The organism is Burkholderia sp. 4NA327C6, assembly GCF_005502655.1.
Lineage (GTDB): Bacteria > Pseudomonadota > Gammaproteobacteria > Burkholderiales > Burkholderiaceae > Burkholderia > Burkholderia contaminans.
The window spans coordinates 1-112483 of the sequence record NZ_SCNZ01000027.1 but is presented as its reverse complement, the minus strand read 5'-3'; the positions used below and the strand labels follow the sequence as shown (position 1 = coordinate 112483).

The 112483-nt window shown below is 67.6% G+C and carries 106 protein-coding genes, 1 pseudogene and 1 riboswitch (1 of these 108 cut by a window edge); of the genes and pseudogenes, 45 read left to right on the top strand and 62 right to left on the bottom strand.

The window, feature by feature from the left end; translation table 11 throughout:
- Positions 1-95, top strand: partial view of an ATP-binding cassette domain-containing protein gene (locus FFS49_RS25345; protein ID WP_105818915.1) — the final stretch only. It extends 607 nt beyond the left edge of the window; only the last 95 of its 702 coding nucleotides appear in the window; the start codon falls outside the window, past its left edge; it ends in the stop codon at positions 93-95.
- Positions 96-262: 167 nt separating this feature from the next.
- Here the strand turns inward: FFS49_RS25345 and FFS49_RS25340 are convergent, their stop codons facing one another.
- The 3 genes from FFS49_RS25340 to FFS49_RS25330 all read right to left on the bottom strand — a co-directional run bounded on the left by FFS49_RS25340 (position 263) and on the right by FFS49_RS25330 (position 3292).
- Positions 263-1099: a TOBE domain-containing protein gene (locus FFS49_RS25340; RefSeq protein ID WP_071332938.1), complete on the bottom strand. Its 837-nt coding sequence runs from the start codon at positions 1097-1099 to the stop codon at positions 263-265.
- A gap of 48 nt (positions 1100-1147) precedes the next feature.
- Positions 1148-2782, bottom strand: coding sequence for a CHAD domain-containing protein (locus FFS49_RS25335; protein WP_105818916.1), 1635 nt, complete (start codon positions 2780-2782; stop codon positions 1148-1150).
- A gap of 126 nt (positions 2783-2908) precedes the next feature.
- On the bottom strand, positions 2909-3292 hold the full coding sequence (locus FFS49_RS25330) for a tautomerase family protein (protein ID WP_011355834.1): 384 nt from the start codon (positions 3290-3292) through the stop codon (positions 2909-2911).
- Between the two features lie 115 nt (positions 3293-3407).
- Between FFS49_RS25330 and FFS49_RS25325 the strand changes: the two genes are divergently transcribed.
- The 5 genes from FFS49_RS25325 to FFS49_RS25305 all read left to right on the top strand — a co-directional run bounded on the left by FFS49_RS25325 (position 3408) and on the right by FFS49_RS25305 (position 8104).
- Positions 3408-4265, top strand: coding sequence for a LysR substrate-binding domain-containing protein (locus FFS49_RS25325; protein ID WP_105818917.1), 858 nt, complete (start codon positions 3408-3410; stop codon positions 4263-4265).
- Between the two features lie 41 nt (positions 4266-4306).
- Positions 4307-5230 (top strand): DMT family transporter, encoded by a 924-nt coding sequence (locus FFS49_RS25320; RefSeq protein WP_039358050.1) that lies wholly within the window; start codon positions 4307-4309, stop codon positions 5228-5230.
- A 67-nt stretch (positions 5231-5297) separates the two neighbouring features.
- Positions 5298-6077, top strand: coding sequence for a HAMP domain-containing sensor histidine kinase (locus FFS49_RS25315; protein ID WP_105818918.1), 780 nt, complete (start codon positions 5298-5300; stop codon positions 6075-6077).
- A gap of 76 nt (positions 6078-6153) precedes the next feature.
- Entirely contained in the window at positions 6154-7497 is a 1344-nt protein-coding gene (locus FFS49_RS25310; RefSeq protein WP_039358046.1) for a hemolysin family protein, read from the top strand.
- A 22-nt stretch (positions 7498-7519) separates the two neighbouring features.
- Positions 7520-8104: a thiamine phosphate synthase gene (locus tag FFS49_RS25305; protein ID WP_105818919.1), complete on the top strand. Its 585-nt coding sequence runs from the start codon at positions 7520-7522 to the stop codon at positions 8102-8104.
- A gap of 70 nt (positions 8105-8174) precedes the next feature.
- Here FFS49_RS25305 and FFS49_RS25300 read toward each other — a convergent pair whose 3' ends face one another.
- The gene (locus FFS49_RS25300; protein WP_071333660.1) at positions 8175-9827 is read right to left on the bottom strand and encodes a DUF3459 domain-containing protein; all 1653 of its coding nucleotides are present in this window, start codon (positions 9825-9827) and stop codon (positions 8175-8177) included.
- A 307-nt stretch (positions 9828-10134) separates the two neighbouring features.
- Here FFS49_RS25300 and FFS49_RS25295 point away from each other — a divergent pair, with 307 nt between their 5' ends.
- Positions 10135-10842 carry a class I SAM-dependent methyltransferase gene (locus tag FFS49_RS25295; protein ID WP_105818920.1) on the top strand — a complete coding sequence of 236 codons (708 nt, stop codon included), beginning with the start codon at positions 10135-10137 and terminating at the stop codon, positions 10840-10842.
- Positions 10843-10968: 126 nt separating this feature from the next.
- Positions 10969-11637, top strand: a complete 669-nt coding sequence (locus tag FFS49_RS25290; protein ID WP_105818921.1) for a glutathione S-transferase — start codon at positions 10969-10971, stop codon at positions 11635-11637.
- 24 nt (positions 11638-11661) lie between these two features.
- Here the strand turns inward: FFS49_RS25290 and FFS49_RS25285 are convergent, their stop codons facing one another.
- The gene (locus FFS49_RS25285) at positions 11662-12315 is read right to left on the bottom strand and encodes a DUF1345 domain-containing protein (protein WP_039360521.1); all 654 of its coding nucleotides are present in this window, start codon (positions 12313-12315) and stop codon (positions 11662-11664) included.
- A 124-nt stretch (positions 12316-12439) separates the two neighbouring features.
- Between FFS49_RS25285 and FFS49_RS25280 the strand changes: the two genes are divergently transcribed.
- Complete coding sequence (locus tag FFS49_RS25280) at positions 12440-13171, top strand: metallophosphoesterase (protein ID WP_039360518.1); 732 nt, start codon at positions 12440-12442, stop codon at positions 13169-13171.
- Between the two features lie 43 nt (positions 13172-13214).
- On the opposite strand, the gene FFS49_RS25275 is transcribed toward FFS49_RS25280, so the two are convergent.
- Together FFS49_RS25275 and FFS49_RS25270 are read right to left on the bottom strand one after the other, a co-directional pair.
- Positions 13215-13910, bottom strand: a complete 696-nt coding sequence (locus FFS49_RS25275) for an RES family NAD+ phosphorylase (protein WP_039360515.1) — start codon at positions 13908-13910, stop codon at positions 13215-13217.
- Positions 13911-13912: 2 nt separating this feature from the next.
- Positions 13913-14332 carry an MbcA/ParS/Xre antitoxin family protein gene (locus tag FFS49_RS25270; RefSeq protein WP_011355846.1) on the bottom strand — a complete coding sequence of 140 codons (420 nt, stop codon included), beginning with the start codon at positions 14330-14332 and terminating at the stop codon, positions 13913-13915.
- 234 nt (positions 14333-14566) lie between these two features.
- Here FFS49_RS25270 and FFS49_RS25260 point away from each other — a divergent pair, with 234 nt between their 5' ends.
- Together FFS49_RS25260 and FFS49_RS25245 are read left to right on the top strand one after the other, a co-directional pair.
- Positions 14567-15349 carry an ABC transporter substrate-binding protein gene (locus tag FFS49_RS25260; RefSeq protein WP_039360511.1) on the top strand — a complete coding sequence of 261 codons (783 nt, stop codon included), beginning with the start codon at positions 14567-14569 and terminating at the stop codon, positions 15347-15349.
- Between the two features lie 1114 nt (positions 15350-16463).
- Entirely contained in the window at positions 16464-16850 is a 387-nt protein-coding gene (locus tag FFS49_RS25245; protein ID WP_069251058.1) for a GtrA family protein, read from the top strand.
- 28 nt (positions 16851-16878) lie between these two features.
- Here FFS49_RS25245 and FFS49_RS25240 read toward each other — a convergent pair whose 3' ends face one another.
- Together FFS49_RS25240 and FFS49_RS25235 are read right to left on the bottom strand one after the other, a co-directional pair.
- Entirely contained in the window at positions 16879-18360 is a 1482-nt protein-coding gene (locus FFS49_RS25240; protein ID WP_046196675.1) for a sigma-54 dependent transcriptional regulator, read from the bottom strand.
- A gap of 474 nt (positions 18361-18834) precedes the next feature.
- Positions 18835-19752 carry a metal-dependent hydrolase gene (locus FFS49_RS25235; RefSeq protein ID WP_046550020.1) on the bottom strand — a complete coding sequence of 306 codons (918 nt, stop codon included), beginning with the start codon at positions 19750-19752 and terminating at the stop codon, positions 18835-18837.
- A 581-nt stretch (positions 19753-20333) separates the two neighbouring features.
- Between FFS49_RS25235 and FFS49_RS25230 the strand changes: the two genes are divergently transcribed.
- The 3 genes from FFS49_RS25230 to FFS49_RS25220 all read left to right on the top strand — a co-directional run bounded on the left by FFS49_RS25230 (position 20334) and on the right by FFS49_RS25220 (position 23121).
- Positions 20334-20675 (top strand): FKBP-type peptidyl-prolyl cis-trans isomerase, encoded by a 342-nt coding sequence (locus tag FFS49_RS25230; RefSeq protein ID WP_011355854.1) that lies wholly within the window; start codon positions 20334-20336, stop codon positions 20673-20675.
- Between the two features lie 35 nt (positions 20676-20710).
- Positions 20711-21484, top strand: a complete 774-nt coding sequence (locus FFS49_RS25225) for an AraC family transcriptional regulator (protein WP_105818924.1) — start codon at positions 20711-20713, stop codon at positions 21482-21484.
- A gap of 191 nt (positions 21485-21675) precedes the next feature.
- Complete coding sequence (locus FFS49_RS25220; protein ID WP_105818925.1) at positions 21676-23121, top strand: MFS transporter; 1446 nt, start codon at positions 21676-21678, stop codon at positions 23119-23121.
- Positions 23122-23134: 13 nt separating this feature from the next.
- Here the strand turns inward: FFS49_RS25220 and FFS49_RS25215 are convergent, their stop codons facing one another.
- A complete protein-coding gene (locus FFS49_RS25215) occupies positions 23135-23587 on the bottom strand; it encodes a helix-turn-helix domain-containing protein (RefSeq protein WP_171026832.1) in 453 nt (150 codons plus the stop codon).
- A gap of 154 nt (positions 23588-23741) precedes the next feature.
- On the opposite strand from FFS49_RS25215, the gene FFS49_RS25210 reads away from it, so the two are divergent.
- On the top strand, positions 23742-24977 hold the full coding sequence (locus FFS49_RS25210; RefSeq protein ID WP_105818927.1) for an MFS transporter: 1236 nt from the start codon (positions 23742-23744) through the stop codon (positions 24975-24977).
- Positions 24978-25116: 139 nt separating this feature from the next.
- On the opposite strand, the gene FFS49_RS25205 is transcribed toward FFS49_RS25210, so the two are convergent.
- From FFS49_RS25205 to FFS49_RS25160, 10 genes are all read right to left on the bottom strand, one after another.
- Positions 25117-26283, bottom strand: a complete 1167-nt coding sequence (locus FFS49_RS25205) for a glycosyltransferase family 4 protein (RefSeq protein ID WP_039345266.1) — start codon at positions 26281-26283, stop codon at positions 25117-25119.
- The gene (locus FFS49_RS25200; protein ID WP_105818928.1) at positions 26283-27467 is read right to left on the bottom strand and encodes a glycosyltransferase family 4 protein; all 1185 of its coding nucleotides are present in this window, start codon (positions 27465-27467) and stop codon (positions 26283-26285) included. Before FFS49_RS25200 ends, FFS49_RS25205 begins: the two co-directional genes overlap by 1 nt.
- On the bottom strand, positions 27464-28930 hold the full coding sequence (locus FFS49_RS25195) for a glucose-6-phosphate isomerase (protein ID WP_039345272.1): 1467 nt from the start codon (positions 28928-28930) through the stop codon (positions 27464-27466). Before FFS49_RS25195 ends, FFS49_RS25200 begins: the two co-directional genes overlap by 4 nt.
- Before the next feature lie 10 nt (positions 28931-28940).
- Positions 28941-30089 (bottom strand): glycosyltransferase family 4 protein, encoded by a 1149-nt coding sequence (locus FFS49_RS25190; RefSeq protein ID WP_105818929.1) that lies wholly within the window; start codon positions 30087-30089, stop codon positions 28941-28943.
- Between the two features lie 43 nt (positions 30090-30132).
- A complete protein-coding gene (locus tag FFS49_RS25185) occupies positions 30133-31092 on the bottom strand; it encodes a glycosyltransferase family 2 protein (protein ID WP_039345279.1) in 960 nt (319 codons plus the stop codon).
- Positions 31093-31156: 64 nt separating this feature from the next.
- Positions 31157-33382, bottom strand: a complete 2226-nt coding sequence (locus FFS49_RS25180) for a polysaccharide biosynthesis tyrosine autokinase (protein ID WP_105818930.1) — start codon at positions 33380-33382, stop codon at positions 31157-31159.
- A gap of 50 nt (positions 33383-33432) precedes the next feature.
- Positions 33433-34611 (bottom strand): polysaccharide biosynthesis/export family protein, encoded by a 1179-nt coding sequence (locus FFS49_RS25175; protein WP_039345284.1) that lies wholly within the window; start codon positions 34609-34611, stop codon positions 33433-33435.
- The gene (locus tag FFS49_RS25170) at positions 34605-35048 is read right to left on the bottom strand and encodes a low molecular weight protein-tyrosine-phosphatase (RefSeq protein WP_105818931.1); all 444 of its coding nucleotides are present in this window, start codon (positions 35046-35048) and stop codon (positions 34605-34607) included. The genes FFS49_RS25175 and FFS49_RS25170 overlap by 7 nt, the downstream gene beginning before the upstream one ends.
- Before the next feature lie 30 nt (positions 35049-35078).
- Positions 35079-36491: a UDP-glucose/GDP-mannose dehydrogenase family protein gene (locus tag FFS49_RS25165; RefSeq protein WP_105818932.1), complete on the bottom strand. Its 1413-nt coding sequence runs from the start codon at positions 36489-36491 to the stop codon at positions 35079-35081.
- 73 nt (positions 36492-36564) lie between these two features.
- Positions 36565-37938 carry an undecaprenyl-phosphate glucose phosphotransferase gene (locus FFS49_RS25160; protein ID WP_039345293.1) on the bottom strand — a complete coding sequence of 458 codons (1374 nt, stop codon included), beginning with the start codon at positions 37936-37938 and terminating at the stop codon, positions 36565-36567.
- A 428-nt stretch (positions 37939-38366) separates the two neighbouring features.
- On the opposite strand from FFS49_RS25160, the gene FFS49_RS25155 reads away from it, so the two are divergent.
- Positions 38367-39893: a mannose-1-phosphate guanylyltransferase/mannose-6-phosphate isomerase gene (locus tag FFS49_RS25155; RefSeq protein ID WP_105818933.1), complete on the top strand. Its 1527-nt coding sequence runs from the start codon at positions 38367-38369 to the stop codon at positions 39891-39893.
- Between the two features lie 121 nt (positions 39894-40014).
- Here the strand turns inward: FFS49_RS25155 and FFS49_RS25150 are convergent, their stop codons facing one another.
- The 8 genes from FFS49_RS25150 to FFS49_RS25115 form a co-directional block, all read right to left on the bottom strand.
- Positions 40015-40956 (bottom strand): transposase, encoded by a 942-nt coding sequence (locus FFS49_RS25150; protein ID WP_105818934.1) that lies wholly within the window; start codon positions 40954-40956, stop codon positions 40015-40017.
- Positions 40957-41692: 736 nt separating this feature from the next.
- Entirely contained in the window at positions 41693-42274 is a 582-nt protein-coding gene (locus FFS49_RS25145; RefSeq protein ID WP_105818935.1) for a DUF3501 family protein, read from the bottom strand.
- Positions 42275-42304: 30 nt separating this feature from the next.
- Positions 42305-43642, bottom strand: a complete 1338-nt coding sequence (locus FFS49_RS25140; protein ID WP_105818936.1) for a heterodisulfide reductase-related iron-sulfur binding cluster — start codon at positions 43640-43642, stop codon at positions 42305-42307.
- 123 nt (positions 43643-43765) lie between these two features.
- On the bottom strand, positions 43766-44188 hold the full coding sequence (locus FFS49_RS25135) for a rubrerythrin family protein (RefSeq protein WP_027791020.1): 423 nt from the start codon (positions 44186-44188) through the stop codon (positions 43766-43768).
- 297 nt (positions 44189-44485) lie between these two features.
- Positions 44486-45754, bottom strand: a complete 1269-nt coding sequence (locus tag FFS49_RS25130) for an RNA polymerase sigma factor (protein WP_105818937.1) — start codon at positions 45752-45754, stop codon at positions 44486-44488.
- The gene (locus FFS49_RS25125; protein WP_071332961.1) at positions 45751-46167 is read right to left on the bottom strand and encodes an extradiol dioxygenase; all 417 of its coding nucleotides are present in this window, start codon (positions 46165-46167) and stop codon (positions 45751-45753) included. The genes FFS49_RS25130 and FFS49_RS25125 overlap by 4 nt, the downstream gene beginning before the upstream one ends.
- Before the next feature lie 42 nt (positions 46168-46209).
- Entirely contained in the window at positions 46210-46629 is a 420-nt protein-coding gene (locus tag FFS49_RS25120; protein WP_047850329.1) for a YciI family protein, read from the bottom strand.
- Positions 46630-46754: 125 nt separating this feature from the next.
- Positions 46755-47108 carry a YciI family protein gene (locus FFS49_RS25115; protein WP_039345316.1) on the bottom strand — a complete coding sequence of 118 codons (354 nt, stop codon included), beginning with the start codon at positions 47106-47108 and terminating at the stop codon, positions 46755-46757.
- 203 nt (positions 47109-47311) lie between these two features.
- On the opposite strand from FFS49_RS25115, the gene FFS49_RS25110 reads away from it, so the two are divergent.
- Complete coding sequence (locus tag FFS49_RS25110) at positions 47312-49177, top strand: ExeM/NucH family extracellular endonuclease (protein WP_105818938.1); 1866 nt, start codon at positions 47312-47314, stop codon at positions 49175-49177.
- Between the two features lie 33 nt (positions 49178-49210).
- On the opposite strand, the gene FFS49_RS25105 is transcribed toward FFS49_RS25110, so the two are convergent.
- Positions 49211-49465, bottom strand: a complete 255-nt coding sequence (locus FFS49_RS25105; protein ID WP_137909918.1) for a hypothetical protein — start codon at positions 49463-49465, stop codon at positions 49211-49213.
- Between FFS49_RS25105 and FFS49_RS25100 the strand changes: the two genes are divergently transcribed.
- The 3 genes from FFS49_RS25100 to FFS49_RS25090 all read left to right on the top strand — a co-directional run bounded on the left by FFS49_RS25100 (position 49464) and on the right by FFS49_RS25090 (position 51788).
- A complete protein-coding gene (locus FFS49_RS25100) occupies positions 49464-49850 on the top strand; it encodes a DUF883 family protein (protein WP_021157600.1) in 387 nt (128 codons plus the stop codon). The two genes, FFS49_RS25105 and FFS49_RS25100, sit on opposite strands and share 2 nt — an antisense overlap.
- Positions 49851-49914: 64 nt before the next feature.
- A complete protein-coding gene (locus tag FFS49_RS25095; protein WP_105818939.1) occupies positions 49915-50499 on the top strand; it encodes a YSC84-related protein in 585 nt (194 codons plus the stop codon).
- A gap of 236 nt (positions 50500-50735) precedes the next feature.
- Complete coding sequence (locus FFS49_RS25090; protein WP_039345329.1) at positions 50736-51788, top strand: AI-2E family transporter; 1053 nt, start codon at positions 50736-50738, stop codon at positions 51786-51788.
- 43 nt (positions 51789-51831) lie between these two features.
- On the opposite strand, the gene FFS49_RS25085 is transcribed toward FFS49_RS25090, so the two are convergent.
- The 6 genes and pseudogenes from FFS49_RS25085 to FFS49_RS25060 all read right to left on the bottom strand — a co-directional run.
- Entirely contained in the window at positions 51832-52347 is a 516-nt protein-coding gene (locus tag FFS49_RS25085) for a thioesterase (RefSeq protein ID WP_105818940.1), read from the bottom strand.
- Between the two features lie 206 nt (positions 52348-52553).
- Entirely contained in the window at positions 52554-53561 is a 1008-nt protein-coding gene (locus FFS49_RS25080) for an NADP-dependent oxidoreductase (protein ID WP_105818941.1), read from the bottom strand.
- A gap of 37 nt (positions 53562-53598) precedes the next feature.
- Positions 53599-54387 (bottom strand): SDR family oxidoreductase, encoded by a 789-nt coding sequence (locus FFS49_RS25075; protein ID WP_105818942.1) that lies wholly within the window; start codon positions 54385-54387, stop codon positions 53599-53601.
- A 457-nt stretch (positions 54388-54844) separates the two neighbouring features.
- The gene (locus FFS49_RS25070) at positions 54845-55435 is read right to left on the bottom strand and encodes a phosphatase PAP2 family protein (protein WP_105818943.1); all 591 of its coding nucleotides are present in this window, start codon (positions 55433-55435) and stop codon (positions 54845-54847) included.
- 81 nt (positions 55436-55516) lie between these two features.
- Positions 55517-56833, bottom strand: coding sequence for an Nramp family divalent metal transporter (locus FFS49_RS25065; protein ID WP_105818944.1), 1317 nt, complete (start codon positions 56831-56833; stop codon positions 55517-55519).
- Positions 56785-57834 (bottom strand): annotated as a pseudogene (locus FFS49_RS25060) (helix-turn-helix domain-containing protein); the annotation flags it as partial. The gene FFS49_RS25065 and the pseudogene FFS49_RS25060, both read right to left, overlap by 49 nt.
- Before the next feature lie 496 nt (positions 57835-58330).
- Between FFS49_RS25060 and FFS49_RS25055 the strand changes: the two are divergent.
- Together FFS49_RS25055 and FFS49_RS25050 are read left to right on the top strand one after the other, a co-directional pair.
- The gene (locus FFS49_RS25055; protein WP_105818946.1) at positions 58331-59254 is read left to right on the top strand and encodes a LysR family transcriptional regulator; all 924 of its coding nucleotides are present in this window, start codon (positions 58331-58333) and stop codon (positions 59252-59254) included.
- Between the two features lie 104 nt (positions 59255-59358).
- The gene (locus FFS49_RS25050) at positions 59359-59760 is read left to right on the top strand and encodes an OsmC family protein (RefSeq protein WP_011355890.1); all 402 of its coding nucleotides are present in this window, start codon (positions 59359-59361) and stop codon (positions 59758-59760) included.
- Between the two features lie 102 nt (positions 59761-59862).
- Here the strand turns inward: FFS49_RS25050 and FFS49_RS25045 are convergent, their stop codons facing one another.
- Positions 59863-60744, bottom strand: a complete 882-nt coding sequence (locus FFS49_RS25045) for a Dyp-type peroxidase (RefSeq protein WP_039345353.1) — start codon at positions 60742-60744, stop codon at positions 59863-59865.
- A gap of 489 nt (positions 60745-61233) precedes the next feature.
- Between FFS49_RS25045 and FFS49_RS25035 the strand changes: the two genes are divergently transcribed.
- Positions 61234-63096: an ABC transporter ATP-binding protein gene (locus FFS49_RS25035; RefSeq protein WP_105818947.1), complete on the top strand. Its 1863-nt coding sequence runs from the start codon at positions 61234-61236 to the stop codon at positions 63094-63096.
- 207 nt (positions 63097-63303) lie between these two features.
- Positions 63304-64017: a riboflavin synthase gene (locus FFS49_RS25030; RefSeq protein WP_071332972.1), complete on the top strand. Its 714-nt coding sequence runs from the start codon at positions 63304-63306 to the stop codon at positions 64015-64017.
- Between the two features lie 94 nt (positions 64018-64111).
- Here the strand turns inward: FFS49_RS25030 and FFS49_RS25025 are convergent, their stop codons facing one another.
- The 11 genes from FFS49_RS25025 to FFS49_RS24970 form a co-directional block, all read right to left on the bottom strand.
- Complete coding sequence (locus tag FFS49_RS25025; RefSeq protein WP_105818948.1) at positions 64112-65353, bottom strand: voltage-gated chloride channel family protein; 1242 nt, start codon at positions 65351-65353, stop codon at positions 64112-64114.
- 79 nt (positions 65354-65432) lie between these two features.
- Positions 65433-65536: riboswitch (Fluoride riboswitch) on the bottom strand.
- Positions 65537-65605: 69 nt separating this feature from the next.
- On the bottom strand, positions 65606-66625 hold the full coding sequence (locus tag FFS49_RS25020; protein WP_039345366.1) for a chemotaxis response regulator protein-glutamate methylesterase: 1020 nt from the start codon (positions 66623-66625) through the stop codon (positions 65606-65608).
- Complete coding sequence (locus FFS49_RS25015) at positions 66622-68931, bottom strand: hybrid sensor histidine kinase/response regulator (protein WP_046196676.1); 2310 nt, start codon at positions 68929-68931, stop codon at positions 66622-66624. Before FFS49_RS25015 ends, FFS49_RS25020 begins: the two co-directional genes overlap by 4 nt.
- Complete coding sequence (locus tag FFS49_RS25010) at positions 68928-69644, bottom strand: chemotaxis protein CheW (RefSeq protein WP_071332975.1); 717 nt, start codon at positions 69642-69644, stop codon at positions 68928-68930. The genes FFS49_RS25015 and FFS49_RS25010 overlap by 4 nt, the downstream gene beginning before the upstream one ends.
- 46 nt (positions 69645-69690) lie before the next feature.
- Entirely contained in the window at positions 69691-71109 is a 1419-nt protein-coding gene (locus FFS49_RS25005; RefSeq protein WP_105818949.1) for a CheR family methyltransferase, read from the bottom strand.
- A complete protein-coding gene (locus FFS49_RS25000) occupies positions 71106-71618 on the bottom strand; it encodes a chemotaxis protein CheW (protein ID WP_046549451.1) in 513 nt (170 codons plus the stop codon). Before FFS49_RS25000 ends, FFS49_RS25005 begins: the two co-directional genes overlap by 4 nt.
- Positions 71615-73291, bottom strand: a complete 1677-nt coding sequence (locus FFS49_RS24995) for a methyl-accepting chemotaxis protein (protein ID WP_039344740.1) — start codon at positions 73289-73291, stop codon at positions 71615-71617. Before FFS49_RS24995 ends, FFS49_RS25000 begins: the two co-directional genes overlap by 4 nt.
- Before the next feature lie 123 nt (positions 73292-73414).
- Positions 73415-74548 carry a hybrid sensor histidine kinase/response regulator gene (locus FFS49_RS24985; RefSeq protein WP_039344741.1) on the bottom strand — a complete coding sequence of 378 codons (1134 nt, stop codon included), beginning with the start codon at positions 74546-74548 and terminating at the stop codon, positions 73415-73417.
- 481 nt (positions 74549-75029) lie between these two features.
- Complete coding sequence (locus FFS49_RS24980; RefSeq protein ID WP_039344744.1) at positions 75030-76613, bottom strand: Na+/H+ antiporter; 1584 nt, start codon at positions 76611-76613, stop codon at positions 75030-75032.
- Positions 76614-76855: 242 nt separating this feature from the next.
- Positions 76856-78289, bottom strand: coding sequence for an aldehyde dehydrogenase family protein (locus tag FFS49_RS24975; protein ID WP_105818950.1), 1434 nt, complete (start codon positions 78287-78289; stop codon positions 76856-76858).
- Positions 78290-78318: 29 nt separating this feature from the next.
- Complete coding sequence (locus FFS49_RS24970; protein ID WP_105818951.1) at positions 78319-79959, bottom strand: acetolactate synthase large subunit; 1641 nt, start codon at positions 79957-79959, stop codon at positions 78319-78321.
- A 352-nt stretch (positions 79960-80311) separates the two neighbouring features.
- On the opposite strand from FFS49_RS24970, the gene FFS49_RS24960 reads away from it, so the two are divergent.
- The gene (locus FFS49_RS24960; protein WP_249362359.1) at positions 80312-80629 is read left to right on the top strand and encodes a type II toxin-antitoxin system RelE/ParE family toxin; all 318 of its coding nucleotides are present in this window, start codon (positions 80312-80314) and stop codon (positions 80627-80629) included.
- 3 nt (positions 80630-80632) lie between these two features.
- Positions 80633-80932 (top strand): addiction module antidote protein, encoded by a 300-nt coding sequence (locus FFS49_RS24955; RefSeq protein WP_039344756.1) that lies wholly within the window; start codon positions 80633-80635, stop codon positions 80930-80932.
- Between the two features lie 48 nt (positions 80933-80980).
- Here the strand turns inward: FFS49_RS24955 and FFS49_RS24950 are convergent, their stop codons facing one another.
- The 5 genes from FFS49_RS24950 to andAc all read right to left on the bottom strand — a co-directional run bounded on the left by FFS49_RS24950 (position 80981) and on the right by andAc (position 85769).
- Positions 80981-82267, bottom strand: a complete 1287-nt coding sequence (locus FFS49_RS24950; protein ID WP_105818953.1) for a DUF445 domain-containing protein — start codon at positions 82265-82267, stop codon at positions 80981-80983.
- A gap of 170 nt (positions 82268-82437) precedes the next feature.
- Positions 82438-83658, bottom strand: coding sequence for an anthranilate 1,2-dioxygenase system ferredoxin--NAD(+) reductase (gene andAa / locus FFS49_RS24945; RefSeq protein WP_105818954.1), 1221 nt, complete (start codon positions 83656-83658; stop codon positions 82438-82440).
- A complete protein-coding gene (gene andAb, locus FFS49_RS24940) occupies positions 83648-83974 on the bottom strand; it encodes an anthranilate 1,2-dioxygenase ferredoxin subunit AndAb (RefSeq protein ID WP_039344765.1) in 327 nt (108 codons plus the stop codon). The genes andAa and andAb overlap by 11 nt, the downstream gene beginning before the upstream one ends.
- A 20-nt stretch (positions 83975-83994) precedes the next feature.
- Positions 83995-84483 carry an anthranilate 1,2-dioxygenase small subunit AndAd gene (andAd, locus tag FFS49_RS24935; RefSeq protein WP_011355917.1) on the bottom strand — a complete coding sequence of 163 codons (489 nt, stop codon included), beginning with the start codon at positions 84481-84483 and terminating at the stop codon, positions 83995-83997.
- A 14-nt stretch (positions 84484-84497) separates the two neighbouring features.
- A complete protein-coding gene (andAc, locus tag FFS49_RS24930) occupies positions 84498-85769 on the bottom strand; it encodes an anthranilate 1,2-dioxygenase large subunit AndAc (protein ID WP_105818955.1) in 1272 nt (423 codons plus the stop codon).
- A gap of 213 nt (positions 85770-85982) precedes the next feature.
- Between andAc and andR the strand changes: the two genes are divergently transcribed.
- Positions 85983-86942, top strand: coding sequence for an anthranilate 1,2-dioxygenase regulatory protein AndR (gene andR / locus FFS49_RS24925; protein WP_105818956.1), 960 nt, complete (start codon positions 85983-85985; stop codon positions 86940-86942).
- Between the two features lie 150 nt (positions 86943-87092).
- Here andR and FFS49_RS24920 read toward each other — a convergent pair whose 3' ends face one another.
- The gene (locus tag FFS49_RS24920; protein WP_039344778.1) at positions 87093-87983 is read right to left on the bottom strand and encodes a LysR family transcriptional regulator; all 891 of its coding nucleotides are present in this window, start codon (positions 87981-87983) and stop codon (positions 87093-87095) included.
- A 91-nt stretch (positions 87984-88074) separates the two neighbouring features.
- On the opposite strand from FFS49_RS24920, the gene FFS49_RS24915 reads away from it, so the two are divergent.
- Genes FFS49_RS24915 through catC form a run of 3 tightly spaced genes read left to right on the top strand, consistent with a single transcriptional unit; the run spans position 88075 to position 90476 of the window.
- Positions 88075-89208 carry a muconate/chloromuconate family cycloisomerase gene (locus FFS49_RS24915; RefSeq protein WP_105818957.1) on the top strand — a complete coding sequence of 378 codons (1134 nt, stop codon included), beginning with the start codon at positions 88075-88077 and terminating at the stop codon, positions 89206-89208.
- A 31-nt stretch (positions 89209-89239) separates the two neighbouring features.
- Entirely contained in the window at positions 89240-90142 is a 903-nt protein-coding gene (catA, locus tag FFS49_RS24910) for a catechol 1,2-dioxygenase (protein ID WP_039344784.1), read from the top strand.
- A gap of 43 nt (positions 90143-90185) precedes the next feature.
- A complete protein-coding gene (gene catC, locus FFS49_RS24905) occupies positions 90186-90476 on the top strand; it encodes a muconolactone Delta-isomerase (RefSeq protein ID WP_011355923.1) in 291 nt (96 codons plus the stop codon).
- Between the two features lie 116 nt (positions 90477-90592).
- Here catC and FFS49_RS24900 read toward each other — a convergent pair whose 3' ends face one another.
- Entirely contained in the window at positions 90593-91372 is a 780-nt protein-coding gene (locus FFS49_RS24900; protein WP_105818958.1) for an NAD(P)H-dependent oxidoreductase, read from the bottom strand.
- A gap of 86 nt (positions 91373-91458) precedes the next feature.
- On the opposite strand from FFS49_RS24900, the gene FFS49_RS24895 reads away from it, so the two are divergent.
- Together FFS49_RS24895 and FFS49_RS24890 are read left to right on the top strand one after the other, a co-directional pair.
- Complete coding sequence (locus tag FFS49_RS24895; RefSeq protein ID WP_105818959.1) at positions 91459-92352, top strand: LysR family transcriptional regulator; 894 nt, start codon at positions 91459-91461, stop codon at positions 92350-92352.
- A gap of 164 nt (positions 92353-92516) precedes the next feature.
- Positions 92517-92921, top strand: coding sequence for a DUF2471 family protein (locus FFS49_RS24890; protein WP_039344831.1), 405 nt, complete (start codon positions 92517-92519; stop codon positions 92919-92921).
- A gap of 194 nt (positions 92922-93115) precedes the next feature.
- Here FFS49_RS24890 and FFS49_RS24885 read toward each other — a convergent pair whose 3' ends face one another.
- Positions 93116-95149, bottom strand: coding sequence for an NADPH-dependent 2,4-dienoyl-CoA reductase (locus FFS49_RS24885; RefSeq protein WP_105818960.1), 2034 nt, complete (start codon positions 95147-95149; stop codon positions 93116-93118).
- Between the two features lie 85 nt (positions 95150-95234).
- On the opposite strand from FFS49_RS24885, the gene FFS49_RS24880 reads away from it, so the two are divergent.
- The 3 genes from FFS49_RS24880 to FFS49_RS24870 are packed head-to-tail and all read left to right on the top strand — an operon-like array spanning position 95235 to position 97569.
- Complete coding sequence (locus FFS49_RS24880; protein WP_105818961.1) at positions 95235-96317, top strand: AraC family transcriptional regulator; 1083 nt, start codon at positions 95235-95237, stop codon at positions 96315-96317.
- A gap of 47 nt (positions 96318-96364) precedes the next feature.
- Entirely contained in the window at positions 96365-96970 is a 606-nt protein-coding gene (locus FFS49_RS24875) for a hypothetical protein (RefSeq protein ID WP_105818979.1), read from the top strand.
- Entirely contained in the window at positions 96967-97569 is a 603-nt protein-coding gene (locus FFS49_RS24870) for a hypothetical protein (RefSeq protein WP_105818962.1), read from the top strand. The genes FFS49_RS24875 and FFS49_RS24870 overlap by 4 nt, the downstream gene beginning before the upstream one ends.
- 21 nt (positions 97570-97590) lie before the next feature.
- On the opposite strand, the gene FFS49_RS24865 is transcribed toward FFS49_RS24870, so the two are convergent.
- From FFS49_RS24865 to FFS49_RS24855, 3 genes are all read right to left on the bottom strand, one after another.
- Entirely contained in the window at positions 97591-98040 is a 450-nt protein-coding gene (locus tag FFS49_RS24865) for a DUF126 domain-containing protein (protein WP_105818963.1), read from the bottom strand.
- Positions 98033-99280 carry an aconitase X gene (locus FFS49_RS24860; RefSeq protein ID WP_105818964.1) on the bottom strand — a complete coding sequence of 416 codons (1248 nt, stop codon included), beginning with the start codon at positions 99278-99280 and terminating at the stop codon, positions 98033-98035. Before FFS49_RS24860 ends, FFS49_RS24865 begins: the two co-directional genes overlap by 8 nt.
- A gap of 188 nt (positions 99281-99468) precedes the next feature.
- Positions 99469-99897 carry a MarR family winged helix-turn-helix transcriptional regulator gene (locus FFS49_RS24855; RefSeq protein WP_039344846.1) on the bottom strand — a complete coding sequence of 143 codons (429 nt, stop codon included), beginning with the start codon at positions 99895-99897 and terminating at the stop codon, positions 99469-99471.
- Positions 99898-99988: 91 nt separating this feature from the next.
- Here FFS49_RS24855 and FFS49_RS24850 point away from each other — a divergent pair, with 91 nt between their 5' ends.
- From FFS49_RS24850 to FFS49_RS24830, 5 genes are all read left to right on the top strand, one after another.
- Positions 99989-100909, top strand: a complete 921-nt coding sequence (locus FFS49_RS24850; RefSeq protein ID WP_039344849.1) for a LysR family transcriptional regulator — start codon at positions 99989-99991, stop codon at positions 100907-100909.
- Between the two features lie 81 nt (positions 100910-100990).
- Entirely contained in the window at positions 100991-101422 is a 432-nt protein-coding gene (locus FFS49_RS24845) for a MarR family winged helix-turn-helix transcriptional regulator (RefSeq protein ID WP_039344962.1), read from the top strand.
- A 64-nt stretch (positions 101423-101486) separates the two neighbouring features.
- Positions 101487-102581 (top strand): HlyD family secretion protein, encoded by a 1095-nt coding sequence (locus FFS49_RS24840; RefSeq protein ID WP_105818965.1) that lies wholly within the window; start codon positions 101487-101489, stop codon positions 102579-102581.
- Positions 102582-102594: 13 nt separating this feature from the next.
- Complete coding sequence (locus FFS49_RS24835) at positions 102595-104169, top strand: DHA2 family efflux MFS transporter permease subunit (RefSeq protein ID WP_105818966.1); 1575 nt, start codon at positions 102595-102597, stop codon at positions 104167-104169.
- Between the two features lie 19 nt (positions 104170-104188).
- Entirely contained in the window at positions 104189-105625 is a 1437-nt protein-coding gene (locus tag FFS49_RS24830; protein ID WP_105818967.1) for an efflux transporter outer membrane subunit, read from the top strand.
- A 50-nt stretch (positions 105626-105675) separates the two neighbouring features.
- Here the strand turns inward: FFS49_RS24830 and FFS49_RS24825 are convergent, their stop codons facing one another.
- From FFS49_RS24825 to FFS49_RS24810, 4 genes are all read right to left on the bottom strand, one after another.
- Complete coding sequence (locus FFS49_RS24825; protein ID WP_105818968.1) at positions 105676-105858, bottom strand: hypothetical protein; 183 nt, start codon at positions 105856-105858, stop codon at positions 105676-105678.
- 6 nt (positions 105859-105864) lie between these two features.
- Positions 105865-106497, bottom strand: coding sequence for a glutathione transferase (gene yfcF, locus FFS49_RS24820; protein WP_105818969.1), 633 nt, complete (start codon positions 106495-106497; stop codon positions 105865-105867).
- A gap of 143 nt (positions 106498-106640) precedes the next feature.
- On the bottom strand, positions 106641-107051 hold the full coding sequence (locus FFS49_RS24815) for a TIGR02594 family protein (RefSeq protein WP_105818970.1): 411 nt from the start codon (positions 107049-107051) through the stop codon (positions 106641-106643).
- A gap of 217 nt (positions 107052-107268) precedes the next feature.
- A complete protein-coding gene (locus FFS49_RS24810) occupies positions 107269-108012 on the bottom strand; it encodes a helix-turn-helix transcriptional regulator (RefSeq protein WP_171026831.1) in 744 nt (247 codons plus the stop codon).
- 152 nt (positions 108013-108164) lie between these two features.
- On the opposite strand from FFS49_RS24810, the gene FFS49_RS42105 reads away from it, so the two are divergent.
- From FFS49_RS42105 to FFS49_RS24790, 5 genes are all read left to right on the top strand, one after another.
- Positions 108165-108341 (top strand): hypothetical protein, encoded by a 177-nt coding sequence (locus FFS49_RS42105; RefSeq protein ID WP_171026830.1) that lies wholly within the window; start codon positions 108165-108167, stop codon positions 108339-108341.
- The gene (locus tag FFS49_RS24805; RefSeq protein WP_171026829.1) at positions 108328-108639 is read left to right on the top strand and encodes a cupin domain-containing protein; all 312 of its coding nucleotides are present in this window, start codon (positions 108328-108330) and stop codon (positions 108637-108639) included. Before FFS49_RS42105 ends, FFS49_RS24805 begins: the two co-directional genes overlap by 14 nt.
- 105 nt (positions 108640-108744) lie before the next feature.
- Positions 108745-109656: a LysR substrate-binding domain-containing protein gene (locus FFS49_RS24800; RefSeq protein WP_105818973.1), complete on the top strand. Its 912-nt coding sequence runs from the start codon at positions 108745-108747 to the stop codon at positions 109654-109656.
- A 139-nt stretch (positions 109657-109795) separates the two neighbouring features.
- Positions 109796-111112, top strand: coding sequence for an MFS transporter (locus FFS49_RS24795; protein ID WP_105818974.1), 1317 nt, complete (start codon positions 109796-109798; stop codon positions 111110-111112).
- Positions 111113-111124: 12 nt separating this feature from the next.
- Complete coding sequence (locus tag FFS49_RS24790; protein WP_105818975.1) at positions 111125-112366, top strand: amidohydrolase family protein; 1242 nt, start codon at positions 111125-111127, stop codon at positions 112364-112366.
- The last annotated feature ends 117 nt before the right edge of the window (positions 112367-112483 follow it).

Sequence of the window (112483 nt, the reverse complement as noted above, 5' to 3'; positions counted from 1 at the left end):
ATGTCGCCGCGTTCGGCGACCAGGTCGTGCAGTTGAGCGAAGGACGCGTGCAGGCGACTCCGCCGCACGCCGAGTGGCCGACGCGCGTCATGTGAGCGCGCGAGGCCGTGGTCGTGGCAGGCAGGTTGGATCCTGAGAGAAGCCGCGTGTAGCGGCATAGGCTGAAAGCGGAAACGAAGCCGGAGCCGTGCAGGCGCTGTGCGATGCCGGCTTCGCCCCGCCCGTTACATGATCGTCGACGCGCGCCGCCCGGCCTGCTTCGTCAGCCCGTCACCGCAAGAATCACGCTCGACGCCTTGAACAGCGCGATCGCCGGCCTGCCGGCGTCGAGCTGCAGTGCAGCGACGCTCTCGTTGGTCACGACGGCCGTCAGCGTCCCGCCGCCGTCGAGCGCCAGCGTCACCTCGCTGTTCACCGCGCCCGCCGCGACGGTCTCCACACTGCCGCGCAACTGGTTCCGTGCGGACACCTTCAACTCGTGCTCGCCATCGTCGACCGCGAGCACGACCCACGACGCCTTCACCAGCGCGCAGGCGTCCGCGCCGACCTGCAGGCCGAGCGCATCGGCGCTTTCGTGCGTCAGCACGGCAACGATCGGCTGTCCGCCCGGCAACGCGAGCGTGACCTCGTCGTTGACGGTGCCGCGCACGATCGATGCGACCTTGCCGAACAACTGGTTGCGCGCGCTGGTCTTCATCCCGATCCGGCCGATCAGCGCCCAGTCGACGTCGAACCCGGCCACGGCCGCGCTCGCGGCCTCGATGAACCGGCGATGCTCGCGCTCGATCGTACGGAACGCGGCGATCAGCGACGTGGCGCGCGGCGTCAGCGTCGTGCCGCCACCGCCCTTGCCGCCCGTCGAACGCGCGACGAGCGGTTCGCCGGCAAGATTGTTCATCGTGTCGACCGCATCCCACGCAGCCTTGTAGCTGAGGCCGACGGCCTTCGCCGCGCGCGTGATCGAGCCGGTGTCGCCGATCGCCGCGAGCAACGCGATGCGCGTGGCGCCGCCGAGCGTCTGCTCGCCGGCGCGCAGCCACAGCTCACCGCCCAGTTCGAGCGGTTCGGCGGACGGGGAAGAATGCGGTGCGTCGGTCATCGGGATGCGTGCGGGAATCGGGCGGCCATTATAGTCAGCGCGGGCCGGTCAACCGGGCTTGCCGTCGAGCTTCGGCGGCCGCAGGCTGGCCAGCAGCGTTTCGGCGTCGCGCGCCGCGCGCTGTTCGAGCGCCGCGCCGTAGCCACGCACGAAACCGAGCTGGTACGGCGGCGCAACCAATTTTTCGAGGTGCTGCAGCGCGACCATCGTGTCGTTCGCTTCGCCGAGCACGCTCTGCACGCGCGTGAGCGTCTTGACCGTCTCGGTGCGCGTGCGGCGCGACGCCAGCGACGCGAAGAATTCGAGCGCATAGCGCAGCCGCTTTGCATCGATCCGCACCTGATGGCGCGCAGCCGTATCGAGCGACGTCAGCGACGGCGACGCGTACAGATGACCGAACAGCCGCCGCACGCGCTTCGTCGCGTGGCGCCGCAGCGAGGGCGCGTCGCCGTCTTCGGCGGCCGGCAGCGCAAGCGAGCTCAGCCACTCGAGCCAGCCGAGCGTCAGCCGCGCATAGCGAGCCGAATGCAGCGCCTGCCGCAACTCGACCCGCGCGGCCGCGCACTGCGCGCGCGCGGCGTCGAGCGTACCGTTCCACTCGCCGTCGCCGCCGTCGGCCGCGATCAGTGCGGGCAGGCTTTCGGTCGCGAACACGTCCCAGTCACGCACCGTGCCGAGCAGCGACGCAAGCCAGCGCAGGTCGACACCGAGCGTGTCGCGCCACTGGCGATCGGCAAAGCGCGGGAAGAAGCGCATCAGCGTGCGCAGGCGGCGCAGCGCGACACGCATCTGGTGCACGAATTCGGGATCGTCGTGCTCGAGCACCCCGCCCTCGTTGCCGAGCCATTGCGCGGTGATGTCGCCGGACAGCGCGAACAGCGCGGCGCGCTGCGTGCGCACGCCGGTCAGGTCGACGAGCCTGGCCTTGACGGCCCCGTCGGCGGCCGGCTCGGCCGCGCATGCGCGATCGATCACGCTCGTGAGCTGCACGAATGCGGGCCACGCGCCGCTCAATTCGCGCGCCGCGGCAAACAGCGCATGCAGCGCGGCGGTACGCGCGGGCAAGGTTTCCCAGTCGGGCGCGGCAAGGCGTAGCTCGACGTAGCGGCGCGGCGGCTCGCTGCCGCGATGCAGCGTGACGTCGTCAAGCGTCATCTCGACCACGACGCCGCTGTCGTCGGCCCAGCGCCCGCGCCGCCGTTCGCTGACGAGGCGCAGCGCCGACGATTCCGGCTGCACGCCTGAGGCCGGGGGCACTGCGGCGTCGGGCGCGACGCCATCCGCTTCGTCGGCAGGTGCATCGGCCTCGGCCGCGGCAGCCGCCTCGGGCACGGGCAGCGGCATCGCGACGGCGATGCCCTCATGCTCCGCGTCGAACAGCTCGCGCGCAGTCACGCCTGGCGCAAACGCCTTCGTGCGCGACGCGACCACACGCCTTCCATGTGCGTTCGACTCGACCCACGTCCACCAGCTCGCGCCTGGGCTCGACTCGGCCTCCTCGATCTGGCACGGCTCGATCGTCACGCGCTCGTGGCCGCGGCGCATCCGGACCTGCGGGCAGATCCGCCACGCGCGCACGAGTTCAGCGCCGAAATCACGCTGCGCCCCGCGGGCGCGACTCGCGGCCTTGACCGGCCACCCTTCCAGCGACAGCGACAACACGATTTCCAGCACACGCGACATGGAGGCTCCTGCACATGAAGAACTGCCGGCGCATCGATCGCGCCGGCGTCACCCGTGAAGCTGCTTCCATAGTACACGTCGCGAAAACTCGCAGGCGACGATCTGGCCCTGTCGCGCTGTCGCAGGTCAAACAGCGTATTGCGCGAGGCCGTTGCCGAACGACCAGTCCTCCTTCAGCACCTCGACAAGACTGATGAATACGTCCTGCTGCCGCACGCCCGGCTGCTGCGCGAGGTTGTCCGCGATCGCCCGGTACAGCGCCCGCTTCTGCTCGAGCGTGCGCGTGTTGTTCGCGGTGATCTGGATCATCACGAGATCGTCGCTGCGTTCGATATCGAGATAGTGACGACCGAACACGAAATTCTCGGCCGCGTGCTCCGTGACGACCATGAAGATGTCGTCCTCGGGCACGTTGAACGTGTGCATCAGCGCGCGATGCACGCCATCGACGAGCGCCGCGCGGTAGGCGGCCGGCTTGCCTTCGCGAACTGCGATACGGGTGAATGGCATGGTCCTGCTCCTGTCGGTGAAGGTGACGTTGAAGAACGGAAACACAGCGTCAGGTTAGGCGCGCCGAACTATAATGAACAGTCATCGATGAATATTTCATCCATTTACATCGAAAATGAAAGTCCTTGATCTCGATGCTGTCCGTGCGTTCGTGCTGGTCGCCGATCTCGCCAGCTTCACGCGCGCCGCCGATGCGCTCGGCACCACGCAATCGGCCGTCAGCCTGAAGCTGAAGCGGCTGGAGGCCCACCTCGGCAAGCCGCTGCTCGCGCGTACGCCACGCATCGTCAAGCTGGCCGCCGACGGCGAGAATTTCCTGCCTGCCGCCCGCGCCCTGCTCGATGCGCACGATCATGCGCTGGGTGCGATCTCGGCCGGCACGCATCGGCTGTCGCTCGGCGTCAGCGAGCACGTCGCCGTGCCCGACCTGCCGGCCGTGCTCACGAGCCTGCATCGGCAGGATCCGGGGTTGTCGCTCGAAATGCATCTCGGCACGTCGACGAACCTGCTCGCGCAATACGACGAACGCCGGTTCGATGCGGTGATCGTGCGGCACGAGCCAGGCGAAGACCCGCCGCGCGAGGACGGCACGCTGCTGTTTTCCGAACCGCTGGCCTGGCTCGCCGCGCCGGACTGGGTACCGCGCGCGGGCGAACCGCTGCCGCTCGCGGTGCTGGCCGGCCCGTGCGGCGTGCGGGCCGCCGCGCTGCGCGCGCTCGACCATGCGGGACGGCCGTGGCGCGAGCGCTTCACGGGCGGCGGCGTGGCGGCGGTCACGGCCGCCGCCGCCGCGGGGCTCGCGGTCTGCCCGCTGGCGCGGCGGGTTGCGCCGCGCACGCTGGTCGACGCCGGCGCGAAATTCGGGCTGCCGCCGCTGCCGCTGTCGCAGGTCGTGCTGTATTCGCGCGTGCGCGATGCACGTGCCGGCGCCGCGTTGCGCAGGTTTGCCGACAGCCTTGCAATCTCGGCGTAAACTGACGGGTTCCGCCGCCCGCAATCTCCAGAAGAATTCCAATGAAGCCCGAAGCCCGCAAGCACCTCCGAGCCAACCTGCTGATGCTCGCCGCCGCCGCGATCTGGGGTTCCGCGTTCGTCGCCCAGCGCCTGAGCCTCGACGTGATCGGGCCGTTCCTGTTCACGGGGCTCCGTTTCCTGCTCGGCGCGCTGGTGCTGGTGCCGCTGCTGATGCTGAACACGGCGTCGCGCACGCAGCTCGCGGCGATCCGCCGTGAGCCGACGCTGCTGCTGCCGGGCCTCGCACTCGGCGGGTTGCTGGCGGTATCGATTTCGCTGCAGCAGATCGGCCTGCAGTACACGCGCATCGCCAACGCGGGCTTCATCAGCTCGCTGTACGTCGTGATCGTGCCGCTGATGGGTGTGTTCGCCCGTCACCGGATCGGCCCGGGCACGTGGTTCGGCGCGCTGCTCGCGGCGATCGGCCTGTATTTCCTCAGCATCAACGAGCAATTCTCGGTGCTGTACGGCGACTGGTTCCAGCTCGCCGGCGCCGTGATCATCGCCGCGCACGTGATGGCCGTCGGCCATTTCGCGAAGCGCCACAATCCGCTCGTGCTCGCGTTCATGCAATTCGTCGTGTGCGGCGCGGCGTGCCTCGCGGTCGGCCTCGTCATCGAGCCGGTCAGCGGCACGATGCTGCGCAACGCGCTGCCGACGCTGCTGTACGGCGGCCTGCTGTCGGTCGGGGTCGGCTATACGATGCAGGTCGTCGCGCAACGCGACGCGGCGCCCGCGCACGCAGCCGTGATCTTCAGCATGGAAGGCGTATTCGCGGCAGTCGCCGGCTGGGCCGCGCTCGGCGAAACGCTGACGCTGCGCGCGCTCGTCGGCTGCGCGCTGATGCTGGCCGGCCTGCTCGCGTGCCAGTTGCTGCCGAACGGCGACGCCCGGAAAAAGGACGAAGACGCACTGCCGGCGTGACACGCACCGTCCCTATAATGACGGATCGCGTGACTTCCACGCCAACCGCTTCCGACAGGCCAGCTCCGTGACGTCCACTACAGTCGATCCCGCCGGCGACCTGCTGCGCGAACGCGCAGCGCATTACGCCACCCAGGCGGCGCTGTTCCTGCGCGACCAGGCGCTCTCCACCGCGTCGCACGACCTGCGCAGCCCGCTGAACGCCATGCACAGCTGGGCGTACGTGCTCGAGCGCCAGCTCGCCAACGCCGATCCGAACCTGCAGCGTGCGCTCGCGGGCATCCGCACGGGCATCGACCAGCAGGTCGGGCTGATCGACGACGTGCTCGACGCGCCGCGCGCGGAAACGCGCACGCTCGCTGTCAAGCCGCAGCCGTTCGCGCTGCGCGCGCTGCTCGACGACACGATCGCGCTTGCCCGTTTCTCGCTCGCCGACGCACGACAGGTCGCCCTCGACGCGACGCTGCCTGACGGCGAACCGTCGCTGACCGCCGACCGCGAACGCATCGCGCAGGCGCTATGGACGATGCTGACGACCGCGGTCGAAGCGAGCGCCGCCGGCAGCCGCGTGACGTTTGCGTGCGCTCGCGACGGCATGCAGTTCACCGCGCGCGCCACGTGTACCGTCAACGCGGACGCGCTCGTCGATCCCACGCAACCACACGCGTTCGAATCGTTCGCACGACGCGAGATGCTGCGCGAGCGCGACGCCAAGCGGATCGCCTGGACGCTCGCGCTTTGCCAGCGCGTCGCACTCGCACACGGCGGCACGTTCGCGCACGACGCGTTCGCCGATGGCGCCCCGGCCACCATCACGTTCTCCGTGCCCGGTGAGGCGCCGGTGTAATCAATCGGCTGCCCGTCACATTACAAATTCCTTTCTGGCTCTATACTAATGGGCCTGTCATAACCGGAGTGTTTCTTTGTTACAGATCTTCGCGCTCATCGGCGCGTTGTTCCTGGTGGCCCTGAACGGGTTCTTCGTTGCGGCCGAATTCGGCCTCGTCAAACTGCGCGCCACGCGCGTCAAGACACTGGCCCGCAAGCACGGCCTGCGCGGTCGCATCCTCGGCATCGTGCACGGCCGTCTCGACGCGTATCTTTCCGCGTGCCAGCTCGGCATCACGCTTGCGTCGCTCGGCCTCGGCTGGGTCGGCGAACCGGCCTTCGCGCAACTGCTCGGCCCGCTGCTCGACCTGATCGGCGTGGAATCCGAACGCGTCGTGCACCTGATCTCGCTGGTGTTCGCGTTCTCGCTGATCTCGTTCCTGCACATCGTCGTCGGTGAGCTCGCACCGAAATCGATGGCGATCCGCCAGTCTGAGAAGGTCGGCCTGTGGGTCGCATTGCCGCTCTATGCGTTCTACTGGGCGATGTATCCGGCGATCTGGGTGCTCAACAACAGCGCCAACGCGGTACTGCGGCTCGCGGGGCTCTCCGCCGACCACGGCAGCGACGCCCACTACTCGACCGACGAGCTGAAGCTGATCCTGCGCAGCCGCCGCAGCACGGCCGGCAACCCGGCCCAGCCGGCGCGCGGCACGTACAGCAACGACGAGTGGAACACGCTCGCGCATTCGCTCGATTTTTCGTCGATGACGGTGTCGGACCTGATGCGGCCGGCCCATGAAATGATCGGCCTGCGCCGCGATCTCCCGCTGCCCGACAACATGGAGATCGTCGCGCGGCACCGCTTCAGCCGCTATCCGCTGTTCGAGGATGCGTCGCGCGAACAGGTGAGCGGGCTGATCCACCTGAAGGACCTGCTGCTCGCGCGTCACGCGGGCGCGGCGCTGGAAGACCTGTCGGACTATGTCCGCCCCGTGCAGTACGTGAGGCCCGACACGCCGGCGCTCGACCTGTTCCGCCGCTTCCGCAAGGGCGCACCGCACTTCGCGCTGGTCGGCAACAAGGGCGAGAAGCCGATCGGCTTCCTGACGCTCGACAACCTGCTCGGCGCGCTGGTCGGCCAGATCCACGACGAGTTCCGCCAGGGCGACGCCGACTGGAGCCGCCTCGACGACGGCACGCTGATGGGCAAGGGCAGCCTGCCCGTCGTGTCGCTCGAACAGGCGCTCGGCATCGACATCGACGAAGGCCGCGCGGAATCGGTCGGCGGCCTCGTGATCCAGGCGCTCAGCGATCTGCCGACCGAAGGGCAGCGCGTGTCGTTCGACCGCTTCGACGTCGTCGTGAAGAAGATGAACGGGCCGCGCATCGTGCTCGTGCGCGTCTACCCGAAGATCTCGAAAGAGGCCGACGAATGACGGCCGCGCTTCGCCGCACGCGATGAACGCCACGCTGCCGCGCTGCTGCGTGATCACGCCGGAGCCGGCATCCGCGTCGGCGGCCGATCGCGCGGCGTTCCTCGACCGGCTGTCGGCCGTGCTCGCACGCGGCGAGACCCTCGTGCAACTGCGCGTGAAATCGCTCGATGCAGCCGCGTTCGTGCAACTCGCCGCCGACGCGCTCGCGCGCTGCGACGCGGCCGGCGCGCACCTGATGCTGAACGGACCGATCGATGCAGCAGGCGTGATGCGGCTGGACGGCGCCGGCTGGCATCTCGACGGCACCGCGTTGCGCGCCGCTGCGCAACGACCGTTGCCTGCCGGACGCCGGGTGTCTGCCGCCTGCCACACGCGTGACGACCTGCTGCTGGCCGCGCGCGCCGGCGCGGATTTCGTCACGCTGTCGCCCGTGTTGCCGACACTCAGCCACCCCGGTGCGCCGACGCTCGGCTGGACGCAGTTCAACGCGCTGGCCGCGGAGGCCGCGATGCCCGTCTTCGCGCTCGGCGGCATGACGCGCGCGCACCTCGACGAGGCGCGCCGCCACGGCGCCTACGGCATCGCGGGCATTCGCGGGTTCTGGTAGTTCGGGGATTCCTGCGGTACGGCCAGGCGCAGATGCGCCCGGCCTCTCAAACGCTTACCCGCTCACATCATCATGCGTTCAGGTTCGGACGCCATCCGCGCCACGCACCATCGTCGATGCGACGTGCATCGTGCGTGAGCGCATACCGGTTGACGTCACCCGTCAGCCACGCGACGAGCGCATACGGCGGCAACACCCCTTCATCGACCCGGTCGCGCGCACGCGCCGGCGTCTCGAACACGACCCGCCCTCTCGGTGCATCGAACGGCACCGCGTCGGGCGACAGGTTCAACGCGATCGTCAGCGTCTCGTCGTCGGCGAGCTTCCATGATGCAAGCAGCGCGTCGGCATCGCCGTCGCCGTCCGACTTCAGCGCACGCGCTTCCTGCGGCCGGCAATCGGACAATCGCGGTGCGATCAGCTTCGCGCGCACCGCGAGCGCCGACTGCACGAAATGCGCTCGATCGGCGTCGCGCGCGGTTTCGTCGAAGATCAACGGAATCTGCGGTGTGAGCAGCGACAGCGCAAGGGCAGCCAGACCGGCCTCCTGCCCGTGGTCGCCTTGTCCGCTGTCGCGCCACGCGCCATCGGACAGCACCAGCGACGTCAACGACAGCCCGCTGTCGGCAGCCATGCCTTCGCCCACCCCGGCCGGCTGGAATGCGGCCCCGGCCGCGGTCAGTGCGCGGGCGAGCGTGTGGATCGACTGGTGCGTGGAAATGCCTTCGTGGGCCGACGTATCGCGCCCCGTCAGCCGGTGCAGCGCGCGTTCGCCGCATCCGTTCCACTGCGCATCGAAATGCGTATCGGCAAGATGCGCCGGATGCCGCTCGCTGCCGAGTACGAGATGGATCAGCCGGTCGGCCGGCACGGCCGCGCGCACGCGGTCGGCGATCTCGCGCAGCCACGACACGCCGATCCGGTCGGCTTCGCGCAGGCGCAGCCCGTCGCAACGGTACTCGTCGATCCAGTACAGCGCGTTGTCGCAGAAGAAATCGCAGACTTCCGGATGATCGAGCGCGAGCGGCGGCGCCTGGAGCGGATCGTCGCGCGTATGGAAGAACGGCGCCGCGTAGTGGCGCAGCGCGTCGGTGCCGCTGCCGAAGCGCGCGTAATCGAGTTCCAGCAGCACCGCGAGGCCGTAGCCGTGCGCGTCGTCGATCAGTGCCTTCAGCGCGTCGGGACCGCCTTCGGCGGCGAGCGGCGCGAACGGCAGGCTGTCGTGCGGCGACGCGAGCAGTTCCAGCGCGGTCACGCCGAGGCGCGCGAGTTGCGGCAGGCGTCGGCGCACGCCGTCGAAGCCGCCCACCGCGTGTGGACGAATCGCATAGAGCGCGATGTCTTCCCATGCGCGCCCGTGCCAGAACGTGTTGCGCCACGTGAATGCGCGCGGATCGATGACCTCGCTCGGACCGTTGAGCCCTTCGGGTTGCGAACGCGACGCGGGATCGGGAATCGACACCGCATCGTCGAGGCGATAGCGGTAAAGCGCACCCGCGCCGCAATCGGCAAAGACCTCGAACCAGTTCGTGCCGGCGGCAGCCATCGGGACGAGCAACGGGCCGAAGCCGGTATCGAGTTCGAGCTGGACCTGCGTGCTGCCCGGCGCCCACACGCGAAAATGCGTGCGCGGCGTCGCACAGAGCGCGCCACAGGGCTGGGCGCCGAACGGCAAGCAGTGAATGTGGTGCTGCGCATACGGATCGTGCGGACAATCGGACATCATGCGCTCCTCGTGCGTACCGAGCGGCATGGCCGCGCCCGCGGGGCGCGGCGCATCGGGGCCCGGCATGCGACGGCCAGGCGGGGGGAGAGGAACGAGTATGCGCCGGATTCGCTACCGCGATGCATCGTGCCCGGACATTTTTAAATACGAATCGACCCCGGAAAAACCGCAATCCGACACGCCCCGACGAGTCGGGTAGCCCGCATACCGGGATGACCACTCGCCTTGTTGCACCGGCCGCGCACGCTTACGCTCTGCGCCAGGCTCGCGGACACGTCGTCCGCCCCCAACCGAGGAACCCGCCATGTCGCTTCCCGCCAGCGCCGCCAAATTCGATCCGGCACGCGCGCACGAATACGCCGAGCAATCCCGCATCGCGCTCGCCGGCTACGATGCCTGCCACGAACTCACCGCGTGCATGCTCGCGTCGGCCATCGACACGCCCGAGGCGCGGATCCTCGTCGCGGGTGCGGGCGGCACGGGGCAGGAGATCTGCGTGGCGGCCGCGCTCGAGCCGGGCTGGCAATTCACGGCCATCGACCCGTCCGCGCCGATGCTCGCGCTTGCGCGCTCGAACGTCGAGGCCGCGGGCTTCGGCACGCGCACGGCGTTCGTCGAGGACGGTGTCGATGCGTTGCCCGATGCATCCGCGTTCGACGGCGCGACACTGATCGGCGTGCTGCATCACGTGCCCGGCGACGAAGCGAAGGCCGCGCTGCTGCGTGCGATCGCGCGGCGCCTGAAGCCCGGCGCACCGCTCTTGCTCGCCGGCAACCACCGCCGCTACGCGGACCACCCTCGCCTGCTCGACGCATGGCAGCAGCGCTGGCGCATGAAAGGCGCGACGCCCGACGCGGTGCGCGCGCAACTCGCGAAGATCCTGCAGGGCGCCGATCCGCCCGCGTCCGAGGAAGCCGTGTTCGGCCTGCTGCGCGATGCGGGCTTCGATGCGCCGCTGCGCTTTTTCTCGAGCCTGTTCTGGGGCGCGTGGATCGCGGTGCGGCGCGCGTGATGGAGAAGACGCGGCCGGCCAGACGCGGACGGCCAGGCACGGCTCGTCACGAAGCGCGATGCGTTTCGCGTACACGCGCCATGCGCTGGGTATGATGTCGTTCCCGTCCCCACCTCCGGCGTCGACATGCTCACCGTCCATCACCTGAACAACTCGCGCTCGCAGCGCGTGCTCTGGCTGCTCGAAGAACTGGATGTGCCGTACGAGATCGTGCGCTACGCGCGCGATCCGAAGACGATGCTCGCGCCGCCCGAGTTGCGCGCGATCCATCCGCTCGGCAAGTCGCCCGTCGTTACCGACGAAGGCCGCACGTACGCCGAATCGGGCGCGATCATCGAATACCTGGTCGAACGCTACGGCAATGGACGCCTGGCGCCGCCGCCCGGCGCGCCCGAGCGGCACGACTACACGTACTGGCTGCACTACGCGGAAGGGTCGGCGATGCCGCCGCTGCTGCTCAAGCTCGTCGCGCTGCGGATCGCCCATGCGCCGATGCCGTTCTTCGCACGGCCGATCGCGCGCAAGATCGCCGACACGCTGCAATCGAGCTTCGTCGATCCGCAGATCGCGCTGCATCTCGGCTATGTCAACGACACGTTGAGCCGCACCGGCTGGCTCGTCGGCGACGGTTTCAGCGCCGCCGACATCCAGATGAGCTTTCCGCTCGAAGCGGCGACCGCGCGCGGGGGCGGCAGCCGGTATCCCGCGATCGCGCGCTTTCTCGATGCGATCCATGCGCGGCCCGCGTACCAGCGGGCGCTGGAGCGCGGCGGCCCGTACGACCTGCTCAAGTAACGCTGCGGATGACCCGGGCCTGCGTCAGCTCAGCAGGCCCGCCGCGACGTTGATCGACAGCCCGAGCACGGCCATGTTGAAGTAGAACGACAGGATCGACTGCGCGAGTACCGAGCGCCGCGCGGAGCGGTTCGTCATCGACACGTCGGCCGTCTGCGACGCGACCGCGATCGTGAACGCGAAATACAGGAAATCCCAGTAATCGGGCTCCGGGCTCCGGTCCGGGAAACGAAGCGCGCGGTCGTTGCCGGGCGAGCCGTAATAGAGGCGCGCATAGTGCAGCGTGAAGATCGTCGGAATCATGAACCACGCGCCGAACAGCGTCGCGCCGGTGATCGCGTAGTGGCTGAGCCCCGCGCGAAAGCCGACACTTTTGACGGTCGCGAGCTCGATCGCGATCGCGGCCACGCTCGCGACGGTCGCAAGGGACACGATGGTCAGCACGGTCGTCGCGTTTTCGTCCTCGCGAATCGCGATGTCGCGCACCTGGTCATGATGCGCGGTTACCATGCGCACCCACATCAGCGCGAGATACAGCCAGACCGCGCAATCCCAGCCGATCAGCGCCCGTACGGTCGGACGCAGCGGAAACGGCAGCAGTACCGCGCACAGCAAGCCGGCGACGAACGCCGCGACCATGCGCGGCCGGTTGCGTAATACCTGCGGATAAATCGTCATCGTGTGGTTCCGAAAGCGGATGGAAAGGGTTCGACCGGTGCGCCGCGTCGGCGCGTACCGTGCCCCGATTATCGCCATTCCATCGTGACGTGGCGATGGGGGCGCGAGCGCCTAAGATATTGGGATGACTGCCACCGCCCCCCTCTGCCGCCATCCGGCGAACACGGCCGGCCGCGACTTCGTCGTCGGCGACCTGCACGGCTGCGTGGATGTGCTGCGCGCGCTGCTGCACGACATCCGCTTCGACCCGGCCCGCGACCGCCTGTTCTCGGTCGGCGACCTCGTCGACCGCGGCCCGGCCTCCGAAACCACGCTCGACCTGCTCGACCGCCCGTGGTGCCACGTCGTGCGCGGCAATCACGAGGAAGTGCTGAGCCTCGTGGCGCGCGGCAAGCTGTCGCCCGACGCGTGGCGCGGGATCGGCGGCGACTGGGGGGCCGACCTGCCGCCGGAACGGTTGCACGCGCATGCGGCACGCGTCGACGCGCTGCCGCTGGTGCGCGTGATCGGCGACGGCCCCGGGCGCTTCAACGTGCTGCATGCGGAATTCTTCGGCTCGGACGCCGATCTCGACACGGGCAGCTATGCGCACGACGTGCGCGAGCGGCTGATCTGGGGCCGCGATCTCGTCCAGGGGCTCGCCGATCCGGCACGGCAGGCCGGGCTGTCGCTGACCTGCACCGGACACACGCCGGTGCGCGCGCCGCAGCGGATCGGCGCGCAGTGGTTCATCGACACGGGCGCGTTCGCACCGGCCGGGCGGCTCACGCTCGCCGAGCCGCGCACCGGGCGCACCTGGTCGATGACGCAGGCCGAAGCGCGCGAACGCCGCGCGGGCGACTGGCCGCTGCCCTGAGGCGGCTGATAGGGCCGATATGCGCTGACGCCGCGAGCGAGCCCTAGCCGACCTGGTTCAGTTCGAACACCGCATCGACGGCCGAGCCGTTCCAGTTGTATTCGAGGTAGGCCGCGTGATGGCAGTCGCGCAGCAGCGCGGTGCGGAACGCCGCCAGGCACTCGCCGCGCGGGTCGCGCACCGACGGATAGACGATCCCCGCGCCGCCCGCATTGCGCACCGCGCGCCCGAGCGCCTGCCCGGCGCTGTAATCGAGCGGGTGCAGCCACGCCGGATCGCGTTTCGGCCACGTGCGGATGTCGGCCACTTCGCCTTGCGCGATCACCGTATAGAGCCGCATCTGCTGGCGCATCGGCGGCTCCTTCGTCGCCTCCAGGAACAGCGCGCTGTGGTAACGCGTTTCGGCGATCGCCGTATCGCGCGAACGCGCGCAGTAGAACACGCCGTAGCTGCCGTCGGAAAAGCGGCTGCCCTGCGGATTCAGGTGCGTGAACGCGGCCATGATCGGCCCCCAGCCCTGCCCGTAGCGGCGCTCGGCGGGCGGCACGAGGTCGAGTGTGCCGACTTCGTTGCGGATCCGGTCGTTGGTCAGCGATTCGAGTGCGTAAAGCGCGTCGAAATCGTCCGCCGAGGCCACGCGGTCGAACAGGTTGATTGCCGGGAAGCGGGTGGGAATCACGCGATAGGCTGGCGCCCAGTCGACCGCGGTCGTGGGCCATTGTTGTGCTTGGATCGGCATCGTCACGCCCAGCCACCTCGCATCGCGTCGAGATATTGCCTGACCGCGACCAGATCGCCGACGTTGCCGGCGAGCATCCGGTCGAGTGCGCGCTTGCCGCCGAACGGCGCCGCGTCGTTGGGCCGCTTGACCCACGCATCGGCCGCGGCCGGCTGCGGCAGCAGGATCTGCAGCGCCTTGTAGATGCCGAGCAACAGCGAGAGCCGTTCGAGCGTATCGCGCGGCAGCCGCGCCGATTCCGGCGTGGCCTTCCACTTGAAGAACGTCGACCGGCCCGGCGACCCGAGCAGCACGATCTGCTCGTCGATCGTCAGTTCCCAGTCGCGTGCGATGTTGAAAAACGCGCGCAGGCCGGCCGCCGACATCTGCGCGACCGAGGCCTGCGGCGGGGCGGAGTGCGATTCATAGGCGGGCTGTGACATGACCGTTAGTCTCGAAACGAATTTACTAACAAGATTAGTCCATTTCCGTATTTTTGCAAGGGTCGAGACCCGCCGGCCGATTCGCTCATCCGACAAACGATATTTTTTGTCCATTCTGGACTCTGATTTTATTTTCTGCGTTAATGGCCGTGCGGACACTGCGCGCAGACGCGGTTCGTGTCCGTGAAAACCGTGTCGCACAGAACCCGGAAGCACCCCGCCAAGGAACGCACCATGAAGAGACTGATTGCCGCTGTTTCGATCGCCCTGCTCGCGGTATCCGCAGGCCCCGCCGCCGCGAAGGACTGGACCACGATCCGCTTCGGCACCGATGCCAGCTACGCGCCGTTCGAGTCGAAGGCGCCCGACGGCAAGCTCGTCGGCTTCGACATCGACCTCGGCAACGAGATCTGCGCGCGCCTGAAGGCGAAGTGCGTGTGGCTCGAGAACGATTTCGACGGGATGATTCCGGCGCTGAAGGCGAAGAAGTTCGACGCGGTGCTGTCGTCGATGTCGATCACGCCGCAACGCGCGCAGCAGATCGGCTTCACGACGAAGATCTACAACCAGCCGACGCGGCTCGTCGTGAAGAAGGGCTCGCCGCTGCTGCCGACGGCCGAATCGCTGAAGGGCAAATCGATCGGCGTCGAACAGGGCACGACGCAGGAAACGTATGCAAAGGCGTACTGGGGCAAGCAAGGCGCGAACGTCGTGTCGTATCAGAACCAGGACGGCGTGTACGCGGACCTGACCTCGGGCCGCCTCGACGCGGCGCTGCAGGATGAAGTGCAGGCGGCCATCGGGTTCCTGAAATCGCCGCGCGGCGCGAACTACACGTTCGTCGGCCCCGAGCTCGTCGACGAGAAGGTGCTCGGCATCGGCGCCGGCATCGGGCTGCGCAAGGAGGACACCGACCTGAAGGCGAAGATCGACAGCGCCATCCTCGATATGGTCAAGGACGGCACCTACAAGCGGCTCGCGTCGAAGTACTTCGACTTCGACATCTACGGCGGCTGAAACGGCGTCGCGCGCGTACGGGCGCCACTCCCGTCGCGCGCGTCCGACCGCCCTCCCCTCACCACCGGACGGCACCGGCGTCACGCCGTTTGCCGTCGCATCGTATGCTTCATCCGTCGCACACGTGGCACGACGCTTCGCACTTCATTCGGATTGCAGATTGATCGTTCACGGGGACGATGCGTCGCGTGAACGGATATCGTGCGGCTTCGGTCAGTACGCGAAGACCGGGCGTCGAGGTACCGGCGCCCGTGTGCACATGCCCTTGCGAATCGGGTTCGCGTGCAGGAAAGTGCCGACCCGGCGTGGATGACCGGCAATCAGCCGGATCCGCCTCGCACCGGGCGCGGAAAGATGGCCTGTCGATGCATGCCGGCCGGCTGCAAGAACGACGTTCGACCGGCGATGCTCCGAATCACTGCGATCGCGGCCTGCCGGCCGCGGCGTGTGGCGATCGATCATTTTTCTTCCCCGTTTCAATCTGATGGTTGTTCCGGCAACCGGACGAGACCGGCGCCCCGACGATCAGGCGACGACACTCCGTGCTCGCCGGAACGCAGCTGTCGTGCCGCGCTCCGCCGCCGCATCCCCGCGGACCGTGTCCTGGCCGGTACTGACAGGGTTCGCTGCCGAACCGGACGGACCGTGCATCGTCGACTTTCGCAAGCCCACTGTCGCAAGGAGCGGGCCAGCGTCGCGCGAGCCCGTCCGGACAAGGGGTTGACCGGGCAGCGTGGTGGCCGGAACGGGTGCCGATGGCGGGAAGTTACGAAACTGAAACACGCGGCGCGCGGCATGCGCTGGCCGCGTCGCGGCCCTGCCTTGCCGAATAAGGCTGAACAATGCAGCGCGACATTCTTACCGACGGGGAACCGGCCGTTCCCGTCGATTTGCCGCGCAAATTTGCGGGGCGGCCGAAGCGAAATGTTTCATGCGCGTTACATGGCGCAGGCGGCACGGGAGCCGCAGGTTGTCCGCGCCTCCATCGGCCGGCGGCATCGCTATACTGCGAAACCGGTGCGCGTCATGTCTGCGTCGGCGCCCTTCGCCGGCACATGACGCACCCCACGACACCGCTCCACGCGCCGCCCCATCAGCCGAACGACCGCACCCGATGATCCGCACCCTCTATACCGCCGAACGCGCCAGGCTGATTCGCTTCGGGGTGTCGGGCGTCGGTTCGACCGCGCTGCATGCGCTGATCGCGGCCGCGATGTTCGCGCTGTTCGACGCGACGCCGGTGAGCGCGAACGCGGTCGCGTTCGCGTGCTCGACCGCGTTCTCGTATCTCGCCAACACGCTGTGGAGTTTTTCGTCGCCGGTGACGTGGGGCAACTTCGTGCGCTTTCTCGCCGTCGCGATGGCCGGCCTCGGCATGACGATGCTGCTGGCGCACGGCACCGAGACGCTCGGCCTCGCCCGCGCGTGGAGCATCGTCGCGGTCGTGCTGTGCGTGCCGCCGGTCACGTTCGTGCTGCACCGGCTCTGGACCTATCGCTGACCCGGCTCACGCGTCACGCGTGCGCCGCTCAGCCGACCCGCTGATGCCCCGCGTCGCCGGACGGCGCGCCGTCGTGCCCGCCGTTGTCGCCGTTCCCGCCGTTGTTGTCGTGATCGTTCAAGCCGTGCTCGATCATCATCCGGTAGAGCGTCACGCGTGAAATGCCGAGTTCGGCCGCGGCCTTGTTGATGCGGTGATCGTTGCGCAGCAGCGCATTCTCGATCGCGGTGCGCTCGGCGAGCGCACGCGCCTGTTCGAGGGTCACGGGTTCGGTTTCGCCCGGCGCCTCGAGCCCGAGATCGTGCGGCGTCAGCAGCCGGCTCTCGGCCATCACGATCGCACGCCGCACGCGGTTGATCAGCTCGCGCACGTTGCCCGGCCATTCGTAGCGGCGCATCGCATCGAGCGCGGCCGACGTGAAGCCGCTGATCTTGCGGCCGCTGTCGGACTTGAATTTCTGCAGCACGTAGTGCGCGAGGATGTCGATATCCTTGCCGCGCGCGCGCAGCGGCGGCTCGTGGATGCGCAGCACGCACAGGCGGTGATACAGGTCCGCGCGGAAGCGCCCGGCCTCGACCGCGCCGTCGAGATCGACATGGGTGGCCGAGATGATCCGTACGTCGACCGGAATCGATTCCTGCCCGCCGAGCCGCTCGATCTTCCCTTCCTGCAGGAAGCGCAGCAGGCTCGCCTGGCTTTCGACCGGCATGTCGCCGATTTCGTCGAGAAACAACGTGCCGCCGTTCGCCGATTCGATCCGGCCCGCGCGCCGCTGGTTCGCGCCGGTGAACGCGCCGCGCTCGTAGCCGAACAGTTCCGATTGCAGCAGATGATGCGGAATCGCGCCGCAATTGATCGCGACGAACGGCCCCTTGCCTCGGCCGGAACGCTCGTGAATCGCGAGCGCCGTCAGCTCCTTGCCGGTGCCCGACTCGCCCGAGATGAACACGCTCGCGTCGGTCTTCGCGACCTTGCGGATCGTGCTGAACAACTGCTGCATCGCCTCGCAGTTGCCGATCATCCCGTGTTCGCCGATCGACGCCGCATAGGCCGCGCCATCGACGCGATCGAGCGCGGCCATCCCGCGCGCATGGCCGAGCACGTGCGAAATCCATTCGTAGGGCAACGGGAGTGTCACGTAATCGAAGCAATAGCTGCGGATCAGTTCACGCACCGCGGGGCTGATCGTGACACCGGCCTGCGCGATGGAAATCCAGCCGATCGACGGCTGGCTCAGGCACGCCTTCAGCGCGGGATAGTCGCGCGACGTGAACCCGCTGAAATCGACCAGACCGGCGGCGACGCTCACGCCGGAGGTCATGTTCTGCGCGGCGCCGGCCGTCTTTGCGACGGTGATTTCCCAGCCGAGCCCGCGCAGTTGCGCAAGCAACGGCTCATCGGGCGAGCGCATGATCACGAACAGCTTGCGTCCGTCCTCGGGCGCGGTGACGGACACATGCGACATCTCGGGCACCGCATGCCCGTTTGCGTCAGGTGACCTAGCAACCATCGTTGTTCCCCGCTTGGCGTTGGTATCGCGCCGGCTCGCCGTCACACGCGACGGACCTTGGTCGAACCGACATATTGGCCGCATTTCCGTCCGAATAAAATCCCCCCGTGCAGGAATCGCGCGTGAGGTGGACATTGTCATGAACGGTATATCGATGCGGCCGGCCCGCGGCTAGATGGGTGTTATCCCGGTGGCGTGCGCGGCGGCCCCCCTGAACGGGGGGCTGCGCGGCGCGCAAAGCCGCGCCGGTGCTGGCGCATGGCGCTCCCGGGCGATGCCGCGCAAGCGGGATCGGCTCGCCGGCGCGTGCGTGCACAACCGGTCGACGGGCCCGCGGGACAGCAGTGCCGCCGGTTCGAATTGATTTAGGTCAATCGTCAGAGGAAGGCGGCTGATGCACGAACGCAACATGCGCGGCCCGATGCCGCGCATGCCGGTACAGCGGTGGTCCCGGCGGCGGTCTCAGCGGCGGTCTCAGCGGCCCGATGCGAGCGGCGCCGGCGCGTTCGCGCGGCCGCGGCCGGCCGGCGTGCCGCCGTGTTCGCCGTAGGTGGCGGCGAGCGCGTCGACCCGCGCGAGATGGTGATGATTGTCGTGATCCCACGGATGGAAGCCCGGCCGGAAGAAGCTCAGCCATTCGCCGGCGATGCGCGGGAACAGCCCGCGACGCGGCCCGTACAGGAACGCGATCATCCGCAGCATGCCGCGCACGTGATGGCCGGCGCCACGATCGCGCCACAGCAGCGTCGCATGCATCAGGAACACGGTCGGCCAGAACGTCAGCGTCGTCAGCAGATACACGCCAATGCGGATCAGGTAACGGCGCAGCCCCGGCTCCATCGCGGCATTCCATACGTCGAACGACACGGCCTTGTGCTCGGTTTCCTCGAGCGCATGCCAGATCCACATCTGGCGGTAGCCCTCGACCGAACCTTCGAGACGCGTCGGGTCGCGCAGCAGCCAGTCGGCGAGCATCGCCGTGTAGTGCTCCGCCGCGACCGTATGCGCAAGTTGCACCGAATGCGGCAGCTTGCGCTTCATGTAGCCGAGCACCGTCCAGACGCGCTTGTCGAGCTTGCGCGCGGGCAGGCGGTTCGCCTGCATCAGCTCGTTGTACTCGATGTGCTCGCGCGTGTGCATCGCCTCCTGGCCGATGAAGCCGAGCACCTGCTGCTTCAGCACGGGATCGTCGATCCGGTCGCGATAGTTGCGCACGGAATCCATGAAGAAACGCTCGCCGGCCGGAAACAGCAGCGACAGCGCGTTGAAGAAATGGGTCACGTGCGACCCGAGGCCATGCCAGTCCTTCGCGCGTTCGACCGGCAGGTCGAAACGCAGGTCGCGGCGCACCGGCATGATCCCGGCTGCGGTGGCGGAAGCGGCTGACTTCATGTTCATCGTTCTCCTGGTTCCGGAGCGGCCCGGCGCGTCGTCCGACACAGCCGGCGCAGGCCCGGGCGGCGCGTCACGCACCGCCAAAATCTTGACATCGACAGCTGTAAAGATAGGCCGCCCGCAGCGGCGCGCGCAAGCCGCGCGGTAGATGCGCGCTTCCAAACAGGGCACGGTCGGAAAGGTGGAAGAAGCGGCGCTCGAACAGCGTCCGGGCCGGGCGGGATTCGAACGCGCGCGGTGGCTCGCGAGCGACATGCGCCGCTTCGTGCCGTGTGATGCCGATGGTCCGAAAGCCCCGCGTGGCGGGCGTTTCGCGGAATCGGGCGAAGCCGCGCGGCAAGCGGCCGAGCGCCCCGGTAGCACCGATTCATACACGCGTCGCACTCGCGCGGTGCAACCGCGGTCGCGGGGCGCGTGAAAAATTCAAACGCGCGTTCCATTTGCGTTTCGGACCATCGCTGCCACGGCAGCACGGCGCCGCCCGCGACACGCGTGCGACCGGCCGACAGCCACGCGCGGCGGCCCGCTGCGCGCTCGCCTACAATAGCGGTTTTACCCATCCTTTTTCAGGAGAAGTCATGTCTGTCATCACGACCGAATCGGGCCTCAAATACGAAGACCTGACCGAAGGCACCGGCGACGTAGCGCAAGCCGGCCAGACCGTCAGCGTCCACTACACGGGCTGGCTGACCGACGGTCAGAAATTCGACTCGAGCAAGGATCGCAACGACCCGTTCGCGTTCGTGCTCGGTGGCGGCATGGTCATCAAGGGCTGGGACGAAGGCGTGCAGGGCATGAAAGTCGGCGGCGTGCGTCGCCTGACGATCCCGCCGCAACTCGGCTACGGCCCGCGCGGCGCAGGCGGCGTGATTCCGCCGAATGCCACGCTCGTGTTCGAAGTCGAACTGCTCGACATCTGACACAGCACGCGAGCCGCCGCCTGACACCCTGCCTCATGGCACACCTTTCGTCCCCCACCATCGCACTGCAACGCTACGACACGCTCGAAGCGTCGGACGTGCACGACTTTCACCAGATCGTGCTCGGCATCGACGGTGCGATGGTGATGGCGGTGGACGGCGTCAGCCAGCGGCTCGACCGGCACGGCGCGTGGCTGGTTCCGGCCGGCGCGCGCCACGATTACGCGGGCCTGGGCGAGAACCGCCAGCTCGTGCTCAATCTTCCCCTCGCCTCGCTCGCGGTGCCGCAGCGGCTGTTCGACAGCGCGCGCGCCGTGGCGATCGATCCGGCACTGACGTCGCTGGTCGCGCAGATCGCGGCCGCCGCCGCGCAACTCGAAGCCCCCGCCGACGACGCGCGGCAAGCGGCCGCGCACCGTTTCCAGTGGCAGGCCGCCGCGCGGCTGTGCGGCGCGCTGCTCGACGAACGCGCCATCGCCGCGCCCGCCTCGGGCCTCGATTTCGCGCGCATCGACCGCTGGCTGCGCGCGCGACTCGACGAGCCGCTGCGCATCGCCGATCTCGCCGCGCACTGCGGCTACGGGATGCGCCGCTTTCATCAACTGTTCGTCGACGCGTTCGGCGAAACGCCGCATCGCTACCTGCAGCGGTTGAGGCTCGACGCCGCCGTGATCCTGCTCGCGGACGGCCGGTATCCGCTGGTCGATATCGCCGTGATGGTCGGCTTCGCGGATCAAAGCACGTTCACCCATGCGTTCACGAAGCGCTTCGGCGTGGCGCCGGGACGCTGGCGCGGCGAGCGGCATTGAACGCAGCCGCCGGCCCGCGCTGAGCGCGCACACCTGCACGTAGCGGCACGATTCTTCGATAAATCGCGGTTGCGACGGCCCGGCCGCAGCCTGTTCCGTTCCCGCTTCGCGCCCCCTGCTTCGCATCCTGCGTTTCGACGCTTCACGTTCCGCTGAAACATCGCGTGCCGGCCGCGTCCTACGATTGACGCATGGATACGACCGCCCCCACGCCCGCCTTCCCGTCCGCGCTCGCCCGCGTCGTCGCGACCGTCAGCACCGGTTTCGTCGTGACGCAGCTCGACGTGACGATCGTCAACATCGCGCTCGCGCATCTCGCCGGCGACCTGCACTTGCCGGTCGCCGGACTGCAGTGGGTCGTTGACGCGTACACGCTTGCGTTCGCGGTACTGATGCTGTCGGGCGGCGCGCTCGGCGACCGCTTCGGCGCGCGGCGCCTGTACATCTCCGGCCTCGTGCTGTTCGCACTGGCGTCACTCGCGTGCGGCGCCGCGAGCGCGCCCGCGATGCTGATCGCGGCGCGCGCGATGCAGGGCGTCGGCGCCGCGGCGATGCTGCCCAATTCGCTCGCACTGCTCAACGACGCGTGCCGGCACGACCCGCACCTGCGGGCGCGCGCCGTGGGCTGGTGGACGGCGGCCGGTTCGATTTCGATCGCGGCAGGCCCGGTGGTCGGCGGCGTGCTGATCGCGGCGTGGGGCTGGCGCGGCATCTTCCTCGTGAACCTGCCGCTGTGTGCGGCCGGGCTGGCGGCGGCGTTCGCATGGATCCCCGCGCGTGGTACGGCGGCGCCGGCCGCAGCGTCCCGTTCCATCCGCGCACTCGACCTGCGCGGCCAGTTCATCGCGATCGCAATGCTGGCCGCACTGACCGGCGCCGTGATCGAATGGCGGCCGCTCGGCTTCACGCATCCGGTCGTCGCCGGCGGCTTCGTGCTGGCCGCCCTCGCCGCGCTCGCGTTCGTCGCCGTGGAAGCGCGCACGGCCACGCCGATGCTGCCGCTCTCGCTGTTCCGCCATCGCACCTTCAGCGCGGCCGTGCTGTTCGGGATCTGCGTGAACCTCACGTACTACGGCACCGTGTTCGTGCTCGCGCTGTACCTGCAGCGCGCACGCGGCGAATCGGCGCTGCAGGCGGGCCTTGCGTTCCTGCCGCTGACCGGCGGCTTCCTGCTGTCGAACCTCGCCAGCGGGCGCGTCGTGGCGCGTCACGGCCCGCGTGTGCCGATGCTGGCGGGTGCGCTCGTCGCCGCGCTCGGCTACGGGTCGCTGCATTTCATCGACGCGTCGACACCGCTGGCAGTCCTGCTCGTGCCATTCCTGCTGATTCCGACCGGCATGGGCTTCGCGGTGCCGGCGATGACGACCGCCGTGCTCGCGTCGGTCGCACCCGAACGGGCCGGCATCGCATCGGCCGTGCTGAATACCGCGAGGCAGGCCGGCGGCGCGATGGGCGTGGCTGCGTTCGGCGCGCTCGCCGGCGGCGGCGGCGCGGCGCAGGTCGTGAGCGGATTGCGGATCGAAACGGCCGTGTCGGTCGCGCTGCTCGTCACCGCCGCGCTGCTCGCGACGCGGGTGCGGCCCGATGCGCATCGCGGCGCGTCGTCCACGCGTCAGGCCGTGGCGGCGGCCGATTGAACCACGCGTGCGGTCACGCGTCGCCGACCTTCCTCACGACCGTCTCCGCCGCCTTCAAAGGCCGGCCGTCGTCATGCCGCAGCGCGAGCTTGCGGACCGCGCGCCCCGTGCTGCGGTCGACCAGCACCGAATGCGGCTCGCCGCGAGCAAACAGGTTCGCCTCGCCCCACTGCCTCAGCATCACGATCACCGGAAACAGCCCTTCGCCCTTTTTGGTCAGCGCGTATTCCTGATACGCGGTGCCGTCGGATGCCGGCACGACGTCGAACACGCCGGCGTCCACCAGCATCTTCAGCCGGTCGGACAGGATGTTGCTCGCGACACCGAGGCTCGCGCGGAAATCGCCGAACCGGCGCACGCCGTCGAACGCATCGCGCACGATCAGCAACGCCCAGCGATCGCCGACGATATCGGTCGCCCGCGCCACCGGGCACGGCGAATCCGCAAGACTTTTCTGCCTGGCCATGTTCCTCTCCGCAATCTTGCCGGCCGCCTCCGCGGCGGCGCCGGCCATCCGTGCGCGAACATCTCGCCCGCCGCACAACAGGTTGCATTTTAAAACTACTTTTCCTACACTCCACACCAGTTTCAATTTGCAACTACATTGCGCGAGGAAACCCATGGAGTCTTCCTGTCATTCCGGCACCGTCGCGTCGAACGTGCCGACACATGCCGCGCATCCGGCCGACGGCGGCCGCCTGTCCGCGGCGCGCGTCGCGTCGCTGGCCGTCTGCTGCGCGGCCAGTGTCGCGAACGTCTACTACGCGCAGCCGCTGCTCGATTCGATCGCGCGGGATTTCGGCGTGTCGCAGGCGGCCGTCGGCGGCGTGATCACGGCGACGCAGCTCGGCTGTGCACTCGCGCTGCTGTTCGTCGTGCCGCTCGGCGACCTGCTGAACCGCAAGCGCCTGATCACCGTGCAGCTTCTGCTGCTGACGGCGGCCTGCATCGGTGTCGCCGCGTCGTCGACGCGTATCGCGCTGCTGGCCGGGATGGTCGCGGCGGGGCTGCTCGGGACCGCGATGACGCAAGGGCTGATCGCGTGCTCCGCGGCGCTCGCGGGCGCCGGCGAACGCGGGCGCGTGGTGGGCGCCGCACAGGGCGGCGTCGTGGTCGGGTTGCTGGCCGCGCGCTCGCTGGCGGGCGTCGTCACCGACATCGCGGGCTGGCGGGCCGTCTACCTGGTGTCGGGCGCGCTCGCGATCGCGATGCTCGTCGTGCTGTCGCGGCTGCTGCCGGACGAGAACGGCCCGCACGAGCGCATCGGCTACGCGGCGCTGCTGCGATCGATGGTGTCGCTGCTGCGCGATGAACGCGTGCTGCGCGTGCGTGGCGCGATCGCGCTGCTGATGTTCGCGGCGTTCAGCATCTTCTGGAGCGCGCTGGTGCTGCCGCTGAGCGCACCGCCGCACGCGATGTCGCATACGCAGATCGGCGCGTTCGGGCTCGTCGGCGCACTGGGTGCGGCGGCGGCCGCCCGCGCGGGCCGGCTCGCGGACCGCGGGCGCGGCGAAGCGACGACCGGTGTCGCGCTCGCGCTGCTTGCGTGCTCATGGCTGCCGCTCGCGTTCGGCGATACGTCGATTGCATGGTTGATCGTCGGCATCGTGCTGCTCAATGTCGGCGGGCAGGCCGTCCACGTCGTCAACCAGAGCATGATTCTCGGCGCGCGGCCCGATGCGCATGCGCGCCTCGTCGGCTGCTACATGCTGTTCTATTCGGCCGGCAGCGGGCTCGGCGCGATTGCGTCGACGATGATGTATGCGCGCGCCGGATGGACGGGCGTCTGCGTGCTCGGCGCGGTCGTGAGCGTGGCCGCGCTCGGCGTGTGGGCCGCCACGCTCAGGCGCGCATGACACGTGCCGGTGCCGCGTATCGGAGGGAGAAGAAGGCAGGCCCGCCCTCTGCGGGCGGTCGGCACGCGAACCGGCCCTGCACGCACGCGCCGCCGGTTCGGCTTTCGGTTCGGCACGCAGGTAGCGCGCCGCGCCGCACTCAACCTGCCGCCTGGATCGCCTCTTCGTACACGCCGGCAACACGCCGCGCGATCACAGCGTTATCGAAATGATCCCGTGCATAGCGCTTGCACGCCGCTTCGTCGGGCAGCCTGATCGCCCCCGACAGCGCGGCGCCGAGCCCTTCCGCGATCGCGTCCGCGCCCGTGGACGGCAGCACGAGATCGTTGGACAGCCCGGCCACCGCCTCCGGCAACCCGCCGACCGGCGTGACCAGCACGGGCGTGCCGGACGCGAGCGATTCGACGGTGATCAGCCCGAAGCCTTCGAGCGCGACCGTCGGCACGACGCTGACCGTCGCCGCGCGGTACAGCGCCGCGAGATGGTTGTCGGGCACGAAGCCGAGCAGCTTCACGTTATCCTGGAGCCCCGCCGCATCGATGCGCTGCTGCAGTTCCTCGCCGATCTTGCCCTTGCCGGCGATCAGCAGCAGCACGTCCGGGTGACGGTGCTTGAGGAGACCGATCGCATCGATCAGGTCCTCCAGCCCCATGCGCCGCACGAGCCGGCGCACGGCCAGCACGATCGGCCGGTCCTGCGGCAACTGCAGCTTGTGCCGCGCCTCGGCCGGCGTGAGCGGCGTATCGAACTGCGCGGTATCGACGCAGCCCGGAATCACGCGCACGCGTGACGGATCGATCCCGTAGCGGTTCGTCAGGATCTGGCCGAACGCCTGCGACAGCACGATCAACCGCGACGAACGCGTATAGACGGCCTGTTCGAGATAGCGCTTCGCGCGCTGGCCGAGCGACGCAGCGCCCTCGACCTGGCTTTCGTCGGCCCACGGCCCCTGGAAATGCGACACCTGCGGAATCCCGCGCGTGACGTCGAGACCCGGGAACGTGTACAGCGCGAAGTGCGACGAGATCACGTCCGGCCGCTCGCTGCGGATCTCCTCGCGCAACGCGCGGCGCGCGGCGAGCATCCGGCGTGCAAGCGACTCCGATGCGGGGCCGAAGCCCTGGATCGCACCGTCGGTGTCGTCGGCGACTTTCGGCGAGCCGGCGACGAGCCCGCGCACCTCGACGCCCGCGCCCGGCAGCGCGCCGACGAGCGAGTAGTACATCCGGTCGAGGCCGCCCGCACGTTCGGGGAACCAGTGCATGCCGATTTGCAACGATTTGATCGGCCGGGAAGATTGGGACATCACGTTTGCTCCTGCGTGACTGCATGCTCGGCCCGCTCGAATGCGGACGGCTGCGTGGGTTGGCCGATGCGCCGGTAGAGCGCGACATACTGGGCGCCCATGTGCGCCCAGCCGAAACGGGTCATCAGTTCGCGGGCGGCGTCACCCATCGCGCGACAGGTGTCGCGCGACGCCGCGAGCGAGCCGATCGCCTGCGCGAGCGCCGCCGGATCGTCCGGATCCTCCAGCACGATCCCGCATTCGCGCGTGATGATTTCCGCACCGCCCGCCGTGCGCGCGGTGACGACCGGCAACCCGGCCGCCATCGCCTCGAGCAGCGACAGGCTCATCGCTTCGTAGCGCGACGGGAACACGTACGCGTCGACCGAGCGCATCAGCGTCGGCATGTTCTTCACGAGACCGAGGAAATGCACGCGCGAATCGATGCCGAGCGCACGCGCCTCGTCCGGATACGGGCTGCCGGGCAAGTAGCCCGCCACCGCCAGGTGCACGTTCGCCGGCAGCTTCGTCAGCGCCTTCAGCACGGTGCCGAGGTTCTTGCGCGGCGTGCGCAGGTCGCCGACGAACAGCAGCAGGAATGCATCGTCCGGCAGCTTGAACGCCGCGCGGTCGGCCTGTGCCCCCGCGAACGCGCCGGCGTCGACACCGTTGTAGATCACGCTGATCTTGCGGCTGTCGATGCCGAGCCCGGCGATCTCGTCGGCCACCTTCTGCGACACGGCCGTGATCGCGCGCGAACGCCGGTACGCCCAGCGCTCGAGCGTGGTGTTCACGCGCGTATAGACGTACTGGTAGGCCGACCACAGCCCCTTCGTCGGCCCGAACGGATAGTACGGACTCTTGAACCAGCCGCCGTGCACGAAGTGCGCGGTATTCACGTCGGCCTTGATCCACGAAATGAAGCCGTTCACGTGCAGCACGTCGTATTCGCTGCGGTGCGCGCGTAGCCAGGCCGCGCTCTTCAGCGCGAACACCTGCTGCTTGACGAGATTCGACGGCCAGAAGCCGCCGACCTTCACGGGCACCCAGCGCACGCGCGGGTCGGCCAGCAGCTCGGGCGCGACATGCGACGCGACCAGCGTGACCTCGTAGTTCTCGGCCAGCGCCGCGCGCGCGATTTCGTAATTGACGCGGCCCTGCCCGTCGTTATGTCGCACGACGTGTGTGACGATCGCGATTCTCAATGGTCGCCTCCCCGTAAACGCGCGGCGGCCAGCAGGCGTTGTGCCTTTTGCCAGTGCGCCGCGGAAAGAATCGAAAAAATGGCTGTGAACATCAGCAGGCCGCCCGTGCCGATCAGCGAGTTCGTGAACACGAGCATCGCGAAGGTCGACAGGCACAGGCTCAGGCACGCGCCGACGAACTTGTCCTTGCGCAGCTTGAACGCCGCGCGCAGCGTGCGGCCGAACAGCATCACGACACCCGAGAGGTACAGCAGCGTGCCGGGCCAGCCGAGCACGAACGGCACGTTCATCACGCCGCTGTCGAAGCTGCCGTACTTGCCGAGCTCGCCGCTGTCGCTCGACAGCTTCGTGGATGCACCCGTCGCGCCCATCCCTTCGCCGGCGACGTCGGTGAACGCCGTCTGCGCGAAGGTGGCGTAGAACTTGTTGCGGTCGTCGTAGCTGCGGTCGTCCTTCAGGTTCGTGATCGACTGCAGACGCGCGCCGAGACGGTCGGCCACCGGCCCGACGGTCAGCAGCGGCACGCACAGGCCGACCAGCACGACGCCGCTGATCAGGATCCGCATCCGCACGCGGTTGTTCGACTGCGCGAGCTGGATCGCGAGCGCGATCACCCAGCCGCCCCACGTCGAGCGCACGAGACACAGCGCGAACGACACGAAACCAGCTGCCCCGGCGAACCAGCGGATCTTCTGCGGCGCGGCGAGCACGAACACCAGCGCGCCCATCATCGCGAACGCGAACGGCCCGGACGAGTTCATCGTGCTGAACACGCGCACGCCGTACGGCACCGGCTCGCCCTGCGAGCCCATGTCGGAACCGATCATCCACAGCACGTCCCACTGCGGCATCACGAAGTACTGCACGATGCCGTACAGGCCCATCACGAGCATGCCCCACATGAACGTGGACAGCAGCACGTCGCGGTACTCGGGGTAGTCGCGCGCGTTGACCATGATGTGAAAGCCGATCAGCACCGGATACACCCAGTTCGCGAGGTCGTAGGTCGCGGCCATCACGCCGCTCGACACGATCCCGACGAGGTACGCATACGTGAGCCCGAACAGCATCAGCAGGATCGGGATCCCGCGCCGCTGCGCGAGCACGCGGTAATGCCGGATCAGCCCGAGGCCGGCGATCATCGTCACCGCGAGCGGCGCGACCTGGATCAGGCTCGTCGGCGTGAACGCGCCCTTCGACCAGTCGGCGAGACGCCGCACTTCCGGGCTCAGGAACCACACCCACCACATGAAGCCGACGTAGCGCGCCGGGCTCTTGAAATACAGCCAGATGCCGACCGCGATGGCCAGCACCGGAAACGCGAGCGTCAGCACCTTGCCCTGGTGAATGGCGATCAACGCGGCCGTGAACGTCCACAGTCCGGCCTGCCCGACCCAGTGCTTCGGCTCGGGAAGCCAGTTGCGTTTGCGCGACGGTGCGCGTTCGGCGGCAATCGTACTCATCGATCCGCTCTCACCGCGACGACGGGCGCGAATCCGCGAGCGGCATCGCCAGGCCCGCGGCAGCCGGCGTGCGGCGCCGGCGCAGCATGTCGCGCGTGATCCGCACGTGCTGCTCGGCGAACGCCTGCGTGGTCAGGTCGCGATCCCGCAGGCACGCGGCGGCGGCCTGCGCGCATGCAAGCGCCGCGACCGGATCGGCCGCGAAGCGATCGGCGGCCTGGCGCATCGCCTGCGCGTCGAACGCAGGCACATAAGCGGCCGTATCGTGCGGGAAGTAGTCGCTGAGCCCGCCGACATCCGACACGATCATCGGCTTGCCGACGGCGGCCGCCTCGAGCATCACCGTGATGCCCGACGCATGGAAGTTCGGCCGCAGCGGCACGACGATCACGTCGGCCCACGCGTACAGCTCATGCTGTTTCGCGAGCCCCGATGCCGAGCCGATCTTCACATTCGGCGCATGCCACTCGCGCGGCACGCGGCGGCGCGTCGCGAGCCGCACGTCGTAGCGCTCGTCACCGCCGAACGCGGCGAGGAACGTGCGCCAGTCGCGGTCGCGGTCGTTGCCGATCGCCGCGATCCGCAGCGGCCGGTTCGGTTGCCATTGCCGCGGCTCGGTGATCGGGAAATCCTGCGTGTTCAGCCCGTAGTAGACGAACTCGGCATCGCGGCCGAGATAGCGGCGGCACAGCTCGGCGTTGTCGCGGGCCAGCGTGGTCAGCGCGTCGGCGCGCGCGATCAGCTTGCGGTACAGCCAGCGGCGCGGGCCACCGAAGCTGTTCCACTTGTCGAACAGCCATACGCTCTGCGCGAGCAGCAGCGGGCGCTTGCCCTGCTCGCCGGCCAGCTTCAGGATCAGCGAAGCGGCCAGATGCTCCTGTTCCGTGTGCGTCCAGATCACGTCGGTGTTCAGCAGCGCGGCGCGGTTGCGCCACGCATGCACGACGTCGAAGCCGAGCGCCGCCTTCAGCGCGCGGCGCGCGAGGCTGGCGACGCGGCTCTCGCCGCCGTCCTGCGAATAGGTCAGCCGGAATTCGTCGGATTCTGCATGGTGATAGCCGTACAGACAGCCGATGTTCTCGCCTTTCCGGTAGGTACGCGGATCGGCGCCGTAAAACAGGTGAACGTGGACGTTGGTTGCAGCTTTCGTTGCAGTCATGCGAGCCCTCCGTGGGTGGCCGCGCGCGAGGCGCGCAAGCCGTTCAAGACGTCACCGGCGGCATCGCCGCACGATGGGGGGCAAGGTTCGCGCGGCGGGCGTCGCGCGCACCGCGGCGCACCGCGCGCCAGTGCTCGCGGATCCGCTCGCGCTGCGCCGTATGCAGCGACAGCAGCACGTGCGCGAGGCCCGGGTAGACGCGCGTGCCGACCAGCGTCCACCACCACCACGCGATCTCGCGCCGGACCGGCGGCAGATGCTCGCGCAGGATCAGGTGCATGTTGTACGCGCCGTTGCTGATCGCATTCAGCGACGCGGCATCGCGCCGATCGTCGTCGAAGCGCTCGGCCGGGAAATGATCGACCGCGATCGCCGGGTCGTAGACGAGCTTCCAGCCGTCGCGCTGCACGCGCATGCTGAAACCCATGTCGTTGTGCACCTGCGCGCCGGCGCCGCGCAGCCGCGTGTCGAAGCGCAGCCGCTCGATCGCGGCGCGGCGGTAGCTCATGTTCGCGCCTTTCAGCATGTCGACTTCGCGCAGGCCGCCCACGCCGAGATGATGGTTGCCGACGATCTTGCCGGACAGCGTGAGCTGGCCGACGCGTTCGCGCGATTCGTCGAGCACGCGGCCCTTCTCGTGCACCCAGTCGCGCCCGCCGACCGCGCCCACGCGCGGATCGGCTTCGAACACCGACTCGACGCGCGCGAGCCAGTCGGGATGCGGCGCCGCGTCGTCGTCGGTGATCGCGACGATGTCGCCGTTCGCCGAGTCGAGCCCCTTGTTCAGCGCGGCGACCTGGCCCGGCACGTCGACCGGCACGATGCGCAGCGGCAGCGCGCCGCCGACCGCCGGATCGGCGAGCCGTTCGTGCGTGGCGTCATCCTCCGGGCGCGCGACGACGATCACCTCGTCGGGCAGCCGATGCTGCCGCTGCAGCGCCAGCAGGCAGCGCGCGAGGTCGGCAGGACGCCGAAAAGTCGGAACGAGCACGGAAATTTTCATCGTTGATTCTCCTGTCGGCCGGGCGGGCAACACGCGCTGCCCGTCTGGTTACGTGCGATGCGGATCAGGCGCTCAGGTATTCATGCACGGCCGCATAGCCGCGGCCGTAGCCGCGCGCCTTCGGCGGCACGCCGTTGAAGATCCCGCCTTCCAGGTCGACGCCGGCGGTGCGCAGGCGCTTGATCGCGTCGGCGATCTCGCCTTCGGTATGCATGCCCGAGCGCAGCACGAGGAACGTCGAGCCGGCCATGCGGCCGATGATGGTCGCGTCGGTCACCGCCAGCACCGGCGGCGAATCGATCAGCACGACGTCGTAGCGCTTGCCGAGCCCTTCGAGGTATTGCGGCAGGCGCGTCGACATCAGCAGCTCCGACGGGTTCGGCGGGCGCGTGCCGGCCGAGATGAACGACAGGCCCTGCACCGGCGTCTCGCGCACGGCATCCTCGAGCGCCGACTGGTCGCTCAGCAGCTCGGACAGGCCCGGCTGCGACGTGAGGCCGAAGTAGCGGTCGAGCAGGCCGCGACGCATGTCGGCGTCGATCAGCAGCACACGCTTGCCAGAATGCGCGAGCAGCACCGCGAGGTTGACCGTCAGGAAGCTCTTGCCGATGCCCGGCGTCGGGCCCGTCAGCACGATCACGCGGTTCTTCGCATCCATCATCGCGAACTGCATCGCGGTGCGCAGGCTGCGCAGGCTCTCGACGCTGAGATCCTTCGGACGCAGGCTCGCGAGGATCGGCCGGGTACGGCTGCCGCTCTTCTCGGCCTGCGCGTCGAGCTTCACCTGCTCGGCGCTTTGCGGCACCAGCCCGTACAGCGGCAGGTTGAACGCGCGCTCGATGCGGTCGGGATCCTCGATGCCCTGGAACATGTTGCGGCGCAGGAACACGATGCCGGTGCCGAGAATCAGCCCGAGGAACACGGCGGCCGACAGGATCAGCACCTTCTTCGGCTTGACCGGATCGCCCGGACGCAGCGCCGAATCGACGAGGTGGATGTTGCCGCCCGTGCCGGCCTTCTGCACCGACAGCTCCTGCACGCGGTTCAGCAGCAGCACATAGATGTCCTCGGCAACCTTCGCGTCGCGCTGCAGCTGGACGGCCTTCACTTCGGTGGCCGGCAGGCTGCGGAAGCGGTTGCTGAACTTGTCCTTCTCGCCCTGCAGCTCCGCGAGCTGCTGCTTCGCGGCGATCACCATCGGATGCGAATCGGTGAAACGCTGCGCGAGCGACGCGAGCTGCAGGCGCTGCGCGGCGATCTGCTGCTCGTACTGCACGCTGCCCTCGAGGTAGACCTTCGCCTCGTCGCTCGCGTTGATCGAGCCCGACGTGCGCTGGTACTGCGTCAGCGCGGCTTCCGCGCGTTCGAGGTCGGCCTTCAGGCGCGGCTCCTCGCCCTTCAGGAAGTCGAGCATCTTGGTCGCTTCGGCCTGCTTCGCGACCACGTGCTGGTTCAGGTACGACTGCGCGAGCGCGTTCGCGATCGCGGCGGTCTGGTCCGGGTCCTTGCCTTCGAGCGAGATCTGCACGACGCCCGTCTGCTTGCCCTGCTCGGTCACCTGGATGCCGGTCTGGAAGCCGCTGATCGCGTCGAGATCGTTGTAGCGGACCACCGTGAACTGCGTGCCGGGGCGCGCGACGAGCTTCGACACGAGCAGCGTCACGCCGCCGCCCTGCGCCGCTTCGCCGACCTGGCCCGACAGCAGCCGCATGCCGTTCTGGTCGACGACCGAATAGGTCCCGTTCGGGCCGGCCGTCAGCGTCAGCTTCTTGCCCTCGAGCGCGGGCACGACGCTGATCGAATCGACGTCGGCCACTTCACCGCCCCATGCGTACGACTTCAGGCCGAGCCACGGCTTCGCCGGTACACCGGGCGTCGCGATGCGCGCGGCGACGCCGCCGATCACCGGCAGCGTCTTCGGCACGACCGAGAAATTCAGCTTGAACTGCTCGACCACCGGCGCGACCACGCCGCGGCTCTTGATGATCTCGATTTCCGCGTCGGTCGGCGCCTGCTGCGGGCCGCTGTTGATCATCGCGCCCGTCTGCGTCTGCGTGAGCGCCTGCGACGTGTTGTCGTTGCCCTCGACCCGCACGTGCACGTCGGCCTGGTAGACCGGCTTCGCGATGTAGCAGTAGAGGCCGGCGAGCGCGACGACCGTGACCGCGATGCCGAGCAGCAGCCAGATGTCGTCCATGATCACCTGGAGCAACTGGCCGAGGACGACGTCCTCTTCCTCGGTTTTCGCGGACAGATCCGCGTAGGAGTGTTTCGCTTGCGTGTTCACCATTCGTTCCCGCTTGAGTGGTGCCGGGGGGCGGGCGCCGCCCCGGCGGGCTATCAGCGCGTGATTTGCCGCATGTAGAAGATCGTCTGGATCGTCGGCAGCACCTGCTGCAGCACACGGTTGAACTGCACCGAGCTGGCCGTGCTGACGTAGACGACGTCGAGCGGTTGAAGCGGGAAGCGGCTCGACAGCATCAGCGCATCCGGCTGCGTCATGTCGAGGCGGAACACTTCAGGCTTCGTCGGGTTGTCGCGCATCCCGCGCATCACGTAGATCTTGCGCGGGTTCGCATCGGTGTCGAGGATGCCGCCGCCCGCGGTCAGCGCGTCGGCGATGCTCAGGCGGCCCTTGAGCATCGGCACCGTGACCGGCGTCTTGACCTCGCCCATGATGAACACGCGGCTGTCGCTGCGGTCCGGCACGTTGATGATGTCGCCCGGCTGCAGCATCACGTTCTGCTTCACCTCGCCGCGATCGAGCACGCCGTTCGCGTCGAGCGTGTAGAGCTTGCCGTCGCGCGTCAGGCGCACGCGCTGCAGGTCGGCCTCGTTGGTCGAGCCGCCCGAGCGCGAGATCGCGTCGACGAGCGTCAGCGGCACGTCGCTCACCGCGAGCGGGCCCGGCTGCTTCACCTCGCCCGTCACCTGTACCTTCTGGCTGCGGAACGACAGCACGCGTACGTCGAGCTGCGGATTCTTCACGTAGCGCGACAGCGTGGTGGCCATCTGCTCGCGGATCTGCGCGACCGTCTTGCCGGCCACCTTGATGCGGCCGACGAACGGGAAGAAGATCGTGCCGTCGGCGGCGACCGTCTGGCCGTACGGATCGGCCTGGCCCGGCAGCGCGGTCGTATACGGCTGCTGCAGCGCACCCGCGACCGTCTGCGTCGTGTTGCCGCCGCTCGAGAACGACTGGCCCTGCGGCGTCGTCAGCTCGGGGTGGTCCCACACGGTGACGCCGAGGATGTCCTGCGGGCCGACGCGATACACGTACTCCGACGGATCGGTGTAACGTCCGGGCGGCAGCGGATGGTCGACCTGCGCCTTCTGCAGCTGGTCCATCACCACTTTGGCGTCGATGTAATGAACTGGATAGGTTTCGGCCGCTTGCTGCCGGCCTTCGTCCTTCAGGTTCGACGAGTCGAGGTAGTTGCCGGGCGCGGTTGCACAGGCTGACAGGAAAGTCGTCAGCGCGACGGCAAGCGCCACCGGGCGCATCGGGCGTTTCAGCATAGTTTCTGTAGCCATCCTTGAACCAGACGTTCGATCAGTGAGTAGCTCTCGCGGTAATCGGCCTCGGGGCCGCCGTGCGGATCGGCAATCTCGGCCCCTTCCCACTTGCCGAGCAGGTGGACCTTGCCGCGCGCGAACGGATCGACCTTTTCGACGGCCGCAATCTGTCCGCGCTCGCTGACGAGAATCAGGTCGGCGTCGCGCACGATCCGGCGCGACAGCCGCCGCGAGCGGTGGGTCGTCGCATCGACGCCCCGCTCGGCGAGCAGCTGACGCATCACCGGATCGATGCCGTCGCCGTCGTTCGCATGCACGCCCGCCGAGTGGAACGTCGGGCGCGGGCCGCCGCGCGACGCGGCATGCGACTTGAACAGCAGTTCCGCCGCCGGGCTGCGGCAGACGTTCGCGTGGCAGACGATCAGGATGTTCCGGAACATGGCGTCTCGTAACGAGTGACGGGAAACGGGTTACGCGCTCGCGGGCGCGGTGCCCGGCACGCGGGCGGCGACGGCCTGGCGCGAGCCCGGCCGGCCGATCGGGTGGTATTCGATGCCCTGCTCGCTCATCGTCTCCGGCTCGTACAGGTTGCGGCCGTCGAAGATCACGGGCGTCTTCCACAGACGGCCGAGCGCGATGAAATCGGGGCTCTTGAAGATCTTCCATTCGGTGACGATCACGAGCGCGTCGGCATCGCGCGCGGCCTGCGCCTCGTCGTCGACGAAGGAGAGACGCTCGAGCCAGCTCGGGTGATCGGCGAGATCGAGCGCGATCACGCGGCGCGCTTCCTCCTGCGCGACCGGGTCGTACGCGGCGATGCGCGCCCCGCGCGACAGCAGTTCGGCGATCAGCTCGCGGCTCGGCGCTTCGCGCATGTCGTCGGTATTCGGCTTGAACGCGAGGCCCCAGATGGCGAACGTGCGTCCGCTCAGATCTTCACCGAAGCGCGCGACGATCTTCTCGGCGAGCACGCGCTTTTGCGTGGCGTTGACCGACGACACCGCCTTCAGGATCTGCAGTGCCTGCCCGTGCTCGTCGGCCGTGCGGATCAGCGCTTCGACATCCTTCGGGAAGCACGAGCCGCCGTAACCGCAGCCGGCGTACAGGAAGTGATAGCCGATGCGCGGATCGGAGCCGATCCCGCGGCGCACGGCCTCGATGTCCGCGCCGAAGCGGTCGGCGAGGTTCGCCAGCTCGTTCATGAACGAGATGCGGGTCGCGAGCATCGCGTTCGCCGCGTATTTCGTGAACTCGGCCGAGCGCACGTCCATGTACAGCGTGCGTTCGTGGTTGCGGTTGAACGGCGCGTAGAGCTTCTTCATCAGCTCGCGGGCGCGCTCGCCCGGCACGTCGTCGTCGCAGCCGATCACGATGCGGTCCGGCCGCGTGAAATCGTCCACCGCCGCGCCTTCCTTCAGGAATTCCGGATTCGACACGACCGAGAACATCTGGTCGCCGCCGCGCTTCGCGAGCTCTTCCGCCACCGCTGCGCGCACGCGCTCGGCCGTGCCGACCGGCACCGTCGACTTGTCGACGATCACCTTGAAGCCCGTCATGTAGCGGCCGATGTTGCGCGCTGCCGCCAGCACGTATTGCAGGTCGGCCGAACCGTCCTCGTCGGGCGGCGTGCCGACCGCGATGAACTGCACGTCGCCGTGCGCGACCGCGGCCTCGATATCGGTCGAGAAGCGCAGGCGGCCCGCCGAGCGGTTGCGCGCGATCACTTCCTTGAGGCCCGGCTCGTGGATCGGCACGCCGCCGTTGTTCAGGATGTCGATCTTTGCCTGGTCGACGTCGAGACAGAACACGTCGTGCCCGATGTCGGCGAGACACGCGCCGGTGACAAGACCTACGTAACCGCTGCCGATGATAGTCAGATTCATGATGTGTCGGACCTCTTGACCAATGTTTCGAAATTCGTAAAACCGGAATGCCTGCGTGGCGCGATCTCGGTGCTCAGTACGCGTTGCTGCCGGTGAAGCCTTTCCAGAGCGTCAGCACGACGATCTTGATGTCGAGCCAGAACGACCAGTTCTGCATGTAGTACAGATCGAGCTTCACGCGTCCCATCATCTTCTCGATCTGGTCGGTCTCGCCGCGAAAGCCGTTGATCTGCGCCCACCCGGTGATGCCCGGCTTGATCCGGTAGCGGAACATGTAGCCCTTGACCAGATCCTTGTAGATGTCGTCGTGGGCGAGCGCATGCGGGCGCGGGCCGACGACCGACATCTCGCCCTTCAGCACGTTGATGAACTGCGGCAGCTCGTCGAGGCTCGTGCGGCGCAGGAACCGGCCGACCGGCGTCACGCGCGAATCGTTCTTCTTCGCCTGCGTGACCTGCCCCGCCACTTCCTCGTGCACCTTCATCGAGCGGAACTTGTAGATCTCGAACTCGTGCCCGTCGATGCCCTTGCGCTTCTGGCGGAAGAACACCGGCCCGCGCGACGTCAGCTTGATCAGGCACGCGATCACCAACATCACCGGCGCCAAACCCGTGAGCGCCACCAGCGCGAACGCCCGGTCGAACACGAACTTCGGCAGGATCCGCACGTCGGTGATCGGCGACGCCGCGAGGTTGATCGCCGGCACGCCGAGCACCTCGACCACTTCCTGGTTGAAGAACGACAGCGTGCGCACGTCCGGAATGAAGCGGATATTCACGAAGTCGTGGCGGAACACCGTCACGATCTGGTGAATCCGGCGCTCTTCCGTGATCGGCAGCGTGAGCCACAGCTCGCTGATCGCGCGGCTGCGCACCAGCCATACCAGCGATTCGAACTGCCGCTCGATGCGCACGTCGTCGAGCGCGACTTCGCCCGGCGCTTCGCTTTCGTCGTACACGCACACCGGGTTGAAACCGGCTTCCGGCCGCGCCCGCATCTGGGCGATCAGCCGCCGCGCCGCCGGCGTCCCGCCGACGATCGCGACCGCCTTCAGGTTGTAGCCGCCGCGGCGCAGTTGCCGCAGCACGACGTGCACGCAGGCCTTCGAGCCGGCGAGCAGCGCCATCGTCACGAGCGCCCAGTAACCCAGCCACAGCCGCGACAGTTCGCCCGACTGATGAAAGCTGAAGCTCAGCAGGATGCCCGCCAGCTCGACCACCAGCCACGCGAATGCGACCCGCCCCACCAGCCCGACGAGACGCTTGCCGCGCCACGACTGGTAAATGCCGAACGCGGGAAAGCACACGACGACGAGCAGGCAATCGAACAGCATCATCGTGCGCTGCAGGTCGTTGAGCCAGATGCTGCCACCGTGCAGCGCGGCGGCGAGCAGCGCCCCCGTCACGACCATCGCGATATCGATGACTCTCGCCAGCACGCTCAACATGTCTGCTTCCTCTTTGAACAGGCGTTTGCCGAACAGCTCCTTGCGCGACCCGTGCCGCGCATTCGATTCAAACGTTGCATGACGCTATTGAAGCGGTAAGAAATTGTCGCCTCAAGCGTACAAGTATTTCGAAAAATAATCGGAAATTATTGCCGCGATGTTTTTGAATTAATTCGGCATGTTTTCCCGAAATTCCCGAGAATCGGGAATATTTCGGAAGCTTTACGATTTCCGCTCACCCTTTGCTGGCGGTCAAGACAGGCCTATTTACCGATTTATTTTTTATTTTTTTATTTGCATCGGATGCTGGCGCGGAAAATTCTTCCCGACGAATGCGTGGCGAATATCCGGCAATGGATCCAGTTTTATTGTCGATTTACTTCATGCTACAACGACAGGCACTGACTTCAACCGTGGAGAGTGTCCTCATGAATGCTCCGGCCGTGGCTGCCGAAACGCGCCATTCTTCTTCCACCGCGCCCGCCGCCGGCACGCGTGTCGCCGTGCAACCGGTGATTCTCGCCGGCGGGTCCGGCACGCGCCTGTGGCCGATGTCCCGCGAACGTTTTCCGAAACAGCTGATTGGCCTGCTCGGCGAACATTCGCTGCTGCAGTCGACCGCGCTGCGCCTCGACGGCCTCGCGGCCGACCATCCGCTGAACGACGACGTGCTGATCGTATGCGGCGAGGATCACCGCTTCACCACCGCCGAGCAGCTGCGCCTGACCGGCAAATCGGCGTCGATCATGCTCGAGCCGATCGGCCGCGACACCGCGCCCGCGCTGACGCTCGCCGCGTTTCGACTGGTCGCCGGCGGCAACGACGCGGTGATGACCGTGATGCCGGCCGACCATGCGGTCGCCGACCTGCCGCGCTTCCACGCGGCCGTCGCGGCCGGCGTGCATTGCGCGATGCAAGGCAAGATCGCGACGATGGGCATCGTGCCGAAGCACGCGGAAACCGGCTTCGGCTACATCCGTGTCGGCGCGCCGCTCGGCGACGCCGCCACGGGCAAACTCGACGTGCGCCGCCTCGACCGCTTCGTCGAGAAGCCGCATCTCGAACTCGCTCAGCAGTACGTCGCATCGGGCGAATACTGGTGGAACAGCGGCATCTTCATCGTTCGCGCGTCGGTCTGGCTGAAGGCGATCCGCGAGCTCGAACCGGCAATCTACGCGGCCTGCGAACAGGCCGTCGCCCAGGGCAAGGCCGATGGCGATTTCTTCCGCATCGATCGCGAAGCGTTCGCCGCGTCGCCGTCGAACTCGATCGACTACGCGGTGATGGAGCCGCTCGCGAGCCTGCCGCAACTGTGCGAGAGCGTCGTCGTGCCGCTCGACGCGGGCTGGTCGGACGTCGGCTCGTGGGACGCGATCTGGCAGATCTCGCCGAAGGACGAGGCCGAAAACGTCGGCCGCGGCCACGTGCTGTTCGAAGGCGCGGAATCGACGTTCGCGCATTCGGAAAGCCGGCTCGTCGCCTGCGTGGGCACGCAGAACCTCGTCGTCGTCGAAACGCCGGACGCCGTGCTCGTCGCGGACAAGTCGCGCGTGCAGGACGTGAAGAAAATCGTCGGGCGCATCAAGGCGCAACGCGGCGCGGAAGCAACCGATCACCGCAAGGTGCATCGCCCGTGGGGCCACTACGACTCGGTCGACATGGGCGAGCGCTTCCAGGTGAAACGCATCGTCGTGAAGCCCGGCGCGCAACTGTCGCTGCAGATGCACCACCATCGCGCCGAACACTGGATCGTCGTCTGCGGCACCGCGCGCATCACGCGCGGCGACGAAACGTTCCTGCTGTCCGAAAACGAATCGACGTACATCCCGCTCGGCGTGTCGCACCGCCTGGAGAACCCGGGCAAGATGCCGCTCGAGCTGATCGAAGTGCAGTCGGGCGCGTATCTCGGCGAGGACGACATCGTCCGCTTCGACGATACCTACGGCCGGCAGTAACGCACGTGCACAGGGGGCGCCGCTTCGACAGCGGCGCCCCGGCAACGCAGGCATGGAAAGACGGGACTTCCGCGCGGGCGTCGTGGCACACGACGGCCCGCGCGTCTCGGCGGGTCGGCGATCAGCCGACGCGGTACACGTACTCGCGGCGCTCCGGTTGCACCGGATCGTTGCGGCTTTCGGACAGCGCACCCGCGTGGCGCTCGGCGATGAAGCGGTGGATGTCCGACTCGGTACGCGCAAGCGCGGACAAGCCGGCCAGCACCTCGCCTTGCGGCTCGCGCGCCGGTTCGTCGCTCGCGCCATGGCGATCGATCCACTGGCGCGCCCAGTCGAGCGCGAACTGCTCGGCTTCCTCGGCATCGGTGAAGCGCGGACCGATCAGGCCCGAGCGTTCGACGCGTCGGTCGTCCTGCGTAATCTCGGCCCACGCGCGATACATCAGGTTCTGCACGGGCTGCGCGATGCCGCAGATCGTATAGCCGCGATAGTTGTCGACTTGCGGTTCGGCCGCGGCGAAGCTCGCCGACGACGCATGCGCATGGCGCAGCTCCGCCGACGGCGCACCCGGCACCGCGAACGACGCGGCCGACGGATCGACGACTTCGTCGACCGGCCTCGCGCTCATCGACGCGCCCTCGCCCTCCCAAACGTTTGCCTGAGCGACCGGCAATTGCCACGACTCGGGGTTCTGCCAGAACACGCCGCGCAAGCGGTCGTTGTCGGGCGCGGGCTCGGCACGGCGTGCGGGCACGACCGGCTCCGGCGGCGGCGGGATATACGCGAACGTGCGCCCGCTGAACTGGGTCAGCACGTCGATCATCTGCAGCAGCGTGCCGGACGCGAGCCACTCCTCGTAGCGGCGGCGGCACGTCGGCCCGGACGGATAGCGACCGGGCAGCTTCGACCACGCTTCACCGGTCGTCAGGATCCAGAGCACCGCGTTGGCAACGACGCGCGGTTCGGCTCGCGGACGCCCGCGGCGGTTCAGCCGGATGGGTTCATCGGCGATCAGCGTTGAAAGACGAAACCACTCTTCATCGGTAAGCTCATCGAAGAACATAGTAGATCTCTCCACGCAGCCAGGCCGGGGCTGCGATTGGCGGCGCCGTCACGACACATCGCGTCGCGGGGCGGCCAGGTTGCACATTATGGTTATCCGGAGTTGTGCATGCCGGTGCGGCACCGCACTTTCACGGTGCCGACATTCCCGGCAATGACGCACAAATCACGGTCTCACTCCAATGTGGGAATTTTTGTGCACGAAGCATACCATCCCTAGGGTTTATCTCAATATGACAATGACTTAATGTTACGCACTGAAACAACCTGCCACGGGTGCGCAATGTATTTACGCTTGAATTTTTTTGCGCGATCTTTATGCCCGTTTCTGCAAAGGCCCGCCTGGCGGGGCTCCGCAGCGTATGCGGAATGCCTTTTCATTGGCATTTTCGGGGTGCCCCGCCCCCTGCCGGCAACAATCCCGCGCATTGCTGCCCGACATCGGTAAATCAGGGAAAAAAGCGTAACAAGATATTCACGAATCGGTAAATCATTCAAATTCGACCGATTTTAATTATCTCCGTGCACAATCTTTTTATTGTTTCTCTGCGAGTGATGAAAGCGCGGTGACGTGCGATGCAAATTTTTCGCCGCGTGCAAACCAGTGACGTCTGTTACATCTTCGGGACGGCGGGCGAGCGAACGCGCCGCATCGGAGGCGGGAGTGCCGTTTTCGGGTCGGAACGAAAGAGGAAAACCGGCGGGGGCGATGCCGGACGTTGCAGCGGACGGACGCGTCAGCGCAGATCGACGGCCAGCGCCGCGGTCACGTCCGCGTCCACGCGCTGCGGCGGCATCGTGTACGCCGGGTGATCGCAACCGATCGACAGCGCCGCCCCGCCCTTGAGCGCCGCGCGCATCGGCGCGTCGAGCTCGAAGCGCACGAAGTGCACGGCCGACGTCTTCTCGGCGGTGTCGCGGTCGAGATCCTCGTCTGCGATCGCGTAGACGCGCGCATGCCCGTCGACCTGCAGGTACACGCGATCCTCGACGCCGATCAGCCGGGCGAGCGCCGCGCGCCGTTCGATCTCGTGCTCGTACTCGATCTGCATCGTCGCCTTCAGGTTCGTGCCGTCGGGCACGAGCGGCAAATACGCGTCCAGCTCGCCTTCGATGCCGGCCTGGTCGAAGATCTTCTCGATGTGCAGCATCTCCTGGATCTGATAGCGGATCGTCGTTTCGTCCTCGAACAGGAGGCGCAGGTGGTTGCCCAGCGCCACCGCACGGCGGCGCTTGTACGCGACGAGCCGCGCGTGTTCGGCCTCGCGGATCTTCGCGTACGCTTCGAGCGTCAGCAGGGAGTCGCGGGTCAACGTCATGGGAGGTCCTCGTGGGCGGCCGGCGGCGGCTCAGATGCCGTACGCGCGGCGCAGCAGCGTAAGCGGATGCGCGAGCGGCGCGGACGGCAGCCCCTTGTCCTCGATGCCCTGCACGATGTGATGACCGGCCAGCGCGCAGTCCGACGACACGACATCCGGCTGCGGCTCGGCCATCGCCTTGAACACGGGGCCGCCGATCCGCATCGCATCCGCGTGAAACCCCTTCTTCACACCGAACGTGCCCGCGTGGCCCGAACAGCGCTCGACGACATTCACGCGCGTGTCGGGCACGAGCGACAGCGTGTCGGCCGTCTTGCGGCCGATGTTCTGCACGCGCGCATGGCACGGCACGTGATACGACACGGTGCCGAGGCCCGTCTTGAAATCGGTCTTCAGCAGTCCGTCGCGATGCCGCGCGATCACGTATTCGAACGGATCCCAGAACGCGTCGGCCACTGCGCGCACCGCTTCGTCGCCGGGGAACATCAGCGGCAGCTCGCTCTTGTACATCAGCACGCAGCTCGGGATCGCGCCGATCAGCGCATAGCCTTCGCGCGCATAGCGTTCGAGCACGGGCAGGTTCACGTCCTTCTTCGCGGCCACGCCGGCGAGATTGCCCTGCTCGAGCAGCGGCATCCCGCAGCAGGCTTCGCGCGTGACGAGCTCGTACGGGATGTCGTTGTGCGCGAGGATCGCGAGCAGGTCGTGGCCGATGCCGGGCTCGTTGAAATTCACGTAGCACGTCGCATAGATCGCGACCTTGCCGGGCGTGCGTACGCCGTCGCGCACCGGCAAGCCGTCCGACGGCTTCGCCGTGCGCCGGAACTTGCGCGGCGCGAATTCCGGCAGCCATGCATCGCGATCGACGCCGAGCGTCGCCTCGAGCGCATGGCGCGCAGGCGGCGTGCGGTTCACCGCGTTCACCGCCTGCGTGACGATCGGAATGCCGGCGAAGTGGCCGAGCGCGTCGGTATTCGACAGCACCTTGTCGCGCAACGTCGCTTCGCCGCGCTTGTAGCGCGCGGCCTTGCCGCGCAGCATCAGGTGCGGGAAATCGACGTTCCATGCATGCGGCGGCACGTACGGGCATTTCGTCATGTAGCAGAGGTCGCACAGGTAGCACTGGTCGACGACCTTGCCGAACGCGGCCTTCGGCACCTCCTCGATATCGCCCATCGGCGTGTCGTCGACCAGATCGAACAGCGTCGGAAACGCGCCGCACAACGACACGCAGCGCCGGCACCCGGCGCAGATGTCGAATACGCGCGTCATTTCCGCATCGATCGCGGCCTGGTCGTAGAACGCATCGGACTGCCAGTCGAGCGGATGCCGGGTCGGGGCTTCGAGACTGCCTTCCTTGTGGGGCATGGGGCGCTCCATCCAGCGTGGCGCGCATGCGCGCCAGCGCCGCCCGCCCGATGCGGGCAGCGATGAACGAACAGCCGGCCGCTTGCCGGTCGCACGGCCTGCCGTGCGGCCCGCGGCGGCCCGTCAGTCGACGAGACTGTCCAGCGCCTTCGTGTAGCGGTTCGCGTGGCTGCGTTCGGCCTTCGCGAGCGTCTCGAACCAGTTCGCGATTTCGTCGAAACCTTCGTCGCGCGCTGTCTTCGCCATGCCCGGATACATGTCGGTGTATTCGTGCGTTTCGCCGGCGATCGCCGATTCGAGATTCTGCCGCGACGAACCGAACGGCAAGCCGGTTGCCGGATCGCCGACGGCCTCCAGGTATTCGAGGTGGCCGTGCGCATGGCCGGTTTCGCCTTCGGCGGTCGAGCGGAACAGCGCGGCGACGTCGTTCTGGCCTTCGACGTCGGCCTTCGAAGCGAAATACAGATAACGCCGGTTCGCCTGCGATTCGCCCGCGAATGCGGCCTTCAGGTTCTCTTCGGTTTTGCTGCCCTTGAGTTGAGCCATTTGCGCCTCCGTTCGAGTCGGCGCGGCCGCGTGCGAAGCCGGGCCGATCAGGTATGTGGGGAACGATGCGGGTGCCGAGGCGCACGCATCGTGCTCTTCAATCTAGGCGCTCGCGTTCGCATCCCCCAATAGGCTTTTTCAATCCGGGCGATAGTGCTTGGCGGGGGAGCGGCGAGCGGTGCGGGGACGCGGAGTGGCAAGCGCCGCAGGGCGGGGCTGGTACACGGTGTGCCGGGTTCGCTCGTGGCATGTGGTTCGCGGCATGTGGCTCTCGGCGTGCGCCGCGTGCCGCGCGCGTCACGCGTCCGTCGCGCGCCTCAGCAGCAATTCGCGCTCGCGCTCGTTGCGCGTCAGTTCCGCCGCGCGGCGGAATTCGGCCTTCGCCTCGTCGGCACGGCCCAGCTTCGCCAGCAGGTCGCCGCGCACGCTCGGCAGCCAGTGATAGCGCGCGAGCGCGGGATCGTCGCGCAGCGCGTCGACGAGTTCGAGCGCCGCAGCAGGCCCGAACGCCATCCCGACGGCCACCGCGCGATTCAGCTCGACGACGGGCGACGGTGCGACTTCGGCGAGCGCGTCATACAGCGCGACGATCTGCGCCCAGTCCGTATCCGACGCTTGCCGCGCACGCGCATGGCAGGCGGCCAGCGCGGCCTGCAGCGCATACGGCCCGCGTACGCCGCCGAGCTTCGTTGCACGTTCGAGCGCCGCGAGGCCGCGCCGGATCAGCAACGGATCCCAGCGGCTGCGATCCTGGTCGAGCAGCAGCACGGGCCGGCCCTGCGCATCGGTGCGCGCATGCATGCGCGACGCCTGCAGCTCCATCAGCGCGACGAGCCCGAGCACCTCGCTCTCATCCGGCGCCAGCCCGGCCAGCACCCGGCCGAGCCGCAACGCCTCGTCGCACAGCGCCGGGCGCGTCCAGTCGTCGCCCGAGGTCGCCGCATGGCCTTCGTTGAACACGAGATAGATCACTTCGAGCACCGACGCGAGCCGCGCGGGCCGCGCATCGGCCGCCGGCACCTCGAACGGCACGTGCGCCGCCGCGAGCGTGCGCTTGGCGCGCACGATCCGCTGCGCGATCGTGGGCTCGGGCGTGAGGAAGGCGCGCGCGATCTCGCCCGTCGTCAGCCCGCCGAGCAGCCGCAGCGTGAGTGCCACGCGCGCATCGGTCGACAGCACCGGATGGCACGACGTGAAGATCAGCCGCAAAAGGTCGTCGCCGATGTCGTCGTCGCTCGCGTCGGCAAGCGCGTCCGCGATGTCGGGGACGACGTGCGCTTCGAGCGCGTCCATCTCGTGGCCGAGCTGGTCGCGCTTCGCCGCGTGAAGCGACTCCTGCCGGACACGATCGAGTGCGCGACGCTTCACGGCCGTCATCAGCCATGCGGCCGGGTTGTCGGGCACGCCGTCGACGGGCCAGTGCTCGAGCGCCGCGACGAGCGTGTCCTGCGCCAGTTCCTCGGCCACGCCGACGTCGCGCACCACGCGCGCGGCGCGCGCGATGATCTTGGGCGCCTCGATTCGCCAGACCGCTTCGATCGCACGGTGAGTCGCCTCACGCGTCACGACGCCTGCCCCTCGGTGGAAGCGTCCAGCGGCATGGCCATCAGTTCCCATGCATGGCCGTCCGGATCGTCGAACCCGTGGCCATACATGTTCGGGTACTCGCGCGGCGCCTGCGGCGCGGACCCGCCGGCCGCCAGCGCCTTCGCGACGATCGCGTCGACCTCGGCCCGGCTGTCGCACGACAGGCACGACAGGACCTGCACCTGCGTTGCCGGATCGATGATGGTTTTGCCGGTGAACGTCTGGAAGAACGGCCGCACGAGCAGCATCGCGAAGATCGTGTCGCTGATCTTGATGCAGGCGGCCTGGTCGTTGGTATAGGCCGGTACGACCTCGAAGCCGAGCGCCTGGTAGAACGCCTTCGAGCGCGGCAGGTCGGCCACGGGCAGGTTGATGAAGACCATCTTGTGCATGTCGGGTGCTCCCGGTGAGGTTGGATTCAGGCGGGCAATCAGTCAGGCGCCGGTACGGCCGACGTGGAGTTCGCGGAACCGCTCGACCGCGTCGCTCGGCGTGAGGTCGTCGAGCTCGAACAGCGGCCGCACCTCGATCTCGCAATCCATCTCGGCGCCGAACGGCGCGGGGAACCGGCGTGTCCATTCGAGCGCCTCATCGCGCGACCGCACCTGGATCAGCGTATAGCCGGCAATCAGTTCCTTCGTTTCGGCGAACGGGCCGTCGATCACGGTGCCCTTGCCGCCCGTGTAGCGCACGCGCCACCCACGCGCGCTTGGCCGCAGCCCGTTCGCGTCGAGCAGCACGCCGGCCCTGGCCAGTTCCTCGTGATAGACGGTCATGGCCTCGACCAGCCGGTTGTCCGGCAACGCGTCGGATTCGCTGACGGCGTTCGCCCGGATCATGATCATGAATCGCATCGTTCACTCCTTGTCGTCGGTGGAAGGCAGCGCCGATTCATCGGCGCCTTATCCGGACGACGGCCGGAAGACGGCCGGATCGACACATTCCGCGACATATCAGGGTAAATACCGAGTCGCAACCTTCACAGGAAGCACGGGCCGACCGCCCGCACCTCGACCGTGCACCATTGCGCCGCCGGGCACTGGCGCGCGATCTCGATCGCTTCCTCGCGCGTGTCGACGTCGACGATGAAGAAGCCGCCGACCATCTCCTTCGCCTCCGCGAACGGCCCGTCGATCAGGCGCGTCTCGCCGTTGCGCACCTGCACGCGCGTGCCGCGCTCCGAGCGCTCCAGCGACTCGACGCCGCGCAGCACGCCGCGCGCCTTCAGCGTCTCGGCGAAATCGACCATCCGCGCATACAACGCCTGACCTTCGTCGAGCGTGCGTTCGGCGCGCTGGTCGGTCGGCTCGACAATCAACAGCATGTAAGACATGGATTTCTCCTGTGGGAACGGGGCGCGGCGGCGTTCGCTGCGCGATCGGGATGCGCCGGCCGATGCAAAAGCGTAGCAGCCGCCGTGCGGCTTGCATCGTCGGCCGATCGGCTATGGCCGGACGGCCATTTCGGCCGCTTCCTGACATTTTGCCGTCAAGATGCCTTCCCGAACCGTCGGATTTTCTTCCTGTGGACCGCCCCATGTCACGCCTGCTTGTGCCGCTTGCCGTTGCACCGTTCATCGCCCTCGCCGCGCTGGCCGCTCCCCCTGCCCGGCCGGCTGTGGCCGCGCCGCCGGTCAGCGCCGGCTGCGGCGGCGCAACCACGCCGATTGCCGACCTTCGCCGCGCCGGCGGCCCGTCGCCGCTGGCTGGGCAGACGACCTCGATCGAAGCGGTCGTCACTGCTGCGTTCGGCGGCGCCCACGGCCTCGGCGGCTTCTTCGTCCAGCAGGCCGACGCGCAGCGCCGGCACCGGCCGGGCGTCCCCGAAGGCATGTTCGTGTACGCACCCAACGCCAGCGCGAAAGCCGGCGATCTCGTGCATCTCACGGGCCGCGTCGACGAGCGCTACGGCCGGACGCAATTCACGCTGTCGGGCGGCGTGACCGTCTGCGCCCGCGGGCAAAGGGTCACGCCCGCAACGCTCACGCTGCCCGTCGCCACCGACGCGGTGCTGGCCGCGCTTGAAGGCATGCGGGTGCGCCTGCCGCAAACCCTGACGGTCAGCGATACCCACGAACTCGGCCGCTACGGCAGCATCGTCCTCAGCCACGGCCGGCTGCGCATCCCGACCCACGTCGCCCCGCCGGCCGGGGCCGCCGCGATCGCGACCGCCAACGCACGCAACCGCATCGTGCTCGACGACGGCTCGAGCCGCCGCGATCCCTCAATCGTGCGCTATCCGCCGCCGTCGCTGAGCGCCGCCAACACGCTGCGCGCGGGCTACACGGTACGCGGCGTCGAAGGCGTGCTCGAACTGCGCTACGGCGCATGGCGGCTGCAACCGGTTGCCGGCGCGGCGCCGGTGTTCGATGCCGCCCCGAACCCGCGTACCGAGGCGCCGGCCCGGCACCCGGATGCCGACGTGCGCATCGTGTCGTTCAACGTATTCAACTATTTCAACGGCGACGGGCGCAGCGGCGGATTCGATGCCCCGGCCAGCCGCGGCGCGAAAACGCCCGCCGCGTTCGCGCGGCAGGAGGCGAAGATCGTCGCGGCGTTGCGCGCGCTGCGTGCCGACGTGATCGGGCTGATGGAGATCGCGAACAATGGCCACGGCAACGCGAGCGCCGTCCAGCGTCTCGCAGCGCAACTCGGCGACGGCTGGCGCGCGGTCGAGCCCGGCACCGCGCGCCTCGGCCGCGATGCGATCGCAGTCGCGCTGCTGTACGACAGCCGCACGGTCGAGCCGGCCGGGCGGGCCGCGACCGTCGCCCTCGGCGGCCGGCACCGCCCGCCGCTCGCGCAAACGTTCCGGCGCATCGGCGGCACGCGTGCCTTCACGGTCGCGGTCAATCACCTGAAATCGAAGAACTGCCCGAACGCGACCGGCGCCGATCGTGACCAGTCGGACGGCCAGGGCTGCTGGAATGCGGCGCGCACGCGAGCCGCCGCGCGCGTCGCCGACTGGCTCGCCACATCGCCGACCGGCACCACGGCCGATGGCGTGCTGCTGATCGGCGACCTGAACAGCTACGCGAAGGAAGACCCGGTGCGCGCGCTCGAGTCACGCGGCTACGAGAACCTGGTGACGCGCTTCGTCGGCGATGCTGCGTACAGCTACGTATTTCGCGGCGAAGCGGGCAGCCTCGACCACGCGCTGGCCACGCCGGCGCTCGCCGCGCGCGTGAGGGCCGTACACGTCTGGCACATCAACGCCGACGAGCCGGCCGCCCTCCAACCCGTGCCTGATTACAAAACGTCCGCACATCGGTCGATTTATTACGCACCCGACGCGTACCGGTCATCGGATCACGATCCCGTCGTGATCGACGTCGCGCTTGGCGATGGCGGCACGTCAGCAACCCCGGGCACGAACCGTGCTCCTCCAGCAGGCGTCGATTAGTGCATTTGCATCACCACAAGGCTTGCAACGGCACTATTTACCTGATGGCCCTGGCGACGCGATATTTACCGGACCTTCACCGTGTACCGCAGCCCGATACACCGCTTCGCCCGAAATACGAATTTTTTTCAATCGCCGCGCCGCCCCGTGTGGCGGGGCTGTGCGGCAATCCTGCCCGCGAATTGAAAATTTGTCTCGAAACAAAATCGGGCCAAGTGAATCACACAGGTTGCTGGGATTCGTCTTATCTTCAAATTTGCCTTGTAATCGAAGGAGGATAAACACCATGGCGCTCACCGACTCGATCGAACACAAGCTGGACCGCGGCCTCTCCGACATTCGTCGCACGGGCCGGCGCGTCGGGCGCACGACGCGCTCGGCCGCCCGCGACCTGCATGCCGACGTCACCGACGATCTGCGCGGGCTGGTCGACGAACTGGAAGATCTGCTGAAAAACGATGGCGACGGCGATATCGCCGCGCTGCGCAAGCGCGTGCAATCCAGGCTCGATGAAGCGCGCGGCGCGCTCGACCATGCGTCGGGCAGCGCGGCCGCCCGGCTGCGCGATTCGGCCGAACGCGTGTCGCAGGTCGTGCAGGACAACCCGTGGCAAACCGCCGGCGTCGTCGCCGGCCTCGCGTTCGTTGCGGGCCTGCTCCTTGCCCGCCGTTGAGCGGAGCCGGCCGCCACGCGCCCGCCCCGTCCGTCCTCAATCAGACAAACGAAGGAGTAACGCCATGCAAAAGACCTTTGCCATGAAAGCCGCCGCCGCCGTCCTGCTCGGCAGCCTCGCGCTCGCCGGCTGCACGACCACCCCGGACAAACCGGATGGCGCCTCGGCCAGCGCGTCGAAGCGCCAGTCGATCGACGCCAGCGTCAACGCGACGCTGTCGCGCCTCTATTCGACGGTGCCGGGCTCGCGTGAGCTCGTCGCGAAATCGCGCGGCGTGCTCGTGTTCCCGAACGTGCTGCAAGCCGGCTTCATCGTCGGCGGCCAGTCCGGCAACGGGGCGCTGCGCGTAGGCGGCAGCACGGTCGGCTACTACAACACGTCGTCGCTGTCGGTCGGCCTGCAGGCCGGCGCGCAGTCGAAGGCGATCGTGTTCCTGTTCATGACGCAGGATGCGCTCGACTCGTTCCGCAAGTCCGACGGCTGGGCCGCGGGCGCCGACGCCTCGGTCGCGGTCGTGAAGGTCGGCGCGAACGGCGCGGTCGACTCCAACACCGCCACCGCCCCGGTCGAGGTGCTGATCCTGACCAACGCGGGCCTGATGGGCGACCTGTCGGTGAACGGCACCAAGGTCACGAAGCTCAACATCTGACGATGCGGCACGCGGCGTCGCGCCGCGTTTGCTTCCCGGCAGCGCCGCGGCCCCGGCCGCGGCGTTTTCGCATGGGCCGCGCGCAGCGGCTATGATGGCGGCGCCTTTGCGGGCATACTCCGCTTCGGGCCGCCCTGCGTCGCATTTCGCCGCGAACCCGTGACGATCGGGAACCGATCGCGCGCGGGGCAACGAGATTCAATCAAACCACGCATCAATCTGCGCGAACGTCATCCATGGAAAGCGGACACGACCACCAAAAATTCTTCTATTTCTTGCTGGCCGCGGTCACCGTCGGACTCTGCTGGATCCTCGCGCCGTTTTCCGGAGCCGTGTTCTGGGGCACCATTCTCGCGATCCTGTTCCAGCCCGTGCAGCGCTGGCTCGCCGCACGCTTCGGCAAGCGGCGCAACCTGGCCGCGCTCGTCACGCTGTCGCTGATCGTCCTGATCGTGATTCTGCCGCTCGTGTTCGTCGCCGCGACGCTCGTGCAGGAAATCGCGTACGTGTACCAGGAGCTCAAGGACGCCCAGCCGAACTATTCGCAGTATTTCCACGACATCATTCACGCGCTGCCGACGTCGATCCAGAACCTGCTGCAGAAGTACGGTTTGACCAACATCCCGGGCATCCAGAAGAAGCTGACCGACGGCGCCGCGCAAATCAGCCAGTTCGCGGCCACCCAGGCGCTCAGCATCGGCCAGAACACGTTCCAGTTCGTCGTGAGCTTCGGCGTGATGCTGTACATGGTGTTCTTCCTGCTGCGCGACGGCGGCGAGATCGGCCGCCGCGTGCGCCGCGCGCTGCCGCTCGACGAGGAGCACAAGAACCTGCTGCTCGCGAAGTTCACGACCGTCGTGCGCGCAACGGTGAAGGGCAACATCGCGGTCGCGCTCGTGCAGGGCGCGCTCGGCGGCCTGATCTTCTGGATTCTCGGGATCGAGGGCGTGGTGCTGTGGGGCGCGCTGATGGCGTTCCTGTCGCTGCTGCCCGCGATCGGCGCGAGCCTCGTATGGGTGCCGGCCGCGCTCTACTTCCTGATGATCGGCGCGGTCTGGAAGTGCGTGATCCTCGTCGCGTTCTGCGTGGGCGTGATCGGCCTCGTCGACAACCTGCTGCGCCCGATTCTCGTCGGCAAGGACACGAAGATGCCCGACTGGGTCGTGCTGATTTCGACGCTCGGCGGGATGGCACTGTTCGGCATCAACGGCTTCGTGATCGGGCCGCTCGTCGCCGCGCTGTTCATGGCGAGCTGGGACATCTACGCACGCGCCGAACAGGGCGAATGACACATCGCGTGGCCGCGTGCCACGCACCTGCCGGCACACGCCGTCACGGATGGCGAATGCGGATCACGACGGGCGCCTCGGCGCCCGTTGCTTCATCCGCCGCCAGCGACATCACGCCGCCATACGGGCCCACGCGATACGTGCGGCCCGATGCCAGCGGCACGCTTCGATCGTCGTGCGCATCGCGCCACGTTGCACGCACACGCGCGGCGACGTCGGGCGAGAACGGCGCACCGTCGGGCCCGAGCAGCGCCACATGGGCGCCCGGCAAACGCCGGCCATGTGCATCGAATCGCAGCGTTGCGGCCGCCCCGCCGTTCGCCACCTCTCGTCCTTCGACCGCCACGCCCGACGGTGCGTCGAGCGTCACGTCGTAGAGATCGACGAGCGCACCGGTGAACCGCACGATGCCTTCCGACGCGGCGTGCCCGGCCGCCACCGCATTCGACATCGCGAACGCCACGCCAAGCCCGATTGCGACCTGCCGCACGGCACCGGCACACCGCACCGTTCGATTGCGCATCGCCACCGATGCCGCCCGCTTCGCGTCGTTTCGCATGTTCCCTCTCCTCTTGCGCGTGACCAGAAAAAAAGGCGGCGTGACGCGTCGGTCACGCCGCCTGTCTGCTGGTAATCACTTTAGGGAGAGACGTCCGGACAATATATGGGACAAGTCCGAAACTAAGGCCCGACTAATCGAACCCGCTGCGTTCACGGCCCTCGCGACAGCGTACGAACGGCATCGCACGCTGCGCGGCGGGCCGGTCACGCGCCGGGATCGACGCGCAGCACGAGCTTGCCGCGATGGTCGCCGTCGAACAGGCGATTCAGCACGTCCGGTGCGTTCTCGAGACCGTCCGCAACAGTCTCCTCGGCCTTGAGCCGGCCGTCGCGCAGCCAGCCCGCGAGCGTCTGCACGGCTTCACGGCTCTTGCGATAGTCGAGGATCAGGAAGCCGCGCATCGTCAGCCGCTTCGAGATCAGCACGCCGACGTCGTCCGCCGCGCGCCCGCTGTTGTAGTTCGAGATCACGCCGCACAGCGCGACGCGCCCGCCGATCACCATCCGCGACAGCACCGCGCGCATCACCTCGCCGCCGACGTTCTCGAAGTTCACGTGCACGCCGTCCGGCGTCGCCGCCTTCAGTTGCTGACGGAAATCGTCGGCCTTGTAGTCGACGGCCGCGTCGAAGCCGAGCGTCTCGGTCAGGTAGCGGCACTTGTCCGCGCCGCCGGCGATGCCGACCACGCGTGCGCCGTGGATCTTGCCGATCTGCCCGGCGATCGAGCCGACCGAGCCGGCCGCCGCCGATACCACGAGCGTCTCGCCCGGCTGCACCGGCGCGATGTCGGTCAGCCCGTAGTACGCGGTCAGCCCGCTCATCCCGCACGCGCCGAGCAGCGTCGGCAGCGGCAGGCCCGACTGCGCGGGCAGCTTCACGAGCTGCGCGGCCGGCACGACCGCGTAGTCCTGCCAGCCGACGAGCCCCTGCACGAGATCCCCTTCCGCGAACCCCGCGTTGCGCGACGCGACCACGCGGCCGATGCCGAGCGCGCGCATCACCTCGCCGATCGCGACGGGCGGCAGGTACTGCGGCACGTCGCTCATCCATACACGGTTGGTCGGGTCCATCGACAGGTACAGCACGCGCACGAGCACTTCGCCGTCGGCAAGCGCCGGCACCGGCGTCTCGACGAGCGAAAAGTGTTCGCGGCCGACCCGCCCTTCCGGGCGCGTCTTCAGCAACAGTTGGCGGTTCACGGGTGTGGACACGATGTTCTCCTCCGGTCGTTGTAGTTCGGGATGCGCGTCAGACCGCGCACATGCCGCCGTCGATCACGAGTTCGGCGGCCGTCACGAAGCGGCTCTCGTCGGAGGCGAGATACACGGCCGCGTGCGCGACGTCGTCCGGCTCGCCGAGCCGGCGCAGCGGAATGCCGCGCGCGAGCTTGCGCGTCGCGTCGCGTTCGCCGAGCGACTGGAACAGCGGCTCGACGATCCCCGTGCGGATGAATGCCGGGTGAATCGAATTGCAGCGCACGTCGATCTCGCGGCGCGCGCAGTCGATCGCGACCGACTTCGTCAGCGACGCGACCGCGGCCTTCGACGCGTTGTACGCGGTGAAATCCGGCTCGACCTTGAACGCGGCGACCGACGAGATGTTGATGATCGACGCGGGATGGCTTTCGGCCAGATACGACAGCGCGTGCTTGCAGCCGAGCACGATGCTCTCGACGTTGATCGCCATCACGCGCCGCCATTCGTCCAGCTCGATCTGCGCGGGCGAGCCGATCGAGCCGACGCCCGCGTTGTTGACGAGCACCGACAGCCCGCCCATAGCGTCGACCGCCTGCGCGAGCAGCGCCTGCCAGCGTGCTTCGTCGCGCACGTCCTGCGTCGCGGAGAACGCGACCGGCGTCGCGTGGCCCGCGTTGAGTTCCTGCGCGAATGCGTCGAGCACCGCGGCTTCCGCGATGTCGGTCACGAACACGCGCGCGCCCTGCTCGACCATCCGGCGCGCGATCGCGCGGCCGAGGCCGCCCGCGGCGCCCGTGATGTATGCGCACTTGCCGGCAAGGCGCGAAGAAACGACTGTCATGTGACCTGCTCCTGTCGTGAATCGTCGTCGCGGAACGCTGCCGCGACGGGTGGACCGTGCCTGTCCCGGCCGACGCGGGCCGGTTGACCGTGCCTCGACATCACGAGGCGCCGCACGGTTTCCGCGAGTATATCCAGATGAACCTGACGCGCGCCGGGTCGCCTGCCCCGATTGAACGACAGCCAGCGTACGCGAATGCCGCCAATCGATGAAATGAATAATCGTTATGCCCGGTCATAGACACGGTTCATGACATTCATGTGCCGGCACGCATTCACGGGCCGCCCGCACGCGCGAGTCTTGTGACCGGCCGGTTCGTTGATTCAGGGAATGACGAGGCGCGGCGTTCCGTGCCGACGCGAAAGCGGTCGGGAAGATGAACGGTGCGGAATCGTGTAACCGCCGGACGAATGCCGGCAGCAGGAAGGCGGCGCCGGGGCGCCGCGACCGGCTACCGTCAGAATCCGTCGCCCGACGGCGCGCGCACGAACGCGCAGAGTTGCGGCGAGTGGGTGTCGATCATCTGCTGGAACGGCGCACGATGCCCGTACGCGATGCCCGACACGAGCAGCAGGCAGGCGGCCGCGACGCGCGGCGAGAATGCCCGCTGCCGCGCGCTGTCGTAGCCGCGCAGGAACACCAGCGCGACCAGCGCGCCGAGCATCCAGCCGACGATCACTTCCGGAACGGTGTGCGAATGATCGAATACGCGCGCGACGGCCGTGACCGCGCCGACGGCCAGCCCGGCCGCGATGCCGCGCGCCTTGCCCGGCCGGAACGCCTGCCAGAGCATCGACAGCGCGACGGTCCACACAGCCGTCGACAGCATCGTATGGCCGCTGATCACGCGGAAATCGAATTGCGGCAACTCGATGCCGCACCCGGCATAGAGAATCTTGGTGGCGCCGACGAGGCCCATGCCGCCGGCAAGCAGCACGACCCAGCGGACGGCGAGGCGCCAGTCGGTCAGCGCGAACCACGCCGCGCAGGTCAGCGCGATCGGCAAGGTCAGCGCGGCATCGCCGATGTTGCTGATTTCACTCCACATAACGGACTTCGGACGACGATCGAAAGGCCGCAGTTTACCGCATGCGCGCCGCGCGCCTGTGTCAGCCTGTGACAGGCTGTATCAGCCCGCGACACCGGTAATCAGAAGCAGGTTCGTGCCGGTGATGACGACGAACAGCGCCCACGCGGCGATCTGCATCCCGCGCCCGATCGTGTGCTCGCCCATCGTGTTGCGATCGCTGACCGAGCGGATCAGCGGCCACATCGCGAACGGCAGTTGCAGGCTCAGCAGTACCTGGCTCCACACGAGCAGTTGCCCGACCGAGCCGTCGCCGAGCCACAGCACGCCGATCAGTGCCGGCACGAGCGCGAGCCCGCGCGTGATCAGCCGGCGCTGATAGCACGGGATCTTCGTATGCAGGAAGCCGTCCATGATCACCTGGCCGGCGATCGTGCCGGTCAGTGTCGAGCTCTGTCCCGACGCGAGCAGCGCGATGCCGAACAGCAGCGCGGCCGCGCCGCCCGCGATCGGCGTAATCAGTTTGTAGGCCTGCTCGATGTCGGTCACGTTGTGCTGGCCCGTTGCGTGGAACGCCGCGCCCGCGACGACCAGGATCGCCGCGTTGACGAGCATCGCGACGAACAGCGACACGAAGGTATCGATGCGCACCAGCGCGAGCGTGTCGCGGATCACCCCGCGCGCGCCGCCGACCACGTGCCGCGTCTGCACGACCGACGAATGCAGGTACAGGTTGTGCGGCATGATCGTCGCGCCGACGATGCCGAGCGCGAGCACGATCGCGTCCTTGCGGTCGTGGCCCGGATCGCCCGGCACCAGCCCGCCGACCACCGCGTGCCAGTCGGGCGGCGTGATCGCGACCTGCGCGACGAAGCAGAACGCCATCGTCGCGATCAGCGCGAGCACGATCGCCTCGATCTGCCGGAACCCCTTGCCCTGCAGGCCGAGCACGATCACCGTGTCGAGCGCGGTCAGCACGATCCCCCACGCGAGCGGCACGCCGAGCAGCAGCTTGAACGCGAGCGCGCAGCCGAGCACTTCCGCGATGTCGCACGCGATGATCGACACTTCGGCGGTCACCCACTGCACGATGCGGCCGAACCGGCCGTAGCGGTCGTAGCTGGCCTGCGCGAGATCCCTGCCGGCGACGAGGCCGAGCCGCGCCGCGAGCATCTGCAGGAAGATCGCCGCGAGGCTCGAGAACGCGACGACCCACAGCAGCGAATAGCCGAACTGCGAGCCGGCCTGGATGTCGGTCGCCCAGTTGCCGGGATCCATGTAGCCGATCGCGACCAGCAGGCCGGGGCCGAAGAAGCGCTTGAGCTTCTGCCAGCGCGGCGCGCCGGCATCGATCGTGATGCTGCCCTTGACTTCCGACGGGCAGAAAGGGGCGGTGGCGGTAGTGGGAAGGAAGGACATGGAAACCGGGGCTCGAGATCGTGACAGGACGATTCTACGGGTATCCGCCCGATTTTCTCCCGCGTGGCGTCTCACGCGGCGCGATGCCCCTCGGTGCCGTCGCCGGCCGCCTCGCCCGCATCGGCCGGCCCCACGCCACGGGTGAGGATCCTTTCGCGCTCGGTGACGCGGAATTCGGTCGGCGACATCAGCATGCGCTGGCGAAACAGCTTCGCGAGCCGCTCGCCGCTGCCGAAGCCGGTGCGGCGCGCGACCTTATCTGCTGGCAGCGTCGTGTGGACCAGCATGTGGCATGCGCGCTCGAGCCGCACGTGCTGGACGAACTCGGTCGGCGTCACGCCGATTTCCTTCTTGAAGCGCCGCAGGAAGTTGCGCTCGCTCATCGCGGCGGCCTGGGCCGCGTTCGCGATCGAGATGCGGTTCACGCTCTGCGCGCGCAGCCGCTGCGCCGACATCCGGATCGACGGGCTCGCGCTCAGCTCGCGAAAGGCCCACATCGACTGCGTATAGCGCTGCTCGACCGGCCGCAGCAGGTTGCTGGCGATCTCCTGCGCGGCGATGTCGCCGAACTCGACGCGGAACATGTCGAGCACGGCGGCGAACACGTCGGATTCGCCGGCCTGCAGTTCGACCGTCGTGGTGCCCCGTCGCGCGCCCCGGCCGGGCTGCCCTTCGATCACCGCCGACGGACGCTGCATGGCCGCGAGCGTGGGCAGGTCCATCCCGTCGACGATCCAGCGCGCATGATGGCGAATGTCCGAGAGGCGACGCCGCAGTGCGTCGTCCCAGTTGACGGCCGCGCGGTCGCCGTGAAGATGAAAGAACGCGAGCGCGCGGCGGCCGTGCTCGTCGCCGAGCGGCTCCGCCGCAATGCTCACGCCGGATGACGACTGCACCAGCCCCCCGCTTTCGGATACGTACTTCAGCTGGTAGTCAGCACTGTATGCGTGCAGGCGATTCGCCAGGTTGAAAGCCTCGCCAAGACGCGCGGCCTGGGCCAACGAAAATCCCGTACTCAAATAGAAAACGACCCATCTCTGATCTGCTGCATCCACTGGCCAAGCCCCCGACTTTTTCGACTTCTCTAATACCGTCGAACTGTCAGGCTTATATTTGGTTTGAATGCGTGCGACAGGACGGCTATCCCGAAATATGAAGCGACGGCATCTTAGCCGAACGGGTCGCGCCTTTGGCGCGAAATGGCCGACATGGACAGCATGATGGCGGATTACTACAGGCTGTCACGGTTTGCTGGCGGCCCTATATGGAATTGCCCGGGCCGATATCGCCCATTATTGCGATTGTGTACGTCGCAATTCGCGCATTTCATTGCGACTTATTGCGTCGGATATCCGGATAAATGCACAACCGAATATCGGCTCGAACGATATCGATTCGTATCCGATGCCATCGATCGCCACGCAGGAAAAACCGCCGTATCCGTAGCCTGCGCATCCTTTAGAATCGGTCCACCCTTCACCACGCCACCCGCGCCCCGTGCCCGCCGATCACCGTCTCGACCTGAACCTGTTTCGCGTGCTCGACGCCGTCTACGCGCATGGCGGCATCGGCGCGGCCGCCCGCGCGCTGCACCTCACGCAGCCGGCCGTCACGCATGCGCTCAACCGGCTGCGCGCGCATTTCGACGATCCGCTGTTCGTGCGGCAGGGCAACCGCGTCGTCGCAACCGAACGCACGCGGTCGATCATCGCGGACGTGCAGTTGCACCTGACGGGCCTGCAAGGCACCGCGCGCGCACCGTCGGCATTCGATCCCGCGACGCTCGACCTGAGCATCGCAGTCGGCATTCGCGACGTGCTCGAATCGATCGCGCTGCCGCGGATCGTCGCCGCGTTCGCCGATGAAGCGCCGGGCCTGCGGCTCGTGAGCCGCCGCATCGCGGTGGCCGACATCGAGCGCGAACTCGCATCGGGCAATCTCGATCTCGCCGTCGATCGCCGCGTGCCGACCGGCCCGCGCATCGCCACCGAACACCTGCTCGACGATTCGCTCGTCGTCGCGCTGCGCGGCGATCATCCGCTCGCGCGCGAACCGCTGCGGCGCGCCGACTATTTCGCGGCGCAGCATGTCTCGGTGTCGTCGCTCGGCGAGCCGCAATCGCTCGACGTGCTGCTCGGCAACGACGGCCGCTTCCGCGATATCCGGCTCACCTGCCAGCACTATTTCGCCGCGTGCCAGATCGCCGCGACCGGCAACCTGCTGGTCACGCTGCCGCATACCTATGCGTTGCGGATGGCCGCGCTGCTGCCGATCGTCGTGCGGCCGCTGCCGTTGCGGCTCAAGCCGTTCCCGCTCCTCGCGTACTGGCACGAATCGCGCGATGCCGATCGCGCGCACCAGTGGGTGCGCGAGCGCATCGCCGCGCTCGTGCGCAGCAGCGCCGGCGCCGCCGACGCATAGCGCGCGGCGCACGCCTTCACGATCGGGACGGTATGCTGACGGCTGCGCGCCGTCACGCGGCGCCCGCTTCCCTGTTTCCTCTTCCCGCTGACCGGAGAATACCCATGTCGCTCATCCATGCCGCTGCCGTCCTCGACGCCGATGCGCCCGATTACGTCGTCCAGCTGCAGGCCGGCACGCACGCGTTGACCGGCGACGAAGCGCCCCGCGAAGGCGGCCAGGATCGCGGGCCGGCGCCGTACGAGTTCGTGCTGGCCGGCCTCGCGCAATGCACGGCCGCGACGCTGCGCATGTATATGCAGCGCAAGACGTGGCCGGCCACGCGCATCGACGTGCGCACCGAGCTGCACGCCGATCGCGACGGCACGCAATACGTGCGCCGCGTCGTGACGCTCGACGGCCCGCTCGATGAAGCGCAACGCCAGCGCCTCGCCGAAATCTGCGAGAAAACGCCGGTCACGCAGTTCATCAAGCGCGGCACGCGGATCGACACGACGTTGAACTGACACGCCACGCACGACAGCACACGGCACACGATCGCCGCGCAAAAAAGAAACGGGGGGCCGCGCACGATGCGCGGCCCCCCGTTTCGTCGAACCGTCAGGCGCTTACAGGCCGAGCGCGGACAGGTCGAGCTTGCCGTCCTTCAGCGGCGGGCACCAGAAATACGCGCCCGTCAGCGGCCGCGTGAAGCGGAACAGGCCGTCGACGATCCCGTCTTCCGCGCCGCTCATCCGGCGCATCTGCACGTCGAACGCGCGGAACGAGCAGCCGAATGCGACGAAGTAGAGGCCCGCACGACGCGCGTCCGACCACGGCGACGAACGGCGCAGCATGAACGCCTCGGGCTCGAAGCTTTCCTGCGCGGTGCGCTTCACGTGCGCGAACTCGGGCGCGTCGTCGAGTTCTTCGTTGTCCGAGCGGCGGCGCCCGACGATGTTGTCCATGTCGCCCGACGGGATGCGCTCCATCTGGTCGAAGTCGTGCAGCCATTGCTGGACCGCGACGAAGCTCGCCCCGTCGAGCCCCGCGCCCTGCCCCGTCACGATCGCAGCGGCCACCGCCTCGTCGCCTTCCGGGTTTTCCGTGCCGTCCTCGTAGCCGGACAGGTCGCGATCGTTCGAATAGCGGAAACCGTCGACCGCATCCTGCAGCGCAAACGCCGGCGCCAGCGCGCGTTCGATCGCCCGTGCACGCAGCACGATCTCGCCGCGATCGTCGCCGCGCAGCCAGACCCACACGTCGGCCGGCGTCGCCGGCAGCGTGCGGTCCTTCACCGCGAACGCCGGGAATTCGGTCAGGCCCGGCACCGGGCGCCCGAGGTACGCCGCCAGCGCATGCCCGAACCCGACGACCGTGTCGCGTCCGTCGACGATCTCGCGCAGCGCGGCCAGCGCCGCTGCCACATTGCCGTCATTCGACATCGTGAAAGTGAGGTATCGGGCCGCCGAATCGATCGGGGCCAGGATGCCTTGCTGAACGTCGCTCATCGTTTCCTCAGGAATGTATCGTGGTGAATCTGCGCGGGCCGCGGCGGCATGCGCCGCAGACGCCGAAGTGTAATCGACGCGCGTGCCGGGCCTTGCGCTGCCGCACTGGGGAAAGGCCGCAAAAGAAGGGCCGAAACCCTGAATACTAACGTATCGACGCTGCAACGCCGCATTCGTCAGACGTTGCGGCGCGCCCTTCACTGCTGATAGAATCTTTTCACGTCTTTTCGGCGTCTTTTCAACCGTTCACTTCAGGGGAGGTGCAGATGTTCCGAATGCCAGCAACCTTCCCGAACGTGGTCCCACGGCTCAGCTGATCCAGCCCGCCGTCCGCGCCGGCTCCCGAGTTTTCCGCTAACCCGTCAGCCGCGCCGTTTCCCGACAGCCCGTTTCGTTTTCCGCCCGCGATTTTCGCGCGGCCCGGCTGTTGCGTTTTCGATGTTCTCCGAACCGGAAAGTCCCGTCGCGCGATGCGCCGGGCAACGATAAATGACCAGAAAAACCTCCCATCTGGGCGGCCAGGCATTCCAGGCCGTCTTCGGCTTCACCTTCCGCTACTGGCGCAAGCAGCCGGGTCGCACCGCCCTGGTCGCGAGCCTCGCACTGCTCGCCGCGCTCGCCGACGTGCTCACGCCGCTGTTCGCGGGCCGCCTCGTCGACGCGCTGTCGACCGGCCTGACCGATCGCGCCGCCGCGTGGCATGCAGCCCTCGTCGCGTTCGGCACGCTCGCCGCGCTCGGCCTCGGCGCGACGGTGCTGCGGCAAGGCGTCTACCTGAACATCATCACGCTCACGTTGAAGATGATGAGCGAGATCGCGGCTGCGTCGTTCCATCGCGTGCAGCGCTTCTCGACCGACTGGCACGCGAACAGCTTCGCGGGCTCGACCGTGCGCAAGATCACGCGCGGGATCTGGGCGCTCGACCTGCTGAACGACACCGTGCTGATCGCGCTGCTGCCGTCGGTCACGATGCTCGTCGGCGCCACCGTGCTGCTCGGCACGCACTGGCCCGTGATGGGGCTCGTCGTCGGCGCGGGTTCGCTGCTGTACATCACGGTGACGGTAGCCGTGTCGCTCGGCATCGTCGCGCCGGCCGCGCGGCTCGGCAACCTGTGGGACACGCGCATGGGCGGCGCGCTCGCCGATGCCGTGAGCTGCAACGCGGTCGTCAAGGCGTTCGGCGCGGAAACGCGCGAGGAAGCGCGGCTCGCGCGCGTGATCGGCAAGTGGCGGCAACGCACGCGCCGCACGTGGGTGCGCGGCACGCTCAACGGCGGGTTGCAGGGCGCGATGCTCGTCGCGATGCAGGCCGCGATGATCGGCGTCGCGCTGCGGCTGTGGGTGAACGACGAGGCGAGCGTCGGCGACATCGCGTTCGCGCTGACGATGTTCTTCATGCTGCAGGGCTACCTGCGCGACGTCGGCATGCACATCCGCAACCTGCAGCGCTCCGTGAACGACATGGAAGAACTCGTCGCGCTCGAACGCCAGCCGCTCGGCATCGACGATCGCCCCGGCGCGCCGGCGATCCGGATCGAACAAGGCGAGATCCGCTTCGAGCACGTGACGTTCCGCTACGACAACCATCCGGTGCCGCTGTACGACGATTTCTCGATGCGGATCGCGCCGGGCGAGCGCGTCGGCCTCGTCGGCCACTCGGGGTCGGGCAAGACGTCGTTCATCAAGCTGATCCAGCGCCTGTACGACGTGTCGGGCGGCCGCATCACGATCGACGGCCAGGACATCGCGCAGGTTCGGCAGGATTCGCTGCGCAGCCAGATCGCGATCGTCCAGCAGGAGCCCGTGCTGTTTCACCGCACGCTCGCGGAGAACATCGCGTATGCGCGCCCCGATGCGAGCCGGGCCGACATCGAGCGCGCCGCGCGGCTCGCCAGCGCGCACGACTTCATCGCCACGCTGCCGGACGGCTATGACACGCTCGTCGGCGAGCGCGGGATCAAGCTGTCGGGCGGTGAACGCCAGCGGGTCGCGATTGCACGCGCGTTCCTCGCCGATGCGCCGATCCTGATCCTCGACGAAGCCACGTCGAGCCTCGACAGCGAAAGCGAGCTGCTGATCCAGCAGGCGATGGAGCGGCTGATGGTCGGCCGCACGACGCTCGTGGTCGCGCACCGGCTGTCGACCGTGCGCGCGCTCGACCGGCTGCTGGTGCTCGATCGCGGCAAGGTGATCGAGGAAGGCAGCCACGACGCGCTGATCCGGATCGACGGCGGGGTATATCGCCGGCTGTTCGAGCGGCAGGCGCTGGAACTGGCGAAGGGGCTCGCCGATTCGCCGCGGCGCACGGCGGACGACGACGCCGGGCCGCTCGGCGAGCCGGCCGAGGCGTGACGCGAGCGTGTCGCGGCACGCGCCGACGGTGCGGTCATCACCGCCGGCGCGCGTCGATAAACGGATCCGGATCGCGGCCGTGCCAGGTGCACGGCCTTTTTTTCGCCTGCGCCTCACGCCTGCCGCCCCGCCGCCGCGCGCCACGACGTGCCCTTTTCCGGTATCCCTTATCATGTCGACCAGGAAATTTGCGACTAGGGATCGACCATGTTTACAGGAATTGTCCAGGGCGTTGCCACCATCAAGCGCATCGCCGATCACGGGGAACTGAGAACCTTCAGTATCGAATTCCCGGAGCACTTTACGGACGATATCGAGATCGGCGCCAGCGTGTCGGTCGACGGCGTCTGTCTGACGGTAACGACCATCCATTCGCCGGAGCTGATCGACTTCGACGTGATGCTGCCAAGCCTGCGGATCACCACGCTGGCCGATCTCACGACGGGCGCACACATCAACGTGGAACGGGCCGCCAAGGACGGTGCGGAGATCGGCGGACATCCGCTGTCGGGCCACGTGGATTTCACGGGGACCATCCGGCACATCGCGATGTCCGAACACAACCGGATGGTGCGCATCGGCGTGCCGGAGGCGTTCAAGCGGTATGTGTTCGCGAAGGGCTATATCGCGATCAACGGCTGCAGCCTGACGGTGTCCGACGTCAACCGCGACGAAGGCTGGTTCGATGTCTGGCTGATTCCCGAAACGCGCCGCGCGACGACCTTCGATGCGAAGGGCGTCAACGACACGGTCAACATCGAGATCGAGCGCAGCACGCAGGTGGTCGTCGATACGATCCGGGAAGCGGTCAAGGAGACGCTCGGCGAACTGAACGGTGTCGTCACCGCGTTGCTGGCGGAAAAAGGCATCGATATCGAGGAACTGCTGGCGCGGAACGTCGCGCGGCTGCCGAAGGCGTAACGGCAACGGACGCCACTTGCCCCGGTGATCCTCGGGATTACCGGGCGTCGGCTTCCGTCGCGATGCGCCCGGTCGGCCACCCCGCACACCGACTTCAATCCACCTCCACCCGCGCACCCTTCCCCACCGCCACCCGCTGCGCGCGATAGATCCCCGCGTGCCCTGAAAACAGATACGCAACCACGCACGCGACGATCGCGTACACGCCGATATCCGCGCCGAACAGCTCGATCGCCATGATCGTCGACGCGATCGGCGTATTGGCCGCGCCTGCGAACACCGCGACGAACCCGAGCCCCGCGAGCACGGGCACCGGCAGCGCCAGCACCTGGCCGAGCGCGTTGCCGAGCGTCGCGCCGATGTAGAACAGCGGCGTCACTTCGCCGCCCTTGAACCCCGACGCGAGCGTGACGACGGTGAACGCGAACTTGCCCGCGAAATCGTAGAGCGGCAGCGGGCCATGAAACGCGGCCTCGATCGTCGGGATGCCGAGGCCGAGATACTGCGGCACGTTCAGCGCGGTGGCGGCCGCGGCGACCAGCAGGCCGCCGAGCACCGGCTGCAGCGGCGCATAGCGGACGACTTTGCGGAACCACGCGGTCAGCGCATGCGTCGCGAACGCGAACAACCGCCCGACCACGCCGAACGCGATGCCCGCGACGACCGTCACGGCCAGCCCCGTCGCCGACACGGCCGGCACGAACGGAATCGCATAGGCCGTATGGTGCACGCCCCACGCGCGGCAGACGACGTCCGCGACGATCGCGGAGGCAACGCAGGTCAGCAGCGCGTCGTACCGCACGCGCCCGATCGCGAGCACCTCGAGCCCGAACACGGCGCCCGCGAGCGGCGTGCCGAACACCGATGCGAAACCGGCCGCGATGCCGCCCATCAGCAGCACGCGGCGATGCTCCCGATCGAGACGGAACACGTGCGTGACGCGATCGGCGAGCGCGCCGCCCATCTGCACGGCAGTACCCTCGCGCCCGGCCGAACCGCCGAACAGGTGCGTGACGACGGTCGCGACGAGCACGAGCGGCGCCATCCGTTTCGGCACGAGCGCCTTCGGGTCGTGAATCTCGTCGATCAGCAGGTTGTTGCCGCGCGCGACGGACTGGCCGAAGCGATGGTAGATCCAGCCGGTCGCGAAACCGGCGGCCGGCAGCCCCCACAGCAGCCACGGATGCGCGACGCGCGTGCCGGTCGCCCAGTCGAGCGCGATCAGGAACAGGGCGGAAGCCGTGCCGGCCAGCGTGCCGAGCAGGGCCGAGAGCGCGAGCCAGCGGCATACATAGCGCACGGTCGCGAGAAGATCGGCAGAAGTCGTGAAAAACATGATTTCCAGATTCGACGGAACATCAAAACCTGGGCGGCAGAAACCCGCATGGACGGCCTGCGACCTCCTGACGACCCAGGAACACGCAGGCATCATCAGCCGGGCTGACCGGCGGTTGAGGGCCGCACCGTGCGCAACGCGCCGACTACGACCGCAGGGAGGCATGCCATCTCCGCTGGCCGCCATTGTACGCGACGCCCCGCGCCGCCCGCAATGCGGCCACGGCACGGCGCCGCGCGCCCCAGCGCGCCGTCAGTCGCGCAGCGGACGCGTGATGCGCGAGATCAGCTGGGGCGCGATCCGCTCGAGCGGCAGGATCGCCGACGCCGCGCCGATCGCCGCGGCCGCCTTCGGCATCCCGTAGACGGCGCTGGTCGCCTCGTCCTGCGCGATCGTGTAGCAGCCTTTCGCGCGCATCGCCTTCAGGCCGAGCGCGCCGTCGCGCCCCATGCCCGTCAGCAGCACGCCGAACGCCTCGCCCTGCCAGCCGTCGGCGACGCTGTTGAAGAACACGTCGATCGACGGCCGGTACGGCGTCTCGACCGGATGCCGCGTATAGCCGAGCACGCCGCGCGGCGACAGGGTCAGGTGATCGTTGGTCGCCGCGAGCAGCACCTCGCCGGCCTGCGGCACGCTGCCCTGCCGCGCGACGCGCACCGGCAGCCGCGTATAGCCGTCGAGCCACTCGGCCATCCCCAGCGCGAACGCCTGGTCGACGTGCTGGACGATCACGATCGCCGCCGGAAAATCACCCGGCAGCGCCCGCAACAACGCAGTCAGCGCGGTCGGCCCGCCTGCGGACGCGCCGATCGCGACGAGCGTCGGCTGGCCGCGCTCGGGCGCCGGCCCCGGCGGCACGAGCGCCGCGGTGCGGCTTTCGAGCAGCCGGCCGATCTGGTCGATCTTCGCGAGCAGCGCCTGCGGCGACGCATCCGTCGACAGCCCGAGCGCGAGCGTCGGCGTGTCGACCGCATCGAGCGCACCGGCGCCCATCGCCTCGTACACCGACGATGTATTCGCGCTGACGCTCGCCGTCACGATCAGGATCGCGCACGGCGCGCGCGCCATGATCTGGCGCGTCGCGGCCACGCCGTCGACCTTCGGCATCACGAGATCCATCAGCACGACATCGGGCGGATGCGCGACGCAGAAATCCACCGCCTCGTCGCCGTCGGTCGCGACCCACAGCACGCGGTGGTCCGTGCGCAGCGCGATCACGCGGCGCAGTGCCTCCACGGCCAGCGGCAAGTCGTTGACGATGCCGATGTTCATCCCCGCGCGTCTCCGATCAGGTCGTGCACGGCGTCGAGCAACGCCTCGTCGTGGAAGCTGCTCTTCGCGAGGTAGTAGTCGGCGCCCGCATCGAGCCCGCGACGGCGATCCTCGTCGCGATCCTTGTACGACACGATCATCACCGGCAGGCGCTTGAGCATCGGATCGCCCTTGATCAGCGTGACGAGCTCGATGCCGTCCATGCGCGGCATGTCGACGTCCGTGACGACGAGATCGAACGCATCGCTGCGCACCGCGTTCCAGCCTTCCATCCCGTCGACCGCGACCGTCACGTCGTAGCCGCGCTTTTCCAGCAGCTTGCGTTCGAGCTCGCGCACCGTCAGCGAATCGTCGACGACGAGCACGCGGCGGCGCCGGTCGGCGAGCGAGAGCTGCGGATCACGCGTGAGCCGCGCGAGCTGCCCGCCGCGCACGAGCTTGTCGACCGAGCGGATCAGGTCCTCGACGTCGACGATCAGCACCGGGTCGCCGTTCTCGAGCAGCGCGCCGGCCGCGATGTTCTGGATCTTGTGCAGGCGGCTGTCGAGCGGCTGCACGACGAGCATCCGCTCGCCGAGGAAGCGGTCGACCGCGACGCCGTACAACTCCGGCTCCGCGCCGACGACCACGACCGCCGTGCTGGTGCGCCCGACGTCGGGCTCGCCCGCATCGAGCAACTGGTGCGCGGCGACGAGGCCCGCGCGCCGGCCGTCGAACGGGAAATGCGGCTGCCCTTCGAGCACGTCGATATCGTCGTGCGCGAGCTCCAGCGTGCGGCGCACGTGCGCGAGCGGAAATGCATACGGCTCGCCGCCCACTTCGACGAGCAGGCTGCGGATCACCGACAGCGTGAGCGGCAACTGCAGCACGAAGCGCATGCCCGCGCCCGGTTCGTTGAAGATCCGCACCGCGCCGCGCACGCCACGCACCATCTCCTGCACCGCGTCGAGGCCCACGCCGCGGCCCGACACGTCGGTCACCGCATCGCGCATCGAGAAGCCCGGCAGCAGCAGGAATTCGAGCAGTTCCGGATCGGACAGCCGCGCGGCCGTCTCGTCGTCGGTCAGGCGCTGGCGCACGACGGCCGCGCGCAGCGCGTCCATGTCGACACCGGGCCCGTCGTCGATCACGCTGACCAGCAGCGAGCCGGCGCTGTGGCGCGCCTCCAGCGTCACGCTCGCCTCGGCCGGCTTGCCGCGCGCTCGCCGCGCCTCCGGCGAATCGACGCCGTGGTCGATCGCGTTGCGCAGCAGGTGGCCGAGCGGCGCGTCGAGCAGGTCGAGGATGTCGCGGTCGACCTGCGTGCCCTCGCCGACGATCGAGAAGCGCACCTGCTTGCCGAGCGAGCGCGCGAGATCGCGGACGATGCGCGGGTATGCGCGCGTCGCGTCGCCGAACGGCCGCATCCGGCACTGCAGCGCCTCGTCGTACAGCTGCTCGGCGATATGCGTGCTGCGCCGCTCGAAGCGGTCGAATTCGTCCATGCGCTCGGCGAGCGAACGCTGCAGGTCGTTGAGCATGTGCCGCACTTCGTTCATCGACGCGAGCATGCCCGCGTCGAGATCGTCGGCAAATTGTTCGTACATCAAATCGAGCGACCGGGCCGCGTCGCGCTGGGCGCGCTTCACGCGCAGCATCGATTCGGCGAACGGCTTGAGCCAGCGCGATTCGACCAGCGATTCGCCGGACAGGCTCAGCAGCCGGTTCAGCGTGTCCGCACGCACGCGGCGCATCGCGCCGGCGCCGGCCACGCGGCCGGCCTGGGCCGGATCGGGCACCCCGCCCGATACCGCAAGCGGCGGCACCGCGGCGCTCGCCCCGACGGGTTCGTTCGCGGCGCCGTCGTGCTCCCGATACGGGACGATCGACGGCGGCACCGGCGGCGGGACCGCGGCCGCCGCCTGCATCGTCTGCGCGCCGTCGGCGCCGGTCAGCGCCGCCGCGAACACGTCGATCTCCGTCTGCGTGACGGGCTGCCCTTGCGGATCGCCGACGCGCACCAGCAGATCGACGCCCGCCAGCAGCACGTCGACGTGCGTGGCCGTCAGCGCGATCGTGCCGGCCTGCGCGGCGACGAAGCACTCTTCCATCCGCCCCGCGATGTCGACGCCGAGCGGCACGCCGACGATGCGCGCGGCGCCTTTCAGCGAGTGCGCGGCGCGCATGCACGCCTCGAGCGCGACGGAATCGGGTTCACCCGATTCGAGCGCGAGCAGCCGCTCGGACAGCGCCTGGGTCTGCGTGCGCGTCTCCTCGCGATACAGCTCGAGCAGCGACAGGTGGCTCAGGTCGTCATCGCCGCTCATCGCATGCTCCGTGTGACTGCATCGAACAGGCGGTCGTCGTCGAGCAGGCCCACCGACTTGCCGCGCCACGACAGCACGCCGCGCGACAGGCCGGCGCTCGCGCGCCCGACCGTCGCCGGCACGGGCACCCAGTCGGAGGCGCCGAAGCGCAGCACGCCCTCGACTTCGTCGACCGGAAACACGACCGGCTCGCCCTGGTGCGCCGCCACCAGCAGCCGCGTGAAGCGGTCGTCGTCACCGTCGTTGCGGCCCTTGCCGCCCTTGCCGGCATCGAGGCCGAGCAGCGCGCCGATCGAGATCGCGATGCGCAGCGTGCCACGGATGTTGACCACGCCGCGCACGGCCGAATTGCGCCGATGCGGCAGCGAATGGATCGGGCGCGTGCCGGCGATTTCGCGCAGCACGCCGATCGGCAGCGCGAGCCATTCGTCGGCTACACGGAACGCCAGCGCCGCATGGTGCGCATCGGCGTCGGCGTCGTGCAGGTGCGGCGCGCCGGGCGCGCTCATCCGGCGCGTGGTGTCGGCCATCTCGGCGCCGTCGAGCGGACGCTCGAGCAGCTTCGCCGCGTGATATGCATACACCGAACAGTTCAGGCAGCGCAGGCAGTCGTTCAGCCGCTCGCACGTGCGGTCGCCGCGCGTGCCGATCCGGTTCCAGCAATCGTCGACGTCGATCGTCGTCTCGTCAAAGGCAGCGGCGGCGCGGTTCATGGAATCCTCTGGTCATCACGGTGTCGGTCCCCAACCCATGGTCTTGTCAGCCGGCCGAGCGCCGTGCGCGCTCGAGCAGCCATTGCGCGCCCGCACGATCGCCGCCGACGTCGAGCAGCGTCGCGAGATGGGTCAGCGCTTCGTGGTGCGTGGGCCGCAGGTACAGCGCCTTCCGGTAGAAGTCGCCGGCTTCGGCGGCGCGGCCGCGCGCATCCGCGATCAACCCGTTCAGGTAGAACGCATCGGCATGCGGCCCGACGCGCGCCGAGAACTGCGCGAGCACGCGCTCGGCCTCGTCGAACGCGCCGGCATTCGCCAGCGCCTGTGCCTCTTCCAGCGTCGGCGCGGGTCGCTCCGCCACCGGTGCGAGCGACCCGGCCGCTTCGGCCGATTCGGCCGCCGTCGCCGGCAGGTCGCCCCGTGCGTCGAGCGCGGCCGCGTGCGTGGCCGGCGGCGGCGCCGCGAACGGCTGGCGTGTGTCGTCGAGCCTGGCCGGCGGCGCGACCGCCAGCACCGAGCGCGTCGCCGCGAGCGGTGCAACCGTGAAACGCTCCGCGCGCCGGTACGGCGCTGCCGCCGCCAGCGGTGCCGCCTGCCGGGCCGCGAATACGTCGGGCGCCGCGGCGGCGGCCTCGCGATGAAACGCGAACGCCAGCGGCACGCGCGCCGAGCGCATCCCGTGCCGCATCGCGACGCCCGTTTCGGCCGGCCCGACGAACAGCGTGCCGTCGTCGGCCAGGCGCTCGTCGAGCGAGCGGATCACGCGATCCTGCGCGTCGCGATCGAAGTAGATCAGCACGTTGCGGCAGAACACGAAATCGTAGCGAATGCCGGTATCCACGGCCGGTTCCACGAGGTTCGCCTGACTGAACTGCACGCATGCGCGCACGCGCTCGTCGAGCAGCCAGCCGTCACGGGTCGGCGTGAAGTACCGCGCGCGAAACTCCGTCGCGGTGCCGCGGAACGCATTGCGCCCGTAGCAGCCGAGCCGCGCCTGCTCGATCGCGCGCGCGCTGAGGTCGATCGCGTCGATCGTGAAGCTGGCCGGGTCGAGCCCGGCGTCGAGCAGCGCCATCGCCGCCGAATACGGCTCCTCGCCCGTCGAGCACGGCGCGCTCAGCACGCGGATCACGCGGCCGGGCAGCGCGGCGAGCCGCTCCGTCGCGAGCCGCGCGAGCGTCGCGAAGGCCTCGCGGTCGCGGAAGAACCAGGTTTCGGGCACGACGAACAGCTCGATCAGCGCACGCCGCTCGTCGGCCGACGCGTTGAGCTGCTGCCAGTAGGCGTCGAGCGCGTCCTGCGTCACGGGCGGCCGCGCCGCCGACAGCAGGCGCTCGCCGTCCGCCTGCAGCGCGTGCACGCGTTCCGTCAGCGCGCGGGTCAGGAAATCGTTGCCGAGCGAATCGGGGTCGATGCCGGTCTCGCGCAGCAGCCAGCCGCGAAATCGCGATTCGGACTCTTTCATGCGGACTCTCCCCCGTGGCCCGGCAGGCCGTCGAACAGATACAGGCGCGCGACGTCGTCGACCAGGTCGGACACCGATACCTGCTGCACGACGCCATCGGGCGTATTCGCGACGGGCCCGAGCCAGCGCGTGCGCGCGGTCGAGATGCCGCTCGACCGGAACGCCGCGCGGTCGATCCGCATCGTCTGCGTCGCACGCTCGACGATCAGCCCGATCGTGCGCTCGCCGCCCGCTTCGTCCGCGCGGTAGCGGACCATCACGAGCCGCGTCGAGCGCAGCGCATGCGCGCGGCGCCCGAGCGCCAGCATCGGCACGTCGATCACCGGCACCGGCTGGCCGCCGCGCATCAGCAGCCCGGCGATCCATTCGGGTGCGCCGGGCACGGCCTTCGTGACCGCGAGCGGCAGCACCTCGTCGATGCCGGCTGCGTCGAGCGCATAGCGTTCGCCGTCGAGCTCGAACATCAGGAACAGCGCGTGGGCGCCGTTCTGCGGGTCGGCGCGCGTCACGCGTCGACCTTGAAGCGCGACACGCTGGTGCGCAACTGGTTCGCCACGAGCGTCAGGTCGTCGATCGCCTGCGACGACTGGCGCAGCGACTCGGCCGTCTGCTGCGCGGCCTCCGACAGCTGCGACAGCGCCTGCGTGATCTGCTCGGCGCCGTTCGCCTGCGTCTGCATCCCTTCGTTGACCATCTGGAAGCGCGGCGCGAGCGTCTGCACCTCGGCGATGATCTGCGACAACTGCCCGCCGACCTGCTGCACGTCGAGCATCCCGCGGCGCACTTCCTCGGAGAACTTGTCCATCCCCATCACGCCCGCCGACACCGCCGACTGGATTTCCTTCACCGTCTGCTCGATGTCGTAGGTCGCCACCGCCGTCTGGTCGGCGAGGCGGCGGATCTCGGTCGCGACGACCGCGAAGCCGCGGCCGTATTCGCCGGCCTTCTCGGCCTCGATCGCCGCATTCAGCGACAGCAGGTTGGTCTGGTCGGCCACCTTGGTGATCGTCGCGACCACCTGGTTGATGTTCAGCGCCTTCTCGTTGAGGATCGCGAGCTTCGCGTTCACCGAACCGGCCGCGTCCATCACGCTGCGCATCGTCTCGCCCATCCGCGTGAGCCCGCTCTGGCTCACGCCCGCGAGCGTCGCCGACTGCTCGGCCACGCCGGCCACCTCGTTCATCGTGCGCAGCAGGTCGCGCGACGTCGCGAAGATCTCGCGCGAGGTCGCGCCGATCTCGGTCGTCGTCGCCGCGGTTTCGTTCGCGGTCGCCTGCTGTTCGCGCGACGTCGCCGCGATCTCGGCCACCGACGTCGTCACCTGCAGCGACGATTGCTGCGCGCGGGCGACAAGCTCGGTCAGCTCGTCGGCCATCCGGTTGAAGCCCGTCTCGAGCGTGCCGAATTCGTCGCGGCGGCGCAGGTCGAGGCGGCGCGTGAGGTTGCCGGTGCGCATCACGTCGTGCACCTCGACGAGCCGCGCCATCGGAACCGTGACCGAACGGTACAGCAGGTAGCCGAGCCCGAGCGCGGACAGCAGCATGATCGTCAGCGCGCCGACGAGCACGACTTCCGTGTCCTGCACGGATTCGCGGATCACCCTCGCGGACTGGTCCGCGAACTTGCGATTCTCCTGGACCATGATGTTCGCGTCCTGCACGACCTCGGCCCACCCCGGCAACACCTTCGCGTAGGCGGCGATCGCTTCGTCGCGCGAGCCGCGGTGCTTCTGTACCGCATCCGTCAACAGCGGCAGGTAGCGATCGTATGCGCCGCGAAACGTCGCAAATCGCGCGCGGTCGTCGTCGCGGAAGATCGACGCCTGGTAGTCGACCGACAGCGCTTCGACCTGCTTCGTCGCATCCGAGATCTTCGCGAGATCGCGCTGCACGGCATCGGGATCGGTCTCGACGAACGTCGCCTGCTGCAGCATGACGAACGTTTCGTTGACCGCCGCGCGCAGCGACGACGCGAGATAGACGCCGGGTAGCGAGTCGCGCTCGATGCTGACGGCTTCGCTGTTGATCGCACGCAGTCGCTCGTAGGAGACGCCGGCTGTCACCAGCATCAGCACGAACAGCACGCCGAAGCTGAGCAGGATGCGATTGCCGAGCGTCAGCCGGGCAGCGCCGATCGTCGGATGCAGGCTTTCATTGGTCGCGCGGGGCGTCACGGTGGCCATGTTCGTTATGGGCTTTATAAAATCAGCGTTAAAAAAAACCACACCCGCCTGCGCGCCGGACGGCGCGCCACGAGCACATCAGGGTCTGCGCGCAGCGCGGCGCCGGCAGGCCGCGCCGCGAAATCACCGCTCCGCTTGCGCCGGCAGCCGAAGCGCGACCATGAAGCCGCGCGCCGTATTGCGCATCAGGATCTGGCCGCGATGCCGCGCCGCCGTCGCGCGGACGAACGCGAGCCCGAGGCCGAAGCCGCCGCGCGCCGCGCCATGCGCGGATTCGAGCTGCACGAACGACTCGGTCGCGGCCGTGCGCTGCTCCGGCGCGATTCCCGCTCCGGTGTCCTCGACACCGATCAGCCAGGCGCCGTCCTCGCTGCCCAGTGTGCAGTGCACGTCCGTGCCCGCCGGGCCGTACTTCAGCCCGTTGTCGATCAGGTTCGCGACCGCGCGCGTCAGCATCATGCGGTCGCCCATCGTCACGCATTCGGTATCGGGCACGTGCGCGGCAACCCGGCTGCCGAGCCCGGCCGCCTTCTCCCACAGTTGGTCGACGGCGTCGAGCACGATCTCGTTGAGACTCACGACCTCGTGCGCACGGCGCTCGGACTGCGCGCGGGTCAGGTGGATGAAGCCGTCAGCCAGCGCGAGCGCGCGCCGCGCATGGCCGGCAATACGCTCCATGATCGCCGGCATTTCGCCGTGCTCGCTCCGGTAGACTTCGAGCAGCGCCAGGATCGACGTCTGCGGCGAACGCATGTCGTGCGACAGGAAATCGAGCGCCTCGTCGCGCTGCCGGGACATCAGGTAGGAGTTCGAGTGATAGCGGATGCGGGCGGCCAGCTCCATCGCGTCGGGGAGCTTCACCAGATAGTCGTTCGCGCCGGCGATGAACGCCTCGCGCTTGACGATCGGCTCCTCCTTCGCGGACAGCACGATGATCGGCACGCGAGCGGTGCCGGCGTCCGCACGCCACGCACGGACCAGATCGAGGCCGTCGATCTCCGGCATCACGAGATCCTGCAGGATGACGGTCGGCTTCACGTCGCGCGCGACCGCCATCGCCCGGTGCGCGTCGGTGCACACGTGCAGGTCGATGTCATGTTCGCTGCGCAGCGCGCGGCGGATTACTTCGCCGACGAACGGTTGATCGTCGACGAGAAGGACCGATAACCCCGATTCAAGACAATCCGAGGCATTATCACCGCTCGATTCTTTCATAAATACAGTTTCAAACGCCGATTCTCCAATCGATTCTTTCATAGGAGTTGTTTATCAGACTTGGACGCTATCCTATTTCAGCGGTTGAAAACCCCGCCTGATTCCGCCGAATTGGCCTGTCGGCACCGCCTTGCAGGGTTTCGGACGCCGATTTTCTCCCCGCCGGCGGCCGTATTACCTCCGCATCCTTTCTCTCAATAAACATAACCGGCTGATTCTAAATGAAATTAGAACACAGCATCTATCTCAATCCGGTTTAGTTTTGCCAAATATGCAGAAAGAGACGGAAACAGTTAAATCGGATCATTTCCGGAATCGAAAGACGATAACGTTTGCGAGACCGGCGCGATAAGGTTTGCATGCGCTGCAAGGCTGCCCGTCGTCGCATTTGAGGGCCGGATGAAAATCCGCCGAATCGGTGAGCGCGCGAAAAAAAAAGCGCGCCGGGCAACGATCGGCCCGGGCGCGCTTCGGGCCGGCTGGCGCCGGCCGCTCGATGGCGAGGTGACGAAGGTGGGCGGCCCTACCCGCGCGCGTGCTGCGCGGACACTTCCTGCAGGTCGAGGTCGCGTTCGAGCGCGTGCAGCATCTCGTCGTGGATGCGCCCCGAACGGTGCAGGCGCAACAGTTCCGCGCGCCCGGCCCGGATCGCGGCCAGCACGACGTCGTAGTGCGCGGCACGCACTTCAGCCGGATACGTCGGCTCGTTCTTCGTCCGCTCCGTCAACTCCGCGCGGTACGTGTACTGCTCGAGCAGGCGCGGATGGATCACGACCCCGTTCTCGTCGCGCACGAGCGGCTGGATCGCCGCGAGCTGGGCGGCCTCGACGTACGCCCACGTCTGCGGCTCGGTCAGGTGGTGCGCCGCGCGGTCTTCACGCTGCGGCAGGCGCAGCAGCCGGATCAGCGGCCCGATCGTCGTGCCCTGCAGCAGCACGGTGACGAGGATCACCGCAAACGACGCGACCAGGATCACGTCGCGCCCGGGCATCGCCTCGGGCAGCGACAACGCGATCGCCAGCGTGACGACGCCGCGCATCCCGGCCCAGCTCATGATCGTCGCGGCCTTCCAGTCGGGCGCTTCGCCGCGCCGCGCGATCCCGCGTACCGGCCATTTCAGCGCCTCGACCGCGTAGATCCACACGAAGCGCGACACGATCACCGCCGCCAGCACCGCGAGCATCGGCGGCACCATCGTGGCGAGCACCTGCTCGAAGCCGCCGAGCCGGTGGATCGCACCGCGCAGCGACAGCCCGATCAGCACGAACACCATCGCTTCGAGCAGGAACACGATGACCTGCCAGAACGCGGTGCCGCGCGTGCGCACGGCCGCCGAGAACACCTCGTGCTGATGCCAGCCGACGATCATGCCGGCCGTGACGGTGGCGATCACGCCGGACACTTCGACCATCTCCCCGGCGATGTACGCGATCCAGCCGGCGATCACCGCGACGGTGATCACGAGATAGTCGTCGTCGAGCAGCTTCAGGAACCATACGACGAGCTTGCCGACCACGAAGCCGACCACCACGCCGCCGAGCCCGAGCTCCGCGAAACCCACGATCGCATGGCCGAGGCTGAAGGTGCCCGACAGCGCCGCGACGACCGCGAAGCGGAACAGCACGAGGCCGGCCGCATCGTTCAGCAGGCTTTCGCCTTCGAGCAGCACCATCAGCCGGCGCGGCAGCGCAACGCGTTCGAGCACGGCCTTCGCCGCAACGGCGTCGGGCGGCGACACGATCGCGCCGAGTGCGAAGCACGCGGCCCACGGCAGCGACGGCGCCACCCAGTGCACGGCGAAGCCGACCGCGAACGTCGTGAACACGACCGCGCCGATCGCGAGCAGCAGGATGCCGCCGACGTTGCGCTTGAACTCCTCCCACACCGAGAAGTACGCGCCGTCCATCAGCAGCGGCGGCAGGAACACCAGCAACACCAGTTCCGGATCGAGATTGATCGGCGGCAGGCCGGGAATGAACGCGATGCCGATCCCGCCGATCAGCAGCGCGGCCGCGGGCGGCAACCGCAGCCGCTTGGCGATGCATTCGAGCGCGACGATCGCGAGAAATGACAACAAAACCAGCTTGAATGCCGAGACGGGGGACATGAATCGACCTCGTGAAGAATGAATTCGCGCTTTCCGGCGTCGTATCCCGGTCGGCAGTTTCGCGCGATTACATCATGAGGCGAGGCCCGCAGTCGAGCCTGTCCGGGCAGCGCTGCACACGCTGCGGGTACGGTGCAGGCGCGATGCCGGCGCGACGCATGCAGCGCCATGAAAAACGGCACGCGGGCCGGCCCGATCGCCCGCCCGCGTGCCGTCGCGGCACCGCGCTGCCTGCCCGCGCGTTACCGGCGCCGCACGACCATCAGCCGCGGCTCGGTCATGTCCTCGATCGCGTAGCGGATCCCCTCGCGGCCGAGGCCCGAATCCTTCACGCCGCCGTACGGCATGTTGTCGACGCGGAACGACGGCACGTCGTTGATCACGACGCCGCCGACCTCCAGCTCCTCCCACGCGCGCTGCGCATGCGCGAGCGAATCGGTGAACACGCCGGCCTGCAGCCCGAAGTCGCTGTCGTTCACGCGTGCGAGCGCATCGTCGAACCGGTCGAACTTCTCGAGGATCGCGACGGGGCCGAATGCCTCCTTCCGGTACAGGTCCTGCTCGTGCCCGACGTTTTCCAGCAGCGTCGCCTCGAACATCGCGCCATCGACCTTGCCGCCCGCGACGATCTTCGCGCCCGCCGCGACGGCCGCATCCATCCAGCCCGACAACCGGCGCGATTCGGATTCGGAGATCATCGGGCCGACGAACGTCGACGGATCCTTCGGGTCGCCCATCTTCAGCGAACGCGTCTTCGCGATCAGCTTCTCGCGCAGTGCGTCGTACAGGTCCGCATGCACGAGGATCCGCTGCACGCCGATGCAGCTCTGGCCCGACTGGTAATACGCGCCGAACGCGAGCCGCTCGACCACGTAGTCGAGCTGGTCGCGCTGATCCGCATCGACGATCGCGGCCGCGTTGCCACCGAGCTCCAGCACGACTTTCTTCTTGCCGGCCTTCTCCTTCAGCGCCCAGCCGACGGCCGGCGAACCGGTGAACGACAGCAGCTTGAACCGCTCGTCGGTCGTGAACAGGTCGGCGCCGTCGCGATGCGCGGGCAGCACCGAGAATGCGCCCTTCGGCAAATCGGTTTCCGCGAGCACCTCGCCGATGATCAGCGCGCCGATCGGCGTGCGGCTCGCGGGCTTCAGCACGAACGGGCAGCCCGCCGCGAGCGCGGGCGCGACCTTGTGCGCGGCGAGATTCAGCGGGAAGTTGAACGGCGAGATGAACGAGCACGGGCCGATCGGCACGCGCTTCGTGTAGCCCGTATAGCCCTGCGCACGCGCGGAGATCTCGAGGTTGATGATTTCGCCGTCGATACGCACCGATTCCTCGGACGCCACGCGGAACGTGTCGATCAGCCGCGTCACTTCGCCCTTCGAATCGTTGATCGGCTTGCCGGCCTCGATGCACAGCGCCTCGGCGAGCTCGTCGAAGCGCTCGCGAAAGCGCGCGACGCAATGGTCGAGCACGGCCTGCCGCTTGTAGGCCGGCAGCTCGCGCATCGGCTTCGCGGCATCGACCGCCGCGCCGATCGCCGCGTCGATGGCCTTCGCGTCGGCCAGCGCGACGCGTGTCGCGACCTTGCCGCTGAACTTGTCCGTCACGTCCAGATCGGTGTTCGCGTAGACGGCTTCGTTGGCGAGGTAGTACGGATAGGTTTCCTTCAACATGGAACGACTCCTTCCTGTGAACGGGACATTCAGAGTTGCGCCGACAGGCGCTTGATCTCGCGGTTCAGCACGCGCTCGTTGTCCGCGTAATCGATCGGCACGTCGATCACGTGCACGCCCGGCGACGAGAAACACTCGCGCAGCAGCGGCTCGAGATCGTCGGCCGAGTCGACGCGATGCCCGTGCGCACCGTAGCTTTGCGCATACGCGACGAAATCGGGGTTCTGCAGCGTCATCGCGAAATCGGGGAAATTCATGTTCTCCTGCTTCCAGCGGATCATCCCGAACGCGTCGTCGCGCAGGATCATCACGACGAGGTCGAGCTTCAGCCGCACGGCCGTTTCGAGCTCCTGCGAATTCATCATGAAACCGCCGTCGCCGCACACGGCGATCACCTGGCGCTGCGGATGCACGATCTTCGTCGCGATCGCCGACGGCAGGCCCGCGCCCATCGACGCGAGCGCGTTGTCGAGCAGCAGCGAATTCGGCTCGTGCGCGCGCCAGTAGCGCGCGAACCAGATCTTGTACATCCCGTTGTCGAGACAGACGATGCCGTCGACCGGCATCGCGTTGTACAGATCGTTGACGATCCGCACCGGGTACATCGGGAAGCGCGGATCGTGCTGGCCCTTCTCCAGATGGGCGTCGAAATGCTCCTTGATCATCGCGAAGCGCGCGAAATCCCAGTGCGGCTGCGGTGCGAGCGCCTCCTTCATCTGCCACACCGCGTTCGCGATGTCGCCCACAACCTCGATCTGCGGGAAATAGACGGGATCCACCTGCGCGCCGAGGAAGTTCACGTGGATCACGGTCTTGTCGTCGGTACGCATGAAGAACGGCGGCTTCTCGATCACGTCGTGGCCGACGTTGATGATGCAATCCGCATGCTCGATCGCGCGGTGCACGAAATCGCCGTCGGACAGCGTCGCGTTACCGAGCCACAGCGGGTGCGTCTCGTCGATCACGCCCTTGCCCATCTGCGTCGTGAAGAACGGGATGCCCGTCTTGTTGACGAATTCGAGCAGCATCTTGCAGGTGGTCTTGCGGTTGCCGCCCGCGCCGATCATCAGGAGCGGATGGCGCGCGGCCTGGATCGCGTCGACCGCATGCGCGACCGCCTTCTCCTCGGCCACCGGCCGCCGGCTGTAGCTGCGCGGAATCGGCTTGCCGTCGCCCTCCTCGTGCGCGATGTCTTCCGGCAGCTCGAGGTGCGCGGCGCCCGGGCGCTCTTCCTCCGCGCGGCGGAACGCCTCGCGTATGGCCGACGGGATGTTGCCGATCGACACGATCTGCCGCGTGAACTTCGTGAGCGGCTGCATCATGTCGACCACGTCGACGATCTGGAAGTGACCCTGCTTGCTGGACTTGATCGGCTTCTGCCCGGTGATCATCAGCATCGGCATGCCGCCGAGCTGCGCATACGCGGCGGCCGTCACGAAGTTCGTCGCACCGGGCCCGAGCGTGGCGATACACACGCCGGTGCGGCCCGTCAGGCGGCCGTAGGTGGCGGCCATGAACCCGGCCGCCTGCTCGTGCCGGGTCAGCACGAGCTTGATCTTCGATCGCCGCAGCGATTCGAGCAGATCGAGGTTTTCCTCGCCGGGAATGCCGAACACGTACTCGACGCCTTCGGCTTCCAGCGCCTTCACGAACAGATCCGATGCTTTCATGGGGGACTCTCGGTTGATGCCGCCTGCCCGGCCTACGGACACGCAGCGTTCAGAACGCGCGCCGGCCTACGGCACGCGGACGCTTTACCTACTGGACACGAACCACGGCACTGCCCGCCGCGCAACCCGCAATGCACGGCGGCGCCTCCGGAAACCGGAGGACAAACGGACCCGCGCGCGCGCGGCAAACACGCACGGGCGGCAAAGACGTTTTTGATTGTAGACGGATTCGGAAGATCCCGACTTCGGCCGAACGGCCATTCGGCACACAAGCGAAGCGCGCGGCCCTACCGTAGCGGCATCGACATTCAACCCATCCAACATGTGAACCATGGTTGACATACTGCAATCCATGCCCTACAGTGCGCCTACGTTCAGCATCCGGACCACCGACGTCTTCGACACCTGGTTTGCCGGCCTGCAGGATCGCGTCGCGAAGCGCCGCATCCAGGCACGCATCGACCGCCTTTCGATGGGCAATCCGGGCGACTGGAAATCCGCCGGCTCGCCGGTCGTCGAGATGCGGATCGACCACGGCCCGGGCTATCGCGTCTACTACGTCCGGCGCGGAACGATCTGGGTCATCCTGCTCTGCGGTGGCGATAAATCGTCGCAACAGGCCGACATCCGCGCCGCGCACGCGATGCTCGCGCACCTCGACATGGAGTAACCGATGGACAAGATCAGCACCCGGCCGTGGGATTCGGCCGATCATCTGAAAACCGAAGACGACATGGCCGACTACTTCGAAGCGTGCCTGCAGGAAGCCGGCGACGATCCGGCCTTCATCGCGCATGCGCTCGGCGTGATCGCGCGTGCACGCGGCATGTCGCAGGTCGCGCGCGACGCGGGCCTGTCGCGCGAAGGGCTGTACAAGGCGCTGTCGCACGACGGCAACCCCAGCTTCGGCACGATCCTGAAGGTCATCAAGGCGCTCGGCCTGCAACTGCACGGCTCGAAAGCGCACGCATGATGCGCGGGCCCGGCCCGTCGCGGCCGCCGCGCGATACGCGCGGCCGTGTCAGTGCAGCCAGCCGGCTGCCCAGCGCGGCACCAGCGACACCAGATACAACCCGAGCCCGATCAGCCCGCCGACCAGCGTGCCGTTGATGCGGATGTATTGCAGATCCTTGCCGATGTTCAACTCGATCTGCCGCGACATCTCGCGCGCGTCCCAGTTGCGCACCGTGTCGCGGATGTGGCGCATCAGGAAATCCGCGAAATCCGGCGCCATCTCGTGCACGGCCTTCTCGACGTGCTCGTTCAGCGACGCACGCAATGCCGGGCTCTCCGCGAGCCGCGCACCGAGCCAGCCGCCGAGCATCGCGGCCTGCCGGTGCAGCGCCGAATCGGGGCGCGCGAGATCGGCCTTCAGCCACGCGCGCAACTGATCCCACAGGTCGCGCACATAGTCGTTGAACGCATCGCCGTCGCGGATATAGCGCTTGATCTCGTCGCCCTTCCCGATGAACGCGGGGTCGTGCTTCAGCCGCTCGGTCAGTCGCACGACCGTCCGGTCGAAGCGTTGCCGCAGTTCGTGCTCGGGGTCGGCCGCCACGCCTTCCAGCACACGGCTCACCGCGCTGGCGAGCATCCGCGCGCCGTTCTCGCCGAACCACTGCGTCGGCATGATCTTCTCGACCTTCGGGTACTGCGTCTTCAGCCATTCGACGATGAAGCCCGCGATCACCTCGCGGTTCTCCTCCTTGTCGAGCACGTCCACCACCTGTTCGATCGCATCGTCGAGCAGCGCCTGGTGGCGGCCGTCCTTCGTCAGCGTATCGAGGATCGCGCCGGCCGATTGCGACAGGTCGATCCGGTCGATCACCGCGCGAAACGCGTCATGCACGAACGTCTGGATCCGTGCGTCGTCGGTCATGTCGAGCGCGAAACTCATCAGCTTCGTCACGTAGCCGCCGAGCGCGTCGGTGTTCGCCGGCTCGCCGAGCCACGCGCCGAGTTTCTGCGCGGGATCGTGCTGGCGGATCTGCGCGGCGAGCGCATCCGGGCCGAGGAACTTCTCGCGCACGAACACCGCGAGGTTGTCGGCGATCTTGTCCTTGTTTTTCGGAATGATCTCGGTGTGGCGCGACACGAACGGGATCGGCACGCGGCGAAACAGCGCGACGACCGCGAACCAGTCGGCGAGCGCGCCGACCATGGCGGCTTCGGCCACGGCCTTGATGCCGTCGACCCACGGGCCGCGCGGCAGCAGGATCGTCGTGACGAACACCGCGACGGCGGCCAGCAGCAGCCACAGCGCGCGGCGCTTGCTGCGTTTCAGTTCGAGGGCTTTGTCTGACGTCATGGGCAACGGGTCGGGCGAACGTTGCCGCTAATATGCACCGGATGCCGGGCTGCCGACAAACATTGCGACGCGCGCCGAGCGACACGCATACCGCCGGATCGTACCGGCGGATCACACACGGCGCCGGCCGGCACCGTCACCGCATGCCGGGCCGGACGACCGTACGCCTGCTACATGAACGTCTTCAGGTTCACCGCCGGATCCGCAAGCTTCACCGGGTCCGGCACCGCCCCCGCCGCCATCAACCGGCGGGATGCGCCGATGTCGCGCCCGAGGTTCGCCGCGGCCACCGCGACGATCCTGCCGTCATCCCCCAGCCCGAACACCGTGAACGGCCCGTTCGCCGGATCGCCGCGCACGACGATCGTGCGCTCGCCGCCGAACAGCCCGAGCATCTGCAGGTTGCAGTCGTACTGATCGGACCACAGCCACGGCAACTCGGCATAGGCCTCGTCGGCGCCGAGCAGGTTCGCGGCCGCGACGGCCGGCTGGTTTTCGGCGACCTGCCACGATTCGATCCGCACGTGGCGCCCGAGCAGCGGATTGAAATGCATCGTCACCTCGCCCGCCGCGAAGATCGCGGGATCGACCGTGCGGCAGCCCGCGTCGACGCGAATCCCGTTGTCGACATCGAGCCCGGCCGCCTGCGCCAGCTCGACATTCGGCACCACACCGATGCCCACCACGACGAGATCGGCCGGCACGTCGCCATGATCGGTCTCGACGATCGCGCCGCCGCCGGGCGCGCGACGGATCGCGCGCGGCAATGTCGCCATCTGGAAGACCACGCCGCGCGCATCGTGCAACCGATGCGCATACGCACCGACTACTTCCGGCAACGCACGCTGCAGCAGGCGCGGCGCCGGATCGATCACCGTCACGTCGCAGCCGAGCTGGCGCGCCGCCGCCGCGACCTCGAGCCCGATGAACCCGCCGCCGAGCACCGCCACGCGGCGACCCGGCACAAGCTGCGCGCGCAACGCCCGCGCATCGTCGACCGTGCGGACGTAATGCGGCGTGACGCCTTCGTCGATCGCGCCGCCGAACGTGCGCACCCGCGAGCCTGTCGCGAGCACGAGCCGCGCATACGGGAGCGTCGCGCCGTCGTCGAGCCTCACACGCTGCGCATCGCGCTCGATCGCGTCGACGCGCGTACCGAGCCGCAGCTCGATGCGCTGCGCGTCGTACCACGCCGCGTCACGCACGAACGCGCGCTGCTCACCACCGTCGCTCAGCAGCGCATCCTTCGACAGCGCGGGCCGGTCGTACGGCATCTCGCGCTCCGCGCCGATCATCACGATGCGCGCCGCGGCGTCGCGCTCGCGCAGCGCTTCGGCCGTGCGCCGCGCGGCATGCCCGGCGCCGACGATCACGAACGGATCAGCCGACATTGACTTCCACCTGCCCGTCGACGATCCGGATCGGATAGGTCCGCACCGGCTCCGTGATCGGCGCGCATTTCGGCGCACCCGTGCGGATGTCGATCAGCCCCTGGTGCAGCGGGCATTCGACGCAGCCGTCCTCCACATAGCCTTCTGACAGCCGCGCGTGGCCGTGCGAGCAGAGGTCGTGCATCGCGAACAGTTCGTCGCCGATCCGGAACACCGCGATCGGCTTCTGGCCGGCGACGCGCGCCGCCGGTTCGTCTTCGGAGAATTCGTCGAAAGCGCCGAGCGGATGCCACTCGGCCAGCGTTGCTTCGGTCATGTCTGTTCCTTGCTTCCGTATCAGATCGGGGTGGCGAGCAGCGTCTGCACGCGCGACGTGTCGTAGATCACCCGCTTGGTCTTGTAGCGCAGCCCGTCCGGCGTGCGCACGACCGTGTCGTAGTACTTGCCGGCCTGGTACACGTTCGACTCGCCGTTGCTGCGCGTCTGCACGACGACGTAGTTGCTCTCCGTGTCGATCTCGCCGTCGCGTTCCGCGACGATCGTCAGGCCCGACGTCATGTGCCGGTACGTATGCTCTTCGTAGATGTTCGCGTGCCGCAGCGACACCACGCGGTCGCGCAGCATCCGCTGGTTCGTGCAGTGGACGATCCCCACCGGCAGCCCGAGATCGGCGTTTTCCTTCGGCACGATTTCGTACGTGCAGTCCTCGGTGAACATCGTCGGCCAGGCTTCGAGCCGGTTGTTGTCGAGGTGCCCGATATAGCGGTTCTGGAGCATGTAAATCTCGAACCACGTCTTCATGTCTTCCGTCAGGTTTTCCATCATTGCTCGCTCCCGCCTCAATAGCCCATCAGCTTCTGGTAGCCGACCCAGAACTTGCGGATCAGGCTTTCGGTGATCACCGTGTCCTGCTGGTCCGGATTGCCGCGCGACATTTCGATCACCGACGTCGCGTCGCCGTCGCGCACCGTGCCGTGCTGCACGAGCTCGGTCGCCTCCGTATCCTCCATCGAGATGTAGCCGGCCGGCCCGACGAGGTTCGCCTGCTTGATGCGCAGTGCACGCAGCTCGGGCGTATCGTCCGCGTACCCGAAGAAGTGGAAGATCAGTTCGAAGTTGTCGGGGCCTTTCGGCAGGATCTGCCGTGCGACCAGCGTGTTGTGGATCTGCTGGATCACGAGCTGCGGGAAGATCGGCTGGATATGGTTCGTGCAGTCCTCGTCGTATTCCGACACGAGGTCGAGAATCGATTCGTCTTCCAGATGAAAGCCTTCGTCGAACGAACGGATGTTCTGCTGCTTGTACGCGGCCGACGTGTCGTCGCCCGTCTTCGTCACCGTGATGATGCTGTGCAGCCCGTGGTTCGCATCCGGTATCGAGCGCGCCTTCATCCCGACGCGGAAGATGTTGAAGGTCGTATGGAACAGGTGCAGCATGCTCGCGTGATACGGGTCCTTCACGTTCTCCATGTACAGCTTCCAGTTCGACTTCGAATACTGGCGCGTGCAGCCGAGATACTCGATCGGCTTGTGGAAGATCCGGTCGATCCACGGCCGCATCTGCTCGCCGAGATAGTCGGGCAGCGGCATCACGTCGTCGCTGAAGGTCGCGAACACGAGGCCGCGATAGCTGTCGACGCGCAGCTTGCGCAGCCCGTGCTGCTTCGGATCGAAGTCGGCCGGCATCCCGGACATCCCCTTCTGGCCGCGCCGGAACGGCACGCCGAGCAGGTTGCCCGAGTTGTCGAAGCTCCACTGGTGATAGACGCACGTGTGCGAGCTCGCGTTGCCGCGCGACTTGCGGCATACCTGCGCGCCGCGGTGCGCGCAGCGGTTCACCCACGCGGAAAGCGTGCCGTCCTCGGTGCGCGTGACGACCACCGGCGTATCGCCGACGAACGTGCTCTTGAAGTCGCCGGCGTTCGGGATTTCCGCTTCCAGCGCGACGAAGTTCCACGTCGGGCCGCGGAAAATGCGTTCCTGCTCGCGATCGTAGACCGCGCGTGAGCTGAACACCTTGTACGGCACGCGCGAGCCGTCGTCGTGCGGAAAGGTCACGTCGGACGCGTCGTCGCGCGTGGCGAAAACGACGGGCGATTCTGTCTGCTCCATGTCGGACTCCTTGTCGATCCGTTGCGTTGATTGCATGGAGCCGATTTTTGAAAAGCTAATATTCGCCGTCTATCCGGAAAGTGCGATTGCGGCGGTGCAATATCCACTTTCGGCGGATTTCTGCGCTAGCATGACGACACACACGACCCGGCGCACGATCGCGACCCATTGATCGGATCGAAGCGCTCGCCGTCCACACCAAGGCTGATGCCCATGTCCCCAACGTCGTTCGAGCCGCTCGCGCTGCGCGCGCACCGGCTGTTCGAATCCCGCGATCTCGACGAGACGCGCGAGCGCATCTCGCGCGTGATGCAGCCGCATGCGCTGCTGCCGAACGGCCGCACGCGTGGCGCGTCGCACATGGATTTCGTCAGGTTGGGCGGGCTCGGGATCGGCACGATCGCGTTCGGCGACGCGATGCGCGTGCAGGTCGATGCGGTCGACGGCTACTACCTGCTGATGTTCTGCCTGTCCGGCCAGGCCGAGGTGCGCGCGATGGGACGGCAGCTCGGCGTCGACGGCCAGACCGGCGTGCTGTGTGCGCCCGGTGAACGCTTCGACGCGGTGCTGTCGGCCGATTGCGAGCAGTTCGTGCTGCGCATCGACGCGGCGACCGTCGGCTCGCTGACCGGCGACCCGCGCGCGACGCTCGATCCCGTACTGCACGTCAGCGACGCCGCGCTTGCCGCGTGGCGCCAGCAACTGATGCTTGTCGCGCGCTCGCCCGAGCTGCTCGAACGCGCGAACGCGAACCCGCGCGTCGCGTCCCAGCTCGAGCACCTGCTGATCGACCTGCTGATCGAAGGCCACCCGCCGTCCGTGCTGCAGGCGTCGTACCGCGACCCGGCGCCGGGCTTCGTGCGGCGCGCGCAGGAGTTCGTGAACGCGAACTACGCACAGCCGCTGCAGCTCGCCGATATCGTGCAGGCCGCCAACGTGCCGGAGCGCACCCTGCGCGACGCGTTCCTGCAGTTCCGCGGGATGAGCCCGATGCAATACCTGCGCGCGACGCGGCTCGACCATGCGCGCGAGCTGCTGCGCGGCGCGGCGTCCGAGCGGCGGATCGCCGATGTCGCGCTCGATTGCGGATTTACCCACCTCGGGCGGTTCGCGATCGCGTATCGGGAGAAGTTCGGGGAATCGCCGTCGGAAACGCTCGACGGGAAGCGGTAGCGTCGTCGCGCATGCTCGCACGGCCGGTGGCTTGCGTAACCGGGAAAGCGCTCACTCGACAGGGCATGAGGCCGCGATGCCCTCCCCACATTGGGGCGCGTCCGCCGAAACAGACCGTTAGTTGCGATTTAATGAAGTGAATAACGCTCGTCACGCCACCGGCACGATCATTTCCCGCGCAATCGCACAAAACGCGGCCGTCGCCGCGCTTTCGCCGTGCAGCCGGCGGCTCATGATGATCGGCGACGTCGCGGCCGGCTCCGGCAACCGCCGGTAGACCACGCCCTTCACGCGCACGCCCTCCACGCTCTCCGGCACCAGCGACACGCCGACCTGCGCGGCCACGAGCCCGAGCGCCGTCTGCAGCTCGCGTACCTCGTGGACGGCCGCCGGCACCAGCGCGCCGTCGCGCAACGCCGACAGTTGCTGATCGGCGAAGCTCGGCCGCGGCGTGCTCGGATAGACGATCAGCGTCTCGTTCGCGATATCCGCGAGCGTCAGCGGCCGGGCCGGATCGGCAAGCGGATGCCCGACCGGCAGCGCCGCGATCAGCTTTTCCTCGATCAGCGCCTCGCGCACCAGCTGGTCGTCGTCGAAGCGCAGCCGACCGAAGCCCACGTCGATCCGCCCGCCTTTCAACGCGCCGAGCTGTTCGAGCGTGAACATTTCGATCAGCGACAACTCGACGTCCGGCTGCGCCTCGCGAAACGCGCGGATCACGTCCGGCAGCGCGCCGTACAGCGTCGACGGCACGAAGCCGATCACGATCCGCTCCGACAGCTGCGCGAGCCGCCGTGTCAGCGGGCCGAGCTCGTCGGCCTGGTCGACGAGGCGCTTCGCCTGCGCGTAGAACACGCGCCCCGCATCGGTCAGTTTCAGCGGCCGCGCACCGCGCTCGAACAGCGGCAGCCCGATCTCGTCCTCGATCGCCTGGAGCTGGCGGCTGAGCGGCGGCTGCGTCATGTGCAACCGCTCGGCCGCCCGCGTGATGTTCATTTCCTCGGCGACGGCGATGAAGTAGCGGAGCTGACGCAATTCCATTTCATGCCTCAAAGGTATGGAAGTAGTCGGAAAGAGTGTTGGACGACGCGGGGCGGGAATTCCTACCATGTGCACCAACAGGAGGAATCGCATGATAACAACTGCCGCCACCATCGAACGCATCGAGACGCTGCTCGTCGACGTGCCGACGATCCGCCCCCACAAATTGTCGGTCGCCACGATGAATTGCCAGACCCTCGTGCTGGTGCGTGTTCGATGCACGGACGGTATCGAAGGCGTCGGCGAGGCGACGACCATCGGCGGTCTCGCGTACGGCGAGGAGAGCCCCGAAAGCATCAAGGTCAACATCGACACCTACTTCGCGCCGCTGCTGCAGGGCATGGATGCGACCCGCCCGGGCGCCGCGCTGGCGCGCGCCCGCAAGCTGTTCCAGGGCAACCGCTTCGCGAAGTGCGCGCTCGAGACCGCGCTGTTCGACGCGCAGGCGCGCCGCCTCGGTGTGCCGCTGTCCGAACTGTTCGGCGGACGCCGGACCGATGCGGTCGATGTCGCATGGACGCTTGCGAGCGGCGATACGCAGCGCGACATCGCGGAAGCCGAAGCGATGCTCGACGCGCGCCGCCACCGCGCGTTCAAGCTGAAGATCGGCTCGAACGCCGTGGCCGACGACGTAGCCCACGTGATCGCGATCAAGCGCGCGCTCGGCGAACGCGGCGACGTGCGCGTCGACGTGAACCAGGCATGGAGCGAAACCGACGCGATCTGGGCAGGCGCACGACTCGCCGAAGCCGGCGTGAGCCTGGTCGAGCAACCGATCGCCGCGACCAACCGCGCGGGGCTGAAACGCCTCACGCAACTGGCGCAGGTGCCGATCATGGCCGACGAGGCGCTGCACGGCCCCGTCGATGCATTCGCGCTCGCACAGGATCGCGCGGCCGACGTGTTCGCGGTGAAGATCGCGCAGTCGGGCGGCCTGCAGGGTGCGGCGAGCGTCGCGTCGATCGCGGCGGCGGCCGGCATCGAACTGTACGGCGGCACGATGCTCGAGGGCGCGGCCGGCACGATGGCGTCCGCGCAATTGTTCAGCACGTTCGACTCGCTGAAATGGGGCACCGAACTGTTCGGCCCGCTGCTGCTCACCGAGGAAATCCTCGTCGAGCCGCTGCGCTACGCGGATTTCAAGCTGCACCTGCCGGCCGCGCCCGGCCTCGGCATCACCTTCGACTGGGCCCGCATCGAACGGATGCGACGCGACGCCCGCTGACCCCACACGACAACCGAAACCGGAGACACAGATGAACAAGCAAGCCATCGACGCACTGCTGAAGACCTTCGACGACGCCGCCGAGAAGCCGGGCAACCCGCGCGTGCGCGCGATCGTCAACCGGATCGTGAAGGACATCTGCTACACGATCGAGGACTTCGACGTGCAGCCGAGCGAATTCTGGACGGCGCTGAACTACCTGAACGAAGCCGGCCGCGAATTCGGGCTGATCGCCGCGGGCCTCGGCCTCGAGCGCTTTCTCGACGTGCGCATGGACGAAGCCGAGGAAAAGGCCGGCATCCAGGGCGGCACGCCGCGCACGATCGAAGGGCCGCTGTATGTCGCCGGCGCGCCGGAATCGGTCGGCCATGCGCGTCTCGACGACGGCACCGATCCCGGCCAGACGCTCATCATGCGCGGCCAGGTGCTGGGCCAGGACGGCGCGCCGATCGCGAACGCGCTGGTCGAGGTGTGGCACGCGAACCATCTCGGCAACTACTCGTACTTCGATCAGTCGCAGCCTGCGTTCAACCTGCGCCGCTCGATCCGTACCGATGCCGAAGGCCGCTACAGCTTCCGCAGCGTGCTGCCGGTGGGCTACAGCGTGCCGCCGGGCAGCAAGACCGAGCAACTGCTCGACCAGCTCGGCCGCCACGGCCATCGCCCGGCGCACATTCACTTCTTCGTTTCGGCGGACGGTTATCGTAAGCTGACGACGCAGATCAACATCGATGGCGATCCGCACCTGTGGGACGACTTCGCGTTCGCGACGCGCGACGGGTTGATCCCGCCGGTGAAGCAGGCCGAAGGCGCGGAAGGCAAGCCGTATGGCGTCGACGGGCAGTTCGCGCTGATCGACTTCGATTTCTCGCTGCTCAAGGAAAAGCAGGATGTGCCGGGCAGCGAAGTCGAGCGGGCCCGCGCGCAGGCGTGAGCGGCCTGCCGATTCGACGAACCGATAACGCAAGGAGTGCAGGATGCTGTTTCATGTGGAAATGACCGTCCGTCTGCCGACGGACATGGATCCGGTCAAGGCGGCCACGCTGAAGGCCGAAGAAAAGGCGATGTGCCAGCGGCTGATGAACGAAGGAACCTGGCGGCATCTGTGGCGGATCGCCGGGCAGTATGCGAACGTCAGCATCTTCGACGTCGAAAGCGTGCAGCAACTGCATGACCTGCTGAGCCAGCTGCCGTTGTTTCCGTATATGGAGATGGAAGTGCGGGCGCTGTGCCGGCATCCTTCTTCGGTGCGGGAAGATGATCGGTAAGTGAACGCGAATCGCGGCCGTCGACGACGGCCGCTCAATGGACGGCACGGGCATGCCCGTGCCGTTTTGCATTCGGCCACTGCTCGGTCGCACCGCATCGGGATACGCGGCAACCGTCACTCCGCCAGATGCACCGCATACCCCACCTTCCCCGGCACGATCTCGTCCTTCAGCGTCAACGCCGGAATCTCGTAATCGCCCGCGTTCTGCCGCCGGAACGGGATCGGCTGCGTGGTCCACAGTTCGTCCAGGCGCCGGCCGAGCGCCACACGCGTTTCGTCGAAGCGCACGTCGTTCATCTTCCCCGTCCGGTAGATCACGAACGGCGGCAGCACGTCGAAGCCCGGGTAATACAGCATCCCGTGCTGGATCGGGAACAACACGTCGTCGATCGGTCCGTTGATGCCGCGCGGGCTGTAATGCGACTGCCATCCGCCTGCCGTGACGATCACCATCGCGCGCTTGCCGGCAAACGAGCCTTCTCCATAACGATCGCCCCAATGCGTATCGGAATGCTCGCCCACGCCGTAGGCAAAGCCGCACGCATACACGCGTTCGAACCAGCCCTTCATGATCGCCGGCATCGAGAACCACCACAGCGGGAACTGCAGGATCACCGCATCGGCCCACCGCAGCTTGTCCTGCTCGCGCGCGATGTCTTCGCGCTGCGTGCCGGTTGCAAACGCGTGCTTCGAGTCGTTCGACGGGTCGAAACGCGCGTCCGGCTCACGCCCGGTCATGTCGTCCGCGTCGAACGCCGCCTTCCAGTTCATCGCATACAGGTCGGTCACCTGCACCGCGTGGCCGGCCGCTTCGAGATGCGCAACGGAAAAGTCGCGCAATGCGCCGTTCAGCGAACGCGGTTCGGGATGGGCATAGACGATCAGCACATTCATGTTCGGTACTCCGTTGATTGAATGACTGCAGGATGCCGCCGCCAGAGGTATATTTGAAATGAATTCCTGATATTTCAGGTATAGCCATGAATAATCTCAGGCGACTCGATCTCAATCTGCTCGTCACGCTGGACGTGCTGCTCGCCGAGCACAACGTCACGCGTGCAGCCGAAAAACTGAACATGTCGCAGCCGTCGGTGAGCGTGCAATTGCAGAAGCTGCGCGACGTGTTCGGCGATCCGCTGCTGCTGCCGGGGCCGCGTGGAATGCGGCCGACCGCGCGCGCGGAAGCGCTGCGCGAACCGTTGCGCGATGCGCTCGAAGCGGTCGAGCGCGCGGTCGTTCCGGCCACGCCGTTCGATCCCGCGACCGCGACGAACACGTGGCGTGTGGCCGCGACCGACTACGGCGAATCGACGATCGTGCTGCCCGCGCTGAACACGCTGCGTTCGGCCGCGCCCGCCACACGCGTCGCCGTGGTCGAGCTGGTGCCGCCTCGTATCGAGCAGGATGCCGAACGAAACGGCATCGATCTCGCGTTCCATACGACCGAAGGGTCGCCGCCCGGCATGCGGCGCTTGCCGCTGTTCGCCGAGCGTTACGTGCTCATCGGCCGCGCCGGCCACCCGAAGCTGAAGCGGCGCCCGAGCCTCGCGCAGTTCGGCACGCTCGAGCATGTGATCGTGTCGCCCGACGGCGGCGGCTTCTTCGGCGTGACGGACGAAGCGCTCGCGAAGGTGGGCGCTACGCGGCGCGTCGTGCTGTCGGTCCCGCATTTCCTGTTCGTGATGTCGGCCGTGGCCAGCACCGATCTCGTCGCGATGGTGCCCGAGCGGCTGGTGCGCGACGTCCCCGCATTACGGGTGGTGGAAGCGCCGGTCGAGGTGCCCGGCTACGAAATGTCGATGCTGTGGCACGAACGCGTGCATCGCGATCCGGCGCACCGGTGGTTGCGGGAGACGATCGCGGCAGCGGTGTAGATCGGTCGCCTGCCTGGTACCGCCGCCCGCTTCGATCGCCGTCGCACGAAATCCTTCATCCGGGGCTTGAAACCGCGCCAAACACTGTATATATTTACAGTGCTTTTGCACCATTTGACCCGAATTCCGTCATTCACAGACGAACGGACTTTTGTGAGGCGACCATGTTCCAGGCATCCGCATTCGATCCCGAGCAACCCGGCTTCAACCCCGTCCACTTCGAGCGCGCCGCGCAGCGGGCGGTCGTCGATCTGCAGCGTGTCGCGGGTGGCCCCGCGCAGCGGGCGCTTGGCCTGCGGCGGCGCACCCATCCCGCGGCCGTCCGCACGATGAGCTGGCAGGCACTGCTGAACGTCGAAGAGCTGGCATTCTCGAATGCCGGCTTCCTGAGCCGCAACGATCCGGCCGTCGTCGATGCGTTCATCCGGCTGCGCGACAGCCGCCTGGTCGCCGCGGATGTCGAGGAGCCGGTCGACTGGCGCCGCGACGATGACGACCTGCCGGCCATCTACCTGATCGTCAAGGCGATGCTGGAAGCGGAAGAGGAAGAACGCGCCGAAGCAGCGTGAGCGATGTGATGGCCGTTCGCGGCCACGGTCTGTCGGCGTAGCGCCGCCACATTGCGTGGCGGCGCGGCCGGCGCTGCTGCTCATTGCAGCGCTGCGCCCGTGAATCAGTGCATCAACCGAAGGGCCAGGAACCGCCGAGCAAGCGGATCACCGCCACGCGGCCTACCTTCGGTGGCCATTGCGGCGGCCGCCCGTTACAGCCGCGCGGCGAGCCGTGAGCCCTGATCGATCGCGCGCTTCGCGTCGAGCTCGGCGGCCAGTTCCGCGCCGCCGATCAGGTGCACCGAGCGCCCCGCCGCCTGCAGCGGCGCGAGCAATGCGCGCTGCGGCTCCTGCCCCGTGCAGAGCACGATCGTGTCGGCTTCGATCAGCTCGTGATCGGTGCGCTGCTCGCCGTATGACACGTGCAGCCCGCGCGCATCGATCCGTTCATAGTTCACGCCGCCGATCATCTTCACCTGCTTCATCTTCAGCGTCGCGCGGTGAATCCAGCCGGTCGTCTTGCCGAGCCCCTTGCCGAGCGGCGCGGCCTTGCGCTGCAGCAACGTCACTTCGCGCGCGGGCGCCGTCACCTGCGCACGCGTCACGCCGCCACGCGTCGTGGCCGGGTCGGTCACGCCCCACTCGGCCTTCCACTCTTCCAGGTCGAGTGCCGGCGACTCACCCTCCTGCACCAGATACTCGGCGACATCGAAGCCGATCCCGCCGGCCCCGACCACCGCGACACGCCGGCCGACCGGCTGCTTGCCCGCGAGCACGTCGATGTAGCTGAGCACGTTCGGGCCGTCCTGCCCCGGGATCTTCGGGTCGCGCGGCGCGACGCCGGTCGCGAGCACGATCTCGTCGTAGCCGCCCGCGATCAGGTCGCTCGCGTCCACGCGGCGGTTCAGGTGCAGGTTCACGCCGGTCAGTTCGACCTGGCGGCCGAAGTAGCTCAGCGCTTCGTGAAACTCTTCCTTGCCGGGAATCCGCTTCGCCATGTTGAACTGGCCGCCGATCTCGGCCGCGCCGTCGAACAGGTCGACCCGATGGCCGCGCTGCGCGAGCACGGTCGAGCACGCGAGCCCGGCCGGCCCCGCGCCGACCACCGCGATGCGCTTCGGCTGCGCGGCGGGCGTGTATTTCAGCTCCGTCTCGTGGCACGCGCGCGGATTCAGCAGGCACGACGCGATCTTGTTCTTGAACGCGTGATCGAGGCACGCCTGGTTGCAGCCGATGCACGTATTGATCTCGTCGGCACGGCCCTGCGCGGCCTTGACCACGAACTCGGCATCCGCGAGCAGCGGGCGTGCCATCGACACCATGTCCGCGCAGCCGTCCGCGAGGATCTGCTCGGCCACTTCAGGGCGGTTGATCCGGTTGGTGGTCACGAGCGGAATGCCGACCTCGCCCTTCATCTTCTTCGTCACCCATGCGAACGCGCCGCGCGGCACCGACGTCGCGATCGTCGGCACCCGCGCCTCGTGCCAGCCGATCCCCGTGTTGATGATGGTCGCGCCCGCGCGCTCGACCGCCTTCGCGAGCTGCACGGTTTCACTCCAGTCGCTGCCGTCCGGAATCAGGTCGAGCATCGACAGTCGGTAGATCAGGATGAAATCGCGGCCAACCGCTTCGCGCGTGCGCTCGATGATCTCGATCGGCAGCCGGATGCGGTTCTCATACGAACCGCCCCACTGGTCGGTGCGCTTGTTGGTATGCATCGAGATGAACTGGTTGATCAGGTAGCCTTCGGAGCCCATGATCTCGACCCCGTCATACCCGGCTTCACGTGCGAGCCTCGCGCAGCGGACGAATGCGCGAATCTGCCGCTCGACGCCGCGCGCGCTCAGTTCGTGCGGCGCGAAGGGCGAGATCGGCGACTTGATCTTCGACGGCGCGACCGCGAACGGGTGATAGCCGTAGCGACCGGTGTGCAGAATCTGCAGCGCGATCTTGCCGTCCTCCGCGTGCACGGCCTGCGTGATCTCGCGGTGCCGCCGCGCGGCGGCCGACGTCATCAGCGTGCCGCCGAACGGCTTGGTCCAGCCGGCCACGTTCGGCGCGAAGCCGCCCGTCACGATCAGGCCGACGCCGCCACGCGCGCGTTCGGCGAAATATTCGGCGAGCCGCGGCAGCGTCTTGCGGCTGTCCTCGAGGCCCGTGTGCATCGAGCCCATCAGCACGCGGTTCTTCAGCGTCGTGAAGCCGAGATCGAGCGGGGCAAGCAGGTGGGGAAAGGTCGTGGTCATGATGAGCGTGCCAATTCGTGCCAATGAGCGATGCGTGACATCGTAGGCGCGCGCCGCCTTGAACGTGAGGGGGCAAACAGCCATAATGCTTGTCATTTCCGGCCAAGACGACATGACCTCCCCTCTCGCCAAGGATCGCCTCGGGCTGCGCCGGCCGACGATTCCGGTCGCCTATCCGCGCTTGCTGCTGCAGGCGATGGCCGCGCGCGGTGTCGACCTGGCCGCCGTGCGCGCCGGCACCGGCCTGCGCGACGCGGTATTGGCCGAACCGGACGCGCGCGTCGCGCCGTCACAATGGGGGCGGCTCGTGCTCAACGCGATCGAGATCGGCGGCGATCCGGGCATCGGGCTCGCGTTCGGGTTGCTGCTGAAGCCGACCGTGCACGGCTTTCTCGGCTATGCGACGCTGACCGCGCGGGACATCCGCGAAGCGCTCTTCGTCACGCAGCGCTACTTCCGGATGCGCAACCGCCAATATCGGCTGACCTATGCGGAAGACGAACGCGGCGCGACGCTCGAACTGCACGGCGTGCAGGCGAGCCCCGTGCTGCAGCATCACGTGATGTTCGAATTTGTACTGACGGGGCTCGCGCAGAACATCTCTCAATGGGCGGGGCGCGTGTCGCCGCCGATCAAGCTGCAATTCGCGTGGCCGGAGCCGCCCTATTTCGCGCGCTATCGCGACCAGCTCCCGTCGGTCGAATTCGGCTGCGCCGCCAACGCGCTGTGGATCGCGCGCGACGTGCTCGACTGGCCGCTGCCGCTCGCCGATGAAGTCGCGCACCGGCAGGCGCTCGTGCAGGTGGAGCGTGAATATGCGCAGGTGCGCCAGGAGGAAGGCGATCTGGTCGAACGCGTGCGCGCGGAGCTGGCACGCGGCGCCGGCGATTACCCGGGGCCGGAGACACTTGCCGACGCGCTGCTCGTATCCACACGCACGCTGCGGCGCCGGCTGGAAGAAGCCGGTTCGAGCTATCGGCAATTGCTCGACGAAGCGCGGTTTCGCGACGCGAAGCAGTTGCTTGCCGCGTCGGATCTCGACCTGAAGACGATCGCCGAGCGGCTGCAATTCACCGACCCGGCGAATTTCACGCGCGCGTTCCGGCGCTGGGCCGGGCAGACGCCGAGTGCGTATCGGGACGCCGCCGCGGGCACGTCGCACGAATGACGCGGGGCTGCGGGCGGCACGACGTGCCCGCGCGGCATTTCATCGGTATGATCAATGCCACGCCAAAGCGGCGCCCACCGGCGCCCACCGGCGCACTCTCCCGCCCCATGCCCAATCACACCGCCCTGATCGATGCGACGATCGACCGTATCGACACGAACCTCATTCGTGTCGCGTCCGATATCAAGAAGGTGCCTCTGTATCGCCTGACGATGCAGGGCGCGTGCTACTTCATCGCGGCGGACGATATCGATGCGGAGGCGTTCAAGCAGATCGATCGATTGAAGCCCGGGATGGCGGTGCGTGCATGTGTCTTCGACGATCGCGGTCGCCGCAGCATCGCGTGGATCAAAGGCAACGACGTCGCAATCGCTCCTTACAACGTGGTCAGGCAAAAGAGCAGCAACGTGTCGCTCCTCATCTGGGCGTCATGCATCTTCATGCTGAGCCTGCTGATCGACGGCGCCGCCTTCAAATCGGGCTGGGCGTTCGTCGGCGCGGTGACCCTGGTCGTCGGCATCATCAGCCTGCTGGGCACCCTGCTCGCGATCGCCGGCCTGTCCGAACTGGTCTTCCGGCCCCAGCGGCGCGAAGCCCAGGAAAAGTGGCAATACGAACCGGCCAGTTTCACGGCGGAAAGGAGCAACGGATGAGCGATCGCACCATGCAGATCGCGTCCGGTTGCGTGACGTCGGTCAGCCAGAACACGATCAGTACGAAGGTCTGGAGCAACAACCTCGGCATGACCACGCAAAGCATCGAGGAGATTGCGCTCCAGCTCGACACGGTCGACGCACCGCTCACGCTCAGGACGGACAGCACGCGGAGCGTGTTCATCGCCGCGGGCGACCGGTTGACCGTTGCATACACGCAAGATCGGGATCGCCGCGCCATCTACGCTATCCGCAACGCGACCGACGGCTCGGTATATCTCGTTCGCACTGCGAAAGTCGCGGCTGCCCGCATGGATATCGTCGTAACGATCGGCATGCTGGTCGCCATGGCCATCACCATCGGCCTCGTGTCCGCGACGGAACGCAGCACGGACAGCGTGCTGGAGATATCCACGTGGTTCGGCGGCGCCGCGATCGCGCTCTTCCTGCTGAGCACGCTCCTGCGCACCGTGTTCGGCGCAATCTTGTGGCCCGAGATCCGGCGGCTCAGGCAGCCAGGCGGCAAGCGCGAGTTGAATGCTGCCCGGCACGCACTGTCGCTCTCGAACGAAGAAACGTCGCACATTCGCTTCATCTGAGCCGATCCCGCGCACGAAACGTCAGAGGTCGACGCAAATCCTCGCGCCGCCATCCCCTTCTTCCGCCTCGATCCGCACGTCCCCCGTCGCGGCGACGATCGCGTCGTACACGTGATCGGTCACGCACACCACCGGCACCGCGATCGCATACAGCTCGGCGGCCACGATCGCGCCGATCGAGATGATCAGGTCGCGCTCCTTCAGCACGATCGCGACCGGCCCCGTGCCGTTGCGCACGGCTTCCGCGAGCACGCTGCTGCTCGAACTCGAGCCCTTCGCGTGCGGCATCACCATCACCTTGCCGGCGAGGCTCGCGCCGGCCTGCGGATGCCCGCGATCGACGATCTTTCCCGCGCCCGAGTCGTAGCCGCCCCAGAAGCTGAGCGGCTTGTCGAGCACGAACGGGCGCGCGCACGCGCTGCCCGGCACGAGCGTGTCGCCCGTCAAACCCTTGTGCGCGGCGTCAGTCATCGAATCGCACCTTTCCTTCGTACGCCGAACGAACGCATTCGCGCATGCTGCCGTACGCGACCGTCACGCCGATGTTCGCGGGCGCATACGACGCCCATTTCCCCGAATTGGTCATCACGAGCCCCGACAGTTGCTTCATCACCGGCGTGATGTACGTGCAGGTATCGACGACGATCTGGATGCCGCGTGCAGCGAATTTCTCCGCGAGGCCGGCCTCCTCCAGTTCCCACAGGATGAACCGGCTCGTGTTCACGTAGAAATCGCAGGCCGGCTGGCCGTCGAACGCGTCGAGCAACGTATCGAGCGTGCGGAATTCGGCCAGCGAGAAATGCGGCGTGCCGAGCGCCACCGCGACGAGCGCATCGCCGGCCGCGCCGTGGTTCAGCGTGCGGCGGATCTCGTCGAGATCGGCCATCGCGACATCGACCGTGCGTGGCGCCGCTTGTCCATGCAGTGCGGCGTCGAGCGTGGGTGCTTCCGGTGTCACACCGACCGCATGGAACAGCGCGACGGCGCCGCTCGATGCGGCAGCCGCGCCCAACGCCTTGAGTTCGTCTTCCGTGGTGTCCGCCGGCAGCCCGACGATCGCCGGCACCACCGCGCCCGCGATCCGCCCGATCAGGAGCCCGAGCGCGGCGAAATGGATGTCGCGCGACGCCAGGCGGCTGAAATCCGGTGCGTTGAACACGATCCGCGCGGCGCGGTTCGCTTCGACATGCAGCCCCGCGTACGGCGCACGCCCGGTGATCGCGGCAGCCAGGTCGAGAAAATCGCCGTACCGGCTCGTCCGCGCGCCGAGCACCGAATTCGCGAACACGATCGCGTTCGATTCTGCCCATGCGATCTGCTCGCCTTTCGCGGGACGGTTCTTCAGTTGATAGGGCGCGCACGTGAAGCTCGATTCGCATCCGAGCTGCAGATGCGCGTCCATCAGGCGCTGCGCATCGCGCCGGATCGTGCGGTCGCCGTGGTACAGCTCGGGATGGATCAGGTCGAGCGACCCGACGTTCAGCGTGGTCGGCACCGCGACCTTCGCGCCGGTATCGACGAAATACTCGACGAAATCGAGGCTGGTCTGGCCGTGGTAAAGGCAGCCGTCGATATGGGCGGACGTGATGTCGATCAGGTGCGGCGCGGACATCACTTGCGCCGTGCGCGCGACGATCCGCATCGCGCGCGCGACGCCGTCGCCGAAATCCCCGCGCAGCATGGCGCTGTCGCGGTCACTCAACTGCAGCATCGGTTGCTCCTCTGACGCGTGCCGGCGGCGCCGGCTCGTGAAATCCGTCAGGGGACTCTACAACTGGAAATAAAAACTGTCCAGATCGCCATCGATCCGGACAGTTTCAAAAACCAATTTACGCCACTGAGCGCCACGAAAGCAATCAATGGCTCGAATTCCGTTCCAGTTTGCCGCCAGCCCGCCGTCTAGCGTTCCGCGGTCACACTGAACAGCTCGTCGCGCAGCGCCTTCGCGCGATCGCGGCCAAACCGCGTCTCGAATTCGTCTTGCGCGGCCTGCCATGCGACTTTCGCTTCGGCGAACGTGCGCTCGCCCAGCTTCGTGAGGCTCAGCGCATGCGCACGCGTATCGTGCTCGGACGCGGCCGTTGCGACGAACCCGTCGCGCTGCAGCGGCTTCAACGCGCGCAGCAGCGTCGTGCGATCCATCACGAGCGCATCGGCTAGCTCGCTCATCAGCAGGCCGGGCTGGCGCGTCAGGTTCGCCATGATCGAAAACTGGGCGGGCGTGACGCCAACCGGGGCCAGATGGCGCTCGTACAGTTGCGTGACGAAGCGCGCCGCCTGGCGCAGCGCGAGACAGTGGCACGCTTGGGCAATCGAGGTGTCGTTCATGTTTCGCAATTTAAATGTGCATATGCATAAAGTCAATGTACACTCCGCCGTAACCAGGCCGGCGGCCGGCCCTCGCGTCAAGGAGACGGACATGGACTACATCGACAAGCTGCGGATTTTCCGGTCGGTGGTGGAGATGCGCAGCTTCACGCGTGCCGCCGACATGCATGGCCTCGCACGGCCTGTCGTGTCGCGCGCGGTCGCGGATCTGGAGGCGCGTTTCGGCAGCCGGCTGCTGCACCGGACCACGCGCCAGGTGTCGCTGACCGAAACGGCCGAGCGCATCTACGAGCGCTGCGCGGCCGTGCTCGACGAACTCGACTCGCTCGAAGCGGAAGCGCAGGCGCCGACGCGCGAGCCCGAAGGCCTGCTGCGGCTCGTCGCGCACACGACGGCCGCGCTGAACCGGCTGGTGCCGCTGATCGCCGGCTTCAAGGCCGCACACCCGAAGGTGCGCCTCGACGTGACGCTGACCGAGCGCCCGGTCGATCTCGTCGGCGAAGGCTATGACATCGGCATCGTCGTGCCGTACATGCTGACGAACGAATCGACCGTCGTGCGAATGATCGAGCGGATTCCGCTCGTGATCGTCGCGACGCCTGCGTACCTGCGCGCCCATTCGCACCCGGTCGCGCCGGCGGATCTCGCCGACCATCTGTTCGTGCCGATGTCGCCGTCGCTGCGCCGGCCCGCGCTGTCGTTCCGCGTCGACGGCGACCTGCTGACCGTGCCGTTCCGCTTCGACATCTCGTCGAACAGCCCCGTCTTCAACCGCGAGATGGTGATGCACGACTTCGGCATCGGCGTCGTGCCGAAAACGCTCGTCCAGGCCGAACTCGCGTCGGGCGCGCTCGTGCAACTGCTCGCGGATGCCGACCTCGTCGACAAGTTCGTCGAGATCAAACTGGCTTACGCGAACCGCGCGCTGCTGCCCGCGAAGGTCAAGGCATTCATCGACTACACGGCCGCCTATTGCGACCGCGAAGGCTGGATCGTCCCGGCTGCAGCCTGACGCCGATTGGTACGGCCGCGGCAACAATCTGATCGCGCCCCGCCGCTCGCTCCGGGCGGCATTGCCCCCTAACATGTGTACATGCACAAGATGACGCTCACCGATGACGATTGCTTCGCGGTCCGCCAAGCCGCCCGCCGGATCTCGCAGTTCTACGAGCGTTACCTGTCGCAGGCGGGCGTGACGCCGTCGCAGTACAGCATTCTCGCGCTGCTGCGCGACCGGCCCGGCCTGACGATGGCGACGCTGTCGACCGTGCTGGTGATCGAACGCACCGCGCTGCTGCGCGCGCTCAAGCCGCTCGTCGGCGCGGCGCTGGTGGCGGGCCAGATCGAGCCGCGGTGCCGCCGCCAGACGTTCGCGCTGACCGCGCACGGCGAAACGAAGGTCGCCGACGCGCAGGTGCACTGGCTCGCCGCGCAGGAAGCGTTCGAGCAGCGGTTCGGGTCGACGCAGGCGGCCCGCCTGAGAGACGAATTGTTCCGGATCACGCACAACCTGCCGGAACGCTAGCCCCTTCCCCGATCGACGACATGCCGTCGATCGACTTGATAAGTGCATATACATAGGTGAATCGATGGATACGACCCAAGCCGCTGCCTCATCCCGTGAAGCAGCCACACTCGACCAGCCCGCGAAGCAACAGCGCCGCGTGCCGTGGATGCGCATCGCGGTGGGTGCCGTCGCCGTCGTCGTCGTCGCCGCCGCGCTCGACTGGCTGTTCGTGCTGCGCTTTCAGGAGAGCACCGACGATGCGTATGTCGGCGGCGACGTGACGGTGCTCGCGCCGAAGGTCAACGGCTTCGTCGACAAGATCCTCGTGACCGACAACCAGCGCGTGAAGGCCGGCGACGTGCTCGTGCAGCTCGACGCGCGCGACTACGACGCGAAGCTCGCGCAGGCCAGCGCCGAAGTCGACAGCGCCCGCTCCGCCGTGACCGAACTCGAGGCGAAGCAGCAACTGCAATACGCGGTGATCGGCCAGCAGGCGGCCGACAAGAACGCGTCGTCGGCCGAGCTGACGCGTGCCGCGTCGGATCGCGTGCGCTACCGCGAGCTCGTGAAATCCGACGCCGTGTCGAACCAGATCGTCGAACGTGCCGACGCCGACTACTCGAAGGCCGGCGCCGCCGTCGAGCGCAGCGACGCCGCGCTGCTCGCGTCGAAGCGGCAGCTCGACGTGCTCGGCGCGCAGCTCGCCGATGTGCGGGCCCGCGTGAACACCGCACTTGCCGCGCAGCGCGTCGCCGCGCTCAACGTCGAATACACGACGATCCGCTCGCCGGTCGACGGCTACGTCGGCAATCGCACGGGCCGCGTCGGGATGCTCGCGAACGTCGGCGCACCGCTGCTGACTGTGGTGCCGGCGTCCGGCCTGTGGATCGACGCGAACTTCAAGGAAGACCAGCTGCGCAAGATGCACGCGGGCGATCGCGTCGACGTGTCGCTCGATGCGTCGAGCACGAAACTGCACGGCCGCGTCGACAGCCTCGCGCCCGCCACCGGCGCGACCTTCAGCGTGCTGCCGCCCGAGAACGCGACCGGCAACTTCACGAAGATCGTCCAGCGCGTGCCCGTGCGCGTGCATCTCGATCCGCAGCCGGGCCTCGAGCAGGTGCTGCGCCCCGGGCTCTCCGCGGTCGTGACCGTGCATACCGACCACGCGAACTGAGCGGGAGCCGACGATGACCACCGCGTTTTCCGGCGACCCGGCGTCGCAACCGACCAAGCAGCGCGTGTTCGCGTTCGCGCTGATGTGCATCGGCTTCTTCATGGCGACGCTCGACATCCAGATCGTCGCGTCGTCGCTGCGCGACATCGGCGGCGGCCTGTCCGCCAGCCAGGACGAACTGTCGTGGGTGCAAACGGCCTACCTGATCGCCGAGATCATCGTGATCCCGATGTCGGGCTGGCTGTCGAAAGTGATGTCGACGCGCTGGCTGTTCGCCGCATCGGCGGTCGGCTTCACGATCACCAGCATGCTGTGCGGCGTCGCATGGGACATCAACTCGATGATCCTGTTCCGCGGGCTGCAAGGTGCGCTCGGCGCTGCAATGATCCCGACCGTGTTCACTACCGCGTTCGTGCTGTTCCCCGGCAAGCAGCGGCTGATTGCGTCGACGACCATCGGCGCGCTCGCGTCGCTCGCCCCCGCGATCGGCCCCGTGATCGGCGGCTGGATCACCGATCAATGGTCGTGGCACTGGCTGTTCTACCTGAACCTCGTGCCGGGCATCGCGGTGGCTGCGCTCGTGCCGCGCTACGTGCACATCGACGAACCCGACTTGAGCCTCATCAAGCGCGGCGACTATCTCGGCATCGTGCTGATGTCGGGCTTCCTCGGTTGCCTTGAATACGTGCTGGAAGAAGGCCCGCGCAAGAACTGGTTCGGTGACGACGCGATCGTGATCTGTGCGTGGATTTCCGGCATCTGCGGCTTCCTGTTCATCGTGCATGCGCTGACCGCGAAGGATCCGATCGTCGACCTACGCGCGCTCGTCGTGCGCAACTTCGGGATCGGCAGCCTGCTGTCGTTCGTGACCGGCATCGGGATCTTCGTGACCGTGTTCCTGACGCCGCTGTTTCTTGCGCAGGTGCGCGCGTTCAGCTCGCTGCAGATCGGCATCGCGTTGCTGTCGGTCGGCGCGTTCCAGCTGGTCGCGCTCTGTGCGTATGCGTTTGCCGCACGGTTTTTCAGCCTGCGTTCGTTGCTCGTGTTCGGGCTGATCTGCTTCGGGCTCGGCTGTTATCTGTACACGCCGATCACGCACGACTGGGGCTGGCGCGAACTGCTGCTGCCGCAGGCGCTGCGCGGCATCGGCCAGCAGTTCAGCGTGCCGCCGATCGTGACGATGGCGCTCGGCTCGCTGCCGCAGTCGCGCCTGAAATCGGCGAGCGGCCTGTTCAACCTGATGCGCAACCTCGGCGGGGCGATCGGCATCGCGGTGAGTGCGACGATGCTCAACGACCGGCTGAACTTTCATTACCTGCGCCTGAACGAGCACGTGAGCGCCGGCCAGCCGCAGGTCGCGTCGCTGCTCGATCGCCAGGCCGCGTACTGGTCGTCCGTGGCCGGCAACACGCTGGACACCGCGCAAACCGGGCTCGCGAACCTGCACCACCTGATCTATCGCGAAGCGCTAACGCTCACCTATGCGGATGCGTACTACGCGCTGTCGCTGTGCTTCGTCGTCGCGTTGATCGCGGTCGTCTTCTCCAAACCCATTTCCCTGAACGCGCCGCCGCCGGACGCGCACTGAGGTTGAGGTCATCACCATCATGAAAAAACTTCTCGTCGCCCTCGCCGTCAGCGCCCTCGCCGCAGGATGTGCGGTGCAGCCCGCGCAGCATCCGGCGCTTCAGGAATCGGTCCGAACGCTCGCGCCGGATGGTTGGGATACCGATGTACCGCGCGCGGACATCGACGCCGCCGCATGGTGGGCGCAGTTCCACGATCCCGTGCTCGACCGGCTGATCGCCACCGTGCTCGACGGCAACCTCGATCTGCAGGCCGCCGCCGAACGCGTGAAGCAGGCGCAGGCGCTGACCGTGCAGAAGCGCGCGGTGCTGCTGCCCGAACTGGATGCGACCGCGCATGCGGCCGACGCACGGCAGAACACGCCGCCGCCGCTCGGGTATGTGCGGCAGGCCGGCGCGGGGCTCGCGCTGAGCTGGTCGCCGGATGTGTTCGGCGGCGAACGGCTCGATCTGCTGGCCGCGCAGGCCGAGCTCGTCGGGCAGAAACATGCGGAAGACGCGATGCGGCTCGCGCTCGCGGCCGATGCGGCTTCCGCGTATGTCGATCTGCGCTGGGCGCAGCAGGAACTGAAGATCCTGCAGGACAACGCGAAGATCCGGCAGCATGCGCTCGAACTCACGCGCAAGCGGCAGGCGTTCGGGCTGTCGACGGAACTCGACGTCACGCGTGCGCAGAACCAGCTCGATGCGCTCGAAGCGCGGATTCCGCCGACGCAGGCGCAGATCACGCATCAGCTCAATCTGATCGCCGTGTATTCGGGGCGGACGCCGGAATCGGTCGATCGGCTCGTGCTGGCGCAGGCTGGTGAGATTCCTGCGCCGCCGGTTGGCGCGCCGGGGACGTTGCCTTCGCAGGCGTTATTGCGGCGGCCGGATGTGCTGACTGCCTATGCGCAGGTCGAGCGGCGGGCCGCGCAAGTCGGCGTGGCGAAGGCCGAGCGGTATCCGAAGTTTTCGTTGAACCTGACGGACGGGATTCTGGCCGCCTCCTATCTCGGGTTGCCTAAGTTGACCGATAACCTGTTCAGCGCGGCGTTGAGCGCGACGAGCCCGATCTTCAACGCGGGACGGATTACCGCCGATATCTCGCAGAGCGAAAGCCGGATGCGCGAGTCGGAACTCGGGTTACGGCAGACGATGCTGCAGGCGTTGAGGGAAGTCGAGGATGCACGCGCGAATCTCGTCAGCTCCGATGAGGCAACGCGCAAGCTCGGTAGCGCGCTTTCTGCTTCGGATAAAGCGCTCGGCTTGGCGAATCAGCTCTATAAGGGCGGTGCGACGGATTTTCTGGATGTGCTGTCCGCGCAGGAGGTGTATCTGCGGGATTCGGATTCGCTCAACCAGGTCAAGCGCGAACATGCGCTGGCGGCGGTGGCGCTGTATCGATCGCTTGGGGGTGGGTGGAGCAGGAATGACGCGGCGGGTGGGCCGGAGGTGGAGGCGGTGGCGAAGAACTGAGCGGGATCACGATACGGCGCCGGCTTCCAACCTTGCCGGCGCCCCGCTCGTCAGCCGCACGATCCCAGGCATTTGACCGACGACAACGCGATGAGGTAAACCGCCGCCCACGCAATGCCCAGCCCTGCGATAACGGTGAGGATCCGCGTGATGAGTTTGTGCCGGAACCGGATCGCAGCAAACACTCCCGCAGCCAGCAGGAGCACGATGAGGATCGGGCCGAACACGTTCATTGCGAATTACAACGGCGGCCGCTTCAGCTTCACCCAGCGCTGCACCGACGCCCGCTCCCACTGCGCCCGCGCATAGTCGGCGAGGCGCTGCGGCACCGGATCGTCATTCAGCACCAGCCGGTTCAGCATCACCGCAAGATCGACATCGGCAATGCTCCACTCGCCGAACAGGTTGGCCGTGCCCGGCGCGAGCAGCTTGTCGGCGGCCGCGAACAGCTTCTGCGCGGCCGCCTGCGCCAGGCTCGACAGCGGCTCGCTCGACGGCCCGTAGAACAGCACTTCGGTCGACCGCTCCGTCCGAACCGGCATCAGGTCGCTGCGCAGCCACGCCTGCACCTGCCGCGCCCGCGCGCGCTGGCGCGGCTCGACCGGATAGAGCCGCGTGCCCGGGAAGATCTCGTCGAGATACTCGGTAATCGCCGACGATTCCGACAGCGCGAAATCGTCGTGCACGAGCGTCGGCACGCGTTGCGTCAGCGAGGTCGCCGCGTAGTCGGGCGCAAAATGCGCGCGGTTGCCGAGATCGACGGTCACCAGTTCGTAAGGCAGCGCCTTTTCCTCGAGCGCAACGAAAACCGACATCGCGTAAGGGCTCGCGTATTGCGTATCGGCGTAGAGACGGAGATGACCGGTTTGCACTGCTGGCTCCTTGTGGGTGCGAAGGCCGGCGGCGGCTCGTTGATGCGCCGACAGGCTTCGGGTGGGTCGATGCGGTTGTGCGACAGGTTAGCAGCAGCAGATGCGCCGTTGATTGCAGTTTTGTGTCCGCTGCCGCGGCGAGATCATCGGGCGTCGGGCCAGCGGTATCCGATCACTTCGGTCAACGGGTACGCGAGCTCGCGGACTTCTTCCAGCTGGTTGCCGCCGAAGAGATACACCTGTTCGTCGTCGTGACGCAGGTAGAACCCGACATGCCCTTTCCAGCTCGCGGGATCGTCGCGCGTGAGGATCGCGATGCAGCCGTACACCGGGCGCTCCAGCGGCCGGCCCCATTCGAGCCACGAACGCGCGAGCGCGGAGCCCGTGCCGCGAACGCCGGCGTGCGTCATGCACCAGTTGACGAACGACGAGCACCAGGAAATCTTGTCGTCGTAGCCGACCAGGTTCGTCTGGTTGTTGTATTCGACGATGCGCGGGTTGACGCTTCCGGGAGGATGGCGGCGAATGCCGAGTTCGGCCATCGCGACGGGCATCCATGGCGGATGGACGGCGTCCGGCTTGCTCTCGGAGGTTGATCGGGTCACGTCTGCCTCGATTCATGGAGATTGATCGCCAATCGTCGCATGAATCGCGCATGGCGACGAGCCCACCATCACCGCGATGCCCAATGTCATCCGCCATCCGGCGCTGGCGTGCCGACCGGCTCCGGTGGCGCGCTTCACCATGCCGGCGTTCGGCGGCCGGGGCGCACTACGGCCTGGGTTGAAGCGCGCGGTATTTCGCGGGTGTCGTACCCAGCGCCTGCTTGAACATGTTGATGAAGCTCGTCACGGCCTCGTAGCCCAGTTCATCCGAGACCTGCTGCACGCTTCTGCCTTTCGCCAGCGCCTCGAGAGCGACCATCAGATGCAACTGCCGCCGCCATTTGCCGAACGACATGCCGGTCTCCTCGAACAAGCGCCGCGACAACGTGCGCTCGCCCATGCCGATGTGGCGCGACCATTCTTCCACGGTACGGCGATCGCCCGGCGACGCGATCAGCGCCTGCGCGATCTGCCTGATACGAGGGTGTCTCGGGATCGGAAAGTGCGTGTCCACCCGCTCCATGATGGCCAGCTCTTCGATCAACAGCTCGACCATCAACGCGTGTCGCCTGACGCCGGGTTGGAGCGGCCTGTGTGCCAATTCGACGATGATCTCGCGCAGCATCGGGCTGATGCGCAGCGTGCGGCATTCATCCGGCAGCCCCGTCACCGATGGGTGAATGAAGACGAAGCACCCATCGGCCGCCGGCGAAGCGCGGCTGACGTGAGGCAGCCCCGCGGGGAGCCACAGTGCGCAATGCGGCGGGATGATCCAGTGCGCATCGCGCGCCTCGCAAGCCACCACACCCTGAAGCGACAGAACCAGCTGCCCGTCCGGATGGGTATGGCGGCGGCCTGCCACGCTTTCACTCAAGGCGCCGAAGCGCGCTGCGGTCACGGAAAAGGTCATCGGTCGAAGCGCAAGGAGATGCACACCACGGGTTGTCGAGTTCCACGTATTTTTTGTCAAAATACACGATATCCGCAAGCCTACCCCTCCAGTAACCTGCATGCCGAACGACGGACGCCTCCGTCCCCCTGCCCCATGCCACTGGAGAAAGAATGACTGACGCCACCACGATCGCGCGCATGATCGAAACCCACGATGGACACCCTGTCCTGCATCCGTCGGGCGCCCGGATGAACATCAAGGTTTTCGCCGCCGAAACGGGCGGGGCTTATTCGCTGATGGAAACCGTGCTGCCCCCCCGGCGGAACCGTGCCGTTGCACATCCATGAAGACGAGGACGAGAACAATTTCATTCTCGAAGGCGAGCTGACGATGCAGATCGGCGAGGTTCAGTACACCGCAAAGGCGGGCAGCTATGTGGTCGCGCCCAAGGGGATCACCCAGCAATTCCACAATGCCGGCACGGCGCCCTGCCGATTCCTGACGACGTTCACGCCCGGCGGGGCGGAAGGGTTCTTCAAGGAAGCGGGCGAGCTCGTGCGGCTGGCGGCCCCCGGCAAGCCTTCCGCCGATGCGCTTGCCGCGCTTCAACGCAAGTACAAGCTGCGCTACCTGCCGGCGGCTTGAGGCGGGCACGCTGCAGAGGGTCGGGCTTTCACTCATGCGGGGGGTTACGATTCCGTCGCGATCCCCGCTTATGATGTCGCGAGCCACACCACCCTCACGCCCGCCATGCGCATCACGCCCCTGCCGCCCCTCCAGTGCCTCGTCGCGTTCGAAGCCGCCGTGCGGCACGCGAGCTTCACGCGCGCGGCCGCCGAGTTGCACCTGACCCAAAGCGCGATCAGCCGGCAGATCCAGCAGCTCGAGGAATTCCTCGGCCGCTCGCTGTTCGTGCGTGAACATCGTTCGCTGCGGCTGACGATCGCCGGCGAGCAATACGCGGCGCAGGTGCATCACCTCCTCACGCAATGCGCGGAAGCCACGCACGACGTGATGAAGCCTTACGGCGATCTCGAACTGACGATCGCATGCTCGTCCGGCGTGGCGCTGCTCTGGCTCACGCCGCGCCTGCCCGCGTTTCGCACCGCGTATCCGAACATCAAGCTGCGGCTGATCGTGCGCGACGGGCTCGCGTCGATGTCGCCGGCGGAGTTCGACGTGGGCATCTACTACGTGCGCCAGCAGGCCCCCGCCGAATACACCGCGCGGCGCCTCTTCGACGAGGAAGTGTTTCCCGTCTGTGCGCCGGATTACCTGGCCGGCCGCACGCTCGACGCGGCCGATCTCGCGCACGAGACGCTGCTGCGCCTCGAGGACGGGCAGCGTCAGTGGATGTCATGGTCCGAATGGTTCGACCAGAACGACATCGACCGGCAGAAGGCGCAGCCGCAGGACATCACGATCAACTCGTATCCGCAGATCGTGCAGATGACCATTCTCGGCCAGGGCATATCGCTCGGCTGGCGCTACATGATCGACGCATGCATCGAGGCCGGGCTGCTCGTGCGCGTGACGGAGGCGTCCGCGAGCCACGGCGGCGGCTATTACGTGATCTCGCCCAACGACCGCGCGCAGAACCACGCCGCGCGCCTGTTCACACGCTGGCTGTTCGACCAGGCGGAGCGCCAGATGGCGCCCTGACCCATCCGGAACGCAACGCATGCGCCCAGCGCATGCGTGCATGCGAATCTTTCGTTTCAGAAAAAAATCCGGCTGTCCTTAGCATGGGATTCACGCGGGGCAGCCGTCCCGTCTTCTGATTCGGATAGAGGAAGAGACCATGCAAGGAACGCTTTCCCCGCGCGCCGCGCCTGCCGTCGACGCGGCCGTGCAGCAGCGCCGCCGCGCCATCGTCGCGACCGTGATCGGCAACGGCCTCGAATGGTTCGACTTCACCGTCTACAGCTTCTTCGCGGTCATCATCGCGAAACTGTTCTTCCCGACCGGCAACGAACTGACGTCCGTGCTGCTGACCGTCGCGACGTTCGGCGTCGGCTTCTTCATGCGGCCCGTCGGCGGCATCGTGCTCGGCATCTACGCGGACAAGGTCGGCCGCAAGGCCGCGCTGTCGCTCACCATCCTCATGATGGCCGCCGGCACCGCGCTCATCGGGCTCGCGCCGACCTACGAACAGGCCGGTATCGCCGCGCCGCTGCTGATCGTCGTCGCGCGGCTGCTGCAAGGCTTCTCTGCCGGCGGCGAGATGGGCGGCGCCACCGCGTTCCTCACCGAATACGCGCCGCCGGAGAAGCGCGCGTACTACTCGAGCTGGATCCAGTCGAGCATCGGCTTCGCGGTGCTGCTCGGCGCCGCGACCGGCACCTTCGTCACGACGTCGCTCGACGCGCAGGCGCTGCATAGCTGGGGCTGGCGCCTGCCGTTCCTGCTCGGGATCATCGTCGGGCCCGTGGGTTACTACATCCGCAGCCATATCGACGAGACGCCCGCATTCAGCGCCGTCGAAGCGCAGGCGAAAGAAAGCTCGCCGCTGAAGGAAGTGCTGTCCACCTACCCGCGCGAGACGTTCGCGAGCTTTTCGATGGTCATTCTGTGGACCGTCTGCACCTACGTGCTGCTCTTCTACATGCCGACGTATTCCGTGCGCACGCTGCACCTGCCGCAATCGACCGGTTTCGCGGCCGGCATGGTCGGCGGGCTGATGATCATGTGCTGCTCGCCGATCGTCGGCCGGCTCGCCGACGTGTGGGGACGGCGCGTGTTCCTGTCCGGATCGGCGCTGGCCATCTTCGTGCTCGCGTGGCCGATGTTCGCGTGGATCAACCATGCGCCCGGGTTCACGTCGCTGATCGTGTTCCAGGCCGTGTTCGGCGTGCTGATCGCGACCTACACGGGGCCGATCCTCGCGGCGTTCGCCGAACTGTTCCCGACCAAGGTGCTGTCGACCGGGCTGTCCGTCGCCTACAACTTCGCGGTCACGATCTTCGGCGGCTTCGCGCCGTTCCTGATCACGTGGCTCATCGCCCGCACCGGCAGCAACATGGCGCCTGCTTTCTACGTAACACTCGCGGCGGCCGTCAGTTTCGTCGGCACGCGCTTCGTGAAGGACGCCAAGCGGGCCGCTTCCGTCAATCGATAAGGATCTCTATCCATGACCATTACCGTGCTTCAAGGCGGCAACGTACTCGATCTCGAACGGGGCGTGCTGCTCGAACATCATCATGTGGTGATCGACGGCGAACGGATCGTCGAAGTCACCGATCGGCCGGTGGATTTGCCGAATGCGCAGGTGATCGACGTGCGCGGCAAGACCGTGATGCCGGGGTTCATCGATTGCCACGTGCACGTGCTGGCTTCGAATGCGAACCTCGGTGTGAATGCGACGCAGCCGAATATTCTTGCGGCGATTCGGTCGTTGCCGATTCTCGATGCAATGTTGTCGCGTGGGTTTACCAGCGTGCGGGATGCTGGAGGTGCGGACTGGAGCTTGATGCAGGCGGTTGAAACCGGGCTGGTGTCGGGGCCGCGGATTTTTCCGTCGGGAAAGGCGTTGTCGCAGACCGGCGGGCATGGGGACTTTCGGCCTCGTGGGGATTTGCTGGAGCCTTGTTCCTGCTGTTTCAGGACTGGGGCGATCGCTCGGGTGGTGGACGGGGTCGAAGGTGTGCGGCTCGCCGTGCGCGAAGAAATTCAGAAAGGCGCGACGCAGATCAAGATCATGGCGTCAGGTGGCGTGGCTTCGCCGACCGACCCGATTGCGAACACGCAGTATTCGGAGGACGAGATTCGGGCCATCGTGGATGAGGCCGAGGCCGCGAATACTTATGTGATGGCGCATGCGTATACGGGGCGGGCGATTGCTCGGGCGGTGCGCTGTGGGGTGAGGACGATCGAGCATGGGAATCTCGTGGATGAGGCCGCGGCGAAGCTGATGCATGAGCATGGGGCGTTTGTCGTGCCTACGCTTGTCACTTATGACGCGCTGGCCAAACACGGCGCGGAGTTCGGGATGCCGCCCGAGTCGGTGGCAAAGGTGGCTTCCGTTCAGCAGAAAGGACGCGAATCGCTGGAAATCTATGCGAACGCCGGCGTGAAGATGGGGTTCGGGTCGGATCTGCTCGGGGAAATGCACGCATTTCAAAGCGGGGAGTTTCGGATTCGGGCGGAGGTGCTGGGGAATCTGGAAGCGCTCAGGTCGGCGACGACCGTCGCGGCGGAGATCGTCAATATGCAGGGGCAGCTTGGGGTCGTGGCGGCGGGAGCTATTGCGGATCTGGTCGTGCTGGATGGGAATCCGCTTGAGGATATCGGAGTCGTGGCCGATGAAGGCGCGCGGGTCGAGTATGTGTTGCAGCGGGGGGCGCTTGTGAAGCGGCAAGCCGGTGGGCGTTGATTTGTATTAGCCGGGACTTGATCTGACAGGTAGTCGGGCCGACAAAGAACGAGTCATCAATGGGGGATGAGTTTCTCCTTGGCGAGATCGAGCGAATCGAGGAAAGTGCGCATCGGC

Coding starts and splice junctions, on each gene's coding strand:
- FFS49_RS24975 (WP_105818950.1), bottom strand. CDS start 78,289: ATGTTGAAGGAAACCTATCCGTACTACCTCGCCAACGAAGCCGTCTAC.
- FFS49_RS25295 (WP_105818920.1), top strand. CDS start 10,135: ATGTCGCTTCCCGCCAGCGCCGCCAAATTCGATCCGGCACGCGCGCAC.
- FFS49_RS24870 (WP_105818962.1), top strand. CDS start 96,967: ATGAGCGATCGCACCATGCAGATCGCGTCCGGTTGCGTGACGTCGGTC.
- FFS49_RS25115 (WP_039345316.1), bottom strand. CDS start 47,108: ATGTCTTACATGCTGTTGATTGTCGAGCCGACCGACCAGCGCGCCGAA.
- FFS49_RS24985 (WP_039344741.1), bottom strand. CDS start 74,548: ATGAAAGAATCGATTGGAGAATCGGCGTTTGAAACTGTATTTATGAAA.
- FFS49_RS25285 (WP_039360521.1), bottom strand. CDS start 12,315: ATGACGATTTATCCGCAGGTATTACGCAACCGGCCGCGCATGGTCGCG.
- FFS49_RS25160 (WP_039345293.1), bottom strand. CDS start 37,938: ATGTTGAGCGTGCTGGCGAGAGTCATCGATATCGCGATGGTCGTGACG.
- FFS49_RS25145 (WP_105818935.1), bottom strand. CDS start 42,274: ATGACGTTGACCCGCGACTCCCTGCTGACGCTCGAAGCGTACGCGAAG.
- FFS49_RS25135 (WP_027791020.1), bottom strand. CDS start 44,188: ATGGCTCAACTCAAGGGCAGCAAAACCGAAGAGAACCTGAAGGCCGCA.
- FFS49_RS25090 (WP_039345329.1), top strand. CDS start 50,736: ATGGAAAGCGGACACGACCACCAAAAATTCTTCTATTTCTTGCTGGCC.
- FFS49_RS25150 (WP_105818934.1), bottom strand. CDS start 40,956: ATGTTCTTCGATGAGCTTACCGATGAAGAGTGGTTTCGTCTTTCAACG.
- FFS49_RS25025 (WP_105818948.1), bottom strand. CDS start 65,353: ATGTTTTTCACGACTTCTGCCGATCTTCTCGCGACCGTGCGCTATGTA.
- FFS49_RS25010 (WP_071332975.1), bottom strand. CDS start 69,644: ATGAACCGCGCCGCCGCTGCCTTTGACGAGACGACGATCGACGTCGAC.
- FFS49_RS25095 (WP_105818939.1), top strand. CDS start 49,915: ATGCAAAAGACCTTTGCCATGAAAGCCGCCGCCGCCGTCCTGCTCGGC.
- FFS49_RS24850 (WP_039344849.1), top strand. CDS start 99,989: ATGGACTACATCGACAAGCTGCGGATTTTCCGGTCGGTGGTGGAGATG.
- FFS49_RS25065 (WP_105818944.1), bottom strand. CDS start 56,833: ATGTCCTTCCTTCCCACTACCGCCACCGCCCCTTTCTGCCCGTCGGAA.
- FFS49_RS25215 (WP_171026832.1), bottom strand. CDS start 23,587: ATGGCCAGGCAGAAAAGTCTTGCGGATTCGCCGTGCCCGGTGGCGCGG.
- FFS49_RS25205 (WP_039345266.1), bottom strand. CDS start 26,283: ATGTCCCAATCTTCCCGGCCGATCAAATCGTTGCAAATCGGCATGCAC.
- FFS49_RS25085 (WP_105818940.1), bottom strand. CDS start 52,347: ATGCGAAACGACGCGAAGCGGGCGGCATCGGTGGCGATGCGCAATCGA.
- FFS49_RS25260 (WP_039360511.1), top strand. CDS start 14,567: ATGAAGAGACTGATTGCCGCTGTTTCGATCGCCCTGCTCGCGGTATCC.
- FFS49_RS25300 (WP_071333660.1), bottom strand. CDS start 9,827: ATGTCCGATTGTCCGCACGATCCGTATGCGCAGCACCACATTCACTGC.
- FFS49_RS25330 (WP_011355834.1), bottom strand. CDS start 3,292: ATGCCATTCACCCGTATCGCAGTTCGCGAAGGCAAGCCGGCCGCCTAC.
- FFS49_RS25045 (WP_039345353.1), bottom strand. CDS start 60,744: ATGAGCGACGTTCAGCAAGGCATCCTGGCCCCGATCGATTCGGCGGCC.
- FFS49_RS24980 (WP_039344744.1), bottom strand. CDS start 76,613: ATGTCCCCCGTCTCGGCATTCAAGCTGGTTTTGTTGTCATTTCTCGCG.
- FFS49_RS25305 (WP_105818919.1), top strand. CDS start 7,520: ATGAACGCCACGCTGCCGCGCTGCTGCGTGATCACGCCGGAGCCGGCA.
- FFS49_RS24890 (WP_039344831.1), top strand. CDS start 92,517: ATGTTCCAGGCATCCGCATTCGATCCCGAGCAACCCGGCTTCAACCCC.
- FFS49_RS24895 (WP_105818959.1), top strand. CDS start 91,459: ATGAATAATCTCAGGCGACTCGATCTCAATCTGCTCGTCACGCTGGAC.
- FFS49_RS25220 (WP_105818925.1), top strand. CDS start 21,676: ATGGATACGACCGCCCCCACGCCCGCCTTCCCGTCCGCGCTCGCCCGC.
- FFS49_RS25120 (WP_047850329.1), bottom strand. CDS start 46,629: ATGCGATTCATGATCATGATCCGGGCGAACGCCGTCAGCGAATCCGAC.
- FFS49_RS25245 (WP_069251058.1), top strand. CDS start 16,464: ATGATCCGCACCCTCTATACCGCCGAACGCGCCAGGCTGATTCGCTTC.
- FFS49_RS25105 (WP_137909918.1), bottom strand. CDS start 49,465: ATGGTGTTTATCCTCCTTCGATTACAAGGCAAATTTGAAGATAAGACG.
- FFS49_RS25030 (WP_071332972.1), top strand. CDS start 63,304: ATGTTTACAGGAATTGTCCAGGGCGTTGCCACCATCAAGCGCATCGCC.
- FFS49_RS24815 (WP_105818970.1), bottom strand. CDS start 107,051: ATGCCCGTCGCGATGGCCGAACTCGGCATTCGCCGCCATCCTCCCGGA.
- FFS49_RS25190 (WP_105818929.1), bottom strand. CDS start 30,089: ATGACTGCAACGAAAGCTGCAACCAACGTCCACGTTCACCTGTTTTAC.
- FFS49_RS25155 (WP_105818933.1), top strand. CDS start 38,367: ATGAATGCTCCGGCCGTGGCTGCCGAAACGCGCCATTCTTCTTCCACC.
- FFS49_RS24875 (WP_105818979.1), top strand. CDS start 96,365: ATGATCAATGCCACGCCAAAGCGGCGCCCACCGGCGCCCACCGGCGCA.
- FFS49_RS25075 (WP_105818942.1), bottom strand. CDS start 54,387: ATGACAGTCGTTTCTTCGCGCCTTGCCGGCAAGTGCGCATACATCACG.
- FFS49_RS24955 (WP_039344756.1), top strand. CDS start 80,633: ATGGACAAGATCAGCACCCGGCCGTGGGATTCGGCCGATCATCTGAAA.
- andAb (WP_039344765.1), bottom strand. CDS start 83,974: ATGACCGAAGCAACGCTGGCCGAGTGGCATCCGCTCGGCGCTTTCGAC.
- catC (WP_011355923.1), top strand. CDS start 90,186: ATGCTGTTTCATGTGGAAATGACCGTCCGTCTGCCGACGGACATGGAT.
- FFS49_RS24880 (WP_105818961.1), top strand. CDS start 95,235: ATGCTTGTCATTTCCGGCCAAGACGACATGACCTCCCCTCTCGCCAAG.
- catA (WP_039344784.1), top strand. CDS start 89,240: ATGAACAAGCAAGCCATCGACGCACTGCTGAAGACCTTCGACGACGCC.
- FFS49_RS24810 (WP_171026831.1), bottom strand. CDS start 108,012: ATGACCTTTTCCGTGACCGCAGCGCGCTTCGGCGCCTTGAGTGAAAGC.
- FFS49_RS24960 (WP_249362359.1), top strand. CDS start 80,312: ATGCCCTACAGTGCGCCTACGTTCAGCATCCGGACCACCGACGTCTTC.
- FFS49_RS24800 (WP_105818973.1), top strand. CDS start 108,745: ATGCGCATCACGCCCCTGCCGCCCCTCCAGTGCCTCGTCGCGTTCGAA.
- FFS49_RS25175 (WP_039345284.1), bottom strand. CDS start 34,611: ATGCTGAAACGCCCGATGCGCCCGGTGGCGCTTGCCGTCGCGCTGACG.
- FFS49_RS24900 (WP_105818958.1), bottom strand. CDS start 91,372: ATGAATGTGCTGATCGTCTATGCCCATCCCGAACCGCGTTCGCTGAAC.
- FFS49_RS25235 (WP_046550020.1), bottom strand. CDS start 19,752: ATGAAGTCAGCCGCTTCCGCCACCGCAGCCGGGATCATGCCGGTGCGC.
- FFS49_RS25005 (WP_105818949.1), bottom strand. CDS start 71,109: ATGAAAGAGTCCGAATCGCGATTTCGCGGCTGGCTGCTGCGCGAGACC.
- FFS49_RS24845 (WP_039344962.1), top strand. CDS start 100,991: ATGCACAAGATGACGCTCACCGATGACGATTGCTTCGCGGTCCGCCAA.
- FFS49_RS25020 (WP_039345366.1), bottom strand. CDS start 66,625: ATGAACATCGGCATCGTCAACGACTTGCCGCTGGCCGTGGAGGCACTG.
- andAc (WP_105818955.1), bottom strand. CDS start 85,769: ATGGAGCAGACAGAATCGCCCGTCGTTTTCGCCACGCGCGACGACGCG.
- FFS49_RS25210 (WP_105818927.1), top strand. CDS start 23,742: ATGGAGTCTTCCTGTCATTCCGGCACCGTCGCGTCGAACGTGCCGACA.
- FFS49_RS25280 (WP_039360518.1), top strand. CDS start 12,440: ATGACTGCCACCGCCCCCCTCTGCCGCCATCCGGCGAACACGGCCGGC.
- FFS49_RS25165 (WP_105818932.1), bottom strand. CDS start 36,491: ATGAATCTGACTATCATCGGCAGCGGTTACGTAGGTCTTGTCACCGGC.
- FFS49_RS25320 (WP_039358050.1), top strand. CDS start 4,307: ATGAAGCCCGAAGCCCGCAAGCACCTCCGAGCCAACCTGCTGATGCTC.
- FFS49_RS24915 (WP_105818957.1), top strand. CDS start 88,075: ATGATAACAACTGCCGCCACCATCGAACGCATCGAGACGCTGCTCGTC.
- FFS49_RS24920 (WP_039344778.1), bottom strand. CDS start 87,983: ATGGAATTGCGTCAGCTCCGCTACTTCATCGCCGTCGCCGAGGAAATG.
- FFS49_RS25180 (WP_105818930.1), bottom strand. CDS start 33,382: ATGGTGAACACGCAAGCGAAACACTCCTACGCGGATCTGTCCGCGAAA.
- FFS49_RS24825 (WP_105818968.1), bottom strand. CDS start 105,858: ATGAACGTGTTCGGCCCGATCCTCATCGTGCTCCTGCTGGCTGCGGGA.
- FFS49_RS25340 (WP_071332938.1), bottom strand. CDS start 1,099: ATGACCGACGCACCGCATTCTTCCCCGTCCGCCGAACCGCTCGAACTG.
- FFS49_RS25325 (WP_105818917.1), top strand. CDS start 3,408: ATGAAAGTCCTTGATCTCGATGCTGTCCGTGCGTTCGTGCTGGTCGCC.
- FFS49_RS24795 (WP_105818974.1), top strand. CDS start 109,796: ATGCAAGGAACGCTTTCCCCGCGCGCCGCGCCTGCCGTCGACGCGGCC.
- FFS49_RS25225 (WP_105818924.1), top strand. CDS start 20,711: ATGGCACACCTTTCGTCCCCCACCATCGCACTGCAACGCTACGACACG.
- FFS49_RS25275 (WP_039360515.1), bottom strand. CDS start 13,910: ATGCCGATCCAAGCACAACAATGGCCCACGACCGCGGTCGACTGGGCG.
- FFS49_RS25290 (WP_105818921.1), top strand. CDS start 10,969: ATGCTCACCGTCCATCACCTGAACAACTCGCGCTCGCAGCGCGTGCTC.
- FFS49_RS24830 (WP_105818967.1), top strand. CDS start 104,189: ATGAAAAAACTTCTCGTCGCCCTCGCCGTCAGCGCCCTCGCCGCAGGA.
- FFS49_RS24860 (WP_105818964.1), bottom strand. CDS start 99,280: ATGCTGCAGTTGAGTGACCGCGACAGCGCCATGCTGCGCGGGGATTTC.
- andAa (WP_105818954.1), bottom strand. CDS start 83,658: ATGTCGGCTGATCCGTTCGTGATCGTCGGCGCCGGGCATGCCGCGCGG.
- FFS49_RS25015 (WP_046196676.1), bottom strand. CDS start 68,931: ATGAGCGGCGATGACGACCTGAGCCACCTGTCGCTGCTCGAGCTGTAT.
- FFS49_RS24950 (WP_105818953.1), bottom strand. CDS start 82,267: ATGACGTCAGACAAAGCCCTCGAACTGAAACGCAGCAAGCGCCGCGCG.
- FFS49_RS24865 (WP_105818963.1), bottom strand. CDS start 98,040: ATGACTGACGCCGCGCACAAGGGTTTGACGGGCGACACGCTCGTGCCG.
- andAd (WP_011355917.1), bottom strand. CDS start 84,483: ATGATGGAAAACCTGACGGAAGACATGAAGACGTGGTTCGAGATTTAC.
- FFS49_RS42105 (WP_171026830.1), top strand. CDS start 108,165: ATGACTGACGCCACCACGATCGCGCGCATGATCGAAACCCACGATGGA.
- FFS49_RS25035 (WP_105818947.1), top strand. CDS start 61,234: ATGACCAGAAAAACCTCCCATCTGGGCGGCCAGGCATTCCAGGCCGTC.
- andR (WP_105818956.1), top strand. CDS start 85,983: ATGTCCCCAACGTCGTTCGAGCCGCTCGCGCTGCGCGCGCACCGGCTG.
- FFS49_RS24855 (WP_039344846.1), bottom strand. CDS start 99,897: ATGAACGACACCTCGATTGCCCAAGCGTGCCACTGTCTCGCGCTGCGC.
- FFS49_RS25335 (WP_105818916.1), bottom strand. CDS start 2,782: ATGTCGCGTGTGCTGGAAATCGTGTTGTCGCTGTCGCTGGAAGGGTGG.
- FFS49_RS25110 (WP_105818938.1), top strand. CDS start 47,312: ATGTCACGCCTGCTTGTGCCGCTTGCCGTTGCACCGTTCATCGCCCTC.
- FFS49_RS25270 (WP_011355846.1), bottom strand. CDS start 14,332: ATGTCACAGCCCGCCTATGAATCGCACTCCGCCCCGCCGCAGGCCTCG.
- FFS49_RS24840 (WP_105818965.1), top strand. CDS start 101,487: ATGGATACGACCCAAGCCGCTGCCTCATCCCGTGAAGCAGCCACACTC.
- FFS49_RS25125 (WP_071332961.1), bottom strand. CDS start 46,167: ATGCACAAGATGGTCTTCATCAACCTGCCCGTGGCCGACCTGCCGCGC.
- FFS49_RS25100 (WP_021157600.1), top strand. CDS start 49,464: ATGGCGCTCACCGACTCGATCGAACACAAGCTGGACCGCGGCCTCTCC.
- FFS49_RS25230 (WP_011355854.1), top strand. CDS start 20,334: ATGTCTGTCATCACGACCGAATCGGGCCTCAAATACGAAGACCTGACC.
- FFS49_RS25195 (WP_039345272.1), bottom strand. CDS start 28,930: ATGAGTACGATTGCCGCCGAACGCGCACCGTCGCGCAAACGCAACTGG.
- FFS49_RS25170 (WP_105818931.1), bottom strand. CDS start 35,048: ATGTTCCGGAACATCCTGATCGTCTGCCACGCGAACGTCTGCCGCAGC.
- FFS49_RS25050 (WP_011355890.1), top strand. CDS start 59,359: ATGTCGCTCATCCATGCCGCTGCCGTCCTCGACGCCGATGCGCCCGAT.
- FFS49_RS24885 (WP_105818960.1), bottom strand. CDS start 95,149: ATGACCACGACCTTTCCCCACCTGCTTGCCCCGCTCGATCTCGGCTTC.
- FFS49_RS24790 (WP_105818975.1), top strand. CDS start 111,125: ATGACCATTACCGTGCTTCAAGGCGGCAACGTACTCGATCTCGAACGG.
- FFS49_RS25070 (WP_105818943.1), bottom strand. CDS start 55,435: ATGTGGAGTGAAATCAGCAACATCGGCGATGCCGCGCTGACCTTGCCG.
- FFS49_RS24835 (WP_105818966.1), top strand. CDS start 102,595: ATGACCACCGCGTTTTCCGGCGACCCGGCGTCGCAACCGACCAAGCAG.
- FFS49_RS25240 (WP_046196675.1), bottom strand. CDS start 18,360: ATGGTTGCTAGGTCACCTGACGCAAACGGGCATGCGGTGCCCGAGATG.
- FFS49_RS24995 (WP_039344740.1), bottom strand. CDS start 73,291: ATGGCCACCGTGACGCCCCGCGCGACCAATGAAAGCCTGCATCCGACG.
- FFS49_RS25185 (WP_039345279.1), bottom strand. CDS start 31,092: ATGAAAATTTCCGTGCTCGTTCCGACTTTTCGGCGTCCTGCCGACCTC.
- FFS49_RS25140 (WP_105818936.1), bottom strand. CDS start 43,642: ATGCCCCACAAGGAAGGCAGTCTCGAAGCCCCGACCCGGCATCCGCTC.
- FFS49_RS24970 (WP_105818951.1), bottom strand. CDS start 79,959: ATGAAAGCATCGGATCTGTTCGTGAAGGCGCTGGAAGCCGAAGGCGTC.